The 115,343-nt window shown below is 36.9% G+C and carries 109 protein-coding genes, 8 tRNA genes, 3 rRNA genes and 3 pseudogenes (2 of these 123 only partly in view); 106 read left to right on the top strand and 17 right to left on the bottom strand.

Annotated features, from left to right (window positions below; all coding sequences use genetic code 11):
- The 22 genes from secY to C8270_RS03525 form a co-directional block, all read left to right on the top strand.
- On the top strand, positions 1 to 795 hold the 3' portion of the coding sequence (gene secY, locus C8270_RS03625; protein WP_106495495.1) for a preprotein translocase subunit SecY. 501 nt of this gene lie to the left of the window's left edge; only the last 795 of its 1,296 coding nucleotides appear in the window; the start codon falls outside the window, past its left edge; it ends in the stop codon at positions 793 to 795.
- A gap of 35 nt (positions 796 to 830) precedes the next feature.
- Complete coding sequence (locus C8270_RS03620; protein ID WP_106495493.1) at positions 831 to 1,475, top strand: adenylate kinase; 645 nt, start codon at positions 831 to 833, stop codon at positions 1,473 to 1,475.
- Between the two features lie 181 nt (positions 1,476 to 1,656).
- Positions 1,657 to 1,992, top strand: a complete 336-nt coding sequence (locus tag C8270_RS03615) for a KOW domain-containing RNA-binding protein (RefSeq protein WP_106495491.1) — start codon at positions 1,657 to 1,659, stop codon at positions 1,990 to 1,992.
- On the top strand, positions 1,970 to 2,188 hold the full coding sequence (infA, locus tag C8270_RS03610; RefSeq protein ID WP_010095735.1) for a translation initiation factor IF-1: 219 nt from the start codon (positions 1,970 to 1,972) through the stop codon (positions 2,186 to 2,188). Before C8270_RS03615 ends, infA begins: the two co-directional genes overlap by 23 nt.
- 33 nt (positions 2,189 to 2,221) lie before the next feature.
- Positions 2,222 to 2,335, top strand: a complete 114-nt coding sequence (gene rpmJ / locus C8270_RS03605; protein ID WP_010095733.1) for a 50S ribosomal protein L36 — start codon at positions 2,222 to 2,224, stop codon at positions 2,333 to 2,335.
- Positions 2,336 to 2,358: 23 nt separating this feature from the next.
- The gene (gene rpsM, locus C8270_RS03600) at positions 2,359 to 2,724 is read left to right on the top strand and encodes a 30S ribosomal protein S13 (RefSeq protein ID WP_106495488.1); all 366 of its coding nucleotides are present in this window, start codon (positions 2,359 to 2,361) and stop codon (positions 2,722 to 2,724) included.
- 23 nt (positions 2,725 to 2,747) lie between these two features.
- Complete coding sequence (gene rpsK, locus C8270_RS03595) at positions 2,748 to 3,137, top strand: 30S ribosomal protein S11 (protein WP_106495486.1); 390 nt, start codon at positions 2,748 to 2,750, stop codon at positions 3,135 to 3,137.
- Positions 3,138 to 3,368: 231 nt separating this feature from the next.
- On the top strand, positions 3,369 to 4,313 hold the full coding sequence (locus C8270_RS03590) for a DNA-directed RNA polymerase subunit alpha (RefSeq protein WP_106495483.1): 945 nt from the start codon (positions 3,369 to 3,371) through the stop codon (positions 4,311 to 4,313).
- 45 nt (positions 4,314 to 4,358) lie between these two features.
- A complete protein-coding gene (rplQ, locus tag C8270_RS03585; RefSeq protein ID WP_106495481.1) occupies positions 4,359 to 4,712 on the top strand; it encodes a 50S ribosomal protein L17 in 354 nt (117 codons plus the stop codon).
- 159 nt (positions 4,713 to 4,871) lie between these two features.
- A complete protein-coding gene (locus C8270_RS19690) occupies positions 4,872 to 5,147 on the top strand; it encodes a hypothetical protein (protein WP_158701586.1) in 276 nt (91 codons plus the stop codon).
- 27 nt (positions 5,148 to 5,174) lie between these two features.
- On the top strand, positions 5,175 to 6,014 hold the full coding sequence (locus tag C8270_RS03580; RefSeq protein WP_106495479.1) for an energy-coupling factor ABC transporter ATP-binding protein: 840 nt from the start codon (positions 5,175 to 5,177) through the stop codon (positions 6,012 to 6,014).
- Entirely contained in the window at positions 5,990 to 6,862 is an 873-nt protein-coding gene (locus C8270_RS03575; RefSeq protein WP_106495476.1) for an energy-coupling factor ABC transporter ATP-binding protein, read from the top strand. The genes C8270_RS03580 and C8270_RS03575 overlap by 25 nt, the downstream gene beginning before the upstream one ends.
- The gene (locus C8270_RS03570) at positions 6,855 to 7,655 is read left to right on the top strand and encodes an energy-coupling factor transporter transmembrane component T family protein (RefSeq protein WP_106495473.1); all 801 of its coding nucleotides are present in this window, start codon (positions 6,855 to 6,857) and stop codon (positions 7,653 to 7,655) included. The genes C8270_RS03575 and C8270_RS03570 overlap by 8 nt, the downstream gene beginning before the upstream one ends.
- An 18-nt stretch (positions 7,656 to 7,673) precedes the next feature.
- Positions 7,674 to 8,414 (top strand): tRNA pseudouridine(38-40) synthase TruA, encoded by a 741-nt coding sequence (gene truA / locus C8270_RS03565; protein WP_106495470.1) that lies wholly within the window; start codon positions 7,674 to 7,676, stop codon positions 8,412 to 8,414.
- A 273-nt stretch (positions 8,415 to 8,687) separates the two neighbouring features.
- Complete coding sequence (locus C8270_RS03560; RefSeq protein ID WP_106495468.1) at positions 8,688 to 9,020, top strand: DUF4064 domain-containing protein; 333 nt, start codon at positions 8,688 to 8,690, stop codon at positions 9,018 to 9,020.
- Positions 9,021 to 9,139: 119 nt separating this feature from the next.
- Positions 9,140 to 10,051 (top strand): ABC transporter permease subunit, encoded by a 912-nt coding sequence (locus C8270_RS03555; RefSeq protein WP_106495466.1) that lies wholly within the window; start codon positions 9,140 to 9,142, stop codon positions 10,049 to 10,051.
- Positions 10,051 to 10,953, top strand: coding sequence for an ABC transporter permease (locus C8270_RS03550; RefSeq protein WP_158701585.1), 903 nt, complete (start codon positions 10,051 to 10,053; stop codon positions 10,951 to 10,953). Before C8270_RS03555 ends, C8270_RS03550 begins: the two co-directional genes overlap by 1 nt.
- A gap of 40 nt (positions 10,954 to 10,993) precedes the next feature.
- Entirely contained in the window at positions 10,994 to 11,602 is a 609-nt protein-coding gene (locus tag C8270_RS03545; RefSeq protein WP_106495461.1) for a hypothetical protein, read from the top strand.
- A gap of 206 nt (positions 11,603 to 11,808) precedes the next feature.
- Positions 11,809 to 12,246: a 50S ribosomal protein L13 gene (gene rplM, locus C8270_RS03540; protein ID WP_106495460.1), complete on the top strand. Its 438-nt coding sequence runs from the start codon at positions 11,809 to 11,811 to the stop codon at positions 12,244 to 12,246.
- Positions 12,247 to 12,265: 19 nt separating this feature from the next.
- Positions 12,266 to 12,658: a 30S ribosomal protein S9 gene (gene rpsI / locus C8270_RS03535; RefSeq protein ID WP_106495458.1), complete on the top strand. Its 393-nt coding sequence runs from the start codon at positions 12,266 to 12,268 to the stop codon at positions 12,656 to 12,658.
- A gap of 731 nt (positions 12,659 to 13,389) precedes the next feature.
- Positions 13,390 to 13,893 (top strand): MarR family winged helix-turn-helix transcriptional regulator, encoded by a 504-nt coding sequence (locus C8270_RS03530; RefSeq protein WP_106495455.1) that lies wholly within the window; start codon positions 13,390 to 13,392, stop codon positions 13,891 to 13,893.
- A gap of 23 nt (positions 13,894 to 13,916) precedes the next feature.
- A complete protein-coding gene (locus tag C8270_RS03525) occupies positions 13,917 to 17,000 on the top strand; it encodes an MMPL family transporter (protein ID WP_106495454.1) in 3,084 nt (1,027 codons plus the stop codon).
- A 240-nt stretch (positions 17,001 to 17,240) separates the two neighbouring features.
- Here C8270_RS03525 and C8270_RS20225 read toward each other — a convergent pair whose 3' ends face one another.
- A complete protein-coding gene (locus C8270_RS20225) occupies positions 17,241 to 17,402 on the bottom strand; it encodes a hypothetical protein (RefSeq protein WP_199794634.1) in 162 nt (53 codons plus the stop codon).
- A 237-nt stretch (positions 17,403 to 17,639) separates the two neighbouring features.
- Here C8270_RS20225 and C8270_RS03520 point away from each other — a divergent pair, with 237 nt between their 5' ends.
- From C8270_RS03520 to C8270_RS03505, 4 genes are all read left to right on the top strand, one after another.
- Positions 17,640 to 18,314: a hypothetical protein gene (locus tag C8270_RS03520; protein ID WP_106495451.1), complete on the top strand. Its 675-nt coding sequence runs from the start codon at positions 17,640 to 17,642 to the stop codon at positions 18,312 to 18,314.
- Positions 18,311 to 19,522 (top strand): efflux RND transporter periplasmic adaptor subunit, encoded by a 1,212-nt coding sequence (locus C8270_RS03515; RefSeq protein WP_106495450.1) that lies wholly within the window; start codon positions 18,311 to 18,313, stop codon positions 19,520 to 19,522. The genes C8270_RS03520 and C8270_RS03515 overlap by 4 nt, the downstream gene beginning before the upstream one ends.
- A gap of 97 nt (positions 19,523 to 19,619) precedes the next feature.
- A complete protein-coding gene (gene cwlD / locus C8270_RS03510; RefSeq protein ID WP_106495448.1) occupies positions 19,620 to 20,342 on the top strand; it encodes an N-acetylmuramoyl-L-alanine amidase CwlD in 723 nt (240 codons plus the stop codon).
- 243 nt (positions 20,343 to 20,585) lie between these two features.
- Positions 20,586 to 21,647, top strand: a complete 1,062-nt coding sequence (locus tag C8270_RS03505; protein ID WP_106495446.1) for an Mrp/NBP35 family ATP-binding protein — start codon at positions 20,586 to 20,588, stop codon at positions 21,645 to 21,647.
- 38 nt (positions 21,648 to 21,685) lie between these two features.
- On the opposite strand, the gene gerD is transcribed toward C8270_RS03505, so the two are convergent.
- Positions 21,686 to 22,294, bottom strand: coding sequence for a spore germination lipoprotein GerD (gene gerD, locus C8270_RS03500; RefSeq protein WP_106495443.1), 609 nt, complete (start codon positions 22,292 to 22,294; stop codon positions 21,686 to 21,688).
- Positions 22,295 to 22,700: 406 nt separating this feature from the next.
- Here gerD and C8270_RS03495 point away from each other — a divergent pair, with 406 nt between their 5' ends.
- On the top strand, positions 22,701 to 23,366 hold the full coding sequence (locus tag C8270_RS03495; protein ID WP_106495441.1) for a KinB-signaling pathway activation protein: 666 nt from the start codon (positions 22,701 to 22,703) through the stop codon (positions 23,364 to 23,366).
- Between the two features lie 55 nt (positions 23,367 to 23,421).
- Here the strand turns inward: C8270_RS03495 and pdaB are convergent, their stop codons facing one another.
- Positions 23,422 to 24,183, bottom strand: a complete 762-nt coding sequence (gene pdaB, locus C8270_RS03490) for a polysaccharide deacetylase family sporulation protein PdaB (protein WP_106495439.1) — start codon at positions 24,181 to 24,183, stop codon at positions 23,422 to 23,424.
- Between the two features lie 327 nt (positions 24,184 to 24,510).
- Between pdaB and C8270_RS03485 the strand changes: the two genes are divergently transcribed.
- The 6 genes from C8270_RS03485 to C8270_RS03460 all read left to right on the top strand — a co-directional run bounded on the left by C8270_RS03485 (position 24,511) and on the right by C8270_RS03460 (position 30,492).
- Positions 24,511 to 24,732 carry a hypothetical protein gene (locus tag C8270_RS03485; RefSeq protein WP_106495438.1) on the top strand — a complete coding sequence of 74 codons (222 nt, stop codon included), beginning with the start codon at positions 24,511 to 24,513 and terminating at the stop codon, positions 24,730 to 24,732.
- Positions 24,733 to 25,138: 406 nt separating this feature from the next.
- Positions 25,139 to 26,841: ribosomal RNA gene (locus C8270_RS03480) — 16S ribosomal RNA — on the top strand.
- Positions 26,842 to 27,019: 178 nt separating this feature from the next.
- Positions 27,020 to 29,940, top strand: a 23S ribosomal RNA gene (locus tag C8270_RS03475).
- A gap of 77 nt (positions 29,941 to 30,017) precedes the next feature.
- Positions 30,018 to 30,133: ribosomal RNA gene (rrf, locus tag C8270_RS03470) — 5S ribosomal RNA — on the top strand.
- The 16S, 23S and 5S rRNA genes sit together here with 2 tRNA genes alongside, the layout of an rRNA operon.
- 203 nt (positions 30,134 to 30,336) lie before the next feature.
- Positions 30,337 to 30,411: transfer RNA gene (locus C8270_RS03465), tRNA-Asn, on the top strand.
- A gap of 8 nt (positions 30,412 to 30,419) precedes the next feature.
- A tRNA-Thr gene (locus C8270_RS03460) sits at positions 30,420 to 30,492 on the top strand.
- Between the two features lie 74 nt (positions 30,493 to 30,566).
- Here the strand turns inward: C8270_RS03460 and C8270_RS03455 are convergent.
- The 3 genes from C8270_RS03455 to fabI form a co-directional block, all read right to left on the bottom strand.
- Complete coding sequence (locus C8270_RS03455; protein WP_267894856.1) at positions 30,567 to 30,776, bottom strand: tyrosine-type recombinase/integrase; 210 nt, start codon at positions 30,774 to 30,776, stop codon at positions 30,567 to 30,569.
- 583 nt (positions 30,777 to 31,359) lie between these two features.
- Positions 31,360 to 32,097: a YwaF family protein gene (locus tag C8270_RS03445; protein WP_106495432.1), complete on the bottom strand. Its 738-nt coding sequence runs from the start codon at positions 32,095 to 32,097 to the stop codon at positions 31,360 to 31,362.
- 98 nt (positions 32,098 to 32,195) lie between these two features.
- Positions 32,196 to 32,972: an enoyl-ACP reductase FabI gene (gene fabI, locus C8270_RS03440; RefSeq protein ID WP_106495431.1), complete on the bottom strand. Its 777-nt coding sequence runs from the start codon at positions 32,970 to 32,972 to the stop codon at positions 32,196 to 32,198.
- A gap of 226 nt (positions 32,973 to 33,198) precedes the next feature.
- Between fabI and C8270_RS03435 the strand changes: the two genes are divergently transcribed.
- The 11 genes from C8270_RS03435 to rocF all read left to right on the top strand — a co-directional run bounded on the left by C8270_RS03435 (position 33,199) and on the right by rocF (position 39,909).
- A tRNA-Glu gene (locus C8270_RS03435) sits at positions 33,199 to 33,273 on the top strand.
- An 82-nt stretch (positions 33,274 to 33,355) separates the two neighbouring features.
- Positions 33,356 to 33,431: transfer RNA gene (locus C8270_RS03430), tRNA-Val, on the top strand.
- 329 nt (positions 33,432 to 33,760) lie between these two features.
- A tRNA-Thr gene (locus tag C8270_RS03425) sits at positions 33,761 to 33,836 on the top strand.
- A gap of 39 nt (positions 33,837 to 33,875) precedes the next feature.
- Positions 33,876 to 33,960, top strand: a tRNA-Tyr gene (locus C8270_RS03420).
- A gap of 12 nt (positions 33,961 to 33,972) precedes the next feature.
- A tRNA-Gln gene (locus tag C8270_RS03415) sits at positions 33,973 to 34,047 on the top strand.
- A gap of 37 nt (positions 34,048 to 34,084) precedes the next feature.
- Positions 34,085 to 34,160: transfer RNA gene (locus C8270_RS03410), tRNA-Lys, on the top strand.
- Between the two features lie 203 nt (positions 34,161 to 34,363).
- Positions 34,364 to 35,653: a hydroxymethylglutaryl-CoA reductase, degradative gene (locus tag C8270_RS03405; RefSeq protein ID WP_106495428.1), complete on the top strand. Its 1,290-nt coding sequence runs from the start codon at positions 34,364 to 34,366 to the stop codon at positions 35,651 to 35,653.
- Positions 35,650 to 36,612 carry a mevalonate kinase gene (gene mvk / locus C8270_RS03400; protein ID WP_106495427.1) on the top strand — a complete coding sequence of 321 codons (963 nt, stop codon included), beginning with the start codon at positions 35,650 to 35,652 and terminating at the stop codon, positions 36,610 to 36,612. Before C8270_RS03405 ends, mvk begins: the two co-directional genes overlap by 4 nt.
- Before the next feature lie 38 nt (positions 36,613 to 36,650).
- Positions 36,651 to 37,628 (top strand): diphosphomevalonate decarboxylase, encoded by a 978-nt coding sequence (gene mvaD, locus C8270_RS03395; RefSeq protein ID WP_106495425.1) that lies wholly within the window; start codon positions 36,651 to 36,653, stop codon positions 37,626 to 37,628.
- On the top strand, positions 37,625 to 38,740 hold the full coding sequence (locus tag C8270_RS03390) for a phosphomevalonate kinase (protein WP_234028470.1): 1,116 nt from the start codon (positions 37,625 to 37,627) through the stop codon (positions 38,738 to 38,740). The genes mvaD and C8270_RS03390 overlap by 4 nt, the downstream gene beginning before the upstream one ends.
- Positions 38,741 to 39,006: 266 nt before the next feature.
- Positions 39,007 to 39,909: an arginase gene (gene rocF, locus C8270_RS03385; RefSeq protein ID WP_106495422.1), complete on the top strand. Its 903-nt coding sequence runs from the start codon at positions 39,007 to 39,009 to the stop codon at positions 39,907 to 39,909.
- 135 nt (positions 39,910 to 40,044) lie between these two features.
- On the opposite strand, the gene C8270_RS03380 is transcribed toward rocF, so the two are convergent.
- Positions 40,045 to 40,206 (bottom strand): aspartyl-phosphate phosphatase Spo0E family protein, encoded by a 162-nt coding sequence (locus tag C8270_RS03380; RefSeq protein WP_106495420.1) that lies wholly within the window; start codon positions 40,204 to 40,206, stop codon positions 40,045 to 40,047.
- A gap of 149 nt (positions 40,207 to 40,355) precedes the next feature.
- Between C8270_RS03380 and sigW the strand changes: the two genes are divergently transcribed.
- The 11 genes from sigW to istB all read left to right on the top strand — a co-directional run bounded on the left by sigW (position 40,356) and on the right by istB (position 55,706).
- Positions 40,356 to 40,919, top strand: a complete 564-nt coding sequence (gene sigW, locus C8270_RS03375; protein ID WP_106495417.1) for an RNA polymerase sigma factor SigW — start codon at positions 40,356 to 40,358, stop codon at positions 40,917 to 40,919.
- Positions 40,920 to 40,933: 14 nt separating this feature from the next.
- Entirely contained in the window at positions 40,934 to 41,575 is a 642-nt protein-coding gene (locus C8270_RS03370) for a zf-HC2 domain-containing protein (protein WP_106495415.1), read from the top strand.
- A gap of 142 nt (positions 41,576 to 41,717) precedes the next feature.
- A complete protein-coding gene (gene cdaA, locus C8270_RS03365) occupies positions 41,718 to 42,539 on the top strand; it encodes a diadenylate cyclase CdaA (protein ID WP_106495414.1) in 822 nt (273 codons plus the stop codon).
- The gene (locus C8270_RS03360; RefSeq protein ID WP_106495411.1) at positions 42,532 to 43,746 is read left to right on the top strand and encodes a CdaR family protein; all 1,215 of its coding nucleotides are present in this window, start codon (positions 42,532 to 42,534) and stop codon (positions 43,744 to 43,746) included. The genes cdaA and C8270_RS03360 overlap by 8 nt, the downstream gene beginning before the upstream one ends.
- Positions 43,747 to 43,868: 122 nt before the next feature.
- The gene (gene glmM / locus C8270_RS03355; protein ID WP_106495410.1) at positions 43,869 to 45,212 is read left to right on the top strand and encodes a phosphoglucosamine mutase; all 1,344 of its coding nucleotides are present in this window, start codon (positions 43,869 to 43,871) and stop codon (positions 45,210 to 45,212) included.
- Between the two features lie 103 nt (positions 45,213 to 45,315).
- The gene (locus tag C8270_RS03350; RefSeq protein ID WP_106495408.1) at positions 45,316 to 45,990 is read left to right on the top strand and encodes a response regulator transcription factor; all 675 of its coding nucleotides are present in this window, start codon (positions 45,316 to 45,318) and stop codon (positions 45,988 to 45,990) included.
- Between the two features lie 606 nt (positions 45,991 to 46,596).
- A complete protein-coding gene (locus C8270_RS03345; protein ID WP_106495406.1) occupies positions 46,597 to 47,976 on the top strand; it encodes a HAMP domain-containing sensor histidine kinase in 1,380 nt (459 codons plus the stop codon).
- Positions 47,977 to 48,275: 299 nt separating this feature from the next.
- Entirely contained in the window at positions 48,276 to 50,081 is a 1,806-nt protein-coding gene (locus tag C8270_RS03340) for a S9 family peptidase (RefSeq protein ID WP_106495403.1), read from the top strand.
- A gap of 652 nt (positions 50,082 to 50,733) precedes the next feature.
- Positions 50,734 to 52,536, top strand: a complete 1,803-nt coding sequence (gene glmS, locus C8270_RS03335; protein WP_106495400.1) for a glutamine--fructose-6-phosphate transaminase (isomerizing) — start codon at positions 50,734 to 50,736, stop codon at positions 52,534 to 52,536.
- 892 nt (positions 52,537 to 53,428) lie between these two features.
- The gene (istA, locus tag C8270_RS03330; protein WP_442785818.1) at positions 53,429 to 54,958 is read left to right on the top strand and encodes an IS21 family transposase; all 1,530 of its coding nucleotides are present in this window, start codon (positions 53,429 to 53,431) and stop codon (positions 54,956 to 54,958) included.
- Between the two features lies 1 nt (position 54,959).
- Positions 54,960 to 55,706: an IS21-like element helper ATPase IstB gene (istB, locus tag C8270_RS03325; protein ID WP_106495398.1), complete on the top strand. Its 747-nt coding sequence runs from the start codon at positions 54,960 to 54,962 to the stop codon at positions 55,704 to 55,706.
- Positions 55,707 to 55,765: 59 nt separating this feature from the next.
- Here the strand turns inward: istB and C8270_RS03320 are convergent, their stop codons facing one another.
- Positions 55,766 to 56,092, bottom strand: a complete 327-nt coding sequence (locus tag C8270_RS03320) for a YnfA family protein (RefSeq protein WP_106495387.1) — start codon at positions 56,090 to 56,092, stop codon at positions 55,766 to 55,768.
- A gap of 537 nt (positions 56,093 to 56,629) precedes the next feature.
- Between C8270_RS03320 and C8270_RS03315 the strand changes: the two genes are divergently transcribed.
- From C8270_RS03315 to C8270_RS03275, 9 genes are all read left to right on the top strand, one after another.
- On the top strand, positions 56,630 to 57,481 hold the full coding sequence (locus C8270_RS03315) for a heteromeric transposase endonuclease subunit TnsA (protein ID WP_071396672.1): 852 nt from the start codon (positions 56,630 to 56,632) through the stop codon (positions 57,479 to 57,481).
- Positions 57,472 to 59,622 (top strand): Mu transposase C-terminal domain-containing protein, encoded by a 2,151-nt coding sequence (locus C8270_RS03310; protein WP_071396671.1) that lies wholly within the window; start codon positions 57,472 to 57,474, stop codon positions 59,620 to 59,622. The genes C8270_RS03315 and C8270_RS03310 overlap by 10 nt, the downstream gene beginning before the upstream one ends.
- Entirely contained in the window at positions 59,615 to 61,267 is a 1,653-nt protein-coding gene (locus C8270_RS03305; protein WP_071396670.1) for an ATP-binding protein, read from the top strand. The genes C8270_RS03310 and C8270_RS03305 overlap by 8 nt, the downstream gene beginning before the upstream one ends.
- Positions 61,268 to 61,273: 6 nt before the next feature.
- Positions 61,274 to 63,181, top strand: a complete 1,908-nt coding sequence (locus C8270_RS03300; protein ID WP_106495395.1) for a TnsD family Tn7-like transposition protein — start codon at positions 61,274 to 61,276, stop codon at positions 63,179 to 63,181.
- Between the two features lie 613 nt (positions 63,182 to 63,794).
- Complete coding sequence (locus tag C8270_RS03295) at positions 63,795 to 64,310, top strand: hypothetical protein (RefSeq protein ID WP_071396668.1); 516 nt, start codon at positions 63,795 to 63,797, stop codon at positions 64,308 to 64,310.
- 242 nt (positions 64,311 to 64,552) lie between these two features.
- Entirely contained in the window at positions 64,553 to 64,918 is a 366-nt protein-coding gene (locus C8270_RS03290; protein ID WP_071396667.1) for a hypothetical protein, read from the top strand.
- Between the two features lie 114 nt (positions 64,919 to 65,032).
- On the top strand, positions 65,033 to 65,404 hold the full coding sequence (locus C8270_RS03285; RefSeq protein WP_071396666.1) for a hypothetical protein: 372 nt from the start codon (positions 65,033 to 65,035) through the stop codon (positions 65,402 to 65,404).
- 567 nt (positions 65,405 to 65,971) lie between these two features.
- On the top strand, positions 65,972 to 66,616 hold the full coding sequence (locus C8270_RS03280; protein ID WP_071396665.1) for a hypothetical protein: 645 nt from the start codon (positions 65,972 to 65,974) through the stop codon (positions 66,614 to 66,616).
- Positions 66,617 to 66,708: 92 nt separating this feature from the next.
- The gene (locus C8270_RS03275) at positions 66,709 to 67,686 is read left to right on the top strand and encodes a hypothetical protein (protein ID WP_106495392.1); all 978 of its coding nucleotides are present in this window, start codon (positions 66,709 to 66,711) and stop codon (positions 67,684 to 67,686) included.
- 33 nt (positions 67,687 to 67,719) lie between these two features.
- Here the strand turns inward: C8270_RS03275 and C8270_RS03270 are convergent, their stop codons facing one another.
- Positions 67,720 to 70,335, bottom strand: coding sequence for a TrlF family AAA-like ATPase (locus C8270_RS03270; RefSeq protein ID WP_071396664.1), 2,616 nt, complete (start codon positions 70,333 to 70,335; stop codon positions 67,720 to 67,722).
- A 308-nt stretch (positions 70,336 to 70,643) separates the two neighbouring features.
- On the opposite strand from C8270_RS03270, the gene C8270_RS03265 reads away from it, so the two are divergent.
- Entirely contained in the window at positions 70,644 to 71,237 is a 594-nt protein-coding gene (locus tag C8270_RS03265) for a hypothetical protein (protein ID WP_071396663.1), read from the top strand.
- A gap of 318 nt (positions 71,238 to 71,555) precedes the next feature.
- Here the strand turns inward: C8270_RS03265 and C8270_RS03260 are convergent, their stop codons facing one another.
- Complete coding sequence (locus tag C8270_RS03260; protein ID WP_084786900.1) at positions 71,556 to 72,566, bottom strand: DUF4365 domain-containing protein; 1,011 nt, start codon at positions 72,564 to 72,566, stop codon at positions 71,556 to 71,558.
- A gap of 182 nt (positions 72,567 to 72,748) precedes the next feature.
- Between C8270_RS03260 and C8270_RS20220 the strand changes: the two genes are divergently transcribed.
- From C8270_RS20220 to C8270_RS03235, 6 genes are all read left to right on the top strand, one after another.
- Positions 72,749 to 73,969 carry a DNA adenine methylase gene (locus C8270_RS20220; protein WP_234028469.1) on the top strand — a complete coding sequence of 407 codons (1,221 nt, stop codon included), beginning with the start codon at positions 72,749 to 72,751 and terminating at the stop codon, positions 73,967 to 73,969.
- A 5-nt stretch (positions 73,970 to 73,974) separates the two neighbouring features.
- Positions 73,975 to 74,901, top strand: a complete 927-nt coding sequence (locus C8270_RS20215; RefSeq protein ID WP_199794633.1) for a Dam family site-specific DNA-(adenine-N6)-methyltransferase — start codon at positions 73,975 to 73,977, stop codon at positions 74,899 to 74,901.
- Between the two features lie 192 nt (positions 74,902 to 75,093).
- Positions 75,094 to 76,002, top strand: a complete 909-nt coding sequence (locus C8270_RS03250; protein WP_158701584.1) for a hypothetical protein — start codon at positions 75,094 to 75,096, stop codon at positions 76,000 to 76,002.
- An 11-nt stretch (positions 76,003 to 76,013) separates the two neighbouring features.
- Positions 76,014 to 77,888: an AlwI family type II restriction endonuclease gene (locus C8270_RS03245; protein ID WP_071396660.1), complete on the top strand. Its 1,875-nt coding sequence runs from the start codon at positions 76,014 to 76,016 to the stop codon at positions 77,886 to 77,888.
- Positions 77,889 to 78,023: 135 nt separating this feature from the next.
- Positions 78,024 to 78,383, top strand: coding sequence for a hypothetical protein (locus C8270_RS03240; protein ID WP_071396659.1), 360 nt, complete (start codon positions 78,024 to 78,026; stop codon positions 78,381 to 78,383).
- A 279-nt stretch (positions 78,384 to 78,662) separates the two neighbouring features.
- On the top strand, positions 78,663 to 78,974 hold the full coding sequence (locus tag C8270_RS03235; protein ID WP_158701583.1) for a hypothetical protein: 312 nt from the start codon (positions 78,663 to 78,665) through the stop codon (positions 78,972 to 78,974).
- 390 nt (positions 78,975 to 79,364) lie between these two features.
- On the opposite strand, the gene C8270_RS03230 is transcribed toward C8270_RS03235, so the two are convergent.
- Both C8270_RS03230 and C8270_RS03225 read right to left on the bottom strand, forming a co-directional pair.
- Positions 79,365 to 80,819, bottom strand: a complete 1,455-nt coding sequence (locus C8270_RS03230; RefSeq protein WP_071396657.1) for a hypothetical protein — start codon at positions 80,817 to 80,819, stop codon at positions 79,365 to 79,367.
- A gap of 76 nt (positions 80,820 to 80,895) precedes the next feature.
- Positions 80,896 to 81,144 carry a hypothetical protein gene (locus C8270_RS03225; RefSeq protein WP_071396656.1) on the bottom strand — a complete coding sequence of 83 codons (249 nt, stop codon included), beginning with the start codon at positions 81,142 to 81,144 and terminating at the stop codon, positions 80,896 to 80,898.
- A 527-nt stretch (positions 81,145 to 81,671) separates the two neighbouring features.
- On the opposite strand from C8270_RS03225, the gene C8270_RS03220 reads away from it, so the two are divergent.
- The 23 genes from C8270_RS03220 (at position 81,672) to fosM (ending at position 93,877) form a co-directional block, all read left to right on the top strand.
- On the top strand, positions 81,672 to 82,568 hold the full coding sequence (locus C8270_RS03220) for a tyrosine-type recombinase/integrase (RefSeq protein ID WP_071396655.1): 897 nt from the start codon (positions 81,672 to 81,674) through the stop codon (positions 82,566 to 82,568).
- Between the two features lie 157 nt (positions 82,569 to 82,725).
- Positions 82,726 to 83,427, top strand: coding sequence for a hypothetical protein (locus C8270_RS03215; RefSeq protein ID WP_106495390.1), 702 nt, complete (start codon positions 82,726 to 82,728; stop codon positions 83,425 to 83,427).
- 92 nt (positions 83,428 to 83,519) lie between these two features.
- Entirely contained in the window at positions 83,520 to 83,765 is a 246-nt protein-coding gene (locus C8270_RS03210; RefSeq protein ID WP_071396653.1) for a hypothetical protein, read from the top strand.
- 550 nt (positions 83,766 to 84,315) lie between these two features.
- Entirely contained in the window at positions 84,316 to 84,540 is a 225-nt protein-coding gene (locus tag C8270_RS03205; protein ID WP_071396652.1) for a hypothetical protein, read from the top strand.
- A 15-nt stretch (positions 84,541 to 84,555) separates the two neighbouring features.
- Entirely contained in the window at positions 84,556 to 84,819 is a 264-nt protein-coding gene (locus C8270_RS03200) for a hypothetical protein (protein ID WP_071396651.1), read from the top strand.
- A gap of 606 nt (positions 84,820 to 85,425) precedes the next feature.
- Entirely contained in the window at positions 85,426 to 85,941 is a 516-nt protein-coding gene (locus C8270_RS03195; RefSeq protein ID WP_071396650.1) for a hypothetical protein, read from the top strand.
- A 91-nt stretch (positions 85,942 to 86,032) separates the two neighbouring features.
- Complete coding sequence (locus C8270_RS03190) at positions 86,033 to 86,467, top strand: hypothetical protein (RefSeq protein ID WP_071396649.1); 435 nt, start codon at positions 86,033 to 86,035, stop codon at positions 86,465 to 86,467.
- A gap of 53 nt (positions 86,468 to 86,520) precedes the next feature.
- Entirely contained in the window at positions 86,521 to 86,871 is a 351-nt protein-coding gene (locus C8270_RS03185; RefSeq protein WP_071396648.1) for a hypothetical protein, read from the top strand.
- Positions 86,872 to 87,023: 152 nt separating this feature from the next.
- Positions 87,024 to 87,239 carry a hypothetical protein gene (locus C8270_RS03180; RefSeq protein ID WP_071396647.1) on the top strand — a complete coding sequence of 72 codons (216 nt, stop codon included), beginning with the start codon at positions 87,024 to 87,026 and terminating at the stop codon, positions 87,237 to 87,239.
- Between the two features lie 46 nt (positions 87,240 to 87,285).
- Positions 87,286 to 87,483: a hypothetical protein gene (locus C8270_RS03175; RefSeq protein ID WP_071396646.1), complete on the top strand. Its 198-nt coding sequence runs from the start codon at positions 87,286 to 87,288 to the stop codon at positions 87,481 to 87,483.
- 45 nt (positions 87,484 to 87,528) lie between these two features.
- A complete protein-coding gene (locus C8270_RS03170; protein ID WP_071396645.1) occupies positions 87,529 to 87,792 on the top strand; it encodes a hypothetical protein in 264 nt (87 codons plus the stop codon).
- A gap of 278 nt (positions 87,793 to 88,070) precedes the next feature.
- Positions 88,071 to 88,289 (top strand): hypothetical protein, encoded by a 219-nt coding sequence (locus tag C8270_RS03165; RefSeq protein WP_071396644.1) that lies wholly within the window; start codon positions 88,071 to 88,073, stop codon positions 88,287 to 88,289.
- Complete coding sequence (locus C8270_RS03160; protein WP_071396643.1) at positions 88,286 to 88,729, top strand: hypothetical protein; 444 nt, start codon at positions 88,286 to 88,288, stop codon at positions 88,727 to 88,729. Before C8270_RS03165 ends, C8270_RS03160 begins: the two co-directional genes overlap by 4 nt.
- A 40-nt stretch (positions 88,730 to 88,769) precedes the next feature.
- Entirely contained in the window at positions 88,770 to 89,015 is a 246-nt protein-coding gene (locus tag C8270_RS03155; protein WP_071396642.1) for a hypothetical protein, read from the top strand.
- A 1-nt stretch (position 89,016) separates the two neighbouring features.
- Positions 89,017 to 89,517: a hypothetical protein gene (locus C8270_RS03150; protein ID WP_071396641.1), complete on the top strand. Its 501-nt coding sequence runs from the start codon at positions 89,017 to 89,019 to the stop codon at positions 89,515 to 89,517.
- Positions 89,518 to 89,780: 263 nt separating this feature from the next.
- Positions 89,781 to 90,140 (top strand): hypothetical protein, encoded by a 360-nt coding sequence (locus C8270_RS03145; RefSeq protein WP_071396640.1) that lies wholly within the window; start codon positions 89,781 to 89,783, stop codon positions 90,138 to 90,140.
- A 126-nt stretch (positions 90,141 to 90,266) separates the two neighbouring features.
- On the top strand, positions 90,267 to 90,764 hold the full coding sequence (gene dfrG, locus C8270_RS03140) for a trimethoprim-resistant dihydrofolate reductase DfrG (RefSeq protein WP_000868795.1): 498 nt from the start codon (positions 90,267 to 90,269) through the stop codon (positions 90,762 to 90,764).
- A gap of 76 nt (positions 90,765 to 90,840) precedes the next feature.
- Complete coding sequence (locus C8270_RS03135) at positions 90,841 to 91,410, top strand: nucleotidyltransferase family protein (protein WP_071396639.1); 570 nt, start codon at positions 90,841 to 90,843, stop codon at positions 91,408 to 91,410.
- A gap of 120 nt (positions 91,411 to 91,530) precedes the next feature.
- Positions 91,531 to 91,938, top strand: coding sequence for an NUDIX hydrolase (locus C8270_RS03130; RefSeq protein WP_071396638.1), 408 nt, complete (start codon positions 91,531 to 91,533; stop codon positions 91,936 to 91,938).
- Between the two features lie 118 nt (positions 91,939 to 92,056).
- A complete protein-coding gene (locus C8270_RS03125; RefSeq protein ID WP_071396637.1) occupies positions 92,057 to 92,566 on the top strand; it encodes a GrpB family protein in 510 nt (169 codons plus the stop codon).
- Between the two features lie 86 nt (positions 92,567 to 92,652).
- Positions 92,653 to 92,835, top strand: coding sequence for a hypothetical protein (locus tag C8270_RS03120; RefSeq protein ID WP_071396636.1), 183 nt, complete (start codon positions 92,653 to 92,655; stop codon positions 92,833 to 92,835).
- Between the two features lie 172 nt (positions 92,836 to 93,007).
- Positions 93,008 to 93,376 (top strand): nuclear transport factor 2 family protein, encoded by a 369-nt coding sequence (locus C8270_RS03115; RefSeq protein WP_071396635.1) that lies wholly within the window; start codon positions 93,008 to 93,010, stop codon positions 93,374 to 93,376.
- Between the two features lie 78 nt (positions 93,377 to 93,454).
- Entirely contained in the window at positions 93,455 to 93,877 is a 423-nt protein-coding gene (gene fosM, locus C8270_RS03110) for a FosM family fosfomycin resistance protein (protein ID WP_071396634.1), read from the top strand.
- A 1,738-nt stretch (positions 93,878 to 95,615) separates the two neighbouring features.
- Here the strand turns inward: fosM and C8270_RS03105 are convergent.
- Positions 95,616 to 95,942, bottom strand: a complete 327-nt coding sequence (locus tag C8270_RS03105; RefSeq protein WP_106495387.1) for a YnfA family protein — start codon at positions 95,940 to 95,942, stop codon at positions 95,616 to 95,618.
- A gap of 477 nt (positions 95,943 to 96,419) precedes the next feature.
- Between C8270_RS03105 and C8270_RS03100 the strand changes: the two are divergent.
- The 8 genes and pseudogenes from C8270_RS03100 (at position 96,420) to C8270_RS03065 (ending at position 106,084) form a co-directional block, all read left to right on the top strand.
- A pseudogene (locus tag C8270_RS03100) lies at positions 96,420 to 97,259 on the top strand (TnsA endonuclease N-terminal domain-containing protein).
- Positions 97,256 to 97,384: a hypothetical protein gene (locus C8270_RS20610; protein WP_267894828.1), complete on the top strand. Its 129-nt coding sequence runs from the start codon at positions 97,256 to 97,258 to the stop codon at positions 97,382 to 97,384. The pseudogene C8270_RS03100 and the gene C8270_RS20610 overlap by 4 nt, the downstream one beginning before the upstream one ends.
- 37 nt (positions 97,385 to 97,421) lie before the next feature.
- Positions 97,422 to 98,918 (top strand): Tn7-like element transposition protein TnsE, encoded by a 1,497-nt coding sequence (locus C8270_RS03095; protein WP_106495385.1) that lies wholly within the window; start codon positions 97,422 to 97,424, stop codon positions 98,916 to 98,918.
- A gap of 968 nt (positions 98,919 to 99,886) precedes the next feature.
- Positions 99,887 to 100,306, top strand: a complete 420-nt coding sequence (locus C8270_RS03090) for a MarR family winged helix-turn-helix transcriptional regulator (protein WP_106495382.1) — start codon at positions 99,887 to 99,889, stop codon at positions 100,304 to 100,306.
- 91 nt (positions 100,307 to 100,397) lie between these two features.
- Positions 100,398 to 101,402 (top strand): LLM class flavin-dependent oxidoreductase, encoded by a 1,005-nt coding sequence (locus C8270_RS03085; protein WP_106495380.1) that lies wholly within the window; start codon positions 100,398 to 100,400, stop codon positions 101,400 to 101,402.
- A gap of 353 nt (positions 101,403 to 101,755) precedes the next feature.
- Positions 101,756 to 102,489 (top strand): annotated as a pseudogene (locus tag C8270_RS20795) (SDR family NAD(P)-dependent oxidoreductase).
- 623 nt (positions 102,490 to 103,112) lie between these two features.
- Entirely contained in the window at positions 103,113 to 103,529 is a 417-nt protein-coding gene (locus tag C8270_RS03070) for a MarR family winged helix-turn-helix transcriptional regulator (RefSeq protein ID WP_106495373.1), read from the top strand.
- Positions 103,530 to 103,948: 419 nt separating this feature from the next.
- A complete protein-coding gene (locus C8270_RS03065) occupies positions 103,949 to 106,084 on the top strand; it encodes an FUSC family protein (protein WP_106495371.1) in 2,136 nt (711 codons plus the stop codon).
- 649 nt (positions 106,085 to 106,733) lie between these two features.
- On the opposite strand, the gene C8270_RS03060 is transcribed toward C8270_RS03065, so the two are convergent.
- Together C8270_RS03060 and C8270_RS03055 are read right to left on the bottom strand one after the other, a co-directional pair.
- Positions 106,734 to 107,336, bottom strand: coding sequence for an MFS transporter (locus C8270_RS03060; RefSeq protein WP_106495368.1), 603 nt, complete (start codon positions 107,334 to 107,336; stop codon positions 106,734 to 106,736).
- Positions 107,337 to 107,519: 183 nt separating this feature from the next.
- Positions 107,520 to 108,837: pseudogene (locus C8270_RS03055) on the bottom strand (IS1380 family transposase).
- 455 nt (positions 108,838 to 109,292) lie between these two features.
- Here C8270_RS03055 and C8270_RS03050 point away from each other — a divergent pair.
- The 4 genes from C8270_RS03050 (at position 109,293) to copZ (ending at position 114,077) form a co-directional block, all read left to right on the top strand.
- Positions 109,293 to 110,717, top strand: a complete 1,425-nt coding sequence (locus C8270_RS03050) for an MDR family MFS transporter (protein ID WP_106495363.1) — start codon at positions 109,293 to 109,295, stop codon at positions 110,715 to 110,717.
- A 371-nt stretch (positions 110,718 to 111,088) separates the two neighbouring features.
- Positions 111,089 to 111,391, top strand: a complete 303-nt coding sequence (locus tag C8270_RS03045; RefSeq protein WP_106495360.1) for a metal-sensing transcriptional repressor — start codon at positions 111,089 to 111,091, stop codon at positions 111,389 to 111,391.
- Positions 111,392 to 111,404: 13 nt separating this feature from the next.
- On the top strand, positions 111,405 to 113,789 hold the full coding sequence (locus C8270_RS03040) for a heavy metal translocating P-type ATPase (RefSeq protein WP_106495358.1): 2,385 nt from the start codon (positions 111,405 to 111,407) through the stop codon (positions 113,787 to 113,789).
- A gap of 84 nt (positions 113,790 to 113,873) precedes the next feature.
- Positions 113,874 to 114,077: a copper chaperone CopZ gene (copZ, locus tag C8270_RS03035; protein ID WP_106495355.1), complete on the top strand. Its 204-nt coding sequence runs from the start codon at positions 113,874 to 113,876 to the stop codon at positions 114,075 to 114,077.
- Between the two features lie 229 nt (positions 114,078 to 114,306).
- On the opposite strand, the gene C8270_RS03030 is transcribed toward copZ, so the two are convergent.
- Positions 114,307 to 114,972 (bottom strand): P-II family nitrogen regulator, encoded by a 666-nt coding sequence (locus C8270_RS03030; RefSeq protein WP_106495353.1) that lies wholly within the window; start codon positions 114,970 to 114,972, stop codon positions 114,307 to 114,309.
- Positions 114,956 to 115,343 carry the final stretch of a DUF1538 domain-containing protein gene (locus C8270_RS03025; RefSeq protein ID WP_106495352.1) on the bottom strand. The gene runs 1,118 nt beyond the window's last position, so the window shows 388 of its 1,506 coding nt (coding positions 1,119-1,506); its start codon lies off the right edge, out of view; it ends in the stop codon at positions 114,956 to 114,958. Before C8270_RS03025 ends, C8270_RS03030 begins: the two co-directional genes overlap by 17 nt.

The raw sequence follows: 115,343 nt of genomic DNA, 5'->3' as shown, positions 1-115,343 counted from the left end.
GGTGAGCAAATCACGGCAAATGGTGTCGGAAATGGTATCTCCATTTTGATTTTTGCAGGTATCGTAGCTGCAGTACCAAATGGCGTAAAACAATTATATGTTCAGTATTTCGATAATCCTGGCGATGAATTGTTTATTAATATCGTCATTGTTGCATTAATTGCTTTGGTAGTCGTTGCAGTAACTGTTGGTGTTATATTCATTCAACAGGCGTTGCGCAAGATTCCGATTCAATATGCAAAAAAACTTGTAAACCGTTCCCCAGTCGGTGGGCACTCTACACATTTACCACTTAAAGTAAATGCTGCGGGGGTTATCCCGGTAATCTTTGCCATTGCATTTATTATGGCCCCAAGAACGGTGGCGGGACTTTTTGAAGGTAATGATTTTGCTGCAACGATCGAAACGATTTTTGATTATACCAAACCTATTGGGATGGTCATCTATGTAGCGTTAATTATTGCATTCACGTACTTTTATTCATTTGTTCAAGTTAATCCAGAACAAATGGCTGAGAATTTGCAAAAACAAGGTGGATATATTCCAGGAATTAGGCCTGGTAAGAAAACAGAAACATATTTAACCCGTGTCATGTATCGTCTTACATTCGTTGGATCGATCTTCTTGGCGGCCGTTTCTGTTTTACCTATTATTTTAGGTGGTCTTGCAGGGCTTCCTACAGCAGTACGAATCGGCGGTACGAGTTTACTAATCGTTGTTGGTGTCGCACTTCAAACGATGAAACAACTGGAAAGTCAGTTAGTTAAACGACACTACAAAGGATTTATTAAGTAAAACAAGTAACCAACCCGAGAGCGAGGGGAAAATTGTTGAATTTAATTTTAATGGGTCTACCTGGTGCTGGTAAAGGTACACAGGCAGAAAAAATTGTTGAAAAATATCACATCCCTCATATCTCAACAGGAGATATGTTCCGGTTAGCTATTAAAGAAGGAACAGAGTTAGGCAAAAAGGCAAAAGAATATATGGATCAAGGCGCTCTTGTTCCAGACGAAGTAACAATCGGCATTGTGGAGGAACGTTTGCAGAAGGACGATTGTCAGGATGGATTTTTATTAGATGGTTTCCCAAGAACAATCGCTCAAGCAGACGCATTGCAATCGCTATTAACCAAAATGGATGAAGACATTGATTACGTACTGCATGTAAACGTACCTGAAGAAAACTTATTGGAACGTTTAACGGGTCGTAGAATTTGTCCGACATGTGGTACCACTTATCATGTTCTATTCAACCCTCCAAAAGAAGAGGGCGTATGTGATAAAGATGGTTCTACTTTAATCCAACGTGATGATGATAAGGCTGAAACGGTGAAAAATCGTTTAGATGTTAGCATTGAACAAACAATGCCACTTTTAGATTATTATCAGGACAAAGGATATCTCGTAACAGTAAACGGTGATCAAGAAATTGATAAAGTTTTTCAGGATATCCAGGCAAAAATAGAAAAATAAGCATTCAACCAGATGATGGGTGCAATTTTATCTATGAAAAGGTATAATAAAGCAGTGTGTACTTTTTAGTATTGCATTGATTACTTGATATAAAAGTGACACAGTAAGTTAAATCATGATAATTTGTAAACCTTTATAATAAGGTGTTCATTATATTATAGCCTAAGTGAAGGTGATCGTTGTGGAGGAAGCTGATTCGGTTCCGCAGATGGGTCAAGTTGTTCGTATTATGCAAGGACGTGAAGCTGGCCAGTATGCGGTTGTCATTAAAATAGTTGACGAACGGTATGTCTTACTAGCAGATGGGGAAAAACGTAAATATGATCGACCAAAGAAAAAGAATCTACATCATATTGAAGTTATGGATTATATATCTCCAGAAGTCCAAAACAGCCTTCTAGAAACTGGTCGTGTCACAAATGGGAAATTACGGTTTGCCATAGCTAAATTTGTCAAAGAGGTTGTGACTGATTTGAAGAAGGGAGATCAACACGATGGCGAAAGACGATGTAATTGAAGTGGAAGGTACCGTAACGGAAACATTGCCAAACGCGATGTTTAATGTAGAGCTTGAAAATGGCCATACGGTCTTGGCACATGTATCTGGCAAAATTCGTATGCATTTCATTCGTATCTTACCAGGTGACAAAGTAACGGTAGAACTTTCACCGTATGATTTAACAAGAGGAAGAATTACGTACCGTTATAAATAATAACAGGCTCCGATATAAAAGGAGGTAAAGATGATGAAAGTAAGAGCATCTGTAAAGCCAATTTGCGAAAAATGTAAAGTTATTAAACGCAAAGGTAAAGTAATGGTGATTTGTGAAAATCCAAAGCATAAGCAAAAACAAGGTTAATATACAAGGAGGTGCAAGCATTTATGGCACGTATTGCAGGTATAGATATTCCGCGTGATAAACGTGTAGTAATCTCATTGACATATATTTATGGTATTGGGAAAACAACTGCACAAAGTATCCTTAAAGAAGCAGGCGTTTCAGAAGACACTCGTGTACGCGACCTAACTGAAGATGAATTAGGTAAAATTCGTAAAGCAGTTGACGCTCATACAGTTGAAGGTGACCTTCGTCGTGAAGTATCCCTAAACATTAAACGTTTAATTGAGATTGGTTCCTACAGAGGAATGCGTCACCGTCGCGGCTTGCCGTTACGCGGGCAAAAGACGAAAAATAATTCACGCACACGTAAAGGTCCACGTCGTACAATCGCTAACAAGAAGAAATAACTTAGAAGGAGGTAAGCTAATCAATGGTTCGTAAAACTAATACACGTAAGCGTCGTGTGAAAAAGAATATTGATACAGGTGTAGCACACATTCGTTCAACGTTTAACAATACAATTGTAACAATTACGGATGTTAAAGGTAACGCTGTTGGCTGGAGCTCAGCAGGTGCGTTGGGTTTTAAAGGTTCTCGTAAATCTACACCTTTTGCTGCACAAATGGCAGCTGAAACTGCAGCAAAATCAGCTGTAGAAAATGGCATGAAGACATTAGAAGTAACTGTAAAAGGCCCTGGTGCCGGCCGTGAAGCAGCAATTCGTTCGCTTCAAGCAGCAGGCTTAGAAGTTACAGCCATTCGTGACGTAACACCAGTTCCTCACAATGGTTGCCGCCCACCAAAACGTCGTCGTGTATAATTTGACCGTATATTATTTGTCACCCTGTCTATAATGGGTTATGATGGCTAAAAGTGTAAGGCATGAAGGGTTAATCCCTTTCCGAGAATACCTTAACCAACAGCATCTAGACAGACACGAAAGTACGAATGTATTCAATAGTGCAGAAACGCCAACTGCCTATTTGAGGAATTTCGGTTAGACAGGGGAGTCTAACCGGGGTTTCGACGTTTTGAAGGAGGGTTTTATAGAATGATCGAAATTGAAAAACCAAAAATAGAAACGGTAGAGATCAGCGATGATGCCAAGTTTGGGAAATTCGTCGTCGAACCGCTTGAACGTGGATATGGTACTACTCTAGGAAACTCCTTGCGTCGTATCCTACTATCCTCACTTCCAGGCGCTGCTGCAACGTCAGTTCAAATTGATGGTGCGTTACATGAATTTTCAACAATTGATGGGGTCGTTGAAGATGTAACTACAATTATTTTGAATCTGAAGAAGCTTGCTCTAAAAATTTACTCTGACGAAGAGAAAACATTAGAGATTGATGTGCAGGGAGAAGGAAAAGTAACGGCTGCAGATCTAACATATGATAGTGATGTAGAAGTATTAAATCCTGACCTACCTATTGCTACGATCAGTAGTAAAGGAAGCTTGCATATGAAAATTACCGCAGAACGCGGTCGTGGCTATCGTCCAGCAGAAGCAAATAATCATGATGATCTAGCGATTGGTGTTATTCCGATTGATTCGATCTTCACACCAGTATCACGTATCACATATCAAGTTGAAAATACCCGTGTAGGTCAAGTTGCCAACTACGATAAATTAACCCTTGATGTATCAACTGATGGAAGTATTCGCCCTGAAGAAGCAGTTTCTTTAGGTGCAAAAATCTTCTCTGAACATCTTAACATTTTCGTAGGTTTAACAGATGAGGCACAAAACGCGGAAATTATGGTTGAAAAAGAAGAAGATCAAAAAGAAAAAGTTATGGAAATGACAATAGAAGAACTTGATCTATCTGTTAGATCCTATAATTGTTTGAAACGTGCTGGCATCAATACAGTTCAGGAGCTTTCAAATAAATCTGAAGAAGATATGATGAAAGTGCGTAATCTAGGCCGTAAATCACTAGAAGAAGTAAAAGTAAAACTAAACGATCTTGGCTTAGGCTTACGTAATGATGACTGATCAATATAGACACCTTTAGAGTATCAGGAAAGGGAGGGATAGTCCATGGCTAGAAAATTAGGTCGTACAACAGATCAACGTATGGCACTACTTCGCAACCTTGCATCTGACTTGATTATTCATGAGCGGATTGAAACAACAGAAGCAAAAGCGAAGGAATTGAAATCTGTAGTTGATAAAATGATTACGCTTGGTAAACGCGGTGATCTTCACGCTCGCCGTCAAGCCGCAGCATTTTTATACAACCAGGAAGCAAACGAAAACGAAAGTGTAGTTCAAAAACTTTTCGGTGACGTCGCTGCACGCTACGAAGATCGACAAGGTGGATACACACGCGTTCTTAAGCTAGGTGAACGTCAAGGTGACGGAGCAAAAATGGCAATTATTGAACTAGTTTAATGAAACATGTGCGCGATAAGGGCAGGACTGAATCTCTTCCAGAGGTGAATCCAAGCCCTTTTTTTGTGTATAATGGGGAAGAGAAAAGTGTAGCGGGGCCGTTTAGCGACAGAAGCCACAGGCAAGGGACCGCAGAACGCACGGTTTTCAGCGTTCGAAGTGTCCATTGCTTATGGCGGTATTCGCTGGCCAACAAGCAACTGGATCAGAGAGGCTGAGGCGACTGTTCAGAAGCGGACGATTAAGTCCGCTGATGAACATCGGCCCGAGAACGAGAACATCGGCCCGAGAACGAGAACATCGGCCCGAGAACGAGAACATCGGCCCGAGAACGAGAACATCGGCCCGAGAACGAGAACATCGGCCCGAGAACGAGAACATCGGCCCGAGAACGAGAACATCGGCCCGATAAAGGAAAATACACCCAGGCCATAGAGCTGAGTTAGAGGAGGTCATTACACAATGAGAGAAAAATTTATAGAGTTTAGAAATGTATCGTTTCGATATGGAGATGAGGAGCCATGGGTGTTAAAGAATTGTTCGTTTGAAATCTATAGAAATGAATGGGTTGCTATTATAGGCCATAATGGGTCAGGAAAGTCTACTATTGCAAAGCTGATGAATGGGCTGCTTTTTCCTGTAGAGGGCGAAATCATTATTAATGGTCAACAAGTGAATCAGGAAACCATTTGGGAGATTCGGAAAGAGGTTGGGATGGTTTTTCAAAATCCGGACAACCAATTTGTGGGGACAACCGTACAGGATGATGTTGCGTTCGGAATGGAAAACCGTGGCTTTTCACGTGATGAAATGATTAACCGGATTGATCGAAATTTAACAGCTGTTGGTATGCAGGAGTATAAGTTAACCGAACCACACAGGCTTTCTGGTGGGCAAAAACAGCGGGTTGCGATTGCCAGTGTTCTAGCGATTTCACCAAATGTATTAATATTAGATGAGGCCACTGCGATGCTCGATCCAAAGGGACGCCAGGAAATTATGCGTACCGTTTCTAATGTTAGGCAAGAACATGAGCTTTCATTAATAACGATTACCCATGATTTGCAAGAGGTTGTACAAGCTGAACGAGTTATTGTAATGAATAACGGAGAAACATGGGATGAAGCAACACCACGAGAAATTTTTTCTAAAAAAGATGCATTACGGGAAATTGGACTTGACGTGCCATTTGTGGCTATTTTAACTGATGAACTTAAACAGGCGGGAATTCCTGTTACAACTGAACCATTAAACCAAGAAGAATTGCTGGAGGACTTATGGACATTACATTCGAGAACGTAAGCTATATATACCAACAGGGCACACCATTTGCCCATAAAGCAATAGAGGACTTATCATTTCATATACCATCAGGTTCATTTGTAGCAGTTATTGGTCATACAGGTTCAGGCAAGTCGACACTTATTCAGCATTTAAATGGATTGGTTTCACCAAGTGAAGGTAGCGTCACAATTGGGGACTATCGCCTTACCAACGATGAGAAGCCTAAAAATATGAAGGAATTACGCAGCAAAGTCGGGGTTGTATTTCAATATCCAGAACATCAATTATTTGAAGAGAATGTGGAAAAGGACATTGCATTTGGTCCAGAAAACTTTGGTGTCGCTAAAGATGAAATAAAACAACGAATACAAGAAATTGTTCCTGCAGTTGGGTTGCCTGAGGAATTACTGCAACGTTCACCATTCGAGTTAAGTGGTGGACAAATGCGTCGAGTAGCAATTGCTGGGGTATTGGCGACAAAACCAGATGTGCTGGTATTGGATGAACCCACTGCTGGATTAGACCCACGTGGACAACGGGAAATAATGGATATGTTCTATGAATTGCATCAACGAGAAGGGCTGACAACGGTGCTTGTAACACATAGCATGGAGGATGCAGTGCAATATGCCGATCACGTCATTATTTTAAATAAAGGTACCAAATATATGGAAGGCAAGCCAGAGGAAGTATTGACACAGCAAGAGGCGTTAAATAAAGTCCAACTGGATGTTCCAGAGGCTGTTCAATTCCTTAAGTCATTTGAAAAGAAATTTAATGTATCGATTCCATTTCATCGCCAATCAATAGAAGAAATTGCTCAGATTATTCAGCGTTATGTAAAGGGGGCTGAATCGTATGAGTAACTCTCTAATTATTGGCCAATATGTTCCGGGAAACTCGATCATCCATCGTTTGGATCCACGGACAAAAATTACGATCATTTTTTTCTTTGTGTTTATTGTTTTTTTTGCCAATTCCGTGCTTAGTTATGCGATTTTAACTGTTTTCGCTTTAGCAAGTGTTATTACGACAAGAATACCAATTAAGTTTATCTTGAAAGGGTTAATGCCTGTTTGGTTCTTAATTGTATTTACGTTTATTTTACATTTGATTGTAACAAAAGAAGGAACAGTCCTATTTGAAGTATTTTCATTTAACGTTTATTCAGGTGCACTTATTCAAGGATTTGCAATTTCGATGCGGTTTTTCTTGCTAATTTTAATCACGTCTTTGTTAACGTTAACGACAACACCAATTGAAATAACGGATGCAATCGAGGATATGCTTCATCCGCTGAAAAAAGTTAAATTTCCAGTGCATGAGCTAGCGCTGATGATGTCGATATCATTACGGTTTATTCCGACACTCATGCAGGAAACAGAAAAAATTTCTCGGGCACAAGCATCACGTGGAGTAGATTTTAAAACAGGACCAATCAAGGAACGTGCTAAAGCAGTTGTCCCATTATTGGTGCCACTGTTCGTGAGTGCGTTTAAACGTGCTGAGGAGCTTGCAATGGCGATGGAGGCCCGTGGCTATCAAGGTGGAGAAGGCCGGACTAAACTAAGAGAATTAAAAATTGAAAAGCGGGATATAGCAATTTATGTATTATTCTTATTTGTTATTGCGGGATTGTTTTTAACAAGAACTTACTAGCAGGGGGACTGGATTTGGATGGAGAAGATTAAATGTGTGATTAGCTATGATGGTTCCAATTTTTCCGGCTTTCAAATCCAGCCTAAGAAACGCACTGTTCACGGCGAGTTAGAAAAAGCATTACAGAAAATGCACAAAGGTGAACATATCCGAATTCAAGCTTCCGGAAGAACCGATACAGGTGTACACGCAAAAGGGCAGACGATCCATTTTGAAACGCCTTTTATTATACCGGAAGTGAATTGGAAGCGGGCACTTAACACACTTTTGCCGGGTGATCTTTATGTGAATGATGTGGAAAAAGTTCCGACAGCGTTTCACGCACGTTATGATGTGATTGAGAAAGAATATCGTTATTATGTTTGGAATGAAAAAGAGACTGATGTGTTTAAGCGAAACTATGCTTATCAATTTCCTTACCCACTGGATATAAAGGTAATGCAGGAGGCCTGCAGCTATTTAGAAGGGGAACATGACTTCACTACTTTTTCCTCAGCAAAAGCAACTACAAAAGGAAGCAAAGTCCGCACACTTTACCAGCTCTCATGCGAGAAACATGGGAGTGAGATTGAATTTATTTTTCGTGGAAGCGGCTTTTTATATAACATGGTCCGGATAACTGTTGGCGTCTTGCTTGATATTGGTCAAGGCAGACGTAGTGCGAGCGATATCCCCTTTCTTATCGAGCAAAGAGATCGCCAACTTGTTGGAGAAACGATACCACCTCAAGGGTTGTATTTGTGGAGGGTTAGGTATTGAATTGATCGTAGACTCGCAATGTTTATTCGTTACCCGTTAAGGAGGAAAGCTCAGCCTGTTTTAATTGGAAAGGATGAGTACCGAGTTGGGTTTTTAGAAGAAATTATGAAAACAGGAAAGATTATATCTAGTCGGGTCCAAGCTTCTGCTAAAGCTTACCAGTAATTTTTAGAGTGTAAAATTGATTCGTTTTTTAACGAGTCGATTTTTTTATCAAAAATTATGTTACAATTGCAAATAATTGCATTCGTTTTTAAAGTAGGTGAGCAATGAATGGATGAAGAGATGCGATCACGCCCAAAGGATTTGGAATTTACCCTTGGATTAATTGGCGGTATTACAGGTCTTCTTGGATCCCTTTTGTACATATATTTTACGTTTTCATTGAAAGATAGCTACTTTGCTCATCACTTTCTGCCGGGTTCTACTAGGGGAGTTGCTTCTATAATTGCTATTTGGATGGCATATAAAGTCCAATATGAAGTGAAAAAGGCAGGGGCAATTTTTATTATTTCTGGTGTGTGGCTGTTTTTATTAGAGAACGTAACAAAGCCGTCGGGAATAATTTTAGTCGTTGTGGGGTTTTTGTGTTTGTATCGAAAATAATAGGAAACTGGAAAGATAGTGAAACCAATTTAGAGATTTGTTAGAGGCTAATTAATTGACTTAGGGGTCGAATTAGACGCTATTACTAAGAATAATAACCATCAATAGAGGGTGTTGCAGTGAAGAACCTTACCTTAAATTTACTGAAGAGTCTGTTGATATTTTTTGGCGTTAGCATTGTTGTATTGGCTATTATTCTTCTTCCTCGTGAGCCTGTGGTAATGAGTGAGGGCACCTTTCATATGGAGACGGTTTTTCCATTTGGCTGGGAGGGTTATATAGCCAACATTCAGCACTTTTTTACAGATTTAATTGCAAATGGAGGCTTTGGGGCAGTGAAAACAGGGATCCCAGTAATGGAAGCTGCAGGTACGTATCTTGGTAGAAGCCTGGAAATTATTCTTCCTGCTTTTTTCATCAGCGTACTTTTTGGCATCATCATTGGTGTCGCGAATTTCGTTAACTATCATCGGAAAAGGGGTATTGCGCTAAGGGTGGTTAACTGGTTATGTACCGCTGTTCCAGATTTCTTTATTGTTGTTGGGTTGCAGTTTTTTATTATCCTGCTTATTCGTTGGGGTTTTCCATCATTTTCGTTGTTCAGTGATGACAAGTGGTACAGCTTTATTTTACCCATGTTGGTCGTTGCGATATATCCAACGATGTACCTTGCAAATCTAACACAACAGGCATTGTTACAGCAGGAAGACCATGACTATGTCCGAACTGCACGTTCTAAAGGTACATCTTCGTTTCGGGTGGTCTCTTTCCATATGCTTTGGAATTCCTGGCCGACGATTTTGACGCATGTGCAAACGGTTATGTTGTATGTATTAAGTAGCCTGCCAATTATAGAATTGCTGACAGGATATCGCGGGGCAGCGTATTACTTGCTGCAGTCGATTCAAAACTATGATACGAATATGACGGTTGTATTATTATTTGCCTTTATGTTACTGATACTGGCAAGTGTTTGGTTTAGCCAGATCGTAAAGTATGCAGTTATGAATGCACAAGCGGAGGAATCATGATGATACGCAAATGGAAGCGAAACCCGGCATTGGTGCTTGGAATACTTATGGTTACGTTCTTATTAACTATCTCCATATTCGGCAGGTATTTCCCCTTTGTTGATGATAGTTTGAGCGATATCTTATACATATTAGATGATAATCAGAAGCCTGTCATACCCCCTTACAGTCCATCGTGGGAATTTCCATTTGGTACGGATGGCGAAGGAAGGGATTTATTGAGCTTGCTCACTATGGGGGCGGGTGCGACGTTAGCATTGATCTTTTTTATTAGTTTGATTCGTTATATCATTGCGATCCCATTGGCGGTATTTGCTGCGAATAGAGTGCGCTTTTTCCGGGGGCTTTTGGCGGGATGGAATCAGTTGCTTTCTGGTGTTCCAACAATTTTTATTGTGATGCTGCTCGTTTTATTACCGCCAATTCTATTTACCTCAGCCCGTCCGTTTTTCCTTGTTCTTGTGATAGCACTAGTAGAGGTAGGGCGTGTTGGCAAAATCTTTGAAGAAGAGTTGCTCGTTATATCAAAAAAAGCTTACGTGGAATCCGGTGTAATGGTCGGTTGTTCACCATTCCAATTGTTCAGACGGTACTATTACCCGCAGATTTCTGGACAAATCATTGTTAACTTTTGCAATGGTCTTGGACGGACACTATTTTTATTGGCGCAGCTTGGATTTGTTTCCATATTTGTATCGCAGGCGTTTGTACAACTGGAAAGCGGAGCAATGACTTTTGTCAACACATCCGATACCTGGCCTATTTTACTTACGGATATCACCCATACAATCCGAACAGCGCCATGGATTCCTTTTTTTGCAACACTTGCAATAACGTTCACCATTCTATCGTTTTATGTTTTATCAGAAGGGCTGCTGCGGTATTTCCAGCGCCGTACATAAAAATCTTACAACTTAATTGTGAGATACTAGGGGGATACATATGTCCAAAAAGAAAAAACGTTCACAGGATTTGGTGCCAATTTTGATAGCGATTGCAATTGTCCTTGGATTTTCTAGCTTTTTTGCACCATTTGTGTTCATTACCATTGCACAAGACTTTTTTTATCAGCAGGTCACTGGTATTTGGCTTTTCCAGTCACCGATATCTAGCTATATTATAGGTGGTGTGGCATTTCTTTATTTAGGCCTTGTTGTCGGGGGCTTAGCTTATTATCAATCCAGGGTAAGAGGAAAGAAACGACTCAAGACGGTTGGTACGTTACTTGGATTTATACCGGGATTAATTTTTATTTACTTAAGTGTGAATCAATATTATTACTTTACAAATGAAGGTATTTATCAAAACGACCTATTTTCAATTGATGAGAAATTCTATGATTGGGATGAGATAGAACAAGCTGCTGCCGTATCAGAAAAGAAGGATAAGCAGGTTTCTTTATCAAGGCTGGAATTAACGATAAAATCAGGCGATATTCTTTCGTACCGGTATTCAAGAGAACTGGTAAAAAGTCAATATAATGTGCGGGATGTTTTAGAAGATAGAGGAGTGGAATTGAAGCAAAAATTGGAAGGAGAGGAAGAAGAGTAAGATCCCTTGTGTGATGCGGATTTTTAAGTGTTCTATCAAAAAGCTTATAAAGGATAAAAAATAGTGTATTGACTTGACATAGAGCACCATTTTGGTATACTATGGTCTATGGCATTTTATTTCTAAACCATGATTAGCCCCGGAAACTAATTATGTTAAATATAGGAATAACCAACGGAAACGAAAGAATATGGAGGGAAACCATCATGCGCACAACTTTCATGGCGAATGAGAATAATATTGAACGCAAATGGCTTGTTGTGGATGCGGAAGGCAAGCGATTAGGTCGCTTAGCTAGTGAGGTTGCTGCAATCCTTCGCGGAAAGCACAAACCAACCTATACACCACATGCTGATACAGGTGATAATGTTATCATTATCAATGCTGAAAAAATCGAACTTACAGGAAATAAAATAAATGACAAAATGTACTATCGTCATACAAATTATGTTGGCGGGTTGAAAGAACGCAATGCATATGAAATGCGTACAAAATACCCTGAACAAATGTTAGAACTAACTGTAAAAGGTATGCTTCCTAAAGGTCCATTAGGCCGTAAAATGGGTAAGAAATTACACGTATACAGAGGTTCTGAACACAATCATCAAGCACAAAAACCAGAAGTTTACGAGCTTCGTGGATAATTAAAAGGAGGTTAATCAATTGGCACAAGTACAATATTACGGTACAGGTCGTCGGAAAAGTTCAACCGCACGTGTTCGCTTAGTTCCAGGAACTGGCCGTGTTACGATCAATAAACGTGAAGCAAAAGACTATTTTCCATATGAAACACAATTACTAATTTTGAATCAGCCACTTGTAGCTACTGAAACTCAAGGAACTTACGATGTTTTAGTAAACGTTCATGGTGGAGGATTCACTGGTCAAGCTGGTGCTATCCGTCATGGTATCGCACGTGCACTTCTAGAAGCAGATCCAGAATATCGTGCTTCTCTTAAAAGTGAAGGATACCTTACTCGTGACCCACGCGCGAAAGAACGTAAGAAATACGGTCTTAAAGGCGCTCGTCGTGCACCACAGTTCTCAAAACGTTAATTTATCTACGTTTCAAGGCTCTTTTCACTTTTGTGGAAAGGGTCTTTTTCGTGTCTTGATTACATTTTGACCACATTAGATAGTAAAAGGTATTTAGTAAATGGGGAGAAAGTAATTGAATTTAGTGAAACAAATTAACATCCAATAACGGATTTTGTACATTAAGTAGCAAAGATTATGGTTGGAGTGAAATGTTTGATTCCAAATTCTGAATTACAAAATTTAGCTCTTATAGATAGTGAGCGTCATAGTCCTTTGTTTCAAGGTAAGAAGGAATAAAATTCGGCTCTAATTTGCTTTCAGCAGGATGAGCCACTTCCAGCTCCAGAAGAGGAAAATGATCATCTTGCTATTTCATTGTCTCAATTACTATATTGGAATAATACGTCAATTAACCAGAATAATAATTACGGATATGTAGATTCTGTATTTAGTATGACAAAGTAGTGAAAGTTGCGGATAAAAGTGAAAGACCATCCTGCCAAAATGGGCTAGGTGGTCTTTTTTAAAATAACTCCCTATCTTAATATTATTGGTTAAAAAGAAGATTATATTTATTTATTCTTTGGAACTCCTCCTAATTTCAAAACAACTCTTTTTGAAGAGCTTAAAAAGGAGACTGACATAATTTGTACACAAACTTTTAATTGACATATATAACTTATCACTTTAATATATATCGTATGCGATGTATCGTGTACGATTGTTTTTCGGAAGGAGGCTGGGCAATATTGGAAAAGGCTGATTTTATTGGGGAATCCATTGAATATATACATCGTTATACAATGAAAAGTCTTCAGAAACAAGCAGAGGAGCATGGTGTTACCATTCCCCAAGTGAGGGTCATTGGAGAAGTGTTTGCTCATAAAACGGTAAGTATTAAACTACTCTCTCAAAATTTAAAAATGACGCAAAGTACTGTTTCGGATATTGTTGAAAGACTGATGTCAAAAGATTTTCTGGTGAAAACTCCTAATGAGAGGGATAAACGTCTGGTAGATATTTCTTTGTCACCCAGACTAGCTGAAGATATAGATGAAAGCATATCGCAGCTTAAAAATCAGTCGTTAATTGGCGTTGTAGATCTTTTAAATCCTAAAGAACAAGAGATGGTGGAAGAGGGAATGCAATTATTGGTGTCGGCTGTTAAGAAAAAAATGATGGTTGAAGGCATGAATGATTATGAGTATCCCGATATTCTGTACTTCTCCGAAAAAGACAAACGAAAAAAATAAACTTAAAAGCGGGAGGCTGCGGGATGAGAACAATTATAAAAGGACGCTGGGCCATTTTAGCTATCTGGCTAATTGCCACGATTGTGTTGACCGTCTTTCAACCAGATATCAATGCAATATTGCGTGATCAAGGACAGGAAGGCACGAGTGAAGACAGCCCATCTGTCATGGCAAATAATATATTGAAAAAAATGGAGACGACAGAAGGTACAGATAACCTTATCGTTTTTTATGATAAAGACAAAATTTCAAAAAGCGACATGAAACAGATCGGGGAAACGGTAAGTTCAATCAGTGATAGCAGTTCAGAACTTGGAATTACGAAAATGATTGATCCCTTCAGTATGCCTGATGCCAAAAGCTCTTTAGTTTCTGAAGATGGTACGACCTTAATGGTGAGCTATAAGCTTGATAAAAAAGGCAGAGAAATAGATGATATCCAAAAGCAATTTGAGGAAAAATTGGATAACGTACCTGTTGAACACTATTTAAGCGGAGAAGATTTTATCAATAATGATTATTTAAAGGCAACCCAGGCAGGTGTTGAGAAAAGTGCAGCGCTTACGGTTATCTTTATTTTAGTCGTACTTATTATTGCTTTTAGGTCTTTTGTAACACCGCTGGTATCCTTATTAGCTGTAGCATTTTCCTATCTTTGTTCGATGGGAATTGCGGCCCAGTTAATAGATAAAGTAGGATTTCCGGTTACTAGTCTTACTCAAATGCTGTTAGTCCTTATTCTCTTTGGGCTTGGTACAGATTACAACATTCTTCTATTCAACCGATTTAAGGAAGAACTAGCAAAAGGACAATCGATCGATGATTCCATTGTTAAGACTTATAAAACTGCAGGAAAAACAATTGCTTATAGTATACTGACAGTGTTTATTGCATTTCTTGCACTAGTTTTTTCCGAATCACCAATCTATCAATCTGGTGTTGTTGTCGTAATCGGTGTAACCATATTATTACTTGAAATTTTAACGTTAACTCCTTTTATCATGAAGGTGTTAGGCAAAAAGCTGTTCTGGCCGTCTAAAAACGTTGGCGGTCATAAGGAAAATAAATTCTGGGGTAAAGCATCATCCCTTGGGGTAAAGCATCCGATTATCATTACGCTTATCATTCTTCTAATAATCGGGCCAATGGTTTTATTCCATGAGGAGAAACTTAACTTTGATACCGTTGGGGAACTTGGAAACGATTATCCTTCGTCAAAAGCAATTAATTTGGTTTCAGAGCATTTTGGCAAAGGACAATCCATGCCGGCTACGGTTGTCATTGAAAATAAGAAAACCATGGATAACAACGAATCTCTTGCTGTGATTGATGATATTACTGAGAGACTTAAGGATATGAAGGGTGTCAAGCAGGTATCCTCCGTCACACAGCCTTTAGGGGAAAAGATTGATGATTTCTATGTCTCCGATCAAATGGGGACAGTGACAGACGGCTTATCACAAACGCGAAATGGTGTGGATACCATATCTGATGGTATGAAGGAAGCCCAGGAAAAGCTTGGATCGGCAGACTTTTCACAGGTAAATGAAATGGTTGATGGTACGGCAGAACTCCAGAGCGGTGTAACAGCATTAGCTAATGGATTAAAGCAAATCCAAGCTGGAATTGACGATGGGACAAGCAATCCACAAACCATATCAAACGGTATCGCTTCCATCGAAACCAATCTTTCAGAGATGAGCAGTGGTGTATCTATGCTAGCCGATAATTATGGAAAAATGCAGGCTGGATATAAGGAAATGGGAACACATTATCAGGGTGCTGCCCAAGCTGTTCTTGGTGTAAAAGAAACAATTGCCCTCATGCAATCGATGGTTGCTGATCTGGGGGACAGTTACGCTGATCTAAATAATGATGAACGTTACCTGGGATTAAAACAAACATTAGACGGGTTATCGTCCTCTTTAAGTGACATTACGCCTGAAGGTATTAACAAATTAAATGAACAATATAACACAGTCACTTCCGGTTTTGACACAGCCAATAAAAATCTTGCGGATATCAGCAATGGTTTGGATCAAATGGCAGGTGGTTTGAAAAAGCTCAAAGAAGGACTCGGAGAAGCTTCGTCTGGAATAGGTACAATCGTAACGAATATGAATAGTGTGAATGACGGACTTGGTAAGATGGAATCAGGACAAAAGCAGCTTGCTGAGGGGCTTAATGGATTTAGTGCCTTTGGAGATCAATTATCTGATGTAAATGGCGGATTAGAGGAAATTTCCGATGGCATTGGCCAAACGAATGGTTACTTAACTCAGCTGAATGAGAATAAGAGCTTCTTTATTCCAGAGGAAGCTTTGACAAATGATGAATTTAAAGATTCATTGGATGCTTTCATGTCTAAAGAGCGAACAATCACAAAGATGACGGTTATTTTGAATGATGACCCTTATTCAAATGAAGCTTTACAAACGATTGATAAAATGAATGCGACTGTTTCTACTGGGTTAAAAGGTACAGTACTTGCGGGTGCTGAGTATGGAACAGCGGGAACAAGCGCCACAACGAATGATATGAACAATATTTTGTCCAGGGATTTGAATAAAACAACGATTATCGTCATTGCTGGCGTACTGCTTGTTCTGTTCTTTGTTATAAGATCTTTTTGGACACCGATTTTCATTACTGCATCCCTTGTAGGTGCGTACTATGCATCGATGTTCGTCGTAAATTATATTTTCCTAGATTTGCTTGGATATGCAGGCTTGTCTTCCTTTGTTCCATTCTTCTCCTTTATCATTATTTTATCGTTGGGAGTAGACTACAGCATATTCTTGATGATGCGGTTTAAGGAATACCCAGATTTGTCGCCTAAAGAGGCAATTGTATCAGCTTCCAAGCATATAGGTAGTGTGATCATATCGGCAGTCATCATACTTGGGGGTACTTTCGCGACACTCATGCCGGCGGGAATTGTACTTTTATCTGAATTGGCCATTTCGGTCATTACAGGCTTAATTGTACTTTGCTTTATTTTGCTCCCTATCTTTTTACCAGCTTTAATGGCTCTTCCGGAACGTCTAGCCAATTTATTATCTGGTAAAAAGAAAAAAACCGTAAGCATAGAAGAAAAAACAGTATGAGAATTTGCTGGAAATGAACCAGTTGAAGAAAGCTAATTAAACCAAATAAAGCAGATTCCTATTCAGGGGTCTGCTTTATTTGGTTTGTCAAGTGTCGACAATGTGGAAAGCATAGGCTAAAGGACTGATCTAATGATTTTTGCTAAATGTTGCATATTTTTCTCCTTCTAAAATGTCCGAATGTGATAACAAAAGGCCATCATCTCCTAACATGGGCAGGATGATGGCCTTTTCGACTCTTCAGCGTTTTCGTTTATTTTTCTTATTATCCAAATTAAGAAACTCTGTGTCTTCTGCAATTTCTACATCGTTACTTCGCTCACGTTTTGGGGTTGTATCATATTTAATTACGTTTCGTTGATTTCCTTTATCTTTGTTACGGTTCTTGTTTTGCTCAGACATGAATGGAACACCTCCCATAATTATTCTAAACAGTATTTAATGTTTCCTAGTTGAGAAAAATTATTTCTGAATGCCCTGAAAGCTGTAAACTTACTTGTTGAGAGGTTTTTAATATATAGTTACTTTTCCTCATATATTATCAAAAGTCGTAAAAATTGTAGAATTTCGTCATGCGATAAGTTAAAATTAAATCTAATAAGTTTTTGGAAAATACATGTAGAAAAGGGAATGTAGCAAATGGTCTATTCTATTAACATCATTAAATTTCTGTTTTCCATGGACGATCATTTATACCGAATCAATAAAGCGGAAAAGATAAAAAATTTGTGGAGATTATGTTTGTTGTTAACCTTGTTTAGCATGGCTATTTACACTTGGATGGCTTTTCTTGGAATAGGGTCCGATATTATTTCAAGCAATGCAATAGAATTAAATACACTTGATTACGAGCAAAGTAAATTTGGTTTTGCTCTTGGGCGATGTGTTTTTGCGATCCTGTTAGCGCTTATTGTATTATTCATACCCTCCCTTATTTTTTATGCAATAACAGGTATCCCGTATCAAAAACTCATTATTATGCAGCAAATTGTTTTATTAGTGATGCTTGTGGAACGAATCTTATGGATACCGCTTATGCTATATTGGGGATTGGATTGGTATGTTTCGCCGCTATCATTTGGGATCATTGCCTCCCATCTCACAAGTACACCATGGATCGTTTCCTTCTTTGGAGCAATCTCTTTAGTCCAGTTATGGATTATCTGGTTTCAGGTGAAATACATCCGTTACTTGTCCACGATCAAACAGCGATGGATATGGCTTAGTGTAATTGTTATACATATTATATATTGGTTAACCGTAACGTTTCTAGGTTTTATTGATGTTCATTTAATAAGTGGGTGGTTTGAATGAAGCGGAAAAAAATTATCTATTTATGTGTTGTCTTGTTTATTGGTATTAACATTTGCCTCATTGCTTTTGATAAAGAAGAAAATGTTGAAAGAAAGTCTTATGTAACAGATTGGGCGAAAACGTTTAAAGCGGATATGTACGAAAAAATCGATAAACCAGGTGTTCTGGCTGCGATAGAGGAAAATGATATCTATTTTAATGACAATATGGGAAGTTTTCAAGGATTTTTAGTTGATGAAGGTACGCAGGTGAACGTGGGAGATGAATTGTATACATATCAAGTTCAAGATTACTTTGCCACGAAAGCACAATTGGAAAGCGAAATCGACAAGATAAATGGAGAAATCTCTGCGATTGAGCAAGCAATTTCAACGATTTCATTTTACCAAGTTCCCCGTATTAATGTATCGCTTGGTAATGAGGATGACAGTGAGGAAACAACAATTCCATCCGTTGAAGCGGATTATATGAAGAAGCAATATTTGACGCAGAAGGAAAATGAATTAGCTCAGAAAAATGCACAACTTGAAAGTGTACAAACGCAATTAACAGAATTGCAGATGAGCGGGGATACCATTACGGTAGAAAGCCCTTATCAAGGAAATATAACGATGGTATCCGAATCATTAGCTGATCCGCTTATTACAATTGAATCCACTCAACTATATGTGAAAGGTGAGTTGACGGAAAAAGAGCGAATGGAAATGGAACAAGGAATGCCTGTCGAGGTGGCTGTTTCTGAAAATGACACCGTATTGCAAGGGACCATAAATAAAATTAGTGATTCGCCAAAAACAGTTGATATAAGCGGGAAAAGTATTTATCCATTTGCTGTATCCTTTGCAGATGAAGCGGAGCAAGAGGAATTGTTGCCTGGGTTTCATGCGAATATGGCAATTACAATGGACGAATCAACCGGTGCGACTGTGGCACATGATGATGTGATTTTTGGTAATAGCATTTGGAAAATGACCAGTGAAGGGAAATTATCTAAACAAAAGATTAAAAAAGGAATTCATTCTAACCAGAGGCAAGAAATAACGGAAGGAGCGAACTTCGGTGATTTGGTAGCGGAAGACCACAAAAGCCAATTCCGTTCTGGAGCAACATTTATAACGCCGTTAAAGTTGGATGAAGTTCGCTGGAAGCAATTATTTGATGCAGATGAATTTTGGAAAAGCTTTGTTACTGGGCTGTTGTCAAGATAATCGATTTAGATAAAACTTAAACCCCGTTCCAGTCATAAACGCCTACCTCGTCCCATAAAATAGTTCAAGCAGATATTAATAAGGGGCGAGGAGAAATATGGGACGTACGGGGAAAGTTATCAGCTGGGGGGCAGGTTTAGTACTTTTAGCGTTTTTAATTCAATTTCCGATTCAAAAGACGGAATCAACATGGGAATCATGGTCCTTACCGCTTGCAGGTAAAACAATTGTTATTGATCCTGGACATGGTGGCCCTGATGGTGGAGCTGTTGGTAAAGATGAAACCCTTGAGAAGGATATTGCACTGATGGTTGCCAAGAAACTGCAGGACTACTTGCAGCAATCGGGCGCACTAGTTTATTTAACAAGGGAAAAGGACGTTGATTTGGCAGAGGATGGAACAAGTGGATTAGCTCGGAGAAAATCAGAGGATATTCGTAAGCGACTTTCATTTATCCATGATAAAAAGGCGGATTTTTTTGTCACGATTCATTTAAATGCCATCCCTTCAACTCGCTGGAGTGGGGCGCAAACATTTTATCACCCTAAGTTTGAGGAAAGTAAACATTTGGCAAAAATGATCCAGGCAGAAGTTATTCGCAACCTTGAAAATACCAAACGTTCGGCATTAGCTATTAATAATATATATTTATTAAAACACGCAGAAGTTCCCGGTTCGTTAGTAGAAATTGGCTTTTTATCGAACGAGCATGAACGGGAATTGCTGAAACAAGGGGATTACCAACGGAAAATGGCTGGCAGTATATATGAGGGTATTTTGCGGTATGTGACAGAGGATGTAGAAGAGGAAGAAGAGTAAGGAAATTCCATAGTTCAATCATTGTAACATACCCTAACCAAATAGATGTGGTTGGGGTATGTTTATTCATTCTTACAAAAAGAAAGATAAACAGCCTTTGCAGTGAAATATTGACATTTATCCCCATGATTCATATCACTTAGATTTTTTGTGAATTATGTTATACTAGCAATTAATGATGGGATTATTGTGTGGATATGATTAGCTAATTCTGTCGATGCTAGGAAAGGGATGGTGTTTACTGTGTTATCAAAAGAAGAAGTTGTACAATTGCTTAGCTCGGTTAAGGATCCATTTTTACATAAAACGCTAGAAGAAACTGGCGGTGTGAAAGATGTAACAATTAAGGAAGAGAAAAAGCATGTTAGTGTAAAGGTTGGAATCGGCAAGACGAATACAGGGGAACAAATGCAGTTGCAACAAGAAATTGTTAACATTTTAAAGAAAAATGGTGCAAACACTGTTGGACTGCGATTTGAAAAGTTACCTGATGAGGTTATTCAAAAGTTTCAGCCAGCTGCCGAAAAGGAACAAGAGGCATCGTTGATGGGTGGAAACACGAAAACAAAATTTATCGCTGTTGCCAGTGGTAAAGGCGGTGTAGGGAAATCTACCGTTACGGTTAATTTAGCTGTTTCCTTAATGCGCCTCGGTAAAAAGGTCGGAATTATCGATGCTGACATTTACGGTTTTAGTGTACCGGACATGATGGGTGTGGAAGAACGCCCGGTAGTGCGCGGGGAGAAGATATTCCCAGTAGAACGTATGGGTGTAAAAGTTATTTCCATGGGATTCTTTGTGGAAGATAACTCTCCAATTATTTGGCGTGGTCCGATGCTTGGTAAAATGCTAACAAGCTTCTTTAAGGAAGTGGAATGGGGCGATGATCTGGATTATCTCCTTCTTGATTTACCACCAGGTACAGGAGACATTGCCATGGATGTCCATGAAATGTTGCCAACATGTAAGGAAGTTATCGTAACAACACCACATCCAACTGCTGCTTTTGTAGCGGCACGTGCAGGACAAATGGCGATGAAGACAGACCACAAAATATTGGGTGTTGTAGAAAACATGGCCTATTTTGAAAGCAAGAAAACAGGTGAAAAAGAGTACGTATTTGGTCAAGGTGGCGGTAAAAAGCTTGCGGAAGTTTTAAAGACACAAGTGCTTGGGCGCTTACCACTCCAGCAGCCATATGAAGAAGAGGATATCTTTGCTCCATCTGTTTATCAGCAAGATCATCCATTAGGAAAAGAATATCATAAAATCGCTGCAAAAGTTGTGGCGGAAATGGAAGAATAAAAAACAAACAAGAGGTGGCAGATGTCACCTCTGTTTTTTTATTTACCGCCACCTTCTCCACCTTTACCCTCTCCTTTTGATTTACCACCTTTTTCTTTGCTTTTTTCTTCAGCAGCCTTTAGTAATATGTCAGTCATTTTAGCTTGGAATAATGGAGTTTGGAGGGTTTCCTTAATTGTATCTTCTAGGTGTGAACGGAATTTCTGGCTTTTTAACACTTCAAGCATTTGGTCTGTCATTTCCGGATTTTTGAGAAGATCTAGCATTTGCTTTTGAAAGTCAGCATCGTTCATCAATTCTTTCATTAACTTTTTATGCTCGTCGGACATTGATTTTGCGTACCCTTTAACAAATTCGGTATCATCGAACAATTTTTTCCACATTTCTTTCCCTCTTTCGGAAACAAGGGCTTCATTTATTGCCTTTTTTACCGCATCATCTTGAATAACCAGTTGCTGTTTAAGTTTGTCGTCTGCTAGTATTTCGGCCAGTGCTTTTTTTCCATCTTCTGTCTGCAATATATCAACAACCATTTTTTTGGTTGTATCGTAATCAGCTTTTTCGCCTGCTGCACCACTTTCCCCACCACAAGCGCTAGCTATCAAAAGTGTTAACCCAGCAAAGGAAATAAAAATTGCACGAAGCATTTTAATCCTCCTTCCCTTACAGTGCATGTTCAAAAAGTTGCCAAATTAGAAGTAAGAAGGTCGAGGCAGCGTAGTCTTGATGACCGGACTTGCATAGGACGTGCTGACTTCTGCGTTCCCCACAGGACGTGGGCGGTTTTAGCAGAAGTTCTTCTACCCCAACGAAGAGATTCGTCGCTTTTTATTTGGTGACTTTTTGAACAACATCTTACATATGTTTAATATGAGAAATAAAAGATAAAAATATGCACGTCAGGAAGGAAAAATGCGTGCGTTCGTGATAGAATACCATTGAAAGGATGTTTTCAATAAGTCACTGTGATTTATTGAACATGCACTTAAACAAATTTTTTACGTTAATAAATGTTGTATCACTACATAGCACTAATGGCAGGAGGATATTGGTTTGAATAGTCGTAAATGGGTAAGATTGTTTTTAACAACATTGGCAATTGGTGGTGCTGCTGGGATAATTACCAGTTTCTTTGTAAAAACAGCTTCCTATACAAAATGGTTAAACCCATTTGATTTTTTTGATTTATTAGGTGTGCTCATCTTTTTTATGGGCCTTGGCTTTGTGTTTAGTCTTGTTAGCCAAACTGGTTTTTTTGCCTATTTATTCATTAATCAATTTGGGTTAGGTATATTTCGTAGTTTTTGGCCAACCGTTCAAGTATTATTAATTGTCTTCGTGGTTTTTGATTTAATTTATTTTCCGTATAATGCCTCTGATGATGGTTCGTTATTGTTATACATTTTAATTGCCGCATCGATACTTATTTATGGGTGGATTATTGCTAAAATAAAAGCGAAAGAAACAAACCAACGGGCATTTATTCCAGCGCTTTTTTTAATGGTTGTGATGACGACAATTGAATGGGTTCCAGGTCTGCGTACTAGTGGGACGGAATATGCATGGCTGATGATCGTTCCTTTATTGGCTTGTAATACGTATCAACTATTGATTCTGCATCGAATTAATAAACCTGATCCAAAGAAGCCTTCTGAGGAAAGCAAAGTGGAAAAAAACGGCTCGACTAAGCGTAAAAATACGAGTGCAAATAAAGCGTAGTATGTAGTATCAAAACCCGGTGAGTCTTTGAAAAAGGCTAACCGGGTTTTGAAGTTTAATCGACTAACTTAGATTTTGCGTGTGCTTGATTGATTAATTCAGATAGTGATACAAATGTAAAGCCTTTGTTTTTTAAGCCGGGTAAAATGGTTTTTAATGCTTTTGCTGTCTGTTTAACAGAATCAGATGCGTGTAGTAGGATAATATCACCATTTGCGGTTTTTTCCATAACAGTGTCAGTGATTTCGTTCGTCCCTGGATTTTCCCAATCATTTGGATTCACATTCCAATGGATTACTTTAAGTCCAAGGTTTTCTGCTACCTTAATAATTTCCTCGTTAAAATGTCCGCTTGGTGGTCTAACAAGATTAACATCTTTATATCCGAGCTTTTGAAATACTTCTTTCGCTTTTAATAAATCCTTCTTTACTTGTTCGATATCTTGCTCTAAATAACTTTTGTAGCGGTATCCAAGCATTCCAATTTCATGTTTCCCCTCTGTGATCTTTTCGATTACTTCTGGATGCCGCTCAGCCCATTCGCCGCTTAAAAAGAAGGTTGCTTGTACGTTTTCTTGCTTTAATTGTTTTAATATATCAAAGACCTTCTCTTCTCCCCAACTAATATTAAATGTTAATGCAATATTAGCCTCATCCTTATTTCCCTTCGTTAAAGCGGTTGGTTCCCCTTCCGCAGAAAAAACGGAAAACGTTCCATCACGTTGAAACCATAAAAACGTTGCAGTGAATAGGGCGAGTAAAATAACAACTGACCATCGTTTCCATTTACCAAAACGCAAGGTATAAAAATGTTCCATCAAATGTCCTCCTAAAATCGCCTTTGTTTTAGTTTATGATGGAGAGATTTTAATATGAACAAGCTCTGGATGGATAAAAACATGATGTATGGGGAAACTAAAAAAACTTGAAAAATAGAGTGAATATAGGATGAAAAAGTAGAAAAGGAGGGTAAAGGGGTATTTAGACGAAAAGTTGCAAACAGATGTACATAGATTAAATGTCAGAAACCGACAACATTCGCTATTTTTCACGAATAAATATGGTGGATAGGTTGTTAAAAATGTAAATGTGGCATTGAAATAAGTTAATTATAACTGATTATGGAAGTTTGAGGTGGGAGCAAAATGTTAGGGTTATTAATTAATGATATGGAACAAAAGGAAGTAGAGTACTTATTGAAAAGAGAGCTAGAAGAATTATTAATGGATTTAGAAGATCATCGAATTGATCATTTAGTGAAACGAGCCATGCGTGAGCGGTATCAAATTCTTTTTCAGCTATTCCGCCGGGTAGCAAGCAAGCAGGAGTGCTTAAAGTACATGCCTAAGCGCACGAAGAATGAGTAAAAAGGATAGGAATGAATGAAAGGTCAATAAGTGAGTCGATAAGGCTAAAACATTTATTGGCTCTTTTTTAAGGTATCTAACGATTTTTTCTCGAAATTTGTTGAAAAGAGAAAAGTTATATGCTATATTAGTCTTTGTTGTTAGGGAAATTAGAAATTTGGTTTTCACTATAATAAAGGTTTTATAAAATTATTTTGAAAAACTTATTGACATTTAAACCTAGCCATGATAAACTATTTCTTGTCGTTAAAAACGACCTGATAAAAATTGATCTTTGAAAACTGAACAAAACAACCAGTATGTCAAGAAAAACACAAACCGTTTTTCTTTTAAAAAACTAGAAGGTAACACTTCTAAAAGCTAAGACATTGAGATGTGATTGATCGGTGTTAATCACATACAAACTTTTTTGGAGAGTTTGATCTTGGCTCAGGACGAACGCTGGCGGCGTGCCTAATACATGCAAGTCGAGCGCGTGAAACTTGCTGAAGCCTTCGGGTGGATGCTTGTGGATCGAGCGGCGGACGGGTGAGTAACACGTGGGCAACCTGCCTGTAAGATCGGGATAACTTCGGGAAACCGAGGCTAATACCGGATGATACTTTTTCTCGCATGAGGAGAAGTTGAAAGATGGCTTNGGATGCTTGTGGATCGAGCGGCGGACGGGTGAGTAACACGTGGGCAACCTGCCTGTAAGATCGGGATAACTTCGGGAAACCGAGGCTAATACCGGATGATACTTTTTCTCACATGAGGAGAAGTTGAAAGATGGCTTCTGCTATCACTTACAGATGGGCCCGCGGCGCATTAGCTAGTTGGTAAGGTAATGGCTTACCAAGGCAACGATGCGTAGCCGACCTGAGAGGGTGATCGGCCACACTGGGACTGAGACACGGCCCAGACTCCTACGGGAGGCAGCAGTAGGGAATCTTCCGCAATGGACGAAAGTCTGACGGAGCAACGCCGCGTGAGTGATGAAGGTTTTCGGATCGTAAAACTCTGTTGTTAGGGAAGAACAAGTATCGTTCGAATAGGGCGGTACCTTGACGGTACCTAACCAGAAAGCCCCGGCTAACTACGTGCCAGCAGCCGCGGTAATACGTAGGGGGCAAGCGTTGTCCGGAATTATTGGGCGTAAAGCGCGCGCAGGCGGTCTTTTAAGTCTGATGTGAAATCTCGTGGCTTAACCACGAGCGGTCATTGGAAACTGGAGGGCTTGAGTGCAGAAGAGGAGAGTGGAATTCCACGTGTAGCGGTGAAATGCGTAGAGATGTGGAGGAACACCAGTGGCGAAGGCGACTCTCTGGTCTGTAACTGACGCTGAGGCGCGAAAGCGTGGGTAGCGAACAGGATTAGATACCCTGGTAGTCCACGCCGTAAACGATGAGTGCTAGGTGTTAGGGGGTTTCCGCCCCTTAGTGCTGAAGTTAACGCATTAAGCACTCCGCCTGGGGAGTACGGCCGCAAGGCTGAAACTCAAAAGAATTGACGGGGGCCCGCACAAGCGGTGGAGCATGTGGTTTAATTCGAAGCAACGCGAAGAACCTTACCAGGTCTTGACATCCTCTGCAAACTCTAGAGATAGAGTGTTCCCTTCGGGGACAGAGTGACAGGTGGTGCATGGTTGTCGTCAGCTCGTGTCGTGAGATGTTGGGTTAAGTCCCGCAACGAGCGCAACCCTTGATCTTAGTTGCCAGCATTAAGTTGGGCACTCTAAGGTGACTGCCGGTGACAAACCGGAGGAAGGTGGGGATGACGTCAAATCATCATGCCCCTTATGACCTGGGCTACACACGTGCTACAATGGATGGAACAAAGGGCAGCGAAGCCGCAAGGTCAAGCAAATCCCATAAAACCATTCTCAGTTCGGATTGCAGGCTGCAACTCGCCTGCATGAAGCCGGAATCGCTAGTAATCGCGGATCAGCATGCCGCGGTGAATACGTTCCCGGGCCTTGTACACACCGCCCGTCACACCACGAGAGTTGGCAACACCCGAAGTCGGTGAGGTAACGCAGACGCGAGCCAGCCGCCGAAGGTGGGGCCAATGATTGGGGTGAAGTCGTAACAAGGTAGCCGTATCGGAAGGTGCGGCTGGATCACCTCCTTTCTAAGGATTATTAGAAGGAACGCGGAGTGAGGTCATTTCAGATGATCTCCTCGGTAAGGGCGTACTTGGTTGTTTGGTTCAGTTTTGAGAGAGTGAATCTCTCGCTTTGTACCTTGAAAACTAAATAAGAGTAAGACATTCAACGACATCAAATTTAAGTTCTTAATCTTAATATAATAGTTAAGTGAATAAGGGCGCACGGTGGATGCCTTGGCACTAGGAGCCGATGAAGGACGGGACTAACACCGATATGCCTCGGGGAGTCGTAAGTAGACTTCGATCCGAGGATTTCCGAATGGGGGAACCCACTGTTCGTAATGGAGCAGTATTTGTATCTGAATACATAGGATACAAGAGGCAGACCCGGGGAACTGAAACATCTCAGTACCCGGAGGAAGAGAAAGCAAACGCGATTTCCCAAGTAGCGGCGAGCGAAACGGAATCAGCCCAAACCAGAAAGCTTGCTTTCTGGGGTTGTAGGACACTCCTTTGGAGTTACCAAGAAATTCTTTAGATGAATCGATCTGGAACGATCAGCCATAGCGGGTAAGAGCCCTGTAATCGAAAAGGAATTTCCTCCGGAGTGGATCCTGAGTACGGCGGAACACGAGGAATTCCGTCGGAATCTGGGAGGACCATCTCCCAAGGCTAAATACTCCCTAGTGACCGATAGTGAACCAGTACCGTGAGGGAAAGGTGAAAAGCACCCCGGAAGGGGAGTGAAAGAGAACCTGAAACCGTGCGCTTACAAGTAGTCGAAGCCCGTTAATGGGTGACGGCGTACCTTTTGTAGAATGGACCGGCGAGTTACGATCGTATGCAAGGTTAAGTGGAAGACACGGAGCCGAAGCGAAAGCGAGTCTGAACAGGGCGAATATAGTATGCGGTCGTAGACCCGAAACCGTGTGATCTACCCATGTCCAGGGTGAAGGTCAGGTAACACTGACAGGAGGCCCGAACCCACGTATGTTGAAAAATGCGGGGATGAGGTGTGGGTAGGGGTGAAATGCCAATCGAACACGGAGATAGCTGGTTCTCTCCGAAATAGCTTTAGGGCTAGCCTCAAGCAAAGAGTACTGGAGGTAGAGCACTGATTGAACTAGGGGCCCTCATCGGGTTACCGAATTCAGTCAAACTCCGAATGCCAGCTACTTAGACTTGGGAGTCAGACTATGGGTGATAAGGTTCATAGTCGAAAGGGAAACAGCCCAGACCGCCAGCTAAGGTCCCAAAGTATACGTTAAGTGGAAAAGGATGTGGAGTTGCCCAGACAACCAGGATGTTGGCTTAGAAGCAGCCATCATTTAAAGAGTGCGTAATAGCTCACTGGTCGAGTGACTCTGCGCCGAAAATATACCGGGGCTAAACGTATCACCGAAGCTGCGGATTGTTCTTTGAACAATGGTAGGAGAGCGTTCTAAGCGCTGTGAAGTCAGACCGTGAGGACTGGTGGAGCGCTTAGAAGTGAGAATGCCGGTATGAGTAGCGAAAAAAGAGTGAGAATCTCTTTCACCGAATGCCTAAGGTTTCCTGAGGAAGGCTCGTCCTCTCAGGGTTAGTCGGGACCTAAGCCGAGGCCGAAAGGCGTAGGCGATGGACAACAGGTAGATATTCCTGTACCACCTCATGACCGCTATTAGCGATGGGGGGACGCAGAAGGATATGGAAAGCGCACCGATGGATGTGTGCGCCCAAGCAGTTAGAAAGTTGGATAGGCAAATCCGTCCAACAATTTCAAGCTGTGATGGGGAGGGAACTAGAGTACCGAAGTTCCAGATTCCACACTGCCAAGAAAATCCTCTAGCAAGGTCACAGGTGCCCGTACCGCAAACCGACACAGGTAGGCGAGGAGAGAATCCTAAGGTGATCGGGAGAACTCTCGTTAAGGAACTCGGCAAAATGACCCCGTAACTTCGGGAGAAGGGGTGCTTCATTTACATGGAGCCGCAGTGAATAGGCCCAAGCGACTGTTTAGCAAAAACACAGGTCTCTGCGAAGCCGAAAGGCGAAGTATAGGGGCTGACACCTGCCCGGTGCTGGAAGGTTAAGGGGAAGCGTTAGCGCCATTGGCGCGAAGCGTAGAACCGAAGCCCCAGTAAACGGCGGCCGTAACTATAACGGTCCTAAGGTAGCGAAATTCCTTGTCGGGTAAGTTCCGACCCGCACGAAAGGTGCAACGACTTGGGCACTGTCTCAACGAGAGACCCGGTGAAATTATACTATGCGTGAAGATGCGCATTACCCGCGACAGGACGGAAAGACCCCGTGGAGCTTTACTGTAGCCTGATATTGAATGTTGGTACAGCTTGTACAGGATAGGTGGGAGCCTTGGAAACCGGAGCGCTAGCTTCGGTGGAGGCACCCGTGGGATACCACCCTGGCTGTACGGACATTCTAACCCAGGACCGTGATCCGGTTCGGAGACAGTGTCAGGCGGGCAGTTTGACTGGGGCGGTCGCCTCCTAAAAGGTAACGGAGGCGCCCAAAGGTTCCCTCAGAATGGTTGGAAATCATTCGCAGAGTGTAAAGGCAGAAGGGAGCTTGACTGCGAGACCTACAAGTCGAGCAGGGACGAAAGTCGGGCTTAGTGATCCGGTGGTTCCGCATGGAAGGGCCATCGCTCAACGGATAAAAGCTACCCCGGGGATAACAGGCTTATCTCCCCCAAGAGTTCACATCGACGGGGAGGTTTGGCACCTCGATGTCGGCTCATCGCATCCTGGGGCTGTAGTCGGTCCCAAGGGTTGGGCTGTTCGCCCATTAAAGCGGTACGCGAGCTGGGTTCAGAACGTCGTGAGACAGTTCGGTCCCTATCCGTCGTGGGCGTTGGAAGTCTGAGAGGAGCTGTCCTTAGTACGAGAGGACCGGGATGGACACACCGCTGGTGTACCAGTTGTTCCGCCAGGAGCATAGCTGGGTAGCTACGTGTGGCAAGGATAAGTGCTGAAAGCATCTAAGCATGAAGCCTCCCTCAAGATGAGACTTCCCATCACTTCGAGTGAGTAAGATCCCTCAGAGACGATGAGGTTGATAGGTCCGAGGTGGAAGCGTGGTAACACGTGGAGCTGACGGATACTAATCGATCGAGGACTTAACTATATTTCTTTTTATTCGTTGTTTGTAAAACTCTTATTTAGTTTTTAGGGTATAAAAAGTGTTATACCGCAAATAGTATGTCTGGTAGCAATAGCGAAGAGGTCACACCTGTTCCCATGCCGAACACAGTAGTTAAGCTCTCCAGCGCCGATGGTAGTTGGGGCCTTGCCCCTGCAAGAGTAGGACGCCGCCAGGCTTGTTTTTTGTATTTGTATTAGATTTAATTTAATGTTACATTTATGTTAATACTTTTTATTGTTCCACAGTAGCTTGACCGTAAACACCCTGTGAGTAACTTCATAGTAGGTCATGCGAGGAGTGTAGCTCCATCGAAAACTCTTGCAACACGACGAGCACAACTTGTTTGATTGTAGTACAATGATAAATACTTTTTATTGTTCCACAGTAGCTCAGTGGTAGAGCTATCGGCTGTTAACCGATCGGTCGTAGGTTCGAATCCTACCTGTGGAGCCATTTTTTATGCTTCCATAGCTCAGCAGGTAGAGCACTTCCATGGTAAGGAAGGGGTCAGCAGTTCGAATCTGCTTGGAAGCTCTTGGTATGAAAGGCTTTTGCCCACTTTAGGGCAAGAGCCTTTTCCTTTTCTTCTAACAAACTTCTAACGAGCGTCATTTTACCGAATGTTCGTTCTTATGCTTTTGCATGTTTTCATTAAATGTTTTTACAGCTTCAATCTGCATCGATGGTAATAAATGAGCATAAGTATTTAATGTTAATTCCACTTTTTCGTGACCTAATCGTTCAGACACTATTTTAACTGGTACACCCATTCCAAACATTAGTGTTACGTGCGTGTGTCTTAAATTATGTAAGCGAATCTTTTTTTAATTTGTTTTTATCTTCGTCAATCTTATCATTATACCTCTTTATCAATTTATCAAATCGCCTATTAACATTCCGAACACTAACAGGGATCCGTCAGCGCTGCAATTGACCAGGTTTTGATCATCATAATTCTTTCCTCACTTTAATATATTAGCTGCAATAACTTTTTTGCGCTTTAATAATTCATCCTTCATATCCCCATCAATATCAATAACACGCCTCGCTTTATTACATTTTCCCTTGCTGAATCCTGTTTTACTATATGACCCGCATAGTACGTAACTTATTATTATCAAAATCAATATCCTGTCATTAGACGAATTTTTAAATCCAGAAGAACGAGGGAATTTAATGTTTGCTGTGACAAAAGAAAATGAATTGGTTGCTTTCTTTAGTATTGATTATGCTCGCTTTTAGTTGTATAAGATGCTTATATTTTTACAGATTTCCTTGGTAGGAAGGGGTTAGTAGTTCGAATCTGTTTGGAAGCTCTTTTACTCTGGAAAAGCATCTAAGTCTTTGTATCAAAGATTTAGATGCTTTTTAGTTTGGAGTAAACATTTTAAAATGTGTGGGTTATAGGGAATCCTTGAAAGATTTAATTGTATCAAGCACTCTGGAAAAACCAAGAAGAAGTATAAATACCACAAAACCTAATAGGCAAAGATTCACGTAATACCAGCTACCACTACCAAGTAAATCAAGTGGTGTGCTTGCGGATGGTGTATTAGCAAGATAAAGATAGTTAGCATCAAATACCGGATTTATCACAAAGCCGATAAAGATAGCATACAGGATTAACAAGAAGTATGCTCCTAGCATTGATTTAAACGTGATTTTTATACTACCTGTGAACACAAGGAAAATACTCGCCCAGGAGATCACAATATGATGAATGAAAAACTTCCAATAACGAAAATGTGGAAAGTCATAAGGGAGTTCAGGTGTGATTAGTGCCAAGAGTGCTGGAATGAAACCAATAAAATAAGCTGTGATAATTAACCTTCTGTTATAGTTGATCAATGCAATGGCTGCAATAATACTTGCGATACCACAAAGATGAAGTGGTAAATGCTCATTCACACTCCAAACCCCATTAGCGATGGTCCAGGTTTGATACGCTAATTCCGATAAAACTAACAAACTGAACAAAATCCAACGTATCATATTGAATAGAACACTATTTTTCTGAAGTACATTATAACCTGTAAGTAAAAATAATAGTCCTATTAAATAGATTAGCAACATGAAAAGGTGAGATGAACCAAAAGCTATAAACGGATCCCCCTCGATACTTACAAACCATCCTCTCATAAGTTATCCCCCGCTAAATGAGCTAGTGATATATACCTAATTATATGAAACTAATGCAGAAAAAAGACGCTTAACATTTTAGATAAGCGTCCGTTAATTTATTCCCCAATTATGTGATAACCGGAATCGACATGAAGCACTTCACCTGTAATACCTCTTGATAATTCACTCATGAAGAATAATGTTGCATCTCCTACTTGATCCTGATCAATATTGCGTCGTAAAGGTGCCTTTTCCTCAATTACAGATGATTTCTCATTGAATCCTGAAACACCCTTTGCTGATAGCGTCCGAATTGGCCCTGCAGAAACAGCGTTCACTCGTATTCCATATTTACCCACGTCTTCTGCTAGATACCTTACACTGGCTTCTAATGATGCTTTCGCTACTCCCATGACATTGTAGTTTTTAATGACTCGTTCTGCACCTAAATATGTCTGTGTAACAATACTTCCGCCCTCTGTCATTAGTTCCTTCGCTGCTTTTGTAACAGCTGCTAATGAATATGCACTAATTTCCTGCGCTAATAGAAAGCCCTCTCGTGAAGTATCAGCATACTCCCCTTTTAATTCTTCCTTATTAGCAAAAGCAACCGAGTGAATTAATCCATGAATAACGCCAACATTTTCTTTGATTTCACTAAATGCCGAATGAATGCTTTCATCGCTTGCAACGTCACATGAAACAATCAATTTTGGCTGAATACCGTTTTCTTCAAGTAGTTTAACAAGCTTTTTTTGGGAACGTTCTTGCCGATTGGTGAAAATTAGATTCGCCCCCGCATTATGTAATGATTTGGTAATTCCCCAGGCAATACTCCGTTGATTCGCCACACCCATTACAACTATATTTTTTCCATTTAATAAATCAGACATTTGTGTACCTCCCATAAAGATTTCTGTAAATATTATAACCTAAATAATCTAGTTAAAGAACCATGGATTATTCTCTTTAGTTATTGCATGAAGAAAGGCTTTAACACGTCTAAAATAAAAAGATTAAGAAAACTACTTTTCCCCTTTACAAAAATAGCTAATCTGTTTATAATAAGATTCGTTGGTTTACGACAGGATTATGCAAAAATATGACACCTTTTAAAATGGCCCGTTGGTCAAGTGGTTAAGACACCGCCCTTTCACGGCGGTAACACGGGTTCGAATCCCGTACGGGTCACCATTTAACTTAAAGGATAGTAATGAAGGCAAGTTAAATTCACGAAAACAATCGTCAATTTATGTCGTTAATCATCCTGTGTGTTGGAGGATTAGCTCAGCTGGGAGAGCACCTGCCTTACAAGCAGGGGGTCGCAGGTTCGAGCCCTGCATCCTCCACCATTTGATAAATAACTGAAATCAACAAACGAAGGATCTTTGTCGAATAACATAGCTAGAATATGTATATACTTAGATTAGATCTCATAAGCCGGCCTAACTCAATTGGTAGAGCAACGAGCGACACTTCTACCGAATAAACTGCGAGTAACCCCGATGCATTCACATCTGCGAATAGTCTTGTAGAAGTAGGGGTAATATAGCCGTTAACCTTAATGAATTTTCTGCTATGTGCACGCTTGCGAGGAGTGCAACATCACTGAACGGACTTGCAACACGACGAGCACACTTGATGAACATACTTGTAAGATAGAAAAGCCTTTAATTAATAAGCCGGCCTAGCTCAATTGGTAGAGCAACTGACTTGTAATCAGTAGGTTGGGGGTTCAAGTCCTCTGGCCGGCACCACTTTTTCACGTATAAAACTTAAGATATTGTTAACAATACGGAGGGGTAGCGAAGTGGCTAAACGCGGCGGACTGTAAATCCGCTCCCTCAGGGTTCGGCAGTTCGAATCTGCCCCCCTCCACCATAATTATTTTGTTGGGCTATAGCCAAGCGGTAAGGCAGCGGGTTTTGATCCCGTCATTCCCAGGTTCGAATCCTGGTAGCCCAGCCATTTTTCATTTTTATATACATAACAACTTAAACTTACCGAGCCATTAGCTCAGTCGGTAGAGCATCTGACTTTTAATCAGAGGGTCGGAGGTTCGAATCCTCCATGGCTCACCACTAAACAAACGAAGAACACTAGCATAGATATAAAATACATAGTATAATTAGAAATAAACAAGGTCGTTATGTTTGTCAACAACCTTGTTTATTTGCATTTTATACTGTTTTTTTACATAATAGAAACAGTAATTTTTTTTACCAAAATAACAAATTTTAAATGCAAAAATATATTATATTGAATTGCAAAAGGATGAATTGGTATGATAACTTCTAGAATCCCTGGTTTTTATAATATGACTGTTGAAGAACGAAGAGAATTATTGGCATCCAAGCACGTATTTGATGACGAAAAAAAGGGGCATTCACTTGAACAGGATGCCTTACCAGTTACGACAGCAGATAACATGATTGAGAATGTTATTGGAACTTATCCATTACCACTTGGATTAGGACTGAACTTTTTAATCAATGGAAAAGACTATATTGTACCAATGGCAATTGAGGAACCTTCTGTTGTTGCTTCAGCTAGTCATATAGCCAAAATTGTCCGGAATGCTGGTGGTTTTACGACAGAAGCCACGGGAAGAGTCATGATTGGGCAAATACAAGTTGTTGGTTGTCCAGATATGGAAGCTGCCAAAAAAACTTTATTAGCGGAAAAAGATGCCTTAATCAATGACGCGAATGCTGCATATCCTAGCTTGGTTGCTAGAGGTGGCGGTGCAGAGGATCTAGAAGTACGACTTTTAAATGAAAACTCGGACTCGAAATATGGTAAAATGTTAGTAGTCCACGTCTATATAAATACGTGTGACGCAATGGGTGCAAATATTATCAATACGATGGTCGAATCATTAGCACCAACGATTGAGCAATTAACAAAAGGGAAAGTGTTTTTACGCATCCTGTCTAATTATGCTGATCGGTGTCTTGCAAAGGCAAAATGTGTTATACCTCCTGAGTTATTAGCAACTGGAGATTTTACTGGGGAAGAGGTACGTGATGGTGTAGTTCATGCTTATGAATTTGCCGCCTCTGATCCGTATCGAGCAGTTACCCATAATAAAGGGATAATGAATGGAATTGACCCGATTGTGATTGCGACCGGAAATGATTGGAGAGCAGTTGAGGCAGGGGCACATGCGTATGCAGCGCGTCATGGAAAATATAGCTCAATGACGACGTGGTCTACGGATGATACGGGTAATTTGATAGGAGAACTTGAATTACCAATGTCCGTGGGAACTGTTGGCGGATCAATCCGTGTTCACCCTATGGCCCAAGTTGCTCATAACATGTTAAATGTAGAGTCCGCAGAAGAACTGGCTCAAGTAATTGTTTCGGTTGGGCTCGCACAAAATCTTGGTGCACTAAAAGCCTTGGTAACCGATGGAATCCAAAAAGGTCATATGGCCTTACATTCTCGATCTGTTGCAATGGCTGCAGGTGCTACTGGGGAGATGATTGATATTATTGCTGAACAATTAATAAAGCAAAAAGAAATCCGTGTTGGAAAAGCTAAAGAATTGGTGGAAGAATATATAAAATGAGTGCAGAAAAGGCAACAACTTCAGAACAAACAGCTATAGGTATAGCTCATAGTAAATTAATTTTAATTGGGGAACATGCAGTTGTACACGGACAACCAGCAATCGCTATCCCTTTTCCATTAGTTGAAGTAGAATCGGTAATTGAAAATGTTCCTGGGGCGGTTAAAATGGATAGTGCCTTTTATCATGGCCCACTTGATTCAGCACCAGAGGCATTGGATGGAGTTGTGAATTGTATCAAGGCGGCATTGGAACAACTCGGTTTACCATGTAAAGACTTATTAATTCGTATTAAATCATCCATACCACCTGGCAAAGGCTTAGGTTCTAGTGCCTCGGTGGCTATTGCTGTGATACGATCCCTATTTGCCTATGCGGATGAGGACTATACGGAAGAAGAATTATTAAGATTGGCCAATATTTCGGAGACGTATGCTCACGGGGCTCCTAGTGGAATTGATACATTAACAATTACCTCTGGCTCCCCTGTTTGGTATGAAAAAGGTCGGCCATTTTGTTTTATTCAGCCAAACACAGATTTTCACTTCGTTGTTGCTGACTCGGGCAGAATGGGTGACACAAGGTCTGCGGTGGAGTCTGTTGCGGAATTGTTTAAATCCGCACCAAGAAAAATCCAGGCTAGCCTTGATCGAATTGGAGAAATCACACATCAGGCTAGAAGGGCACTAGAGAAAGCGAGTAAGCATCTGTTAGGAAAGACACTCAATGAGGCGCAAAAGGAATTAGAAGCACTTGGTGTTAGCGATGCAGGCTTAAATAGGCTAATTTATTTAGCACGGAGTGAAGGAGCATTAGGCGCAAAGCTAACTGGTGGCGGAAATGGTGGCTGTATTATTGCTTTGGCTCGTAATGAGGCCCATTCACATCAACTCTCTGAAAAATTGAGGAAATTTGGCGCGCATGCAGTATGGCCTTTTGTATTACGTAAACAAAAATAATTGACCATATAGGATTAACGATTGAAATGAGGATAATGATGAAGGCTACAGCAAAAGCACATACAAATATTGCCTTAATAAAATACTGGGGAAAACGAGATGAAACATTGATCCTACCGACAAACAATAGTCTGTCATTAACTTTAGATGGATTTTACACAACAACTACGGTTACATTTCGTGATGATCTCTCTAGTGATACATTTTTTTTGAATGATCAGGCTATAACTGGCGAACAATTTAATCGCGTGTCAACGTTTCTTGATCTTATAAGAAGTGAGACACAGGCAACCAACTTGTATGCTGAGGTCCGTTCAACCAATCATGTCCCAACAGCTGCGGGCTTTGCTTCATCAGCATCGGGTTTTGCGGCACTTGCAGCAGCAACAACTCGAGCCCTGGACTTATCAATTAGTGATCAAGATCTTTCACGCCTAACTAGACAAGGTTCAGGGTCCGCATGTCGATCGATATATGGCGGATTTGTTGAATGGCGTCAGGGAACAAAACCAGATGGATCTGATTCCTTTGCAGTACAAGTACAACCTGCTGAACATTGGGATGTACGAGTTGCTGCTGTCGTCTTATCGGATACGATGAAAAAAGTATCTAGTCGTGAAGGTATGAAGCGAACTGTTAATACATCTCCATTTTTTTCAGGATGGGTGAACAGTATCCCATACGACCTTGAACTGATCAAACAGGGTATCAAAGATCGTGACTTTGAAAAGGTTGGGAATATTGCAGAAGCAAATTGTTTAAAAATGCATGCTACGACGCTTGGTGCTAATCCTCCATTTACGTATTGGCATGCTACAACACTTGCGGTTATGCAGGAAGTACAAACAATGAGAGAGCGTGGAATTCCTGCGTTTTTTACAATTGATGCAGGACCAAATGTTAAAGTTCTTTATTTGCCCAAAGATGAAGCAACAGTGAAAAAGGCACTCCTTGATATACCTGGTGTTCATGACGTAATTGTAAGTCGATCAGGACAGGGAGTAACTTATTTATGAAAAATTTGTCGAATACATCAATGACGATCCGGGTACCAGGTAAATTAATGGTGACAGGTGAATTTGCAGTTCTTGAGCCATTTCACCAATTAGTTGTTATGGCGGTTGACCGTTATGTCTATGGAACAATAGTTGAAAGCAATGAAAATTATTTATCTTTACTGGACTTCGAATTGACAAATTTGGAGTGGCAATATAAAGCGAATAAAGTTCAAGTTAATACGAGTGATAATCGTGTCCAATTTGTTGAGGATGCTATGACAATAGCAATCACCTATTTACAAGAACGTGCAATTATGCCAACTGGTTTTCACTTGTCGATTAAAAGTGAATTAGATGATGAATCCGGCGTAAAGTACGGACTAGGATCAAGTGCAGCGGTTGTGACCTCTGTCATTGCTGCTGTCCTCCATAAATATTTACCTACCAAGCCATCAGCGGAATTAGTTTTCAAGCTTGCAGCAATAGCTCATGTTAAAACACAAGGAAGCGGTTCTGGTGCTGATGTTGCTGCGTCATTATATGGTGGTTTTCTTCGTTATAGTTCATTTCAAGCGGAATGGTTACTTGAGCACTACTTGAAAGCGAAGTCGCTAACGGAACTGTTGGAGGAGGATTGGCGCTATTTCTCTATTAAACCAATTGAGCTTCCGAAAGATGTGTACCTATGTATTGGTTGGACAGGTAATCCTGCGTCAACCTCAAAATTAATTCCGAAAATACGCAAGCTTAATGATGAGAGCCCAAGTCTTTATGAGCAGTTTTTGCAGGAGAGTGAGCAGGCGGTCACTACTTTTTTAGCAGGTTTTGAAAAAGGTGACTTGGATCTCCTATTAAAGGGAGTAAAGCAAAATAGACACGCACTTGCTACAGTTGGAGAAAATGCTGGGGTTGATGTTGAGACACCGTTATTGAAAACATTGTGTGACTTAGCTGAGCAACATGGCGGTGCGGGTAAACCTTCAGGGGCTGGTGGTGGAGATTGCGGTATTGCATTTCTACCAGATAAGGAAAGCGCTCAGCAACTAATGCAGGCTTGGCAAGAAGCCGGAATCAAACCATTAACAATCAGCCCTAATTTAGAAGGTGCAAAAGTAATTGAGACACTTTAATATTAGATAATAAGCCAGGTGTTTTCCGATTTAGGAAAGCGCCTGGTTTTTTTTAAAAAGGCGTTTTCGGTTTACCAATCCATGTTCCATGCGAAATTGCTCATAAAAGGTCAAAAAACCGCGAGCGCCAGCAAGCTCTTGAGGAATAGAATTAGATATTTTCCGTCAAGATTGGCACATTTGCTTCTGTATATATATACACTAAAATGTTGAGTTGAGTCATTGCCTTAATTTTGGCTAAAATAAGACTAAAGGGGGCAAAGACGATGAAAAAAGAGATGTCTATTATTGGAGTACCAATGGATTTAGGACAAAATCGACGTGGAGTTGACATGGGTCCTAGTGCAATCCGTTATGCGGGTGTTGTCGAAACGTTAGAGCGCTTGCAATATGACGTGCGTGATCTAGGTGATATCCCGATCAACCGTCCTGATAGTAAACATGATAAACGGGAAGGAAACCTACGTAATTTGGAACAGGTTGCAGGAGCCAATCAAACATTAGCGGAAATGGTTGATCAAGAAATTAATAACAATCGCTTCCCTCTAGTACTAGGGGGTGACCATAGTATTGCAATCGGTAGTTTAGCGGGAATTGCCAAACACTATGATAATCTTGGCGTTATTTGGTATGATGCGCATGGGGACTTGAATTCCGGGGAAACCTCACCATCTGGGAATATTCACGGGATGCCATTAGCAGTCAGCTTAGGTATTGGTCACGAAAAGTTAACGAATATGCTAGATTATCAACCTAAAATCAAGCCTGAAAATATTGTTATTGTTGGGGCACGCTCGCTTGACCCTGGGGAAAGAAAGCTAATTCAAGATAAGGGAATAAAGGTCTATACAATGCATGAAGTGGATCGAATGGGCATGCCTAAAGTAATGGCCGAAGCGATAGATTATTTAAAAGAGCGGACTGATGGTGTTCACCTTAGTCTTGACCTTGACGGGTTGGATCCATCTGAAGCTCCTGGAGTAGGGACACCGGTACTTGGTGGATTAAGCTATCGTGAAAGTCATTTAGCGATGGAAATGCTTGCGGAATCAGAAATTCTAACATCTGCAGAATTTGTCGAAGTCAATCCAATCTTAGATGACCAAAATAAAACAGCTACGGTAGCTGTTGGATTAATGGGTTCCTTATTTGGGGAAAAGCTAAAATAAAAAAGTCAAAAAACAAAAAAGACATTGAATTTCAAAAAGAAATTTGATGTCTTTTTTTACCCTGATTTTTCTCTATTTTCATTTTCGTTATGATATGCGTTATCTCGGAGGTCAGTAGAAATGTGAAAATATAGGTTAAGCGCTCGCTACTGCATTATTTTGGTATTCGTTTAATAGCTTGTCCAATTGTTTACTAGACTGCACGACAATTTCAGAAGTTAATCCATGAGAACAACTTAACGTAATCATTTCATCACGACATTGCTCAATTTTTTTTAATAATATAGAATTATCCACAAAACTTGCCTCCTATCTAGTATACTATATTATGAAATTACCCATATCTTTGCAATAATAAACGGAAAAAAATTTAAAAATAAAAGTGAAACCTTTTTAAACTGCAATTCGTAACATAAATACCGCACAGTTGGCGGAGGTACTTGATAATGGAATTTATGATCAAAGACAAAATAAAACAAGTTAAAAAAGGCGATCAATCAGCATTTGAAGATATCGTGGCCTTTTTTCAAAATAAAATTTACCAGCACTGTTACCGAATGCTTGGTAATGCGCACGAGGCGGAGGATATAGCACAAGAGGCTTTTATTCGGGCATATATTAATATCCATTCGTACGATGATCGACGGAAATTTTCTACGTGGCTTTACCGAATAGCCACAAATTTAACGATCGATCGGATACGAAAGCGAAAACCAGATTATTATCTTGATGCTGAGATAAAAGGTACGGAAGGGTTGAATATGTACTCACAGCTTGAAGCAGATAATCGTTTGCCAGAAGAAGAGGTGGAAAGTTTAGAATTAAAGAGCTATATTCATCAGGAAATTTCCGAGTTGCCACCTAAATATCGTACCATAATTATTTTAAGGTATTTAGAGGAATTTTCATTAAAGGAAATTAGTGAAATCCTAGATATTCCACTGGGGACAGTAAAAACTCGGATTCACCGAGGACGGGAAGCATTACGTAAGAAGCTTCGTCACGTGTAAAGGAGTTGGACAGTTTGGAATGTAATCATAAGGCGATCGAGCTTATGCATAAATATTTAGATGGTGATTTAACAAAGTTAGAAGAAGAAAGCTTACGCGGGCATCTAGAAAGTTGCGAGAGCTGCCAACAGCATTTTCATGAGTTAAAACGAACAATTACATGGGTTCAAAGTGCTGAACGGATAGAGGCACCACCCAACTTTACAAAAAGTGTAATGGAAAAGTTGCCAAAGGAAAAAAGGCGGATCAGTTACTCACGCTGGTTTAAGGCACATCCAGTTATAACTGCTGCAGCAATATTTTTTATTTTTATGTTTACTGGTGTATTCTCAGCGTGGAATCAGGATAGTCAATTAATTGTCTCTAAACAAGAAAATTTGGTAATAGAAGGGGATACAGTTATCGTTCCAGAAGGTGTAACAGTCACTGGGGATCTGGTTGTCAAAAATGGTGATCTGAAAATTGATGGGACTGTTGATGGGAATGTTACGTTGATCAATGGAAAACTTCTAGATAGTACAATTGATGGGGAGAGACTCATGGCCTCCGTGGGAGAAGTTAATGGTGAGTTCCAACAAGTTGATCAAGTATTTGAATGGATTTGGTACCATTTAAAAAATATAATCGAAAGTATTTTTTCATTAGGACAATCATAACTGGTGATTTATTACTTCGGCCTGGGGTATCCCAGGTTTTTTTATTGTTATCATTCCATCTTACATAAGAAAATATGATATAATATATACTGTTATTATGTGTAGAATGGATGGAATTTTATGAACAAAAGGAAGTGTGAGCATGCTTGATGGGGGATTTGACGTTTTAGACCTGCTTCGAATTGGCGTAGACATTGCTCTTGTCTGGTATGTTTTATATAAATTAATCATGTTAATAAGAGGAACGAAAGCAATCCAGCTCTTAAAAGGAATTGCTGTGGTCCTAGTTGTTTGGCTGTTAAGTATTGTGTTTAATTTGCAAACCGTTCAATGGATCACGAACTATGCCATAACATGGGGTTTCTTAGTTTCTGTGATTTTATTTCAACCGGAACTTAGAAGAGCACTCGAACAGCTGGGACGAGGTAATATATTTTCTAGAGGCGCAAAGTCAGAGGAGGATATGATTGAACAAACAATAGAAGCCATTGTTCAATCGGCAAATTATATGGCAAAGCGTCGGATTGGTGCACTTGTTTCCCTTGCTCGTGAAACAGGAATGGGTGACTATGCGGAAACAGGGATTCAGATTAATGGAAAGCTGACACATCAGTTGTTAACAAATATATTTACCCCAAATACACCATTACATGATGGTGCTGTTATTATAAAGGATGATGAGATTGTAGCGGCTGCCTGTTATTTACCCCTCTCCGAAAGTCCTTTTATATCGAAGGAATTAGGAACGAGGCACAGAGCTGCAATGGGAATTAGTGAGGTAACAGACGCTCTCACAATAGTTGTCTCTGAGGAAACTGGCTATATTTCCTGTACGAGAAATGGCGAGCTACATAGGAATTTAGATCAAGATGGATTGCGGGAATTTTTACGGGAAAATTTATCGCTAACATTGAAATCCCCTGAAACGAAGTCGTGGATCAGAAGGGGGAAGCGAAATGGATAACTGGTTTAAAAGCAAATGGTTTGTTAGAGCCGTCTCTTTAGCATTTGCAGTATTACTATTTGTCTTTGTGAATGTCGAAATAAACGATTCCGAAAATGAAAATCGCTTTTTCGGTACTTCTAAAGAAATGCAGACAATTGAGAATGTACCAGTAGATATTCGTATTGATGAAAATTTTGTTGTGAGTGGTGTTCCTGAACATGTAAGAGTTTCCCTTGAAGGTGCAAAGAGTATTTTAACACCAGCAATCAAACAACGAAACTTTGATATATTTGTTGATTTGCGTGGGTTGGATGAGGGAGAGCATAAAGTTGAAATTAAGTATGCCAATATTTCAGATGATTTAAAGGTGTATATCGAGCCAAAAACAGTTGATGTCGTGATTGAAGAACGATCATCCAAGGAATTTAATGTGAATGTTGATTTTATAAACAACCTTCCTGAAGGCTATGAACTTGGAAAAACGGAAGTAAATCCGAAAACAGTAAAAATAACAAGTTCAAAGAGTGTCATTGATCAGATTGCGATTGTCAAGGTGTTTGTTGATATTGGGGGACAGAAGGAATCCATTGATAATCGGGAAGTTCCAATTAATGTATACGATAGTCAAGGCAATGAGTTAAACGTGACACTTAATCCAGAAAATGTGGAAGTGTCGGCAGAAGTAAATAACCCAAGTAAAACGGTGCCTGTGAGTGTTGCAACTACTGGAAAGTTACCAGATGGCTATTCACTTACATCTATCTCCCCTGAGACAAAAGAGGTAAAGGTTTATGGGACAAGTAGTGTACTGGAAGGTATAGAAAAGGCTACAACGGAGGAGATAGATTTATCAGAAATAACGGAGCCAGGTACAATTGACGTTGATTTTGCATTGCCAGATGGTGTACAAGTCCCTGATAAGAAGTCTATCAAGGTGAATCTTGAACTTGAGCAAACAAAGACAATTAAAGATGTGCCGATTGATGTTGAAAATCTAGAAGATGGACAAAAGGTTACATTTCTTAAGCCAGATAACTCAATGATGGATGTAACGGCTAGTGGCAAAGCCGAAGATGTGGATAAACTCACTGCAGAAGATATTACGTTAACGGTCAACGCGGATGGTTTAAACGAGGGGGAGCATGAAGCTTCTGTCACAATAGATGGACCGGATGGAGCCAAGTTAACAAGTGAATTTGAACAGATAACGATTGAAATCACATAACATAAGAAAAGGGTAGGGAATCAAGCTGAAGAGAAAGTGAATTTACGATTTGCTTTCCAAAAGACTAACATATTGCTCTCACTTCAAGAGTTGGTTGAAATGGAGAAAAGGAGAGGTACAGCATGGGAAATTATTTTGGAACAGATGGTGTTAGAGGAGTAGCAAATCAAGGTCTAACACCTGAATTAGCATTTAAAATAGGTCGTTTCGGTGGCTATATTTTAACAAAGGAAACAGAGAAGCCAAGAGTGTTAATCGGACGGGATACGCGTATTTCTGGTCATATGCTCGAAGGTGCGCTTGTGGCAGGAATGTTATCAATTGGTGCTGAAGTAATGCGATTAGGCGTTATTTCTACACCAGGTGTTGCTTATTTAACGAAGGCTACCAGTGCACAAGCGGGTGTCATGATTTCAGCATCACACAACCCTGTTGAAGATAATGGGATTAAATTCTTTGGGCCAGATGGCTTTAAGTTATCAGACGAACAAGAAAACGAAATTGAGGCACTAATGGATGGCGAAGATAACCTTCCTCGACCTATTGGTGCAGATTTAGGAGTTGTTAATGATTACTTTGAAGGTGGGCAAAAATATCTCTCCTTCTTAAAGGAATCCATTGATAACGATTTTGAAGGGCTTAAAATTGCTTTGGACTGCGCGCATGGTGCTACATCCGGATTAGCGACACATTTATTTGCTGACCTTGAGGCAGATATTTTTACGATTGGATCCTCACCTGATGGGCTAAATATTAATGAAGGGGTCGGCTCTACTCATCCAGAAACATTGCAGGCTTTTGTCACGGAAAAAGGTGCAGATGTCGGTCTAGCATTTGATGGTGATGGCGACCGCTTAATTGCTGTTGACGAAAAAGGAAATATCGTTGATGGTGATAAAATTATGTATATTTGTGGGAAGTATATGAACGAGAAAGGCTTTTTACGCCACAGCACGGTTGTTTCTACAGTTATGAGTAACCTAGGCTTTTATAAGGCATTAGAAGAACATGGTATGCGCAGTGATAAAACAGCCGTAGGTGATCGTTACGTGATGGAAGAGATGCGTAAAGGTGGATACAATCTTGGTGGTGAGCAGTCTGGTCATGTTATCTTCCTTGATTACAATACAACTGGTGATGGAATGCTATCCGCGCTTCAGTTAGTAAATGTGATGAAAGAAACAGGAAAAAAACTATCAGAACTTGCTGGCGAAATGGAAATATATCCGCAAGTATTGAAAAATGTTAAGGTAACCGATAAGAAAAATGCATTAACCAATCCGAAGATACAGGAAGCGATCAATAACGTTGAACAGGAAATGGCTGGTGAAGGACGTGTTCTTGTGCGCCCATCAGGGACAGAGCCACTTGTTAGAGTAATGGTGGAAGCTTCAACAAAAGAGGATTGTGAACGTTATGTAGATCAGGTCGTGAAAGTGATTGATGACTTGTTGGGGATGGAATAGAATTTACTGACAAAAAACTGCTCTTATTATAGGGCAGTTTTTTATAATGCTGAAGATTTTATGGTACGATTAATAAAATTAAACATTGATCGGAGGAGTCAACTTGATTACCATTTTAGTAGTTGATGATGACCCACATATACGGGAATTGCTACGATTTTATTTACAACGGGAAGGTTATCAAACAATAGAAGCGGTGGATGGGAAAGAGGCGTTGGACAAACTGGAAACAGAAAATATTCATCTAGCAATTGTTGATGTGATGATGCCAAATATTGATGGTTATCAGCTGTGTGAAGAAGTCCGTAACGTGTATGATATTCCCGTTATCATGCTTACTGCCAAGGGAGAAGTCGCCGATAAGGAAAAGGCTTATCTGGCAGGAACAGATGATTATGTTGTGAAACCATTTGAACCAAAAGAGATTTTGTTTCGGATCAAAGCACTGCTTAGACGATTCCAAATGACAAGTGAAGAAGTAATTACATTGGGTAGTACAGTCATTAACCGGAAAAGCTACGAGGTTCAATCCCAAGGGAAGACAATGATTCTTCCACTGAAGGAATTTGAATTGCTTGCACAATTAGCAAGTTATCCAAATCGCATTTTTTCAAGAGAACAGTTAATTGAGTTGGTGTGGGGCAGTGACTATGAGGGAAATGATCGCACTGTTGATGTTCATATAAAACGATTACGCGAGCGGTTTGCTAAAACGTCGCATGATTTCTCCATTCAAACAGTACGTGGATTAGGGTATAAGTTGGAGACTAAGATGTAATCGTGTGTTCATCTTCTGTTCATCTTGAAGTTGTATCATCAGATCAGAATCGAAATGGGATGAATTGCGAATGGACTTGTAAGATAAAGAAGGCTTTTTATGTAATGTTTGTTGTTTTTATTTCGTAGTTGATATAAAATGCGACACAACTTGAAATGATGGTTGGTGCGTTTACCCGCTCCGGAAATACACTACGCTTTCCGCGGGCGGCTGCTGAGCCTCCTCGAGCTGGGTGCTCGTCGCGTTGCAAGTAATTCGGTGAAGTAGCGCTCCTCGCAACTTGAAGCCTACTCGGTAGAAGTTTTGCTCGTCGCTCTGCGGGGTCTCACCTAGGCCTTTCTTCCCGCCGGAGTCTACGTGTATTTCCTCCGCTGGTACTGCATTTACTACAATAGCGGTAAGTATTCCATAATTATCCTACAACTTCACTAGTCCGGGTGAGTGGAGGGTGGTGACTCCTTGAAAATACAGACCGATTTTCTGCGTGCGATGTAGTGCTGTCGAAGCATTCCTTGTCCTGCGGGAACAATGGTTTTCGATGGGGCGAGTAATCGCAGTACTAGTCTTTTAGAAGACAGCTATAAAGAAAAAGTGAGGGTGTAAGTTATGCGAACGTTGTATGTACGGATTATTGTTGTGACTATGTTGATTATGATTAGCAGCTCGATTATTGCTTTTGTTGCAACAAACGTATACTATCACCAATTTTTGAAACCAAAAAACGATCAAAAGGTGACGCAAATTGCCAATGACATTGTTTCTGTATACAAGGAGAGTCATGATGGTGATATCCGCAATTATTTAGAAAACATGGCGGAATTAGGTTATACCTTTTATGTAGTTGATGAGGATGGAAATAGAACGCATATTGGCATTGCGTTTGATGACACGGAATTGTCCTCGGATAAAATAAACAACGTACTAGAAGGTGCCACCTATCACGGGATTGCCAATTATCCATGGAATTTGTTTATTACTGGCTTTTTTAGTAATGAATTAAGAAATACAGTTGGCGTACCTGTTAAAGTTGATGGGAAGAATGTTGCGTTATTTGTTCGTGCAAATACAGAGCGACAATTTGGTGAAATGCGTGTATTTCTTGCAGTGTTACTTGTGTTAGTTCTTTTAATTAGCTTCTTACTTGTGTTACTAAGTACCCGTTATATCGTTAAGCCTGTCCATGCGTTAACAGAGGCTACCAAAAAAGTTGCCGGTGGGAATTATCATTTAAAACTTCCTGTTAAACGTCGTGATGAGATAGGTGACCTTGCTAAACACTTTTCCCAGATGAGTACAAGTCTAGAGAACGTAGAAGAGAAGCGTCAGGAGTTTGTGTCAAATGTGTCCCATGAAATTCAATCACCATTAACATCAATTCGAGGCTTCTCGAAAACACTTCGATTAGAGGATCTGACAGCTGTTGAACGAAATCATTACTTGGAAATAATCGAAAATGAAGCAAAGCGTCTATCCATGTTAAGCAAGCAGTTATTAACACTGTCCATGTTAGATAAGGAGACAAAACTCGATGAAAAGATTACCTACAATTTAGCTGAACAAATAAAAGAAGTTGTTTCGACAACACGATGGCAGTGGCAGGAAAAGGAATTGGCAATTGACATGGAAATGGATGACATTACTATTTTTGGTGACCAAAAGCTGTTGCATCAGGTATGGATGAACCTGCTTACGAATGCAATACGCTATACCCATTCAGGGGGAACGATAACAATTAAGACAAGTGTCGAAAAGGCAGGAGTTCAAGTACTATTTTCAGACACGGGTATTGGGATCGCTAAGGAAGACATTCCAAATTTATTTGATCGTTTTTATAAAGTAGATAAAGCACGAAATCGAACGGTTGCCAGCACAGGGCTCGGCTTATCTATTGTTAAAAAGATTATTGAATTGCAAGAAGGGACAATTATGGTTGAGAGTGAGCTAGGTGAAGGAACTACCTTTATTGTGCTTTTGTCAAAACAGTAGTTGATATTTCCCGGGAAATAAGAAGAATAACGATGAATTTTATCGAATATAGAACGCGATTTAAACCCCGAATAAATTACTTTTTATCGACAAGAAGTAGCAAGAATAGAGCTAAAGAGCTAGTATTCATTTCGCGCATGATGAGCATAAGTGAATCTAAAAAATATTATGGTTAGTTAAATACCCCCCTATTAAAGCAGTACAAAGTATTATATAATAACACTATTAAATTTTTTATATATAGTAACTATTCAAACATCTTAGAATTCACATATTAAAAATTCTAGGAGGTAATAATGATGATTCAGTTTCCAAAACCAACTGTCGAGCAATTTTTTAGAACGTATGCAATCACGGACTTTGCAGTAAGTAAAGACGAGAAGCGGCTAGTTTTCAGCACAAATTTAAATGGCAAAATGAACCTATGGGCAATAGACTTACCTGATAACTACCCATACCTATTTGCTCATCAAGACGAGTCATGCAGTTTTATTAAATTCGATCCAAAGCAACGGTATGTGTTAGCTGGCTTTGATAGAGACGGCGATGAAAATCATCAAGTATATGCCATTCCATATGATGGCGGTCTACCGCAGCCACTTATTACTGGTGACGCAGAGGAGAAGTATTTCTTTTCACATTTGAGTGATGATGGTGAGCGGATTTATTATATGACTTCGGAGGGGAATCCATCATTTCTAAATGCACGTGTTCGAAATCTAGTGGATGACGCTGATGCGTTAATCAATACAGGGGAACGATCACCGACTGAATTAGCTGCTGTATCAGACGATGAGAAGTCATTCGTTTATTTGCGAGCATTTGCGAATACATACGTAACAGGTATTGTTAAAACAAACGGTCAAGAGTTTAGCCTTACACCTGATTCTGAAAAAGTTCATGTGACATTTGATCCAGTTTTTGTTGATGATTCTACTGTATATTTTGTAACAGATTATGAAAGTGAGTATAGTTATCTTGCAAAATTTGATTTGCAAACAAACGAGTTTTCTTCTGTAGTTCGTGTTGATCAAGAAAGTATGACATCATTAACATTCAATAAAAAGCAGAATATGTTCTATCTTGTGACAGAGGATGGTGTAGTTGACCATTTGTATCGTTATGATCTTGTAAATGAAAAGGTGGAAAAGTTATCACTACCTGTTGATGTGATTGGTCAAATTCATGTGGCACAATCTGGGGCATTATATGTATTGGGTATTAATGCAACGGAACCGATGAATATCTTTCATTCAGTTGATGGCGATAGCTGGACAAAGCTAACGAGCAACTCTGTGCTGGGTGTTGGTAATGACGATATGGTTGAACCGGAAGTAATCTCGTACAAATCATATGATGGGATGGAGATTGAATCATTGTTGTTTAAAGCAGATCCGGAATTAGATAACGGTCATACCATTTTTTGGCCACACGGGGGTCCACAGGCTGCAGAACGCAAAACCTTTCGTTCGATGTTTCAGTGTTTTCTCAATCGGGGTTATAGTATTTTTGCACCAAACTTCCGTGGGAGCACCGGTTATGGGTCTTCATTTGTAAAACTGGTAGAACAAGACTGGGGAGAAGGACCAAGACTTGATTGTGTGGCTGGTATAGAGTGGCTGTTTGCTAATAATATTTCTGATCGTGACAAATTATTTTTGGTTGGTGGCAGCTTTGGTGGTTACATGGCCCTGCTATTGCATGGACGACATCCAGAATATTTCAAAGCTGTCGTTGATATTTTCGGTCCAAGTGATTTATTTACATTCGTTAATTCTGTCCCACCACATTGGAAACCAATTATGGAACGCTGGATAGGTGACCCGGAACGTGACAAAGAACGCTTTGTGAAAGATTCACCTGTTACGTATTTAGACGGTATGGTAAAGCCGATGCTCGTGATCCAGGGGGCTAAAGATCCGCGCGTTGTGAAAGAGGAATCGGATCAAATTGTTGAGAAGTTAAGAGATAAAGGTCGGGATGTTGACTATTTTGTCATGGAAGATGAGGGACATGGTTTTTCGAAAAAGGAAAATGAGATTAAAGTTTATAATTTGATGCTAGATTTTTTGGCGAAGCATCAGGGTAAAGAGCAACACGTATAGATTGTAAGATGGAGGAAGCAGGTAGAACCCGCTCAGGTGCGGTCCTACCTGCTTTTTTAAATGGCAGATAAGGTCGATTTTTGGACAGTATCAATATCCCAAAAGACATCCAGCAAAAAGAAAAAAAAGAACATGTTCTGCATATCTTCATACACTAAATAACACCACCCCCAAAATAAAGGATTGACCATTTTCTCTATTGTCGGTTAAAATGGATTGTACGCTCTTGAATGCGAAGGGTGGATTTTATTCAAACATAGAAAGGTGGGCAGAAATTTAGGATTAAAAAAAGCGCCAGAACTATTTTCAGACCGGTAAAGAAAATAGTTGACGAGGTGGAGGTTAATCGAATTTATTCGGCGGATTCCTCCCGATTGCACATCTCAATCGTTATGCGTTTTCTATAAACCAATGAGGTAACTTGTTGTACAAAAGAAAAGGCAGGATGACTAGATAAACAATCACGAGAAAGGGGCAGCAAAACGCCCCGTGCAGAAGTTAAAGGCAAGATGTCGGAAGTCAGAATCTATAAAATCGGCTAACTCAACCGATTTCTTCCCCTTCTGACCTTTGACTTCTAGAAAGATGTTTTGGCATTTTTCTCAGAGAAAGGTCGTTTGTTGCCCCTTTAATACGAGGAGGAAACAACGATATGTGTGGAATTGTAGGATATATCGGACAAAATGATACAAAGGAAATTTTATTAAATGGACTGGAAAAATTAGAATACCGCGGCTATGATTCAGCCGGAATTGCGATGTTAAATGATAATGGGATGAATCTTTTTAAAGTAAAAGGCCGTATTGCAACACTAAGAGATCGCGTAGATAGCTCCGTTCATGCAACAATGGGAATCGGCCATACGCGCTGGGCGACACATGGTGTACCGAGTGAAGAGAATGCACATCCGCATCAAAGCAAGTCTGGCAGATTCACACTCGTTCATAATGGGGTTATTGAAAACTACCAAGACTTAAAAAAGGAATATCTTAGCGATGTCAGCTTCATTAGTGAAACAGATACAGAAGTAGTTGTTCAACTAATTGAAAAACTTTTTGAAAAATATCAAGATACTGCTGAAGCATTTCGCCAAACAATGGGTCTGTTAAAAGGTTCTTACGCAATTGGCATGATTGATAAAGAGGATCAGGATACGCTATATGTTGCAAAAAACAAAAGCCCATTATTAGTAGGTTTAGGCGAAGGGTTCAATGTTGTGGCAAGTGATGCAATGGCAACATTAAGCGTAACTGATCAATACTTGGAGATTTTTGACCAGGAAATTGTATTGGTGAATCGCAGCTTTGTTGAGGTTCAAAAACTAAATGGCACTGTCGTTGATCGTAAGCCATACACAGCACAAATTGATGCGAGTGATATTGAAAAAGGAACATACCCGCACTTTATGCTGAAGGAAATCGATGAACAGCCATTTGTAATGCGAAAAATTATCAATGAATACCAAAATGAAACCAATGAATTGAAGCTTGATGCTGATGTACGCGGGGCAATGAAGGCATGTGATCGTGTTTATATTATTGCTTGTGGCACAAGTTACCACGCGGGATTAGTTGGAAAACAGTTCATTGAGAAATTAGCAAATATTCCAGTTGAAGTCCATGTAGCAAGTGAATTTTCATATAATATGCCACTTCTATCGGAAAAACCATTGTTTGTGTTTATTTCACAAAGTGGGGAAACAGCCGATAGCCGTGCAGTATTAGTAAAAATTAAAGAAATGGGACATCCAGCACTAACGATTACAAATGTGCCAGGATCCACCCTTTCTCGTGAAGCAGATTATACGTTAAACCTTTATGCAGGGCCAGAAATTGCCGTAGCATCAACAAAGGCATATACTGCACAAATTGCCGTATTAGCAATTTTAGCAGTTGATACAGCCCAGGCAAAAGGTCTTGAGTTAGATTTTGATCCAATGCAGGAGTTAGCGATTGCGGCAAATGCAATGGAAGTTTTAACGGATCAGAAGGAAGCAATTGAAGATCTTGTTAAAAATTATTTAGAAACAACACGTAACGCCTTCTTTATCGGACGTAGCAGTGATTACTTTGTTTGTCTGGAGGGTGCACTAAAACTTAAAGAAATCTCCTATATACAGGCAGAAGGATTTGCTGGTGGGGAATTGAAACATGGAACCATTGCGTTAATTGAAGAAGGAACTCCAGTTATTGCACTAGCAACACAGGAAGATGTCAACTATGCAGTTCGCAGCAATGTGCAAGAAGTAGTCGCTCGCGGTGCAAATGCGATGGTTGTTAGTATGAAAGGTTTGGAACAAGATAGTGATGCATTTGTTTTACCGCATGTGCATGAACTATTAACACCACTTATTACGGTTGTTCCGTTACAGTTATTGGCATATTATGCGGCGCTACATCGTGACTGCGATGTCGATAAGCCACGGAATTTAGCGAAGAGTGTGACGGTGGAATAGGGATTATTTTAGTTAGTTAGATTTTTGTGGCTTTGTGTTAAAACAAAATAAAGTTTGCAGAATAAGAAAAAAGTCTGCATAAGAAGAATAAAGTTTGCATAAAGCCCCGTGAGTGTATCCAGTATATGGATGTATAAACGGGGTTTTTTATGTGGATTTATGGCCATAATGAGGTATCTGTAGGGAATTCCCTTACGGGAAGAGTAACCCTTGAGTAAGTAGGGTGAAAGGAATGTCCCTATGTCTCTCTAAAGGTATACAGACCCGAAACTAATTCAATGAACGAATGCCCACACCCTGTAACGTGTAAAATGCTTCAAGTGGTTTCTCCTATGAAATAAATATATATAAATAATAAGGGATTGGTCATGTAAGAGGAGTCATCAGGTATCGGGGGTTCTTGTTTGTCCAGAGCATGGGATACCACTGTATGACAGCCAAGTCTATACGGGGATATCACAAGGGAACTGGGTGGTATTGGTGAACCGTAAGGTTTCTTATTGTCTCCTATGTAACTTCTGTTAATAAAGTGTCAGTCTCACTTATCCCCCACTTACAATCTGAAAATGATTTTTCAAAAAAGGGAAGTGGGAGCCAGTCTATGTATGAGTCTGATATATAGACTATCGAATCGGGAACGTATCTAGGATATCTTTTCTCGGTTTTTTTATTTGGAGAAGGTTTTAGAATTACTTTCACAGCCAAAGGTGAAAATAATGGATAAGGATGCATGTTGATTGTGGTATTGCTTTTAAAATGTGTTCATTATATGTGGGTGTTGTATATGGTAACTTAAAATTGAACCACAATGACAATTGAAAATTGAGCCACCTTATTAGAAAATACCCTAGTATTACAATTTAATATTGGGGGAGTTTCGGGAGTGGTGACATTGAACATGAAACAAGAAATTATTAAAAGATATCTAAATGGAGAGAGCCAAAGAAGCATTTCAAAAGCAACTAAAGTCGCAAGGAATACGATAAAGAAATACATTGCGAAGTTTGAAGAAAGCAAACAGCAGGATATTCGACAGTTGCCGATTCCTGAAGACATTATGAGCGCACCAACGTATAAACCAAGAATCAGTAAAAAACGCGTCCTTACAGAGGAAATACAAGCGAAGTTACAACAATTCATTGCTGAAAATGAATGGAAAAAACAACATTACATGGCTAAACAACAAATGAAAATGATTGATATGTATGAAGCATTACGAGACGAAGGGTATAACATCGGCTATACAACGGTTAGAAATTATGTGAATGAAGAAACGGAGAAGAAGAGAGAAGTGTTTATTCGCAAGTATTGTGAACCAGGTGCAGAGGTTGAATTTGATTGGGGAGAAGTGAAATTAGAGATAGATGGAAAGATAGGAAGTTATTCGCTAGCTGTTTTTACGTTGCCATATAGTAATTATCGGTTTGCGAGATTATATGAATCGGAAACTCAAATATGTGTATTGGACGTACATGCGAAACTGATCGAACACTTGGATTTTATACCAGCAGTCTTTACTTACGACAACATGCGAACAGTGGTGAAATCATTTATTGGTAACGCAAAAACGATCACGGACCCAATGATCCAGATCTCGAACTATTATCAATTTCGTATCCGATTATGTGAAGCGAGAAAAGGAAATGAAAAAGGGCATGTAGAACGAAGTGTCGAGTTTATACGGCGGAAGGCATTTTCATCCATATACAAGTTCGAAAACATAACAGAAGCTAATCAACATTTAATTACTGTATTACAAACATTGAACCAGCGACTGCATCATGAATATAAGGAAAAGCATATCGACCTGTTGAAAAAAGAGAAAAAGACAGTGAAAAAGAATACAATTCACCCATTTGACGCAGCAGAATTGGTTGAATGCCGAGTAGATAAATACAGTACCATTGTGATTAAACAAAATCACTATTCTGTCCCTGAGGGACATGTGGGGAAATATATCCGTGCCAAGGTAGGGGCAGAGCATATTCGAATATTTATTGATGGTGAATTTGTGGCGGCCCATCCTCGAAATTGGGGGATTCATCAGTGGGAAATGGATATCTATCACTATTTGAAAACATTTGAAAAGAAAAAAGGTGCCCTGAATCAAAGTCAATGTATGAAGCAGGCACCAACCCATATTAAAAATATCTATCAACAGTATTATATCGGAAAAGAGAAAGATTTTCTAGAGCTACTCCATTTTATAAAGGAAAAAGATAATCTTGAGGAAGTATTAAAGGCCATTGAGCAATTGAAACAAGTCCGATTCGATTATATTTCAACAGAGCGAATTCAGTTTATATGTGAGCAATCAGACGGATCTCCAATGATCGAAGAAAATGATGATATAGCAAAACAAGCTGAATCGAATCTACGAGCTTATCAGGATCTTTTTTATACAACAGAAGGAGTAGTGTGAAATGGAACAACAAACAAAGCTAATTGAGTTATGTAAGGATTTAAGACTACCAAGCATTCGAAAAATGGTTCAGGATTCTAGCAATTTTAAACATCCAGAACGGGCATATGATGTATTACTTCAAGTATTAACACAGGAAAAAGCAGATCGATTAATTCGCGCAAAGCAAAACCGAATTAGGGCTGCGAATTTTCCACAAAAGAAATTGTTAGATGAATTAGTAGAAGAAGCATTACCAAAGCCAGCGCAACAAAAACTACCAGACCTAAAAACCCTATACTTTATTAAAGAGGGCCGGAATGTCATTTTGACAGGCCCTCCTGGAACCGGTAAAACGCATCTAGCTATTGGGTTAGGAATGGAAGCATGTTTAGCCGGATATCGTGTTTTCTTTGCGACAGTGCCTTCTTTTATTAATCAATTGAAGGAACATCGCTCGGAACGCACATTACGATCATTTGAATTAAAATTTGAAAAGTATGATCTCGTAATATTGGATGAATTAGGATATATCTCATTTGATAAAGAAGGAGCTGAATTACTGTTTTCCCATCTATCCTTAAGGGCAGATCGAAAGTCAACGATCATCACCAGTAATTTGTCATTTTTAAAGTGGCAAGAGATCTTCCACGATGCCGTATTAACAGCAGCATTAACGGATCGTTTAACTCATAAGTCACACGTTTTAAATATGAATGGTACTTCTTATCGAATGAGAGAAACAGAAGATTGGATTAAAAATAACTAAAAAGTAAGTGGCTCAAAATTAAATTGCGATGTGGCTCAATTTTCACTTGCGAAATACATTTATTGGCGAGGTGCAAATAACATTACTGAAACACCCACTAAACATATACCAGCACCTATCCAATCGTATAAATCAGGTGTTCTTTTATCAATCCCCCATCCCCACAATACAGAAAGAACAATAAATACTCCTCCATAGGCAGCATATACTCTGCCGAATGATGGGAATGTTTGAAATGTGGCAATAATACCATATAACGCTAAGGCTAGTCCTCCGAAAGCACCCCAATAAAATGGCTTACCTTCTCTTAACCATAGCCAGATAAGATAACCTCCACCAATCTCTGCAAATCCAGCAAATATAAACAATACAATTGTGTAAATCATTTAATGCCCACCCTTGATAACTAATTAACATGGCAATTATACCGTATTCCAAGGGTAGTAAAGAACTGCATTACCCTATAACAATCAGAAGTCAAGAATCGGTTTTGGTTCAGGTGTCACCGTAAGGTGCCTTCATGAGGTTTAGGTTACTCTCTTTGTTTGGTGATCTCTCCTCTATGTTTAAGCAAACTTTATTCTTATCTTTATTATTTATTGATTTCATTTCTGACTTAAAACGAGCAAATCTTTGTGCAAACTTTATTCTCATGAAATAAGTTGGGTAATGCCTTTGAGGCTATATATGGCAAGGGATGGACGTATTTACTCGTTTCTGCAAACTTTATTCTAATTTAACATAGTTACAAAAACTTATTTGCAGTAAATATCTTAGGTGTTAGAAGAATGATAATAATGTTCTCTTAAAATCATAAAAAAGATTGCTGGGGGATATTGAATGTGTCTAACCGGCCCGTTAGAATCGAGTTACTAAAAATTCACTAGAGTACTAGATACATAATGCAGTAGAGGAAGTGGAGTATGACAAAACGTAATCAATCTTGGAATGAGAATAAATATAATCGGTTTGTTAAAGAAGGACGAGGACAAGGAGCAGGTAAGGAATATAAACCGTGGTTGACTATTCAGGATTTTCCTTCTATGGGGCGGGTATCAAGAATACTTGGGTGGAAGAGTGGTAGGGTACATCATTTATTTTCGGATTTGCAGGCTCGATACTTTTATATGTTGGAGTGGGAAGATGCAGTTGTGGACATACGAGAACATTTTCCCCTATTGGATCTTGAAGATACTATACAACAGAAATCAGATTTGAATTTTAAACTTTTTACAGATAAGGAAAGTGGATACCCATATACACTAAGTACTAATTTCTTAATAACAATAAATAGAGCCGATGGAGTTAATTTGTATTTAGCAAGAAGCATAAAAATGGCTTCGGAACTTGAGAAGAAAATGACATTAGAAAGATTAGAAATTGAACGCCGATATTGGACGGAAAAAGGAATAGACTGGGGAGTTGTTACGCAAAAAGAAATTTCTAATGTGGTTGCAAAAAATATTGAATGGGTGCATTCTTCCTTATTTTCATATGCTGAAAGAGGCTTTACACAGGATGAACTGATTTATTTAGGTAACGCTTTAATAGAAAGATTAATAGATGCCAAGCATTCAGTTAGAAAGATAACTGCTGATTTTGACAAGGAGTTTAATAACGATTCGGGTACAGGGTTATTTGTGTTCAAGTTCTTAATTGCTTCAAAACAGATTGGAATAGATATGACTAATCAAATTAATGTAAATCTATCCAACCCAATAATTGAAGTAAAGCCACGAATTACGCATGAGGAGGCAAAAAGAAAATGCTTGTAGTGAATAATCTTATTTCCTTTACTACGTCAGAAAACGAGAAAGTAGTTGAAAGGGTATTATGGCTTAATAAAGCACATGATTATGGGTACTTTTTTAATATTCATTCCATCTCTCTGCCCTATGAAATGAATATTTCAGAAGTAGAAGACGGACTTAACAAGGGTAGCATGGTTATTGTTGAAAAAGACCCTTTCAGACGGTTGATAAATGAAAATGATATTCCTGAAAAGCATCTGTCCTTACGTGACAATGCTTGGGAGATCATAAAGGATATCGTGAAGTTAGAACCATTTGTTTACCACTCAGCAGAAAGGAGAAAATTAATTCTAAAAATATGTGAAGTCCACAATGTTCATGAAAGTACAGTTATTCGCTACTTAAAGAAGTATTGGCAACGCGGTAAAACCAAAAATGCCCTTTTACCTGATTATTATCTCTGTGGGGGTAAGGGTAAGGAAAAGAGGGCAAGTGAAATAAAAAGAGGAAGGCCTAGAAAGCATGGACAGGTTACAGGAGAAGGAATAAATATTGATGAAAATATTAAAAAAATATTTAGGTCTGCTATAAACAAGCATTATTACTCCTCTGCTGAAAAATCACTAACTCTTACCTACGAATTAATGTTAAAAGATTATTTTAGCATGGACAGTAAAGTGAAAGGAAAAGTAGAAATACCCGTAATAAAATCCTATGGAGAGTTACCTTCACTAAATCAATTTAGATATTGGTTTGAAAAGGAAAGAGACATAAAAAAGGAAATCAGCCAAAGAAAAGGTCGAAAAAACTATGACCAAAATCATAGAGCAATTATTGGGGAGTCTACAACCGAAGCATTAGGTCCCGGTGCAGTTTATCAGATTGATGCAACGGTAGGCGACTTGTACCTGTTATCAAGATTTAATCGTGATTGGATAATTGGACGACCTGTAATTTATTCTGTAATGGATGTTTATAGCAGAATGATCGTAGGTCTATATATTGGATTGGAAGGTCCATCTTGGGCTGGTGCAATGATGGCTTTGGCTAATGCTGCCTCTGATAAAGTTAGTTTTTGTCGGGACTTCGGAATTGAGATTGAAAAACATGAGTGGCCTGCAGCACATCTTCCAGAATCTATTTTGGCTGACCGAGGAGAATTAGAGGGAAGTAAAGTTGAGCCCCTAATTAATAACTTCGGAATAAAAATTCTAAATACACCCTCTTACAGGGCTGATTTAAAGGGAATAATTGAACAGCATTTCCGAGTGACCAATACAAGAACGAAGGCTTTTCTGCCGGGTTCAGTAAAGCCTGTTAAAGAACGTGGGGATCGTGATTACCGTTTGGAAGCACAATTGGATATTTACCAGTTTACTCAAGTGATTATTAAATGTGTTTTATATCATAATAATCAACATTATCTTACAAACTATCAGCGTGAAGAAATGATGGTGGAGGACGGCATAGAGTCTATTCCAATACAACTTTGGGAATGGGGGATAAACAACAAATCTGGAAAGTTACGTCATGCTTCAGAAGATATTGTAAAACTTAATCTCATGCCAACGGGCAAGGCTACTGTAACTGCAAAAGGGATTGCGTATAAAGGGTTACTATATGGTTCAAAACAGTCCTTAAAGGAAAGGTGGTTTGAAAAAGCACGGAATCGGGGGACTTGGAAAATTGAAATAAGTTATGATCCAAGAAATATGGATTATATATATTTACGGGCTGAAGATGGTTTGAGTTTTGATAAATGTTTTTTATTGGAACATCAACAACGTTATAAGGGCAAGGTAGTTGAAGAAGTCGATTATTTGCTAGAATACGAGAAACTGAAAGAAAGGCAACACAAGGAGAAGACAATACAGTCAAAAGTTGATTTAAATACTGAAATCGAGGAAATTGTAAATCAGGCTAAACAGAAAACATCTCAAAATCAAACGAATCAAACCAGTAATAGAAGCAAGATTGGAAGCATACGAGAAAACCGTACTGTTGAAAAAATGATTCAACGTGAAGAAGAGGCCTTTGAATTAAATAAAAGTAATATAGAAAACTCAGAGGTTGTTCCTTTTAATCAATCTGAAAGTATGAGGGATACAGGGTATGATTTGTTGTTGAGAAAGCAGAAGGAGGCTTTAAATAAAAAAGATGAATAGAGTCATCATTCCAAATGGTTGTGATGCTGTTGTCGCTGAATACGGGGAACAGGTTATTGAGGAATATAGAGGGAATCCCTTCATTGAAGCACTTCCCTCTATCCTTTCTACAGAGGAAGCCATTGAAAAAATGGCTATATATGCCGAATACAATTCAAAAGCAAGAATGCTAGATAAACATTATCGCATTCATTTGGTACAAAGATTATTCCAATGTTTTCAGCCGTTATGGATACACTTGGATTTGGAAAGTAGAATTTCCAGAGTTATTCGGCAGGGATATTTGGCAAGAAATCCTTTTCGAACCGGATATGCACAGGGCTTGCAGGAAGGGCATCGAAATATCAACGGATTGCAAAGTGAATTAAGCAATAATAGTGTTTTTAGAACAACAGCAGCAGGATTTACGATAATCGGTGTAAGTGGCATGGGAAAAACAACGGCTTTAAATAGGATTTTATCTTTATACCCTCAAGTCATTGTTCATAAAGACTATAATGGAGTAAATTTCAGTATGTATCAACTTGTATGGCTTAAACTTGATTGCCCATTTGATTCTTCCTTGAGAGGACTAGCCTTGGAATTTTTCCGTAAGGTAGACGATTTATTAGGAACAGAGTATCATAAAAAATTTGGCCTAGGTAGAAAAACTATAAATGATATGTTGGTGATTATGTCTCAAATAGCGAGAAACACAGGGCTGGGCGTTTTAGTTATAGACGAGATTCAGCATTTAAGTAAAGCCAAAAGTGGTGGGGATCAGAAGATGCTGAACTTTTTTGTAACACTAGTTAATACAATTGGAGTTCCAGTTATTTTAGTAGGAACACCCGCTGGATTGTCTATTTTGCAAAGCGAATTTAGACAGGCAAGACGGGGAAGTGGTCAAGGGGATATGATTTGGGATAGGTTGAAAAACGACCAAAACTGGGATTTATTGATTAATGCTCTTTGGGGCTATCAATGGACAAGAAAACAGATTCCTTTAACGGATGATTTTAAAAATATCCTGTATGAGGAAAGCCAAGGTATTATTGATATCGCTGTAAAACTTTATGCCATGGCTCAAATTGAGGCCATTATGATGGAAAGAGAAGAAATAATGCCAGAAACAATTAGTCAGGTGGCTAGTAAGCATTTGCAACTTGTTAGGCCAATGATTCAGGCTTTGAAGTCGGGCAACATTAGTAAGATTGCAAAGTTTGAAGATATCAGTACAGTGGACGTAGATTTTTTAGGATTTATGGAAAAAGAAAGGGCTTCTGTTGATTTGCAAATGAAGATGGAGGCAATAAAAAGAACACAAAAGAAAAAAGAACAAGAAATGAGTATTTCAATAAAAGAAAAGGCAATTTTGAAACTTATAGAATTGGATTTTGAACCTACCGAGGTTCAAAAGGTTGTAGAAGAAATTACTGAAAAAGAGGCGAATTTGGATATCAACGAACTGGTTGTTAAGACCATACAGGGTATATCCGCTTCAACTAAACGAAATAAAAAACGAAAGAAAGAAGAATCTTCTGTAGAGAATGATATAAGGACCTTAGTTGTTGAATGTCGTAAGGAAAACAAAACAGCCTATGAAGGTCTTGGTAATGGGGGTTTTATCAAGAGTTATGAATACGATTTCGGTCAGACAGGGTGATGTGAAATGATGACCTTCTTTCCAGTACCGTATAAAGATGAACTTTTATATAGCGTTTTGGCGAGATACCACGTTCGTAGTGGAAACGTCAGTATTAAAGCCACACAAAAGGATATATACGGTACGGACAGTATTACAGCAATAATGGACTTGCCTTCTCATATCTATCGTATTATGGAAAACCTTCCTGTTGGCCATCATTATACGCCAGAATACTTAATTGCAAATCATACACTGTATCCATTCTACGCTGCTTTCCTGTCTTCTGAACATGCTGCTAAAGTTAAGGAATCTATGATTGGGGACAAGGGGGGCAGTATTTACAATAGAATTGGTTTGATGGCAAGTTCAGTTAAGTTTAATCAGTACTTTAAATTTTGCCCCAAATGTGCCGATGAGGAGATGTATAATCTTGGAGAAATGTATTGGCATAGAATTCATCAAATACCGGGAGTTCTTGTTTGTCCAGAGCATAACACCCCGCTTTATGATAGCCAAGTCCCTGTTAGGGGTTATAACAAACATGATTATAGATTAGCCACTCCAGAAACTTGCAAAATAAATTACCCTAAGTTAAATTACCCTGACAATATCATGGATAAGGCAATCAATATTGCACAGGATATTGATTATCTGTTAAATAACAAAATGGAAAATAAATCATTAAAGTGGTTTAAAGGACAGTATATCAATAGGCTAAAAGAACTTGGGATTGCAAATATAAACGGTAGGATAAAACAAAAGGAGTTGTTAGAATCATTCGTGAATTTCTATGGTCATAGATTTTTAAAAATGGTTCAATCCGACATTGATTTCAATAGTAATAGTAATTGGCTATATGAAATGATTCGGAGAAACAATAAATCAAGCCATCCTATCAGACATCTTTTATTTACACATTTTTTGGGGATTTCTCCTTCACATATTTTTAATAAAAAAATTGAGTACAAGCCCTTTGGAGAGAGACCATGGCCATGTTTGAATTCTGCTGCTAGCCATTATTTAAAACCTGTGATTAACGATATGGAATTAAAGTATGGTGCAGATAGTAAAAGTCCTATTGGTGTTTTTATATGTGATTGCGGCTTTGTTTACCTCAGAACGGGCCCTGATCGTGAAGAAAAAGACAGATATAAAATAACAAAGATTAAGCATTTTGGCTCTGTATGGGAAAACAAATTAAAGAAACTTACTAATCAAAGACTAAGTTTAAGGGAAACGGCAAGGCAATTGGCTGTAGACCCAGCCACAGTCAAAAAATATGCGAAGAAATTAGATTTGAAAACATACTGGTTAAAAAGAGGTGGGGAAGATCAAAAAATTGTAAATATCAATGAGGAAGATTCTTCTGTTGAGAAGAAAGAAAGTTTCAGAAGAGAATGGCTGAATTTAATAAAACAGTATCCGCACAGCAGTAAAACAGAATTACGCCAACTTAACAATAGAGTGTTTACATGGCTGTACCGAAATGATAGGAACTGGTTGAATCGAAACTCCCCTAAAATAAAATCAACAGTCAACGATAATCATAGGGTTGACTGGGAGCAACGGGACGAGGAAATTTACGAAAATGTAAGAATTGCAGTCAATGATATGTTGACTGTCGGGAAGCCCGTACGTATTACGATAAGTTCAGTAGGTAGTAGAATTGGAATTAGACCATTATTGGAAAAACACCTTGATAAACTACCAATGACAAAAGCGTATTTGAATGACAAAACTGAGAGTATTAAGGATTTTCAAATTAGAAGGTTACAATGGGCAGTACAAGAGTTAGAGAAAGACGGTCAGGATTTATCTTTATGGAGAATATATCGAAAGGCGGGGATTAGGGAAAACTTCCAGAAAGACCTTCAGGAAGAAGCAATAAAATTAATTATTGAGAAGAATAACTTGTGCCTATGGGTTCGTTAAATAGGTATATATCGCTTTAATTTTTCATGGTTAGGTTAGTAAATTTTATAACAGTAAGAAAGAAGAGTAAGACTAGGAAGTAATTTTCTATCTTGCTCTTTTTTATTATTAGTTAATCAAAAATTACTTCATCCGTTCTGATATATAGTAATTCTAAATATCTTATTGCAATAGTCTATTTAGTATTAAATCACTGAAAAATGTAGGGGGAATTGGCTCTATAATTTTAGTTAAGGGTTTCCTTATATGATTGTATAGGATTAAAAATAACCCCCTTTTAAATGGCGTTTCCTGATAAAAATAGATATTGATAATAAGATATTTAATTTCACTATTTTCACGATTTAATATAATAGCCAAATGAAAATATCCCATCAAGAATTTCTATTTATATCGATATTGTCTTTTGGAATTTATGATACAACTAACTTAGTGAACAAATTGATAAAAAAAGTAACCAGTTCCGTTCCTAATACGGAGTTATTTTCCACATTAAAAAAAGGAGGTGGAGGACGTTTAATTGTACATTAGGGGAATACGGGAACGAACGTACAGTTACACGATGGGAAGGTGAACACCCGTGTAAACGGCCAGAAAAGGAGGATGATATATTATGAAAGAAATTAAAATAAAGGATAGTAAAGATTTCATTTTAGAATACATTCATGGAGTCCATGGACAAAAAATTGTAATTACTGAGGAGGGAAGATGCTATCGGGTAGGTTTGAATACTGTTTCAGGAGTAGATGAATATGATTTCCCATTAAATCAATTCAATGAACTGTCCCCGTTCCAACTATATAAACACCTTGAAGATAATGGTTTTTCCATAACTATTTTTGATGAAAACGAGGGTGACATTTTAATTCAAGCAGAAAAAGTAGGATTCAGGGATTTATTTGATAACGAAGAGGAACTTTTAAAGTATATAAAATGGGATTTAGTTGATTATGTAGATGAATATACATACATTGAGGAAGATGATGAGGAAGAATATCAGGATTTCAAAGATGTTTTATTAGATGCTTTGAGTAAAGAAGAAATCCAGAAACTATTAAAAAACTATACAGACCTAAATGATAAATATGATATTGAAGATAAAATTGATAATTTCATGCTCGTTATTTAATTTGCTAAGAATACTAGAAAGTAAAAATGGTTTAGAACGATGGATAGGTATAAATACCTATTTCTTTTCTGCTAGAAATAACTAAAAAATAAACCCGGCATAAAGGTCTTAAAGGGTTGAAATATTGCTGGAAAATCAATTTTAAGCAATTTGTAAATTCATTTCAAAAATCAAGGTTTTTCCTTCATTATCTGGAAGAGTCGTCATGTATAAATTTTCATAAGATAATGGAGGAGATACACTTGCAGCAAACAAATCACTCAAGAAAACCAATGGAAAATGAAATTGTTGAATTCCATCACGAAGATTATCAATTTATTATTACACGCTTTAAAAAAATCAACTGGAAGCAGTACAAGGGGTTCGCTCAATATCAGTACTTTTTATTTGTGTTCGACAAAAGGCTAGCAAAGGTTAATAAAGAGAATTCTTTAACCGAAGTTTTCAATACAGAGATTAGAGACAATGTTTTTGCAACCTTTGAAGGTCTTAAGCAAAATATAGATGCCATTTTGAGCGAGTACATTCTAGTTGATGATGCGATTTTCGAGTGTCTAAAACTGGCTGAAAAATTGAATCCTATTTATTTGAAAGAAGACGAGGAGTGAAATCCTTGTCTTTTTAATTGATTAAATTCCCGAATGTGTTGATAAAATTCTTGTTCTAAAAATGCAGTAATAATCGACTTAATCTTGAAGTAAAGGGTAAAGGAGGTGGTAATATTGCTTAAATTAAGTGTAGAAGAATTAGTAGAAATTAATGATTTTTATAATAGTGCATCAAGGGTAACTATAACATATGCAACAGGCAATACGGTGCTATTAGAACTTCATACTGGTGGTGATTTAGAAGAATTCATTCTTAACAGGAGGGATTTGATAATGGTTCTTAGAAACTTTTACGTTGAGGATATTTGTGACATTGTCCATTCAGGAGTTTATGGTTTTATTGATGTAAAAGTAGATAAGTCAAGTGAACACTATCCTGTGCAAATCTCTGTTGAAGATGGACATAAGTATTACTGTAATTTAGAGGAACTTAATTATATCTACAGCATAATTGATTACCAAAAAGAAATGTTAAGTAAATATTAGGTGAATAGCAAAAATTGTAGATATAAATGATGAACTAAAGACAGATTAGAATGATCTCATGGGAGAAATATCTATAAACATAGTTGACTAAAAGATCCCGCTCCTCTGGTATCAACCTTATACTACAAATTACTAAATACTATTATCGTAAAAAAAGATAGGTAAATAACCTGTCTTTTTTGCGTTATATTAGGAATATAATCCTTTAAAAATTATTCTTTTAAATGGCTCTAGAATCACTTTTGAACATGATTAAGTGATGGATATTTGCTCCTAAATAAAACGCTTAAAATGATTGATATTTTTTCCTTTAGAAATTAAAATTCACTGATTCATTATATTTAAGACAACAAAGAAATTCATAATATTTTTTTGCCAGAATATTTATTATGTGGTCTCTTCGCTGAGTCATAAAAATTCTCCTTTTCGAGGTTATAAAAAGATTTTTATTTAATTATAAAGTAAAATTTTAGTTGTGACTTCTAATTAGGTTATTGTTTATACTTCAAATTAATAATATTTCCTGTTATATTATGGAAACATCCTACTAAAAAAGGTGATTATAAAATGGTATTAAGCGAGAACTTTTTTGAACGGTTAAGGGGTATTGTTAGTTACTCATGGAAAATATTTTCTCAAAAAGTTGGAAGTGGGTTAATAAAAATTAATAAAGAGGCATCAATGCAATTAAAGTATGCATATATTCTGCAACAATTCATACCGCTAATTATTTTTAATGAAAGACAGAAAATAGAAATAGAATTGGAGTCAACATGCTTTGTTAATGGTAAAACAAAAGAAATAGATATATTAATAAAAGGTACTGATTTGGATTTGTCAACGTATACAATTGCAATAGAGTTGAAATGCTACAAAGAATTTGCCTCTTCAGGAAGACCAAGAGGAGCACATGATATTTTTATGAAAGATGTTTATTATGATCTATTTTTACTTGAACAATATTGCAGTCAAAATATTGCTGATATAGGTATAAGTTTAGTTATGTCTAATTACAGAACATCAGTTTATCCTTTAAATAAGAATGCAAAGTGTTGGGCTTATGATATATCTGATGGCACAAGAATAAATTCAGGTGCCAACTTTTCAACGCCTGTTGGAGGGTATGGTATTGATTTTACCCTTAATAAAGATTACTTTTTCAACTGGGATTCATATGGTGACTATTGGTTTACTGAACTAATTGGAACCTAAACTCTAATGTAAAGAACTAAACTGTATTTCAATACCTTTCATATCTAGAAAAGGTATAAAGCAGATTAAAGATTCGAAGAAAGAGTGAAAATATGTCTATTTACCAAAATATATTTCATTACTATAGGGGACAGACTAAAAACAGTTCCGAAGAGACACATATACTTCAGGTTGAAAATAATGTAACAAAAGCATTTTTAAATGTATTACAACATTCATCTCCTGAGTTGACTACATCTTTTATAAAGATGTTAGGGATTGAAGGCGCTTATATGGAGAATTATGAATACCGTTATCAATTAAGTTCAGCACTCTCAAATGTTTCATCAATTGCTGCAGTAGTCGGAATTGCAGAAAGTAACATATTAAAGGCAGGAGCGTCTAAGAAATATGGTATACCTGATGGAGCAATAATCTCTGATAGTGTTTCTCTATTGATTGAAAACAAAATAGGTTTTAACTCATATTTAGAACAAGAGCAATTAAATAGGCATAAAAAGAACTTTGCAAATGAACAAATAGTAAAAAATAAACCAATAATCATAACGTGGAAAGAAATTAGGAACTTCTTTAAGAAGCAAAGTCAATGCTTTGAAAGGAAAAATGATTTAGTTACCTGCTTTTTATTATTTCAGTTTGAGGAGTTTTGTAACATTAATAGTATAGGTGACAAGCAAAAGTCAAAAGAATATTTTTTTTTGAAGTTTGAGAAATCAAAAGCAAGAGAACTTGCAAGAAAAATAGATGCTTATATTTGGGCTAATGAAGAATTTAATGTTGTAGATGCAGGGACAAGTAATGGAATAGGCTACAAAAGGGTGGGGAAAACAAAGTTTGCTACTCTAACAACTGCAAGACAAAGATGTTTAATACTCCATATTGGAGAGAAGGATTTAAGGTTAGGTTTAGAAATTCAAGACAAGATAGATAAAGAAATAGGTATTAAATATCCAAGAAAGGATTATGAATATACAAAGTATCCACATGAAGCATATATACGTCTTGAGTGGGTAAAGAACTTCTGTCAAATTGAGCCATACATTAATCTTGCATATAAATATAGAGAATGAATCCCTCTAATTAGATTTAGAGGGATTATAGTATTATATGTTATATTTTTCTTTCCGCATGATAAAGGCCATACTTCCGCCTTCTAATGTATTTACAACTGCTTCTTTTACGTAGTTATTATCAACTGAACCTAAACACTCTTCATTGACGCAGCCTGTACCTTCGTTTTCTTCCATTACACCAATTAGTTCCGCATCTCCAAAAACAGGAAGATTAGCATTATGAGTTGCAAATAAAAATTGTCTATTAATTTTTAGTTCCCTTAAACCTTTTACTAAATTATTTGCAATATATGCATTATCCAGATTATCTTCTGGTTGGTCTACAATTAAAGGATCTTCATTTTCTAACATAAGTATATTTAACACTGCTGTACATTGTTGTCCTTTTGATAATTTATCTAAAGACTTATATTTTTCCTCTTTACCTGAGGATACATTGAGTTGTATGTCAATAATATTTGGTAAATCAATAATCTCCAATTCTAAAATCCGTTCTTTGCTCATTGCTGATATAATTTCTGCTCTATTTTGCTGTAAACCATATGACTTGTAAGCGTTATATAAAGCATCTTTACCATTTTTGACATTTTCTATAAAACTAGTTATATCAAAAGTTTCTATCTCTTCAAGCCACTTCAGCCCCTGAACTCCGAGACCTTTTTCTTGTGCTAAGAAGTTTATTAAAAAATCTCGATTTTTCTTAGGATATATTTCTATTTTAACTTTACCCTGTAACTTTTTATTGTTGATTTTTTTTACTGCTTTTCTAAGCGTGTCAAGTTCTGTATCTTTTATAACATTTAATTGTTCTCTTAAGTTATCCCTTTCATATTCTAAATCACTAATTTCCTGTTCTAATAGCGAGAGTTCTTGAGTAAGAGGTTCTATGCTCGCTATTTGTTCCAAAGTATTGGAATATTCTTTCGCAATATCTTGACCATTCTGTCCATTTAGATCCCCTAATGATTTTATTGCTTTTTTAATTTCAACTTCAGCACCTTGTTTTTCAACTAGCCATTTCTCACTTAAAGAATCAAGGGCAGTTAAAGTAGATAATTTTATGTCAGTGTATTGGGCTAGAAGGTGCTCAATCCGCTCGTTGAAATCATTAATTTCCCGCTTCAAATCTTTAAAAATACTACCATTTTTGGTCTTTTCAATAAACTCATCATTAAAAGGGATTGCTGCTTTTTGAATCTGAAGAGAATGTTTTTTTATATTTTCTTTACAAGTTAGGATATATCTCTCTTCAGTTGTTATTTGTCCTTGAATATTCAATTTTTGTGATATACCAAGTTCGTCGTAGGTTCTTTGTTTTTCCTTTAAACTCGGTAGTTTATTTATCTTGGAAGATAGTTCATCAAATCGTTCTAATTTTTCTAAAAGGAGAGATGCATTTTTCCTTAAACTACCTTTTTTCTCCTCTTTAGCCTGTTCAAAACTGTTATGCTTACCCAAAAAGCGATTTAAAATTTGTAATTTTGCATTTTCACTGTCAGTTATCTCAACAACTTCGTTTTGGCTATATATCTCAATGTTAGGAAGAATGTCATGTATTTCTAGTTTTGACTTTGTACCATCAAGATTCATAATAGCGATAGGACTGTTGAACCGTTTAATTATTTTAAACTGTTTACCAAATTGCTTATGTGAGGTTACCAAAAGTTCTACTCTACCACCCGCACCAAGATTTGCCTCTATAATATTATCAAATGTCTTTTTGGCGTCTTTTCCTTTAGGTTTTTGGTCTAGTGCGTATCTAATTAATTCAATCAATGTGGATTTACCAGTACCGCGTCCACCAATAATGGTATTTAAATTAGGTGATAATTTTATCTCAAAATCATCGAGATAACCCCCAAAAATATTTATTTGATCAATTGAAGTTTGATGAACCTCATTTAAATCAGAAGTAAGTCTTACTCTTGCTTCAGGATCTTGAAAGGCTAATTTAAAAGATTTGAAATTTGGTTCAGACATTTTAACCAGACAACTTGCAGTCTCTATTAATATATCTTCAGGTTTACTTACGTCTTTTGCATTTATCAAAGCAAAGGATGTGTCTTTTTTGTAGTTGGGGTCTTTATTCTTTAAAATATTAATAAATTTGTCTTCTACTTCATGACGTTTTGCTGGAATTTGTGCCGCTTTTAAAAATCTAGATTGCCAAATAGGGTATTGATGAAGTTTCAATACGCCATTATCTTGTGTTACATGGGCGGCATACCAAAAACCACCCAATTCTTCTATCTTTTGTGCAATTTGGATAAAACTTAATTTACTTGGTGAAATACCGTCGTTTGTATCAGTAAGTTCTAAGGAGCCAAGATACCTTTCTAATTGGAGTTCATTCGTACTTTCATCAAACAGGCATACAATATGTACTCTCTCTGAAGTGGAGATTTCAAAACCGGGAAAAACGACAATATCTCTTTCTTGTAGGTAATTTCTGAGAGACTTTGAATTTTGAACATCACCGTGATTAGCAAGTCCAACAACCTTAATGCCTTCTTTAATACAATTTTCGTAAATACTGTGATTATATTCTTCTTCAGTAAAGGAATGTTCTTTCCCTCTATATTTAATATAATCAAAAGGATTTACTTGTAATGCACACTTGTAAAATTTCGCAAAATAACTATTCACATAAAACCCTCCTAATAGACTTATAGGAAAATTATAACAGGCACCGACTATATTCGACATTATTATATTGATAATTAAAAAGGATATATAGTACAGTTAAAGAATAATAAATTCGAGTATAAATATATGTCTATTATGCTTTTTACATTGATTAGTGATAACTATATTTGAATATCACATATTTATAACTTGGATTGCTTTTGTCATTAGTGGTCTATGCAGAATTTTGACTGCTAAAAATTGTACAAAAATTTGAAATATTAATCAGGATAGTATGGATTTTAGTAAGTACGTGAGGGTGGGGAATAATGACAAATTTAATACTAACTAAAATAAAAAATGATATAGAAGAATCTGTTGATAGGTATAAATCAATATTAGCAATTCCAAGAAAGAATGACACTTTAGTTGAGGATATAGAGGCAATCTTACTAATAGTAAAAGAGCATGAAGAAATTAATCATGAACAATTAACAACTATAATAATGGAAACTTTTGGAGTTTCCTTTAATACAGCATTTAACGTTAGACCTATATTAGAAAGAGCAAATCTACTAAGGCAAAGTAATAAGATAGTTAAATTGACTAATATGAGTGAAAATTACCTGCAAACTAAAGATATAAGTTATTTATCTAAAGGTTTTATTTATAGTTACTTTGGATTTTTAGAACTTTTATACCTAATTCATAAGAATGCGCCAAAATATAATAAAGATTTATTTAATGAATGGGTAGCCCTATATGAAGAAAGATATGGAAAGAGAGCAAAACATACAAATAGAGTTCAAATGAGTAGAATTAATGTATATCTTGTTGGTTTTAACTTAATTAATAAGAGTGAAGGAAAACTTGTAGTAAATTCTGAGGCATTTTCAAAATTAGATAAAATAGGTGATTGGTAAAATGTTTTATTTCACAATTAGATTTCCTTCTATTTTAGAACTTTAATTAAAAGCCTTTTTTGTGAGGGCTTTGTCTTTTTTTATTTAATTTTTGGAAAGAGAATTAACAAAAGACGAAGCCTGTCCCGAATATGCATAAAATGGGCTTTAAAATAGCCCTAGAATCAATTTTAAATTACATAACACACATTTAGGTGCTGGCTTAATAAAACTTTGCAAAATAGAGCCTTTAGGTAGGTTTAAAATAGGTTATGAACTATGGGATCTCAGTATCAAAAAGAAATTAAGACTATTCCCAGAACAGAGAATAGTCATTTATTAAAACCAATTATCGTGTTTATTATTGTTTTTTTCAGAGTCCCTTTTCTCAAACCCATTTCTTAGATAGTTGTCTAAGAGTAAAAACGAACTCCCAAGTTCATTGAGACTTAAGTATAGTCGATAAGATGCTACTTCCCCAGAAAGAATAGCATAAGGTCTAATATCAGTGCGTTCCTGTTTCCACTCTTGTATATCTCCAAATACTATGTACTCTCCTTCTTCCTTATCCCAAACAGCATTATCGGCAAGTAATTCTGCTTCATCATATTCTTCATAAAAATCTTCATCAACTGAGAAATTTGCCCAAGGAAACAATTCTGGAAATACATCTTCATAACTTTCGAAAGGGAAGAATACCATTGGCCAGTTCAGGACAACTTTCTCATATTCCGTATCTGATTCTATAACTTTCAAAACTAAGGATCCTCTCCCAGATGTTTTGTTTATCCATTCGTCTGATTCCAAAATTACTTTATTTCCATTCATTAGTTCCTCCATCCAAGTTCTTGATAGAACTAATGAATTTAAGCGTCTTTCATAATCTGTGGTATTCTCGGCAATATATTTTAGACTAGATAAGGACTCTTGATTTATTATTTGTTCCTTTGGAACAGTGACTTTCCAACTAGTGTCTGAGATTAATTCTACAGTATCTTTATTAATTTGTTCCCAATAGCAAGTATCATTTTCAAGGTCACACAATATCAAAATAACAGGTAATGAATGGTTGTTCCAATAGTTGTAATGTTCTATTTTACCTCTAAATACAAACCCTGTACTTATTTCCTCTTTCAAATAACTTTTTCCTGCTTTTATCTGAATAGCGACAAGTCTTCCAGTTACATATTCATCGTCAACGATTTCCATATGACCGTCAATTCCATAATCTTGTGTAGGCTGCTCTCTAAATATCCAGCCCAACTCCTCTATAACCTTTCTCTCTACTAAATTTACTCCTTTGCTTCCTTTATTACCATCAAACCTTGGAAATCCCATGACTACCTCCATAAGTTCTTTATATCAAAAAAGGATTCATCTTTTTAAAAGTATAACATCATGGCTTTTATGAAGCATGCCATTAACATTCTCTAAAATTCGACAGAAAAAAACGTTTAATTGCCTTCTAGTTGATGATATAATCGAAATAGTAAAAATAGAACGATGCGGTGATGCGTAAATGGGGTGGGGAAATGAACCAACAAATACGTACTAAAGAATTATTAGAACAATTTAATCTAACAAGGCAAACACTCTACAATTGGGTGAAAATTGGAGATATTTCTGCCCCTAAGAAAGATTGGAGAGGCTGGAGAATGTGGACTGAACAACACGTAAGTGAAATAACAAATGTAATTAGAAAAAAAGAGAAGCAACTGTCTCTACCAATTGAAAATGATATAAAATTGAATATCAAAAATCGTAGATATTTAGGCAGTAAATATAAATTATTAGAATTCATATGGAAGGTTGTTAATGAGAATTGTATAAATGTAAACACTGTGGCAGATATTTTTGGTGGAACAGGTGTAGTTGCTGATAGATTTAACATTGCCGGCAAAAACATAATTGTTAATGATATTTTGTACTCAAATCACTTAGCATATTGGACATGGTTTAGTGACGAAAAAATTGATTATAAAAAGATACAGAGTATAATTAAACAATTTAATGACGCTGAGCCTACTGAAGATAACTATGTATCAAAACATTATGGTGGTACTTATTTTTCAGAATATAATGCTAAAAAAATAGGCTATATTAGGGAAGAAATTGAGAGATTATCAGAGGAAATTAATTTTCGTGAAAAAGCAACCTTTATTACTTCATTGCTCTATGCTATGGATAAAGTTGCTAATACAGTGGGGCATTATGACGCTTATAGAAGAAAATTAGATTCTTTGAAAGAAATTAAACTTTTAGTACCAAAATTTAATGATCATTATAATAAAGGAAATAGAATATTTAACGAGGATGCGAACCAATTAGTTAGAAAAATAAGTGCAGACTTGATTTATATAGACACTCCTTATAACTCACGTCAATATGGAGATGCTTATCACCTCCTAGAGAATATCGCAGAATGGAAGAAACCTGAAGTTTCAGGAGTTGCCAAAAAAATGATAAACCGTTCTCATATTAAGAGTGATTATTGTACTATGAAGGCTACTCAGGCTTTTGAAGACTTAATTTCGAATATCTCTGGTAAGTATATTCTTGTTTCTTATAACAATATGGCACAAAAAGGTGTTGGCCGTTCAAATGCAAAAATTTCTGCTGAAGAAATAGTAGAGATTCTAGAAACCAGAGGTAAGGTGAGTATTTTTGATACGGATTTCCAAGCCTATACTACTGGAAAAACAAACATTGAAGATCATAAGGAAATACTGTATCTTTGTGAAATAAGCAGGTGATAAAATTGTTACAAACAGATACGAAGTATCTCAAATCATGTTTAAATTATACAGGTGGAAAGCATAAATTATTAAAGCAAATTGTTCCTTTGTTCCCCGAAGAAATAAATAATTTTGTTGATTTATTTTGCGGCGGGGCAAATGTTGCTATCAATGTTAGTGCAAAAGGGAATATGCTTGGCATAGACAAGCAGAGAGAGGTCTTACGACTTTTTAATACTTTAAAGAACACAAGTAAAGAAGATGTGTTTAATATTATTTCTAATATAATATTAAAGTATGAGTTAACTGATACCCAGAAGAATGGATATTCTCATTATGGTTGTGAGTCTGGAAATGGACTTGCTTTTTATAACAAAGAGCGTTTTTTAAAGTTAAGAGAGGATTACAATTGTCGGACAAGTGACAACACTTACTATGATCTTCTATTTTATCTGTTAACTGTTTATGGTTTTAATAATCAGATAAGATTTAATAAAAAAGGTCATTACAATATTCCTGTTGGTAAAAGAGATTTTAATGACAAAATTCAGTCAAACTTAAATAAGTTTATTGAGGTAATAAAGGATAAGGATATAGATTTTGTATGCGACGACTTCCGTCAAGTGGAGATAGAACTTTTAAGAGGGGATTTTCTCTATGCAGATCCTCCTTATTTAATTTCAACTGCAACATATAATGAACAAAATGGGTGGACTGAAACTGAAGAATATGACCTGTTAAATCTATTAGATAAGTTAGATTCACAAGGTGTTAAATTTGCATTATCAAATGTACTTGAACATAAGGGCAAAGAGAATACAATTCTAATAAATTGGGCTAAAAATTATGAAATTAACTATCTAGACTATAATTACAATAATTCTAACTATCAAATTAAAGAAAAGACAACAAAGACCTCTGAAGTACTAATCACTAATTATAAGAAATAATATGAAACCTTTCCAGCATTGTTGGGAAGGTTTTTTCTTATATATTTCTGGAAACTATTTAACAAATAGGTAATATGAATTATGATGGTAGTAGTATATTAGATTCTAGAAAAAGGAAGATGCTATTTGTTATACACAATTGATAGGGTTCAGTATGCTAATACCAATGGACAGTACTACTTCTTTGAATTTATGGAAGTAAATAATATTAATGGTCTTATAGGAAATAATAATCAGTTACTTAATCAAGGGCATTTTTGGGAAGCATTATTTACTATGATTAGTAATGTAGAAGTTGGTAAAATTAACTTTCTTAGGGGTTATCAACATGCAGTAAGATTATTTATTTTTTATCAACAAGGAATTAATAAGTACGTTTTGATTGAGATAAATCCTTACATTAATCAAACAAATGGTTATATCCTGACTTTTGATCAACTTCAACAGTGGTTTAGAGGAGTAAATAATATTGACGGACAAAGCAATTCAAAGGGATTAGGGGCTGCTAGAAATACAAACATTGATAGTTATGTAAATGGTTTATTACAATCCATTTATAATGACAACCAATTTCAAGATGATAATGGTCTTGTCTTAACCAAAAATTTGCTTAATGGTGATACCACTAAAGGTTTTGATCTAGATTTATTTCAATATATACCATCAACAAATGAATATGTAATATATGAATTTCTTAAAAGGGAAAATCACCATATAAATAATATACAAGCCCATCCAATGAGGTATTGTTGGACGGGTAGTTCAAGTGATAATAAACAAAAGTATATATCATTATGGAATACAAAACAGCAGTTAAATGGCAGATTATTTTTAATTAACTATAGTGATAATCCTAATGAAAAAATCTCAGTAATTGAAGTTTTAAGTTTGGACACTGCTAGAGGCATTACTTCTGAGAATAAGTATTGTATAAGTAGAAGTATTTTCTTAGGGTGGTTACACGATATGAAGAATTATAATTCTAATAATAGAGATTATTTTTCCGATTTTAAAGGGATTCATTATAACCAAGAATTCTTTGGAAATTTTAATGAAAATAAGAGGAATTATGGTTCAGAGTTTTCAAACATATTCATCTAGGGGGAGTTTATATGCCGGGTACATGGAGTATAAGTACAACTTTGAGAAATCCCGAACGGATAGTTGATTTTTTAAAGGTGCTTTCTAGGTTTGAAGGAAGACCTTTTAATGATAAAACACAAGGCTTATTTTTTAAAGAATTAATTAAAACAAAATTGTACACACCTACAGGAATTTCAGATTATTACAAGCAAAAGTTTGAAGATCCTGAAGAGTTTACTAATAAAGAATTAGAAGATATCTTAAGTCAAGTTCACTATGAGAACAAGAGTTTCAATAATGATCAAGAAATGGCATATGCCATGAGAGGAAGAACAGCAGTAAGTAATATTACTAAGATGGGATTGGCAATTGCTAAGGAATCAATGGGTGCGGTTAGAATAACCGATTTAGGAAAAAAATTAATCAATGAAGAAGTAGACTTAGTTAATGTTTTCTTTAGATACTTTTTAAAATGGCAATTACCAAATCCGACTGACAAGGGATACAAGGACTTTGATATCGTACCCTTTATTGCAGTTATGCATGTTATTAGTAAGGTAAATAAAGAATGGAAAAACTTAGGGCATAAACCTGTTGGAGTATCAAAAGAAGAGTTTTCCTTATTTTTAACAACCTTGATTGATTATAAAGATATCAAAGATCGTGTGTCAAAAATTATTGAATTTAGGAAAGAAAAGAGATCATTAGATAAAAATGCAGCACAACGTTATGTTGAAAGAAGATTTGTTGAAACTGCAATAGAGGTCTTTAAATTAAAACCTAGTGAGAAGAAAAAAGTAGAAACTAAAGTTAATAACCTCTATGATTATGGAGACTCTGCAATAAGATACTTTAGACAAACAAAGTTATTTTACTACAGAGGAAATGGTAGATATGTCGATTTAGCCCCTACTAGAAGAGTAGAGATTAAAAGGCTATTAGAAAACTTTGATGGGCGAGCAATAAGTTTTAAAAATGCTGAGGCTTATTTAACTTATATGTCTGATATCGATAAACCTGCTCTACCATGGGAGAACCTAAGTGATTTAAAATCTGTTTATGAAAACTTATTAGAACAAGCGAGGTCTTTACAAACTGATATAAACAACCAATATCGAGATCAGGCTCTCCACCAATTCACTTTGACCAAAGTTGAACTTTCGAGTATAAATGATTATAACAAAGAAATAGCAAAATTAAGAGAAATAATAAAAACATTAAATAATGATTTATCAATACTACGAGAGAGAAGTTTAGAAAATATAGATTTATATATTAAAAAGTTAACAGAGTTAGCCACAAGAAAAAGAAGCATAAGTGGCCAAGATCCATTAAACCTAGAGTATTATACTACGTTATCTTTAATGGCTTTAGATGATGCAAAGGAAATTACACCTAATTACTCAGTCGGGGATGATAACTTACCATTATTTACTGCTGCGGGTAATAATCCAGATATTGAGTGTAAGTATTCTTCTTTTAACATGATTTGTGAGGTAACTCTTCTTAGAGGCCGTGATCAGTGGTTTAATGAAGGACAACCTATAATGAGACATTTAAGGGAATTTGAAGATAAAGACTTAAACAAGTCTCTAGATAATTATTGTTTATTCATTGCTCCTAACATTCATCGTGACACGTTAAATACTTTTTGGATGAGTGTTAAATTAGGCTATGAAGGAAGAGTACAAAAAATTATCCCTCTCACAATAAATCAGTATATAAATGTTTTGAAAAAGGTAAAAGAACTAAATGAGAAAGGTGTTAGAGTAAATCATAAAGATTTACAGAGTCTCCTTGCAAACATATTTAATAAAAACATTGATGCAGGAAATGACTCAACTGCTTGGTTAGCAAGTGTCGATGAAGTAATTGAGCAATGGAGTACTTCTTTATCAGCGTAACATTAAATGGAAATTTTGGAATTAAAAGAGTGGATTTGTTTCTGCTCTTTTTTTTATTGACCAAAAGGGAAACGTGTATTCGTGTTTAACATGTATACATATTAAATAATGCATAGACAATGGAGGAGATTACTCATGAAAAAGGAGCACTTTAAAGTTGAAGGAATGGACACAGAATTTGTTGAATTTCGTCACCGAGAACACAATATTTTGTTCACAAGGTTCGAGCGTATTAGTTTAACAGACACAAACGTTCGGGAAGAAGCCAAATATTTATATTTAATTTATATCTTCCGCAAACAGCATAAGTTAGCAAAAAAACGGAATAGCGATACGGATAGGGGCACTTTTAACATTATCTGTTTTAATAAGGGCTACCATACCTTTGATGAAATGGTTCATAACCTCTATTCCATTTTGTCGGAATATATATTGAATCAAGATGAAGTTTTTAGGTGCCTAAACGAGGTTCAAAAACTTGATCCGAAAAATTGACAGAACAAGGAGTAAAATCCTTGTTTTTTTAATAGTGAAAATAGCCGCTCTTACGCTGCTTTTTAAGCAATTATCAGGTATAATAGTATACAAATTATTCCAAATGATTTTGGGGAAAGGGGCCATACATTGCAATACGTAATTACGAGATTTTCACATAAATTAGTCTTTTATATTATGTGGTTGTTATATGCGTCTTTGTTCACGCTCATTTTTTACCCGCTATCTTTTTGGAACTTAGAATTATCTACAACAGACTATCTCTTGCTTTCTCTGTTTTTGTTAGCATTAGGAGGAGCGTTTTTTGAAAGGGCATTTACATACTTCTATATAGACTTAGATAATGACTACGAAGCATTAAATAAAATACATTATACGGCAATGTTTGCTGGCAAGATGATTGCATATATAGTTACTGGCATTGCGATTTATTATTTCAAAAGGGATGTTTTCCTCGCAATATATATCCCTGTATTTCTCTTAATAGGGGGGTGGATTTGGTTTAGTATATTGAAGGGCTATATTAAGGTGAAGATAGAAAGGGAAAAAGATTCAGAAATAAAAATTACAACCAAAGTTGGTTCCTACTAGATTGAAAATTGAAGTGAGTAGCGTCACCAATAATTGATGGTTTTATTTGTTTCATTTGTTTTTTACTTGCTAAGTTAGTTATCAATGTTTAAAACATATGGAAGAGATACAAATGAAGATTTTAGATAAAAATAAAGGTATTAGAAAATATCTGTGGAATGTTATAAATAATCTCTTTTCTTTAAAGGTACATTATGTTTGCATTTTCACGATGTAACCTTCTCTTTTGCTGTAAATTGTGGGGATTCCTTTCTTTGTAATGAATAAAGACAAACAAAAGCGTGTGAACTACATAAGTTTTACACGCTTTTATTATTTTTTTTGTAGACAATTACACATAACGATATGATTAAATATGACTGAATCAATTTACATACAAGTACTTAATTATTATTCTTTAGATTGTTTTTCTAGTGCTGTATTTAGTAACTCACTAATATTCCACCATTCATTATTGGGGAATATCTCCAGAATGAGTTTAATCTTTTTTTCATGATAGGATTTTACATTATCCGCTCTCACACTAATAGAAACTTCCTTGTCTGCATTGAGCCAATTTAGGTTAAGTTCATAAAAATTTGGATGGCTTTCCGGCTTGTTTCCTCTTAAATATTTGGGTGATCTTGCAATTCTAATAATGTTCTCTTGCTCAAGTATCTTAATATGGTTTATGGCTGTTTTGACAGAGCATTTAGCACCCAATGCAATTTGTTCATAAGTCATAAAAAACTCATTATTTCTATCTGCAAATCGTTTTGAGTGAATAAATAAAGCAAAAAGTGTTTTATGAAATTTTTTTGGGTACTGATACAGTGTTAACATTTCACTTCTGGATACAATAATTTTTGTTAAGCCTTTGGAAAACACAACATTTTTTTTATAAACTAAATTAACGATTCTCGCTATTTCTTTAAAACATTCTTCAAGTGGGGTCTTGAAAAATGCTCTATCTTGGCGCTCCATCCATTGCCTTAGTTTTTGTTCACATTCAGATTTGCTTTCCTTTAAAGTGTTTAAATAAACGGCCATTTTACAAGTAACAGCATTTCTAGTGCCCGGCTTCCTTAATCCATTTTTGTATAAATCTGCTAAGGAATCCAGTGTATCTTCTGAAAGATCCAAGTTCCCCAGAGCAGTATTATCTAATTCTTTACTTTCACTTTCTATATTTGGTACTTCCTCGTCATCTTCCTGTAAATCCGATATTAAATCCATCACAATTTCAGCGTTCATGGGTTCAATACTTAAAAAATAATCAAAGGATTGAAAAGTAGTAAAATTATTTTGCACGTCAACATACCAGCAGACATTACTACTTTTATCTCGATTTTTGTGATTGATACTGAGGGGAAGTTTCAGCCCCTTAGTGGGTGTTGGTCGAAGTTCGATTTTTCCATTTATTTTTCCATCTAGTAAGTTATATGTAATTGAAACTGCTGCGTTAAAAAGTACCTTCATTGAGTTGTAAGGGATTTCCTCTGAAAAATAAACGTCAACGTGATATCCCTTTGTACCGCTCCAACTGGTGAAAATTTTATCCGTAGGGATTCCGAGAGTGTTTAATGACTCATAGAGAGCCAATACTACTTTTTTTGCCTCCGGTATAAATGGAACATCCACATCAAAGGTGATAAATTTTGTATGTATTTTCCTGCAAAAAATGCCGTAAGTACTTTTCTGCAGTATATGGGATTTCAAAAACCCATCATTAAGACTTACATGTTTGTCATTATTATAAATATTGAATGTATGGTAACTACCATCTTCATTAAGTTTGATATATTTGTATCTAACCGTTATAAACAACTGCTTCATTTTTTCAACAACTTGATTTATATCGTTCATAAAAACACACCCTTCTCTTTAATCTGTCATACTTGCTCATTCCTCTCTGAACTCAATTGTTTTAATATATTAACAATTAAATTTTCCGTGTAAGAAGTTCCTTTATGTAATCAAGAATATTTTCAGAGTAATATTCATATTCTTTGTGATTTTTAGAGGTACACACTGATATCAAAGCCCCAATAATTTTATTGCTTTCTTCTTTTGTTAAATCATGTTGATTACTTGTTGATCTAATATATCCCATCATCATTTTTTTCTTATTAATTAAATCTAGTTGCTCGTTCAGTTCAAGGTGTAATTGATTATAGATATTGTCTGTCATTAATCATCCTCTCCTTTCATTTTGCCAAATTAATTGGCTTACATTTGTTATAGCATAAAAAGAAAAAGACGAGGTGAGTATGTTCCGAGAAAATTGTGGTTGATTTTTTTGAAAATATGAAAATCATTATTACACATGATATTCTTATAAAAAACTATTAAAAGAGTATTGATAAATAATAATTAAGTACTTGTGTGCAATTTTTTTTAATTATATTTAACATATTTACATTGTGTTATTTAAAAAGGGATTAAGCGATGCTGATATAAAGATTTCTGACGAGTAAGAGTTAATATTAGTGAAGAGGAATTTTTTTCTTTTATGGTGAGAATCCATATATTAGATATGGAGATGTAATAAGTGCTGGCAAAGGGTTTAAAACGCGCTATAATACGACCAAATAAGTTTTGTCAGATAATATGTCTTATGCGACAGAACCTATGGATTGGGCTATATCTTTTCGTCGCATAACATAAATAATCATTATTCAATTTTTGTCGTATAACATAGTGTAGGAGGGGCTTCCTTTGGAAATCATTTCAGTTACTTTTTCTCAAGCGCTCGAAGGATTTAAAAACTATTTGATCGAGCAGAATAGAAGTGCAAATACCATTAAAAGTTATGAACAAGATTTACGTTTCTTTGAGAATTGGTTGTCTAGCATAACCTCTAATCCAATTACTGTTGAGGCTATCACGAAAACTGACATTAAAGATTTTGAGCGTGAAATTAAAGTCAATTCATCTTTATCTGCTACAACTGTTAATCGGCGATTAGTAGCAATAAAGAAGTGGTCTAATTATTTATTTGAATCTAATTTCTCACCGGTTAACTTAGGTGAAGAGATTTCAATTAAAAAGGTTCAAAAACAGAATACCATTCGTTGGTTAACAAGACAAGAAGTAGGCAGGTTATTACATGCTGTGGAAATAACAAAACACCAAAATTTTCAAAAAGGTCTATTGCATGAAACGCTTATCATTCTTCTAGTAAATTTAGGCTTAAGAATTGAGGAGGCATGTTCTCTAACAAAATCTTCAATTTCTTTTCGTAATAATATAGCAAATGTAACTGGTAAAGGTAAGCACAGAGTTGTACCTTTTACGGATAAAACAAAATCACATATTCAATATTGGCTAGATAAAAGGGAAAAAGATTCTGATTATATACTGATTAGTAGCAAAAGCAGTCAATTAAGTACCAGAGCAGCACAGCATATTCTGAAAAAGTATAGCAATCAACTTGGAATAGAGATTACTCCCCATTCTCTTAGACACACTTTTTGTAAACAACTTGCAAATAGTGGCGTAGGACTCCAAAGTATTGCAGAATTGGCAGGACACTCATCAATGGACACTACCCGTATTTATGTTACACCATCAATAAAAGAACTTCAGAATGCTTTGAAGAAAACAGAGTTTTAATAACTCAATATTCAATTGACCAAATAGGGAGATCGCTTTCCCTATTTTTTAATGTTTAGTATTCCAAAGAATTGAACCTTATAGTAGATTTAAACGTATATCATACTATAAAAGAAAGCCTATGAAATCTAATTTAAGAGGAGGAAGTCAAATTAGCATGAATAGTATTGTGAGTCTATTTGAATTTCTGAACAATAATACTGGTGCACTATCAGTGTTAATAAATTTAACGCTGGTTATAGTCACTGTAATATATGTAGTTTTAACAGGAAGTCTTTCAAGAACTTCAAATAAGACAATTGAACATACAATTAATGAAGTTAACGAGAAAAAGAAACGTGAAGAAACCATAAAGAAGAATTTGATATATTTAATTAACAGCGAAATCTATATGAATTCATTTATTTATGTAATTTCTCAATATTACTTACTTAATGGTAAACAGATTAATCTAAAAGAGAAACTTAGACACTATATCACTAGTGGGGGAGCCACAATCGATAGGACTTCTAAAGGCCATATAGTTGCTCATACTAAATTGGACACTTGGAAAGAAATCAATGCTGAATGTGCGCAATATTTTTCAAATAATCTAATGCATGAATTAACAGGTTACTACACAGGGGTAGAACACTCTAAAATCTATTCAATAAATGGGATGTCTACTGAGAATTTCATAGAAGTTTGTAAAGGTCAACTTGTATCAACTTTAAAGTGTTTAGAACTGTTAAGAGAAGAAGACCCCAATTTAAGAACTAATTTAGAATATAATATTGATGGAAAACTCCTAACAATAAATAAAGAAAAAGGAACTATAATTGAAGTAGATAAAAATAGTGTCCAAGCAGTATCTAAATAAATTTTATATTGGTATTTATTAAGACTATTAATATTTTACAAGGGACGTCCCCCTCTTTTCTATAACTACACATAGAAAGGAGGGGATTTGTTATGGAAGAATATATATTGAAAAAAGATTTACGAGTTCAAGGTCATACATACCGTATTGCAATTTTTCAGGAAAAAGACGGAGTATTATATTATTCAGTTTTTGCAGAAATATTTGAAGATGAGACGTTTGAACTAATTCATGGTGGAAGGTTTGAATCTGAAGAAGCAGCCAAGGAATATTTAATACGTGTTTTATATTGCCTAGTACACTGGGAAGAAACATTTAATCATTATAATGAAAATTAATAGTTTTTATGATTGTTACTATTATAATCATTATAATGATTAGTAATAGTAGTTAACTGAGAATCTAAAAAGCACTGTAGGCGAAAAAAATGATTTTTTTCAGATAAGAAAAATGAAAAAAATGCTACAGAAGGGTTTACTATGACTGAAATAAATGAAAAAAATCTGGTTGGAGAAGAAAATAGATATTTGTAGACATTTAATTATTTTGACTGATTTTAAGGGGAAATAACCTAATTCAACGGAATTTGGGGAATTTACTAATTTCTTTAAACGTAGTATGATTTATATATAATACATCGAATATATAGAATATACTGCAGGGAAAGGGTAGCCTAGGAACCTTTTCCTTACCACAAAAGCCAAACGGTCCGTACAACTGTTTGGCTTTTCAACTGTTATCAAAATAATTAGCCCTTTCTCATTTTGCATAATACTTCTTTGACTTGCAGCAGCCATAGGGAAGTAGTTACCATCTACTGTAATCATTTTGCGGAATTTATGTTTTATACACGTTAAAATATCCCTATAAAGTCAGGGGAGGATAATGATGTTCTATTTAGATTATATTTCTAGTTACTTTTGCGTTGTTGGCCTAGTATGGTTTCTGATGATTCTTTGTGGGAAGTATGTACCATTAGTAGTAACAAAAGGAAAAGAGAAAACAGAAAAATTGCAGGAAAGGATCTTTTTACTGAGTATTCCATTATCATTAGCACTTGGGTACACATTATTTCATTTTTTTAACCTGTATGAGTACATGAGGTTAGTATAAGAGAGAGGTATTTAGGTGTTTGGATATTTTGAAATTCATTTAAATCAGGAGTATGAGAATGTGTGGGGGTTACCAATAGAAGTTGGGTTAAAAAATAATCAAGGAATAATATGTTTAATGGCTGATTTAAGTATCTTAGAATTGCTATTATCAAATATTAATAGGGGCCATGTAGATCGGATAATGCTACATAGTAATGATAGCCATATAGACATTGAATACTACAAAAAGTTTAAAGAGACTTGTGAAAGGTATAATATGGAACACGGAATTATTTAGTAGTTTCTGAATTAATTGATTGAAGATATTATCGTACTAGAGAAAAATTTTAAAAAAATATCAAAATAGTGCTTTACAGGCAAAATATTCCGTGATATTATAATAAACGTAATATACATTATTTAATTTTATTTTGAATTTAATTTTAATAGTTTTTGATTATATATATATCTCTTTCTTTTTATCACTAAAAGGGAAGGGAACAAAAAATATACAGAATATACCCTAAGTAAATAAGATGATGAGTTTAGTTCACTGTATTGATCTGGGCTCATAATCTCTGTGCATTTACACGCCTAATAAGGATGTGTTTGACATGCGCAACCTTGAGTATATTTGTATATTTTTGTTCTTTCTGTTATGTGATAAAAAGGAGGAGATTTTTTTATGCGAATTTTCCATATTTTCCCAACTTAGCATTTTTAGACTAAAACAATTGAATAAAATTGGAGCAATCAATAGAGAGTAAAATGCGATTGAAGTATTAATCTAGCGATAAAAGACGGAATATTCTGAATTGAGGAAGACCTATAAGTCAAAATTTTGAGTGAAGTGCTTAGTCCATTCTATTTAATTCAAATTACTGATATCTAGGAGGAGTTTCATATGAAGAATAATGCAGTTAATAAAGTTGGTTATATGGTTCACTTAAGTGCTGAAAGAGATGACAGCATAGACTTAGAAATGAAAAGTCGCGTACTAGAGGTGTTATTAGAGAATGTTAAAGGGATAAGTGTTGCAAATTACCATTCTTATAAGAGTAATCCACTAGTTGCCCAGTATTTTATCAGTTTATTAAGAAAGCAGGACATCGACACAATTGCTGTACAGGATCGTTCAATTTTTAATAAGGACATAATCAATCTGTTTATCGAAGAGGGGTTTCATTTCATTTTGATTGAAGTTAATCGTAGCAAGACAAAATATAGGATTGAGGAAATTACTAACAACCAATTGAGGTCAGATCTACATAATGTAGCCAGAATCAGTAAAGTTAAATGGGAAAACTTAGGTTCTGACTATAGAAAGGCCTTAATCAATTATGAAAGAGTTGCAAGGATGTCGAATGATTTAGTAGATGAATTCGAATCTACTACTGGTATTAACGTTTCTGCCTATTAAGTTCGTTATTGAAGGAATACAGTGTTTGATTTAGTGATAAGTGAACATAAAAACAAAAAAACAAAAAAACTATTCAAGGAGATGATACTTTATGAAAAACGTAACATTTTTCACATTATTACCGGAGACAATTCTAGGGAGAACAAGGAATTCTACTGAGGAATTTTTTGAATACACCATGATGGTGGATATATTTGCTGAGAACAACAACCTTAAGATTGTTAATGGTTGCGCAATTTCAAATTTTGAGGATAAAAGTATGAATGATAAGTATTTTTCTAGACTGAAAAAGAAGTCAACTGTATTAATAATATCTCCTGTACATGTTGCAAACTCTAATATTCTAGATTTATTTATAAGTAAAGATGTCACCTTTAGAGTCATTCAGGGGGATTATCTTATGAAACCAAAACTTCTAAAAAAAATCTGGTTAGAAGAAGCGACTACAACAAAAATTCCACTGGCGGTAGAAAATTTGTTTAAAGCAGAGTTATTAACAGCAGAGGCAAAAGTTAGTTCGATATAAAAAATATCTAGTTTGTTAGAAAAATAAAAATAAGAAACAAAGGAGAGTAAAAAATGAATCCACTTGAAAAATTGATATCAGAAGGAAATGCTCAAATTGTGACGGAGTTAGAAACAACAAAAGAACCGGACAAATTTATTCTAATTGACTGCGATCCACTGGCTCCAAGACCAAATCTGGTTCTTGAAGAGGTCTTAAAAGGAACAGGTATTACTAGTGGAAAAGAGCCATTATTTAAGGTTTTTGGAGCATGGAAATGGGATTATAGTGAGATTGATGATGAAACTTGGAATAACGTAATAGAAACAATTGAAGATAGGTTAGATTTAGCCTATGAAAATGGATGGGCAAGAAGGGTAAGTTGGAAGCCAACAAGTAGAAAATACAGACAAAGTATCAAATAAGGTTATAGTCCAGTAGGGGCGGATAGGACCATGCATTTGCCAAATTGATATGAAGTATGACTATCATGCCCTAATTCTAAATCTTAAAGATAAATACTGCTTAAGTATTTCGTACCGATCAGCAGAAAGAGCAAAATTAAGGAGGAGATAAAATGGTAAAGGTAATTGATTATGATGAACGAGGTAACGTAAGAGTAACTAGAGTTTTTAACGGTGAGATAAAAAAAGAAAGAATCTATCGTAAAGAAGATATCGAAGTTATAAGTGAAAAGGATTGTAGAATTCCTACTCAAAGGGTTAGTCTTCAAAAGTCAAACAAAGATGAAATTAAAGATCTATTTGATTTCCTTACTCGTGATGAGTTATAACGAAGGTTTCAAAAGATCTTCGTTAAATTTAAAGGGGGTGGAAGGGATGATTAATACAAAGTATATGAGATTACAAGACTTAGAAGAGGAGTTGGATATCATTCGCTCCTTATATGAAAGATTTTGGCCTGAAATGTCTGAACAACAACAAGATTTTCTAGCAAACATTGAGCACCAAATTGTTAAAGAAATACGTATACTTGAGCATCAGGTAACAGGTTACACTCCTAAGCCTAACTTTTAAAGTTGAAAAACTTATTTGCCAATTTATAAGAAGGGAGATGACACTATGAGAACTAAATACAGTAAAGCAGTAATGAAGATCGATTGGTCTGGTCCAGAGGGAAATGTGTACCACATTATGTGGAAGGCGGAAGCAATTCTTGAACATATTGAGGAATTTAATAAGTTAGAGGAACTAAATTATCGGTTAAAACATGATAACTTGAATAGTTATGAAGAAGTTCTTACTTTAATTAATGAGTATGTAACAATTGAGAATATGGATGACTATTATTCGCTTAGAACTGAACTTGATGGCGATGAGAATTAATCATAGGTAAAGTTGGGGTAGCCTTAAGATGGCATTGAATTTTTATGATAAGTCGATATGCCCAACAGAAGAACATTGGGAAGATTAATGATACTGGAGTGGATTCTGGCGCATTTTTTGAATGTGTTACAGACGGATTTATTGGAAGTCGTATGATATCTATTATTTTGAATACTAGTCCTCAATTCCTTGAAGGTGAATAAATTCACGCTATACTTTCACAAATAACAATGTAGTTGTTTTTATTAAATGAATGGGCAAGAGAAGGAGGTAACAAAATGAATTGGCTTCGAAAAACAATAACCGAAATGAACTATAAAGGAATGGCATTATCCTCAATCATTATGGGTCCAGTATTAGGGTTAGCATCAGTCTACATAGTAAATAGTAAACCCAATCTTGTTACAACATTTCTCATTCTGTTAATCGTATCCTCAGTATCCAGTAGTGTAGATCGCTGGACAAGAGCAAATGAAAAACGGGAGGTGAAAGATTGAAAACTCCACGTTTTAAAAAGGAAAAAGCCACTAAGTTTGTCTTATTAATTGGAAAGATCGTTACAATGATGATCATAACAACGATAACTTACCCATTTATACTGTTTGTCAGTGAAATTGAAATGACACAGGAAACATGGCTCTTATACGTTGGAGGAATGGCTGCAGGGGTTTTATCTGGAAAAATAAAACTACATGGGGAAGTAAACAAAAAAATGACAAGGTGGTTTGTGTTTTTATCATGTTTATCCATCATGCTTGTAGTTAACACTCTAATGAATATTGAAGAAGAAGCATTGATAACCATATTAGGTCTACTTGTTGGAATTCCGACCTATGTGAGCCTGAAGTATCATTTTAGTGATTTAGAAAAGGAAATAAAGAACTATTATGATAATGCAGATTCAGATTATAAAGGATATAAACGTTTTAGAATTTAAGAAAACAAGCATTAACATACTTAAAGGAGGCGATCTCTTAATGGAAAAATTTAATATTAATTACGATGGTAAAATCTATTTGGATTATATCCCGAATGAAAATAAAATGGTTGAATTTATTGTAAATAATGAACGGGTTATGAATTTATGTGTAGAATTTCAGTTTCAGAGAATAGCAGAAAAAATAATAAGAGAATTACCATCTCCCCTTAGAACAGATGAGGATTTTGAACAAGGAATTGAAGTGTTAAAGAAATATGTAGTCTTTTCCGAAGGAGGTCGGTAATATGGAATTAAAGAATGCTGGATATTTTATGCATATTCAACCTAGCGATAACAAGGAAATGTTGGATTACGAATATGCGATAAAGTGTAATGCTGCGTTGATGAAAGGGATTTTTGTCAAAAGTAAGTTTGAGTATAGTAATCACAAACATACTTTACGAAAGTATTTAAACGAATTGGAATCGGAAGGTATTAAAAGTGTAATCATTCATGACATATTAACACTTTTGGATGAAGATATTATGAGGTATTTTATTGAAAGAAAATTCAATATAGTGGTTGTAAATCTTTATTTAAATAAAGGATATTGTACAATAACAGAAAGAACTCCTACTGACTTTTATGATTTAAACAAAGATTGTTTTAATGATATTGAAAAAATTAAAGCATACAAACAAGTGATAAAGGAGGGGAAAGTTGATAAGTGTCTTCAGAGGAATATAATGAAACTCCTTAAACACTTTGAACCTAAAATTGAGGTTGATTCAAATGCTTACGTCTAAAATAACTCCCGCTAATAGGAACATTAGAGAAAGACTGTGTCAAAAAGAAAGAAAAGTTAGCAGAATGAAAAAGTCTACATAAGAAGAATAAAGGTAACATAAGTCTTGTGGGTGTAACTAGCATATGGTTATGGCCACGGGGCTTTTTTATCTCAAACTGTGGTCATACTGGATAATGCTTATTTTTTTGCCTTAAACGTTGATTTGTTATTTCGCTAATGGATGCATTTAAACAAGGATAGAACTGGAGGAAGTTAATCTTAATGAATATTAGAGATTTTAGTGAATTTACCATCGAGTTATTTGTTTCGCTTATACTATCTGACATAGAGGAAGTTATTCACAAGGGCAAATCTTCTATTCGAAAACAAGAGAAAGAAATAATAACTGAATGGTTAACGTGGATAGATGAAAATAGGAATTTTTTTTCAGATGATACTCTTGATCTAATTGAAAGACAGTTTGAAGATGATTTAGGGGCAATGCCTATATGGAAATCTGACAAAGAACTCCAAGAAGAAGTATTAAACGGATTCAGAGATTATTTTGGTGAGGATTCCTATTTTTATGAACTATTTAAAAATGCATATTTAACTGGATTAGAAGATGGAGGTCTTATGTAACTAACAGGTAGTGTTTCAGTAATAAGGGAGGAACGATTTTTTACTAACGGGCAGGATAATGAGAAAAGGTTTTTTGATAGAAATAAGAAATTAGATGGTAAATTAGTTAAAAAGGCTGTGTTATAAATGAAAGTTTCTTTGATTGCTGCGATGGATAAGAATAGAGTGATTGGCAAAGAGAATGACATTCCTTGGAGGATTCCCAAGGACTGGGAATATGTTAAAAATACTACAAAGGGACATCCGATAATATTAGGTAGGAAGAACCTTGAATCAATCGGAAGAGCCTTACCTGACAGAAGAAATATTATTCTGACGAGAGATAAGGGGTTTACCTTTAATGGTTGTGAAATTGTTCATTCAATAGAAGATGTTTTTGAGTTATGTAAAAACGAAGAAGAAATTTTTATTTTCGGAGGAGAACAGATTTATAATTTGTTTTTCCCTTATGTTGAGAAAATGTACATCACAAAAATACATCATGAATTCGAAGGAGATACTTTTTTTCCAGAAGTGAATTATGAGGAATGGAATGAGGTATTTGCCCAAAAAGGGATAAAGAATGATAAAAATCCGTATAACTACTATTTTCATGTATATGAAAGAAAAAACTTATTGAGTTAACGGGTGCATTCCTTAAAGAAGAATCCAAACTGAAAAAAGAATAATTTTATTCTTACCTATTCTAAAAAGGAGTTTTATTGTTGTGTTTAATGAGGAGGAAATCATTACTCTTATAGAAGAAGATGAATGGATGATGGAAATATTGAAAACTGCCAAATCATTAAACTTACTAGATTGGTGGATTTGTGCAGGTTTTGTTAGGTCAAAAGTTTGGGATGCTTTACATGGATTTAGTGTAAGGACACCGATTCCAGATATTGATGTGATCTACTTTGATACAACAAAACTTAATGAATTTGAAGAAAAGAAGTTGGAAGAAAAACTCAAATCTCTTTTACCAACCATACCTTGGTCGGTTAAGAATGAAGCCAGAATGCACCTCAGGAATAATGTTGAACCATACTTTTCTTCTGTTGATGCTATTTCAAAATTTCCAGAAACAGCAACAGCATTAGGAGTAAAGTTAGATGAAAGGGATAAAGTTATTTTAACGGCTCCTTATGGGATTAGTGATGTTGTCAATTTGGTAGTTAAACCGACTCCATATTTTTTGGAAAACAAAGACCTTGCATCTATTTACAATCAGCGTATTTTAAAAAAGGATTGGAAGGCGACTTGGAGTAAGTTAATCATTCATCAAATATAAACTTCGATATTCAACTAATGGTGGCGATTGCAGAACAAGAGCAGTCGCTTCTTTCGCTAATGGCAGGAAAGTTTAACAAGAAAAAATAAAATAATTCTTTGGAGAAAAGAGGTATGAAATTTGAAGCGTGTTGATGTAGCATATACACTTTTATTTGATGAGAATACTAATAAGGTTTTAATGGTACTAAATAGGAATAAAACTTGGTCCTTGCCGGGAGGAGCAGTTGAAGTAAAAGAAACTCTAAAAGAAGCAGCCATTAGAGAAGTTAAAGAAGAAACAGGTTATGATGTTACAGTTAGCGATATTATTGCAGTTAATGAAGCATTTATTAATGAAAATCATGTGTATTTTATTACCTTTCAGGGTCAAGTTCTGAAATCACCTGAAGAAATTCCAACAGAGGAAAATATTCTTAAAGTTGAATGGGTAGATTTGGAGGAGGCAGATAGATTAATGCCTTATCATCCTGAAGGAGTATCCAAATTAATTAGAACATCTGGAGCCAGATACATATTACAAAAATAATGAATATTAAATAGTGATGTTGAACTACGGGTGAAGATTGCAGAACACTACAGTCACTCCTATGTTAAAGAAGTAGGCCTGTTCAATAAAAACTTTTTTATTGAAGTTAGGGGGGAGTATGGATAAGGAAATAACAATTGAAGAGTGGCACCCAAATTGGTCGAAACAATATGAAAATGAAAAATTTAAACTAAAGGAAATACTATCTGAAAAGGTTATATCTATTGAACACATAGGAAGTACCTCTATTGAAGGGTTAGTGGCTAAACCGATTTTAGATATTGCTATTGGAGTAAATGATTTGGAGGTAGTTAACGAATTTATCGAGCCTTTAAAACAAATAGGATATGAATTTGTCTACCATAAAGAGTTTCCAGAAAGACGCTTCTTTAGGAAGGGAAAATGGAGAGCAGGTACACATCATTTACATTTTTATCAGTTTGAAGGGGAGCATTGGAACAATCAAATTTTGTTTAGAGATTATTTAAGAAATAATCCTGATGTTATGAGAGAATACCACCAACTAAAAATTGATTTGGCAAGAAATTATCGCTTTGACAGAGTTGCTTATACAGAGAATAAAGCCCCTTTTATAAAAAAAGTATTGCAAAAAGCGAAAGAAGAATAGTCATAAACTTTCTTGTGCTATCGAAGCAGATACTTTAATTAAAATGATAAAAATAAAACATATAAATATATGTACGGGGGGATAAAATGGCATTTTTATTTGCTTGGTTATTACTAATGGTTGTTGGTGGAGTTGGTGGAATAGTTATTTGTAGTGTTTTGTATGGGAATGAAGTATTTACAGGTTATGCTGTAATGTTAGGAATGATAGTTGCTTTATTAAGTGGAATTTTCTTTCAATTGAACTTAATGCACCAAGGGAAAAAATAGTTATTAAGTTAAAGGAAGGCAAACCAGTGCTTTTATTCAACAGGGGTGATTGCAGAACAAGGCAGTCGCTTCTTGTGCTATTGGAGCAGTTTACTTCAAGAAGGTTAATTGACTACTTATAGTGAATTATTAACTTTAATTCTATTTTGCAGGGAAAGGTGGCTACTATAAAATGATAAATGAACCAAACCTTAAAAGTCATTTGAAAGAACTGGAGGAAAGTCATTTAAATCCTGAAATTCGTACATCAAGTGAGGAACTATATAGATTGTTGGCAGATAATTTTTTTGAATTTGGAAGTTCAGGTATTGTTATATACAAAAAAGATTGTGTTGGTGAGGGTGGAGTAGGAGTACGAGAATTGTCACTTCATGATTTTGAAATTCATCCTTTATCCTCGGAGGCTGTGTTAACTACATACCGAGTAAGAGATGAAACACGAAAGCAGGACACTTTGCGAAGTTCAATTTGGAAATATATAGATGGTAGATGGCAAATGTTTTTTCATCAAGGGACTGTTACTAAATCAAACTCACAGTAAATTGTTTTATTTAATTAACGGGGGCTAATCTTCAACAATAGGGATTCCCTTATTTCTTAAAAAAGTTGAGGTGATACAGTGTCGATAAAAGGGCTTAATCATTTTTTATTTTCAGTTTCTAACTTAGATAATTCTATCGAGTTTTACAAAAATGTTTTTGATGCTAAATTGTTAGTTAAAGGTAGAAGCACCGCATATTTTGATTTGAATGGAATGTGGCTGGCTCTGAATGTTGAAAAAGATATACCTCGTAATGAAATAAACCAATCATACACACATATAGCATTTTCAATTGAAGACACTGAGTTTGATAAAATGTACGATAGACTAAAGGAATTGAACATAAACATCTTATCAGGTCGTCCGAGAGATGTCAGAGATAAAAAATCTATTTACTTTACTGACCCAGACGGTCATAAATTTGAGTTCCATACAGGTACTTTACAAGATAGATTGGATTACTATAAGCAAGAAAAAACACATATGGAGTTTTTCGATTAAAAGAATTTCCTGCTTCAAGAAAACGGTGAATTAAACAATTTTAGTAGATTAATTTCTTTTAAATTACCTAACCGTTTTTGTAACTATGTTAAAACAAAATAAAGTTTGCAGAATAAGAAAAAAGTCTGCATAAGAAGAATAAAGTTTGCATAAAGCCCCGTGAGTGTATCCAGTATATGGATGTATAAACGGGGTTTTTTATGTGGATTTATGGNTTGTAACTATGTTAAAACAAAATAAAGTTTGCAGAATAAGAAAAAAGTCTGCATAAGAAGAATAAAGTTTGCATAAAGCCCCGTGAGTGTATCCAGTATATGGATGTATAAACGGGGTTTTTTATGTGGATTTATGGCCATAATGAGGTATCTGTAGGGAATTCCCTTACGGGAAGAGTAACCCTTGAGTAAGTAGGGTGAAAGGAATGTCCCTATGTCTCTCTAAAGGTATACAGACCCGAAACTAATTCAATGAACGAATGCCCACACCCTGTAACGTGTAAAATGCTTCAAGTGGTTTCTCCTATGAAATAAATTTATATAAATAATAAGGGATTGGTCATGTAAGAGGAGTCATCAGGTATCGGGGGTTCTTGTTTGTCCAGAGCATGGGATACCACTGTATGACAGCCAAGTCTATACGGGGATATCACAAGGGAACTGGGTGGTATTGGTGAACCGTAAGGTTTCTTATTGTCTCCTATGTAACTTCTGTTAATAAAGTGTCAGTCTCACTTATCCCCCACTTACAATCTGAAAATGATTTTTCAAAAAAGGGAAGTGGGAGCCAGTCTATGTATGAGTCTGATATATAGACTATCGAATCGGGAACGTATCTAGGATATCTTTTCTCGGTTTTTTTATTTGGAGAAGGTTTTAGAATTACTTTCACAGCCAAAGGTGAAAATAATGGATAAGGATGCATGTTGATTGTGGTATTGCTTTTAAAATGTGTTCATTATATGTGGGTGTCAAACCAAACTGAAGTTTGAAGTATGGGAAAAAATCTGTTTATAAAGAAAAAAGTTTATACAGAGCCCCCTGAGTGTATCCAGAGTATGGATATAATTACAGGGCTTTTTTATATAAAACTGAGTCTTAACGAGGTTCCCTGAGAGGATCAGGCTTACCCTTACGGGGAGGATAATCCCTGCATAAGTACAACACAAGGGACGTCCCCCTTTTTCTCTGAAGAGCATTCAAACCAACTCAATCAAGGGAAACCCACGTCCAGAAGTGTATAACATGCTTCATAAAGAAGCACTCGCCCATAAAAAATAAATAAATATATAAATAAATGATTAGGCATAGGTCATGTGGTAAGTAGGTGAATTGTGGTGGTACAAGGGAAACCGTAAGGTATACTAATGGATTATCTGTATCTGCAAGTTTACAACTCTCTTATACATTAAGTAACTGTCCAAGGCAGGGGAAGAGGGAGCCAACTATGTATTAGGCTGATGTATTAGTCTAACGAATCGGGGAAATGTATCTACGATACCTCTTCTCGGTTCTATTTTATTTGATAAAGGTGAAAATAAACAGAAAAGCCTGTCTCCCAAATACATAACTCTACTTATTAAAAATTAGTTCCATTTTAGAAAAATGAAAAAGAGTAAGAGGGAAAAGGGATTTAGGAGGATAGTGGACATCGTAAGACCTTCTTTCAAACTCACACCTACACGGTTCGGGATACACCTTCGTTAGTTGATTTCCCTTCAATGTATTCTTGTCTTTTTACTTTATTGGCGAGGTGCAAATAACATTACTGAAACACCCACTAAACATATACCAGCACCTATCCAATCGTATAAATCAGGTGTTCTTTTATCAATCCCCCATCCCCACAATACAGAAAGAACAATAAATACTCCTCCATAGGCAGCATATACTCTGCCGAATGATGGGAATGTTTGAAATGTGGCAATAATACCATATAACGCTAAGGCTAGTCCTCCGAAAGCACCCCAATAAAATGGCTTACCTTCTCTTAACCATAGCCAGATAAGATAACCTCCACCAATCTCTGCAAATCCAGCAAATATAAACAATACAATTGTGTAAATCATTTAATGCCCACCCTTGATAACTAATTAACATGGCAATTATACCGTATTCCAAGGGTAGTAAAGAACTGCATTACCCTATAACAATCAGAAGTCAAGAATCGGTTTTGGTTCAGGTGTCACCGTAAGGTGCCTTCATGAGGTTTAGGTTACTCTCTTTGTTTGGTGATCTCTCCTCTATGTTTAAGCAAACTTTATTCTTATCTTTATTATTTATTGATTTCATTTCTGACTTAAAACGAGCAAATCTTTGTGCAAACTTTATTCTCATGAAATAAGTTGGGTAATGCCTTTGAGGCTATATATGGCAAGGGATGGACGTATTTACTCGTTTCTGCAAACTTTATTCTAATTTAACACTTTGAAATAAAGTTTAACCGTTTGTAAAAAAGTTCGACCGTTTATAAAAAAGATTAACTGTTTATAAAAAAGTTGCACCGTTTTACCCCTTTGGATATTTTTGTCTAAAGGGGTGTTTTTATGTCCAAACGAAAAAGAATATCTAAAGTCGATAAGTGGATTAAAGAAGGTAGGGGAACCGGCAGTGGAGTAGACTATAAGCCATGGCTAAATATTCAAGATGTTTCATCATTAGGTCGGTCAACGAGATTAAAAGGTATAAAAACCGGAAGACAACATGAATTTTTATCTGATTTGGAACGAAACTATTTTTATATGACTGAATTTTCCGATGTTGTATTAGATATTCGAGAACAATTTCCTTTATTACCATAAGAAGAGACTATTGTCATTGCGGAAGAGCTTGGAATTAAACACCCATCTGATCCGAAAACAGGTGAACCTATTGTAATGACAACAGATTTTTTATTAACTGTTAACAAGGGACAAGGCGTATTTGAAGTTGCTCATACTATCAAAATGAAAGATAAGCTACTAGAAGAACGTGTGTTAGAGAAATTTGAAATTGAACGGGAATATTGGGAGCGTAAAGGTGTTGGTTGGGGGATTGTAACAGAGGAGGAGATTAATAAGACCATGGCGAGAAATATTAGCTATATCCATGATTATTACAAGATCAATGATTACGATGTGTTTCAACAACTTAGCCCACAACATATTGAGGATTTAGCAATGTCTTTGTTAAATAGATTGCTAGATAGTTCAATAAGTATAAGAACCATTACGAATGAATTTGATTTAGATACACACCTTCAAATTGGTAGTGGTGTTACACTCCTTTATCATCTGCTTGCTAGAAAAATTATTGTCATTGATATGCAAAAGCCACTAAATCTAGAGCACTCAATTGAAATTAAGTATATTGATGAAAGTAGCTTAAAGAAGGTGAAATATGGATGATTTATATTAATCAAGTTTTTCAATATGCAGTGGATTCTAAACGGATTCGTATCATCGAAGTGGAAGAGTCCCATGTGTTTATCGTCGATATTGATGCAATTAGTTCGATGCCAAAAAAGGAATGAGGGTTGGTCGATTATTCAGCAATATTGTTTAGAAAATATGGACGCAGAAAAAGCAAGGCTGATTTGGGTTGGAGATCCTTTTCGTTATGATAATAAAATTATGCTGTATGCGTATTTTCAATCAAAGGGAGTTACAAAGAAGGTACTATTGGACTGGGGTACGTTACCTTGCTTGGCTATCCAACATTATTATAGTGATGGTGTCATTACCACAAGTCAGCCACCCCAAGGAGCACAAGAAGTGGATATTACTATTTATCCGGACAGTCCCAGATATTACGAAAGACCTTGGAAAATCCAAGGAAATAATGATTCTGCAACTTCCCGAAGTTTTATATTCAACAATGACGGCGAAACTGTTATTCTGCCAGTGATTGAAGTGTTGCGCAGTATATTAGCACCAAATGGCTTTCTTTTATATCGTTTATTTGAATCCAATTCATTTCCGCAGTTCTTCACTGAAACATATGCACCAAATAAAATTCATCTTAGTTTTTCATCACTGTATGAATTGAAATACACCAAAAGAGCATTCCTATATCAATTGATTTGGTTATTAACGAATCGCGATTTGCGTCAGGTCTATGAAAGTCTTGCCTTCTCATGGTTACAGGAAAAGACATTGAGATTTGAATGGAATTTCACACAACCAATCACGATAACTGCTCGCGTGAAGGAGAACAATAACACATGGACGGTATTACAAATTGTGAATGTAAAGAACAAGCATATTCCATATGAAAATATCTCGATTTCACATCCGGAAATCCAAGATAAAGAAAATTCGAAGGAAGCGAAAAAATATACATATCGCTCAATAAATAAAAACAAGGATGAAGAAGGTTTTACATTAGATGAACAGGTAGATGGATCCACGGAGGATTTTGACTTTGTGCACATGAATCAATTAAGCCATGAATATACCTCATTCCCAAGAGTCGAACGGATCAAACGCGGGACCTTCAAGCAACGATTAGAAGAGGATGAAAATACAAAAAGGTACTATGGTGACAATGATTCCATTCGTTCCACAGCGGATAGCGGCGGTCAGGAACTAGCAAGAGGGTTGGAGCATCAAATGTTACACGAAATTAAGGCTCAGGGGGAATTACAAGATTTTATTAATGTTTTGAAGGTGCTGGAGCAATATCCTGAGGTGAAAGTAATTCGGGCGTTTACCGATGTGTTACCAGAAGGGCTAGGAGAACGAAAGTTTACAAAGCTTAGCGATGGGGTTACAAAAAGGCGTTATGTTATTGCTGAAGTATATATGACGCGTGGCGGTCGCTTTAATGTTATTGAGGTGGAACGCGAGAACCGTTCCTTATCTACTCTTATTTTATCTTTTCCTTCGAAACAAGATTGGAATACAATTTATCATAATTTACTCATAAACCTTGTAAATGCTAGTGGCACTTGGACTAGTAAGTCATTAGCATACTTAGAATCTCAAGGAATTAAAATAATAAAAGCTAAACATAGTAGTAAAGGGATTCAACATAGGGCTGCGATTTTGTTAAGTAAATTTTCATAATGTAGCTTGTACCTTTTACTTCAAAGAGTTTACTTTACTACTGCGATTTCCATTTGATAATAATAATGGGGTATACTGTGCCCTTGAAAAGAAAAGATGTGATATTTAAAACAAAGTCCCGATGTGTTGAAAATAGTTGCGAAGTTTTAACCCCCCTTGGATATGCCTCATCTATGGAGGTTGCCTAAGGGTATACGCAAATAGGCCATTTAATGAAAAAAACGAGAATGGCGTTTAAATTGGGATTGTGACAATTCAACAATCGGCCATATTGTAGAATATGAAAGGTTGGATTTTGGGTTATTCGGCTACTAAATAATTTAAATTTGCGATGAAAAATCATTTCATATTTTCAATTGTCATTGTGGTTCAATTTTAAGTTACCATATACAACAGTATCCCCACCAACTATGCCCACAGTGGCCGACTGTGGTGTCCACTTTTTTGGGAGATTTGTAAGAAAGATCAATACAGTCATTGGGATTACAACAAAAGCAAGCAAATAGTTCGGTTAAGGTATCATTGGGTATAATGATTGACCCCTCAAATTTCCAGAGTGAAAGTCTGTACATTAAGGTGCTTGCAAAAAGATCCAATAACATGACAAACAAAATTGTTGGGTAATATTTTCTTCCAATGTCTCCAATTGCCCCAGAAGAATTGCTGCAATAATGTAATAAAAATAGGTATTAGCGTATGTTTCAATATTTCATCTCCTGAGATCATTTACTGTTATTATTTTACAAATTTGATATGTATACTCTTAAAAGGAAACACCCCACTTCTAAGATGAATATATAAATCAACATATTTTCAAAAATGGTCTTCTAGCTTGTATCTGAAATAGGGGATGGCAATGATTTTGATACTTTCGGACTCTTCCATTATCTAAAAAAGGGCATTATTTGACGTAAATAAAGAATTGCGATATATTTAGCTTGCTAACCAAATATTATTGAAAGCTGCTTATGGTAGCCGATGATATTCGTGAGCTTCTTGATAAGTTATGTGCCCGAAGACGACGAAGTTATTCCAGTTCATTGCGCCCATTCAATGTTTACGTGGGTCAAGATCATGCATTACGTGAACTTTGGAAGGGAGAGGGCGTTACACAGAGTCAGCTGAGTGAACGCATGGGTTGTGAACCTCTTACTGTAACGAATATGATCAAGAAGCTTGAAGACAACGGCTTGATTTCTCGACAGCGTGGTGGCGAAGATGGCAGGGTGAGCAGGGTTTATTTAACCTCTGAAGGGCGCGCATTGCAGCAACCCGTTCAAGAAGTTTTAAGAAATGAGCAAGAAAAAATGTTGGATGACATATTGCCCGAGGAACGCTTACTGCTGCATCGTCTTTTGCAACAAATGGTTGAAAATATTTCTAAATAAAGCTTGATAGTTTAGCCAATTTATTCACTGCAAAAGTCGAGTTTAAAACCAATTGTTGTATCAATAGAAAAAATATATAGGGGTGATTGAAATGACAAAACATATACCATTGAACGTGCTTGATCTTGTCAGTGTCTCTGAAGGAAGAACAGTCAGCGATGCCATTGACGCATCCATGGAGACAGCTCAGCTGGCAGATAAACTCGGCTATAAGAGAATGTGGTTTGCAGAGCATCACAATGGCACGTATTTGGCATCCATGGCAACTTCGGTACTGATCACTCGTGCTGCAGCGATGACGGATCGAATTCGAGTAGGCTCAGGTGGCATTATGTTGCCTAACCATGCACCTTTGCAAGTTGCTGAGGATTTCGGCACTCTTGCACAGATGTTTCCTAACAGAATTGATCTTGGTTTAGGGAGGGCACCAGGAACAGACGGATTAACAGCTCAGCTTCTTAGTCGATCTGGTGCTGAACCGCAGGATTTTGCAAATTCCATCTATGATCTCATCGGATGGTTCAGTGATGAAGGTCAAGCACACAGCGTACCCGGAGTGACTTCAGGCGTAGGGACTGGCACCAAAGTACCGATGTGGGTTTTGGGTTCAAGTGTGAATGGTGCTTCCATTGCTGGCCAATTGGGATTGCCTTTTTCTCTTGCTACACATTTCAGCCCGGATGATTTTGAGAAAAAGCTGGATCTTTATCGCTCGTCATTCAATTCAACAGCACCAACCTCACTCATCGATAAGCCTTATGCCATGGCCGGTATCAATGTCGTCGTGGCACCCACAGATGAAGAGGCTCAGAGCATTTGGACCACAACACAGCGGATGATCCTAGATGTAAGGACTGGAAATCGCCGTCCATTACAACCGCCTGTGGCCCCCGAAGACATGGGATCGGATCAGGAACGGGCTTTTGCCGAATCCATGCTAAACGTCAAAGCCGTCGGTTCCCCGGAAACTGTACGTAAGGAACTTGAAGACTTCGTTGAGCGCAGTGGTGTTGATGAATTGATTGTCATGACCTATGCGTATGACCCGGAAGACAAGTTTCGGTCGATGAAATTGCTTGCTGATCTCTGGTTCTAAATCTGTGACGTTTGTTTTACAGGTCTTGTTGATATAAACGACCCTCTGTCACTTGATAGTCGTTTTATATCTTAACCAAGGCAAATTTGTTTTAATAAAAAATTAGCAGGCTAACTAAATTTAGAGAAACAGCTTTCCCTGTAGGTTCCTATGGGTTCACAAAACAAGCCATTGAAAAATTAGTCGAGCTTGTTGCAACTGGCAAACTGAATGTAAAAAATCGATTACACATAGATTTCCACTAGAAGGAGTCAATACTGCACTTTGTTATTTAAACGAAAAAATGGAAAACCCTATTCGAGTTGTCATTATTTCTTCTTAAAGGGTAGACAGGCCCGGAATAGGTATTTCTAATGAAGGAATTAGAGGGAAAAAAGATTATAGTAACAGGGGGATCCCAGGGCATGGGTTATGAAACGGTCCAAGCCTTTGTCTCTGAGGGAGCAACCGTTGCCTTGATGGATATTAAAGACGAGTTAGGTCAGCAAGCTGCAGAGCAGGCAAACAGCCAAGGTTCGGGGAATGCTAAATTTTATCATGCGAATGTTTCTGACCGCAGCGAAGTAGAGTCTGCGTTTGCTGAAGCAGTGGAAGACATGGATGGGCTCGATGTCTTGGTAAACGTGGCAGGTGTACAGCGTCGGAAGGCTGCAGAGGATTTTACCAATGAAGACCTTGATTTTATATTGGATATCAATTGCGCGGGACGATTATCACAAACCAGACCGCTTTCAAAACCATGCGCCACATTGGGGGTACCATTCTTAACTTCGGGTCGGATGCCGGTTTGTCACCGATGCCATTGTTAGGAGCATACTCTGCATCTAAGGGTGGGGTGATGGCTTGGAATCGTACAATCGCTGGAGAGTGGGCCCGTTACGGCATCCGAGCGAATTCTGTCGTGCCAGCAATCGCTACGCCTATGACCGGCGCTGGAGGCGAAGCAGGCCAAGAACTCTACTCAGCAATCCCGCTTGGCGGAAAGCTCGGGGATGCAACGCGTGACTTTGCACCTGTTATGGTGCTTTATTACTGGTCAAATCATTTCTGTCAATGGTGGCCTAGTGATGTCTCGGTAAGGAAATAAACAATCTGAGATTTAAGGATTATTTAGTAGTTTTGAATTTTAAATAGGAATGATTGCTGAACTCCTTAATTTTCAATATCCCTAATATGCTGTCTCCGACTTCAAGGAATTTATTTAATTACATTGGGTATTGTCGGTGAGGACCGATAAAGTAGTGTGAGGAATTATTAAATTGAACAATTGTATCAACGGATGCGCACAAAGACATTCTAATAAACAAAGGTTGCTGTGAATATATTTGATTTTTCATTGCACTTATTCCTTTATCTGACCCGATTATAAAGTAACCCTAGTTGGCAAGATCACCCGTCGATGGTCTTGCCAACAGTTTTTTGAGAGGTGAAAGAAAACCCGAAGTTTCAAGGGTGACGAATCCGAATAAGAATCAGGTTTAAGTGTATTGGGAGCAGCGAGCTCGTATATAGGAAAGTGGAATCGAAATGAATAAGTGAAGATCTTTCATACAAACAGAAGAGAGTAGGGGAGAATGGGAACAGTACATGGGCGTGAAACCAACGTACTTGCTACATAAACAATAAAGAAAGTAAAAACAATTGGTTTGACTGGAGCGAGAAAGTGGAATATAGTTAGCTTGTTAAGTAAATTAGAAAGTAGGGTTGTACATGATCGAAGATGATATTCGGGTACTTCTCAATAAAATATGTTCACGAACAAGACGCAATTACGCTGCTTCTTTTCGTCAATTTAATATTCATGTGGGTCAAGATCACGCTTTAAGCGAGCTTTGGAGAGAGGAAGGGGTCACACAGAATCAGCTGAGAGAACGAATGGGATGCGAGGCTCCTACAGTAACGAATATGGTAAAAAGCTTGGAACAGAACGGTTTAATTTTTCGTCAACGTGATGGTGAAGATGCCAGAGTAAGCAAAGTCTATTTAACTTCTGAAGGTAAGGAATTGCAAGCGCCTGTGAATAAAATTTGGGAAACGCAGCAAGAAAATTTGCTGGAAGGGATTTTACCAGAAGAACGCTTATTGTTGCGCCGGCTGATGAAACAAATGGTCAAGAATATTTCTTGAAAAGTAAAGGAAGTATTTGTCTGATACTACGATGTATATAAATAAGCGTTTCTGAATAACATGGTACAATATACCTTATAACCATTTAGTTAGCTTGCTAATTAATATGTTATCACCGAAGAAAATGAAAGGGAAGAGTTATCCGGAGTAATACAGAAAGCAGCTTTTCTGAAACGCAGAAAGAGGCAAAACTTTGAAACTGCCAAAAGCGCTTCAAATTGAACTGCAAATTATTGGTAGTCCCGCTTATGTAAAAAATAATTAGACCAATTAAGTGTACAGTCTGGCGTTACGGAGGGGGGAAGATTGGAATCAAATCTTACCAACTAATTGCCGGGTTATATAATTTAGCCTAACCCTATGGGGCATAAGAGTGGAAAAGCAGAAAAACTGCACAAAAGACCACGGAACATGTCGAAATGGTTAAAAAAGGAGAGACTTCAATTACAGTGTTGGTTAAAAACAAAATTAGAATGAATTTACATTACTGGCAAAAGCGATTGACTGCAGCTGATCCAGGATTAGTAAGATTGCGTTTTGCGGTGAATATTGTATTGACGGTCTTTATTGCTTGTTTTACGATGCTTATCCTTCTTCAAACCGCTTCGGAAACAAACCTAATTCCAGTAATGTTAACTGGACTAGTTGCACTACAGGCTAATGTAATCGTTAATGATCTTACAGAAAAAGCGAGGAAGATAACAACGTATTTATTTCCTCTAGCCAGCGCATTGGCAGTAACAGTCGCAGCGGGTGCTACATTGATAGGCCACCATGTAGCAGATTTTATATTTGTGCTGATTATATTCATTGCTTTTTATTTACAGAAGTTTGGTGGGAGATACTTTACCCTTGGTTTAATTAGTTTCTTGTCCTTTTATTTTTCCTTAATGTATATGCAGGAAGTAACACTTTCTCAATTGCTATGGTGCTATGCGGGAATTTTTACAGCGACAGCTTCAGCGTATCTGGTTAATTTTGTTCTTTCGAAGGAACAATTAGGTAAACAGCTGAAGCGCAGCATGTCATCTTATCATATACAGGCAAATCTAGTGTTACATCAAATGATAGAATCGGTTCAAAGTAAAAAGTCGACTTACAAAGAGAATAAACGGAGTATTTACATTCTCCACGAATATACAAGAACAGTAGTAAGCTTATTTAAACGTTATGACCCTAATAAAGTCTGGGCTTGGGTCAACATGAATGAGCTGCGAACCTATATCTTTAACACCAATATATTAATCGAGCAACTCTCCACTGCCTTTGAAAACATGCAGGATTTAGAAAAATCCACGTCAGAAAGTGTCCGGCCTATATTATTACAAATTGCAAAATCATTAAGAGCAATAGAAATGCTGGAATCAGTGGAAGAGGTTCCGTTTGAAGATCTAAAATCTGCAGTTAATAAATTAAGTGTCGTATTAAAAGCGTCTGGATTATCCAAAGTAGAAAACGAGACTGAAGAAAGAGCATTATATGTACTGCGCCGGGTGGTGCAGGCTAATCGGAATGTATTGGATGGAATGACCAGCATCCATCAGAAATATATCGAAAAAGATCTGCCGAAGCTTGCTGCACGAAAGAGAAATATACCTGGATCAGAACAAGAGTCATTAGGAAGAAGGCAAGGTGCAAAGACGTTGGCACCTTCAACCAAAAAGGGATTACAAGCTGCATTTGCCAGTGCAGTAGCTATTGTTTTAGGCCACCTCTTATCACCTGACTATCCATATTGGATTGTATTGGTTGTTAATATGATCATTTTAGGTACGGAAACGAGAGGTAGAACGATTGCAAAAGCGTCGGAAAGATTGAGTGGTACGATATTTGGAGCGATTGTTGGAATCATCGTTGCACAATTTGTTGACGGAAGTCCATATATTACAGGAATTTTATTGATGTTTAGCATTTTTATGGCTTATTATTTAATGGCCTTATCATATGCCGTTTTTATCTTTTGGATAACGATGTTACTTACCACCGCTTTTCTATTAATCAATGTGCCTGGTATTGAACAAGTATTACTCTTACGAACATTTGATACCATTATTGGCGTATTGTTAGGTACTTCCGCAGCTTCCTTTATCTTGCCACATCGAACAACTGATAAAATAAAACACTCGATGGACGGCTATTTGCAAGATGTTAAAGAATTTGTTGACATGTATAAAAATCGTTTGGCTTCTCCAGACCATTCGCATGTATATGCGGATAAAGCACTACTGTTAGATCAGAAACTTTATCACATAAAAAGTGAGGCTAATTCGGCAAAAAGATGGAAGAAGATCTTAACGCGTACAGATATAAATGAAAATATAACTGTTCTTACGGTATTTAATGATTATGTAAAACATCTTGCTTCCTCAGGGCATCATAAGCAAAAACTTGAGATGGATGTAAATATCATGAATGCTTTAGAGATTATGGATAAGAATCCAGATAGGAATTTAGATGATATAATTCATCTCTTTAATCAAAAGATGAACGTATGGGAAATGGCTTCAACTACTGATAATGATGTGGAAAATGAAAGCAAGAGCCCTATTTTATGATGTTCATCCTCGCCGAGTCTATGCCTTAGAAAGGCTAGGAGGTCCAGCCTTTACAAGAGACTTTCTAGCTGCTTACTCCTGTACCTCAGGATGATAGCGCATGTAATCATTTGAAAGGTAAAGAAATACCATCCGTCGAATTGATTTCTACAACTGGCGAAAATGTAGATCCTTCAAAGATAATGGGGAGACTTGATTTATATTTTTACCCCTTAATGGGAAATCCTAGGAGCTAGGGATGTACACCATAGGCTTGTTCTATTTGAGATCATTTTTAGGAATTACAAAAATTAAATACGAAGGTATCTGGTGTAAGCACTCAAAGTACAGAATATCAAAAGGAATTCTCTGAACGGATTCATTTACCTTATCAACTCTTTATCAAATGCTTTAAGCCTCCCATTATTTGAGGAATATTCCAGGAAAGGGCGCAATCGTCGAATAACTTACGTAGAAAATGATTAAACTTTTTTATAAAAATTATTTATTGTTTCACAAAGAAGGAATCCATTTTGATCAATCTTTTTTTAAAAAGTGGATTCCTCTTGTTAATGGTAAGTTGCGAGTTTGTGAGGTGTTTCTAATCAAACTTTATTTTAAACCAACACTAGTGTTATTTTCGATCTAAACAATTTCTAATGTTATGATTTTATAAATTACTCACTTTGTGTTTTGATTTATGATACTTGTACAACTTCAAAGATCTATTGAAGAGAAGAATAGTGGCGATACCCAAGACTATGTATAAAACCGACATACCCCAAGAACCAATTATTGCTCCTAGAATTATTCCGAGAGACCCACTTATTCTTCCCATTTGTATAGAGAGGCTATTAATGGCCATATACGAACTTCTTGCTTGTTCATTTACTATATCAGCTAATAGCGTTTGCCTCATTGGAACATATAGCAATTCCCCTACAGAAAAAATTAAAGCTGCAACTAAAATCACCCAGAAAGAGTTACTGATGGTGATGACAGAAATTCCTCCCACAAATAATATTATTCCTAAATAAAATATAGAATCAGAATTATATTTTTTTAATAGTTTTATAGACATAACAGATATAACTAATACAACAATTGTGTTCTCAAGATTAATGATTGACACCATTCTTAGACCATCTATATAGATATCGTTGAATTTCCATAAATTGATTTGCGTTATTGGGAATTCTTGATCTAGTCTTACTGCGATATAATTTGTTATTTGATTCATAATAGAAAACAATAATATACCTGAATTATTCATACTTCCAAGTGCTGTGTGAATTGAAACTCAAAACTAAGGATTTTTACTTTAGCTACGCAGGAAAGCCAATGATTCTCGATAAAAATCATGAAACACAACGAAGAACACTAGAAAATTCCTGCTTTTTGACAGACCACTCCCTTGGTCTATATCAAGGTAAAGAAAATAGGTATTTAGGTTGACTTATTCTAACTTTAGACGCTGAATTTCTTTGGAGAACCTTCCAGAAGAATTCTTGGTACACAAAACTAGAGGACAATTTAAAGTAGAATGATCGTCCTGATTTCACCAATTTACTAGCAACTTTAATGATTCTGGTCCGTATGGTCTCAATTTGCATTGTTTTTTGTGGTTCTGGAAAGCAAAGTGTGCGCAGCCAGTTTGTTAGGTTGTACGCTAATAGACTTACCATCATTTTGGCTTCATTTACTTGAAAAGAGTGGCTGTTCATCTTATCCAAATAGAAACCATTTTTGGCTTCCTTGATATAGTTTTCCATTGTACCCCTCTTTTGGTAAGTGCGAATGATATCTTTTGGAGAGAACGCATCTATTAAGTTTGTGACAAAGAATGAATGTGTAAAAAATAATTCACCTGTCGGGCGTACAGATTGGATGATTACCTTTCTTGGCTTGGACCATGACTTAGCTTGATATACTGTTTCCTCAAAATAGATTTCTGTTTTGGAAACATCAGACGGCACAGTTGAAGGATGAAGTTCATCTGCAAGTCGCTGCAAAATGGCATTGGATTTCAGACGAATGACGTAATAAACGGACTCTTTTTTACATAAGTCATACAAAGCTGGGACGGCAAAGCCACTGTCCCCACGTAAGAATGGTATGGTTTCTGGGTATTTATCATTGTAGTGCTTGATTAATGGTTTCACAAAATCTACAACACCATTGGAAGTATAAACATTTCCTGGTCGTAGTTTAGCTTTTAGAAAATCGCGTGTTATGCCGTCAAAAGCAACCAATGGGTGGAAACCTACTGTCCCATAATGGGTATTATAAGATGCGGATTCCTGTTCACCATACGTATCTGCATGAGTTGAGTCTAGGTCAATGATGAGTGCTTTTGATTCTCGAGATTGATGCATTTTATCTAAAATTTCTTGATTCGCTTGATTTAATTGTTCAATGGACTTTTCATCAAATCGAGTGTAAAAGCGAGATAAACTTGGTTGAGATGCCAAAGAATTTGTACCAATGATTTTTGTGAAAACAGGATCATTCGTCAGTTGATCAGCATCGTCATCCTCATCATAACCAGCAATGTTTTGATAAATCTTTTGACGGAGTAAATTTTCATTCGAATGAAAATAGTATTTTCTATCATCATTTAAATGGAGATGTTTAGCAAGGGTCTGAGAGAATTCCACTTTTTCATCGAATTCCCTAAAAAGGAATTCGCCCGTATCAGAAGATAGGGAACCTCCATCATTTGATAATTTAATTTGACGATTGAAATCTAGTGTTAATTGCGGTAAAGTAGCCATTATAAGAATCCTTTCTGTAGGTTATTTGGTCGTACTTTTAACTCTAGCAGAAATGGATTCTTTTTTCATTTATTTGATGCATGAACAATTTGGCTGAATTACTTGTTAGACAAGTATTATTAAGTGATCAAAAAATTTCTATGAATAATTCAGGAGTAATTATGAAATTCATTCTATTATAAAAAATTATTGTTTAATCAAACAGAAAACCATTATTTTGATTAATCTTTCTTTCAAAATAATGGTTTTTTAATTACTGCTGGTATAAGGCTTAAAGTTGGATTTTATTTAAACTTTATTTAGCAACACCAAACACACTCAGGCTTAAGACACCTTACTTATTAAAAAATTGGAAAACGATGCTCCTTGCTTTCAAATGGATAACAAACAGGTTATGATAGACAAATTGCCATAATAAAATATTTTTAATTATAGAAAGAATGAGGTAGGTATGAATGACATCCCAAACATATAACAGAAAGACAATTGTTGCCTTGCTATTGGCAGGAGCATTTATTTCAATTCTAAACCAGACGACGATGATTACGGCGATTCCTCCAATTATGAAAGAAATGCATATCAGCGCGAATACAGGCCAGTGGTTAACAACCGTTTTTATGCTCGTTAATGGTGTGATGATCCCCGTTACAGCCTTCTTAATTGAACGCTTTACAACACGGCAGCTCTTTATTTCTGCAATGAGCATTTTTGCCTTTGGAACGTTGATTGCAGGGGTTGCGCCAAACTTTGGTGTTCTGTTACTTGGACGGATTGTGCAGTCAGCGGGTGCTGGAATTATGATGCCACTAATGCAAACTGTCTTTTTGTTAATTTATCCGATTCATAAGCGTGGTGCAGCAATGGGACTGGTAGGCCTCGTTATCCAGTTTGCTCCAGCTATTGGGCCTGCCCTGTCCGGATGGCTCATCAATGCCTATTCTTGGCGTGTTATGTTCTTTGTCATTTTGCCTATTGCCCTTTTGCTGATTGGTCTTGCTGTGCGTGCCATGAAAAATGTTACAGAACTGACCCGTCCGAAAGTCGATATCTTATCAATTATTCTATCCTCATTTGGGTTCGGCGGACTGCTTTATGGCTTTACCTGTGCAGGAAATTTCGGCTGGGGAAATTTTGTGACCATTCTTACCTTAACAACAGGTGTGATTGCTTTGGTTCTGTTTATTGTAAGGCAGCTGCGGCTTGACCATCCGATGCTGGAATTCAGGGTATTTAAATATTTTATTTTCACATTGACGACTGGTATCGGGATGCTCGCATTTATGGGTCTCATTGGGATTGAAACATTGATCCCGCTTTATATGCAAAATATGCGGGACTTTACAGCGATGGAGTCTGGATTGGCCATTTTACCTGGGGCACTTGTCATGGGGTTGATGTCACCGATCACAGGGCGTATTTTTGATAAAATTGGTGCTAAATGGTTGGCAATTACGGGATTAACCATCATGGCTGTCACGACGCTGCCATTTGCAACCCTGACGACTTCTACTTCGTTTGCTTATCTGACTATTTATTATTCGATCCGAATGTTTGGATTGTCGATGGTGATGATGCCCGTGACAACGGCTGGATTAAATCAATTGCCAAAGCGGTTAATCGCACATGGGACAGCGATGAATAATACGATGCGCCAGGTCTCTGCTTCAATTGGAACAGCGATTATTGTAACCGTCATGACCACGACAGGAGAAGCGGCAAAGCAGGATCCAGCGATTTTAAAGCCGATGATACATGGCGTGAATGTTGCCTTCATGGTGATCACTGTTCTTTCTTTTGTTGCGGTTATTTTATCCTTTTTTATAAAGAAAACCTACCCTCCGGAGGAAGCAGACAAGTCAGTGGGTCTAAAAAACCGTTAAGAAGTGAAATGTTACTCGATTTTTTCATGAAGATATTCTTCGCTGTGAATAGAAATACTCGGTAAAGTTTGAAACCAGAGGATGACGTCAAAAGGAGATTTTTATTGGGCCAATACATCTCTCTGGATTAAAACTTTATTCAAAAGTATAAAGTTTTGTCGATTTAAAATAAAGATTGATATTTTGTAAATAGATTGATGATTTATAATAAAGTTTGATTAAAATAACCTCTGTGGGTAAGATGCCTTAGGAGGTTATTTTTATTTCAGTATTAAAAACTCCAAGATGTTTTATAAAATAGGAAGTTATTTGTTGACAACAATACCATATAGGGGTATGGTATAGGTATAAAAGAAAAGGAAGTGATTCATTTGGATAAATTCTTACATGATCACCCAAGTAAACCAAGAACAAAAGATGAAAAACAAAAGGTCATTAACCGTTTAAAACGTATAGAAGGCCAAGTTCGTGGCATACAAAAAATGGTGGAAGATGATCGCTATTGTGTAGATATTTTAGTACAAATTAGCGCCATTCAATCCGCATTAAAAAATGTAGGCTTCTCTGTCACAGAACGACATATCAACCATTGTGTCAGTGACGCGATTAAACAAGGTGAAGGTAATGAAACGATTGAGGAATTAATGAGTGTATTGAAGCAATTTTCTAAGTAAGGGGGGAGCCATTGTGAGTGAAACAAATCATGCAACACTTGGTGTAACAGGAATGACCTGTGCTGCATGTTCCAGTCGTATTGAAAAAACTTTAAATAAAATGGACGGTGTGGAAGCGCAAGTTAATTTAACGACAGAAAAGGCAACGGTAGACTATGATTCAGAAAAAAATTCCATTGAAGATATTACGAAGAAAATTGAAAATGTCGGCTACGGGGTTTTAATGGAAAAAGCAGAATTAGATGTTTTGGGAATGACCTGTGCTGCATGTTCGACCCGTATTGAAAAGGTATTGAATAAGCAAGAAGGGGTAAAGAACGCAGCAGTAAACTTAACAACAGAAACTGCAGCTATAGAATATAACCCAGGACTCACAGATATCAAAGCAATAATTGATAAAATCAAAAATGTGGGTTATGATGCGAAACCGAAAGCAGAGGCAGCGGAAAAGCAAACACATAAAGAAAAAGAACTACTACACAAGAAGACGAAGTTAATTATTGCAGCTGTGTTGGCTGCGCCGCTATTAATAACCATGTTGGTTCATTTATTTGGCATGAATCTACCGGATATATTCATGAATCCGTGGTTCCAATTTGCTTTGGCAACGCCCGTACAATTTATTATCGGATGGCAATTTTATGTTGGTGCCTATAAGAACCTTCGCAATGGTGGAGCGAACATGGATGTGCTTGTTGCATTAGGTACAAGTGCTGCTTATTTTTATAGTTTATATGAAGCACTTAAGACAATTGGCAATCCTGAATATATGCCACATTTATACTTTGAAACAAGTGCTGTATTAATCACATTAATTTTATTTGGTAAGTATTTGGAAGCCAGAGCAAAAAACCAGACAACAAATGCACTATCTTCTTTACTTAATTTACAAGCAAAAGAGGCTCGTGTTATTAGAGATGGAGCGGAGGTTATGATTCCTGCAAGCGAAGTCGTTGTTGGTGATCGATTGGTTATAAAACCAGGCGAAAAAATACCTGTAGATGGTAGGCTTGTAAAAGGAAAAACATCTGTTGATGAATCGATGATAACCGGTGAATCCATTCCGATTGAGAAAGATGTAGATGCTAGCTTAATCGGTTCAACGATAAATAAAAATGGTTCGATTGAAATCGAAGCAACTAAAGTAGGGAAAGATACTGCGCTTGCATCGATTATCAAAGTGGTGGAAGAAGCTCAAGGATCAAAAGCGCCCATTCAACGTTTAGCGGATGTTATTTCAGGTTATTTCGTACCGATTGTTGTTGGCATTGCGATTCTAACATTTATCATTTGGATTTCATTTGTCCAGCCTGGAGAATTTGAACCTGCCTTAGTTGCAGCAATTGCTGTACTTGTTATTGCCTGTCCATGTGCGTTAGGGCTGGCAACACCAACATCCATTATGGTTGGTACAGGAAAGGCTGCAGAGAACGGAATTCTTTTTAAGGGTGGAGAACATCTAGAAAGAACGCATCAGTTAGATGCCATTGTTCTAGATAAAACAGGAACCATCACAAAAGGAAAACCGGAAGTAACAGACTTTTCTGGTGATGAAGAAACATTACGATTGTTAGCTAGTGCAGAAAAAGGATCGGAACATCCACTTGCAGGAGCTATTGTGGAATATGCAACAAAGAATGCTATTGATTTTGTGGAAGTCGATGAATTTGATGCGGTACCTGGTCATGGTATTGAAACTAAGATTTCTGGAAAACACGTTCTTGTTGGAAATAGAAAATTAATGAATGATCATCAAATTGATATTGGTGCTAACGAAGCGAAATTAGTTGAATTTGAAAACTATGGCAAAACAGCGATGTTGATTGCTATTGATGGAAAGTATCGTGGAATTGTTGCGGTTGCAGATACCATTAAAGAAACAGCACCACAAGCAATTAAAGAGTTACAGGAACAAGGCTTAGAAGTGATCATGTTAACAGGGGATAACGAAAGAACGGCTCAAGCTATTGCAAAACAAGTAGGAATCGACCATGTGATTGCTCAAGTGTTGCCTGAAGAAAAAGCGGATAAAGTCAAAGAAATTCAGGTCAAGGGTAAAAAGGTAGCGATGGTTGGTGATGGTGTGAACGATGCACCTGCGTTGGTTACTGCAGATATTGGAATTGCCATTGGAACTGGTACAGAAGTGGCAATTGAAGCTGCTGACCTTACGATTCTTGGCGGTGAACTATTGCTCATACCGAAAGCAATCAAAATCAGTCATGCAACGATTAAAAATATCCGTCAAAACCTCTTCTGGGCATTCGGCTACAATACAGCGGGAATCCCGGTTGCAGCAGTCGGATTACTTGCACCGTGGGTTGCTGGTGCAGCAATGGCATTAAGTTCGGTAAGTGTTGTTTCTAACTCTCTTCGCTTAAAAAGAGTGAAGATATAATTTTTTCTCCCACAGGTAACGTGCAGTAATAACCCCACTGTTTGAAGTTTCGTTTTATATAACTTTAAAGGAGGTGAAAAAGTCATGGAGAAAACATTAAATGTACAAGGCATGTCATGTGGTCATTGCAAAATGTCAGTTGAAGGTGCATTAAACAAATTGGATGGTGTATCAGCAGCTGAAGTTAATTTAGAAGCTGGTAAAGTAGATGTTACTTTTGATGAATCAAAAGTAAATGTTGATGCCATGAAAGAAGCTATTGAAGAACAAGGCTATGATATTGCCTAAATATAAGAATGAAGATCTGGTTTTCTGTTATGAAAACCAGATCTTTAAACCTCCGACTAGAGGCTGATTTAAATATTATCTGGAAAAAGCATCAACCCCTGGGCAGAAACAGGAGGCCCATCGTATCCCAAAAAAGGCATTTCCAAATAGAAACGCCCTTTTAAAAGTATTGAAATTAACGAATCTCATAGCTGGAAGCAAAAATGGGATGCTGCTACACAAAAACCAATCACTTATACACCCCGTATGTTTCATTGATATCTTGAATGAAAATGATTCCATTACCTGGTTCATCTATATTGAGTTTTTTATTGATGGAAGAAACAATAGCATCGGTGCTTTTCTTCTCTGATAGAATCAATACAATCTCTTTCTCTGGTTCGATTTCCATCGAAAAGACTTTACTAGTTTCATGGATTCCTGAACCTCTTGCATTGATAATTGTACCGCCTTTTGAGCCAGCTTCAGTGGCTGCATCGATGACATCCTCTGCATTTCCTTTTTCTATAATCACCGTAATAGCATGATACATTTTTTCTTCTGCACCTCCGCTTTCTTTCATACGATCGCTTTTAAAACTGCTTGCACCAAGTATTTGATTGATTGAGGTAGTAAAGGCTATGCCGCGATTTGGCTTTGAGAATTTAAATTTCGCATCTAATTTTTCAAGCGCCTGACTGGCAGTCGTTTTATTGGATCCCATTAAAATAACTTCTTTTTTAACATTCGCCAGTCCCATCTTATCAAGGATTCGACTATTGATAGTCCCTTTTCCAACTAAAACAGTCCCCCCTGAAATACCATGCTTTTTAGCAGTTTGCATGATTTTACTTCCCAGTCCAGCGTTTACGATAATGCAAACTAATTCAAGATCCATTTTATTGCTGCTCGACATTTCGCTTTACTCCTCCTTTTCCTTTTTTGGATTTTAATTTAAAAACAAGACCTAATACCTGCAAGGCAATTAATGGTGTCATTGCTACCAATGCAATCATACCAAACCCATCCACTAATACATCAGCACTTGATATCGCTTCGGCAGCACCCTGGATAAATGCCAATATAAACGTTGCAGTCATTGGACCGGAGGCAACACCACCTGAATCAAAGGCAATCCCGACAAACAATTTTGGTGCGAAATAGGTCAATGCAATAGCAATTATATATCCAGGCAGCAGGTAATGCCATAGTTGAAGTTCAGGTATGAGTACTCGCAGTATTGATAAAAGAACTGCTATACCAACCCCAATGGAAAGGGTTCCTAAA

The sequence above is a fragment of the Lentibacillus sp. Marseille-P4043 genome (assembly GCF_900258515.1).
Lineage (GTDB): Bacteria > Bacillota > Bacilli > Bacillales > Amphibacillaceae > Lentibacillus_C.
The sequence above is the reverse complement of the archived record's forward strand: the minus strand, read 5'-3'. Positions and strand labels throughout refer to the sequence as shown.

Bases quoted from the DNA above. Each gene is read 5' to 3' on its own strand.
- infA (WP_010095735.1), top strand. From the start codon at position 1,970: ATGGCGAAAGACGATGTAATTGAAGTGGAAGGTACCGTAACGGAAACA.
- rpmJ (WP_010095733.1), top strand. From the start codon at position 2,222: ATGAAAGTAAGAGCATCTGTAAAGCCAATTTGCGAAAAATGTAAAGTT.
- rpsM (WP_106495488.1), top strand. From the start codon at position 2,359: ATGGCACGTATTGCAGGTATAGATATTCCGCGTGATAAACGTGTAGTA.
- rpsK (WP_106495486.1), top strand. From the start codon at position 2,748: ATGGTTCGTAAAACTAATACACGTAAGCGTCGTGTGAAAAAGAATATT.
- C8270_RS03590 (WP_106495483.1), top strand. From the start codon at position 3,369: ATGATCGAAATTGAAAAACCAAAAATAGAAACGGTAGAGATCAGCGAT.
- rplQ (WP_106495481.1), top strand. From the start codon at position 4,359: ATGGCTAGAAAATTAGGTCGTACAACAGATCAACGTATGGCACTACTT.
- C8270_RS03580 (WP_106495479.1), top strand. From the start codon at position 5,175: ATGAGAGAAAAATTTATAGAGTTTAGAAATGTATCGTTTCGATATGGA.
- C8270_RS03575 (WP_106495476.1), top strand. From the start codon at position 5,990: ATGGACATTACATTCGAGAACGTAAGCTATATATACCAACAGGGCACA.
- C8270_RS03570 (WP_106495473.1), top strand. From the start codon at position 6,855: ATGAGTAACTCTCTAATTATTGGCCAATATGTTCCGGGAAACTCGATC.
- truA (WP_106495470.1), top strand. From the start codon at position 7,674: ATGGAGAAGATTAAATGTGTGATTAGCTATGATGGTTCCAATTTTTCC.
- C8270_RS03560 (WP_106495468.1), top strand. From the start codon at position 8,688: ATGGATGAAGAGATGCGATCACGCCCAAAGGATTTGGAATTTACCCTT.
- C8270_RS03550 (WP_158701585.1), top strand. From the start codon at position 10,051: ATGATACGCAAATGGAAGCGAAACCCGGCATTGGTGCTTGGAATACTT.
- C8270_RS03545 (WP_106495461.1), top strand. From the start codon at position 10,994: ATGTCCAAAAAGAAAAAACGTTCACAGGATTTGGTGCCAATTTTGATA.
- rplM (WP_106495460.1), top strand. From the start codon at position 11,809: ATGCGCACAACTTTCATGGCGAATGAGAATAATATTGAACGCAAATGG.
- C8270_RS03525 (WP_106495454.1), top strand. From the start codon at position 13,917: ATGAGAACAATTATAAAAGGACGCTGGGCCATTTTAGCTATCTGGCTA.
- C8270_RS20225 (WP_199794634.1), bottom strand. From the start codon at position 17,402: ATGTCTGAGCAAAACAAGAACCGTAACAAAGATAAAGGAAATCAACGA.
- C8270_RS03520 (WP_106495451.1), top strand. From the start codon at position 17,640: ATGGTCTATTCTATTAACATCATTAAATTTCTGTTTTCCATGGACGAT.
- C8270_RS03515 (WP_106495450.1), top strand. From the start codon at position 18,311: ATGAAGCGGAAAAAAATTATCTATTTATGTGTTGTCTTGTTTATTGGT.
- cwlD (WP_106495448.1), top strand. From the start codon at position 19,620: ATGGGACGTACGGGGAAAGTTATCAGCTGGGGGGCAGGTTTAGTACTT.
- gerD (WP_106495443.1), bottom strand. From the start codon at position 22,294: ATGCTTCGTGCAATTTTTATTTCCTTTGCTGGGTTAACACTTTTGATA.
- pdaB (WP_106495439.1), bottom strand. From the start codon at position 24,183: ATGGAACATTTTTATACCTTGCGTTTTGGTAAATGGAAACGATGGTCA.
- C8270_RS03485 (WP_106495438.1), top strand. From the start codon at position 24,511: ATGTTAGGGTTATTAATTAATGATATGGAACAAAAGGAAGTAGAGTAC.
- C8270_RS03445 (WP_106495432.1), bottom strand. From the start codon at position 32,097: ATGAGAGGATGGTTTGTAAGTATCGAGGGGGATCCGTTTATAGCTTTT.
- fabI (WP_106495431.1), bottom strand. From the start codon at position 32,972: ATGTCTGATTTATTAAATGGAAAAAATATAGTTGTAATGGGTGTGGCG.
- C8270_RS03405 (WP_106495428.1), top strand. From the start codon at position 34,364: ATGATAACTTCTAGAATCCCTGGTTTTTATAATATGACTGTTGAAGAA.
- mvk (WP_106495427.1), top strand. From the start codon at position 35,650: ATGAGTGCAGAAAAGGCAACAACTTCAGAACAAACAGCTATAGGTATA.
- mvaD (WP_106495425.1), top strand. From the start codon at position 36,651: ATGAAGGCTACAGCAAAAGCACATACAAATATTGCCTTAATAAAATAC.
- C8270_RS03390 (WP_234028470.1), top strand. From the start codon at position 37,625: ATGAAAAATTTGTCGAATACATCAATGACGATCCGGGTACCAGGTAAA.
- rocF (WP_106495422.1), top strand. From the start codon at position 39,007: ATGAAAAAAGAGATGTCTATTATTGGAGTACCAATGGATTTAGGACAA.
- sigW (WP_106495417.1), top strand. From the start codon at position 40,356: ATGGAATTTATGATCAAAGACAAAATAAAACAAGTTAAAAAAGGCGAT.
- cdaA (WP_106495414.1), top strand. From the start codon at position 41,718: ATGCTTGATGGGGGATTTGACGTTTTAGACCTGCTTCGAATTGGCGTA.
- C8270_RS03360 (WP_106495411.1), top strand. From the start codon at position 42,532: ATGGATAACTGGTTTAAAAGCAAATGGTTTGTTAGAGCCGTCTCTTTA.
- glmM (WP_106495410.1), top strand. From the start codon at position 43,869: ATGGGAAATTATTTTGGAACAGATGGTGTTAGAGGAGTAGCAAATCAA.
- C8270_RS03345 (WP_106495406.1), top strand. From the start codon at position 46,597: ATGCGAACGTTGTATGTACGGATTATTGTTGTGACTATGTTGATTATG.
- C8270_RS03340 (WP_106495403.1), top strand. From the start codon at position 48,276: ATGATTCAGTTTCCAAAACCAACTGTCGAGCAATTTTTTAGAACGTAT.
- glmS (WP_106495400.1), top strand. From the start codon at position 50,734: ATGTGTGGAATTGTAGGATATATCGGACAAAATGATACAAAGGAAATT.
- istB (WP_106495398.1), top strand. From the start codon at position 54,960: ATGGAACAACAAACAAAGCTAATTGAGTTATGTAAGGATTTAAGACTA.
- C8270_RS03320 (WP_106495387.1), bottom strand. From the start codon at position 56,092: ATGATTTACACAATTGTATTGTTTATATTTGCTGGATTTGCAGAGATT.
- C8270_RS03315 (WP_071396672.1), top strand. From the start codon at position 56,630: ATGACAAAACGTAATCAATCTTGGAATGAGAATAAATATAATCGGTTT.
- C8270_RS03310 (WP_071396671.1), top strand. From the start codon at position 57,472: ATGCTTGTAGTGAATAATCTTATTTCCTTTACTACGTCAGAAAACGAG.
- C8270_RS03305 (WP_071396670.1), top strand. From the start codon at position 59,615: ATGAATAGAGTCATCATTCCAAATGGTTGTGATGCTGTTGTCGCTGAA.
- C8270_RS03300 (WP_106495395.1), top strand. From the start codon at position 61,274: ATGATGACCTTCTTTCCAGTACCGTATAAAGATGAACTTTTATATAGC.
- C8270_RS03295 (WP_071396668.1), top strand. From the start codon at position 63,795: ATGAAAGAAATTAAAATAAAGGATAGTAAAGATTTCATTTTAGAATAC.
- C8270_RS03280 (WP_071396665.1), top strand. From the start codon at position 65,972: ATGGTATTAAGCGAGAACTTTTTTGAACGGTTAAGGGGTATTGTTAGT.
- C8270_RS03275 (WP_106495392.1), top strand. From the start codon at position 66,709: ATGTCTATTTACCAAAATATATTTCATTACTATAGGGGACAGACTAAA.
- C8270_RS03265 (WP_071396663.1), top strand. From the start codon at position 70,644: ATGACAAATTTAATACTAACTAAAATAAAAAATGATATAGAAGAATCT.
- C8270_RS03260 (WP_084786900.1), bottom strand. From the start codon at position 72,566: ATGGAGGTAGTCATGGGATTTCCAAGGTTTGATGGTAATAAAGGAAGC.
- C8270_RS20220 (WP_234028469.1), top strand. From the start codon at position 72,749: ATGAACCAACAAATACGTACTAAAGAATTATTAGAACAATTTAATCTA.
- C8270_RS03250 (WP_158701584.1), top strand. From the start codon at position 75,094: ATGGAAGTAAATAATATTAATGGTCTTATAGGAAATAATAATCAGTTA.
- C8270_RS03245 (WP_071396660.1), top strand. From the start codon at position 76,014: ATGCCGGGTACATGGAGTATAAGTACAACTTTGAGAAATCCCGAACGG.
- C8270_RS03240 (WP_071396659.1), top strand. From the start codon at position 78,024: ATGAAAAAGGAGCACTTTAAAGTTGAAGGAATGGACACAGAATTTGTT.
- C8270_RS03230 (WP_071396657.1), bottom strand. From the start codon at position 80,819: ATGAACGATATAAATCAAGTTGTTGAAAAAATGAAGCAGTTGTTTATA.
- C8270_RS03225 (WP_071396656.1), bottom strand. From the start codon at position 81,144: ATGACAGACAATATCTATAATCAATTACACCTTGAACTGAACGAGCAA.
- C8270_RS03215 (WP_106495390.1), top strand. From the start codon at position 82,726: ATGAATAGTATTGTGAGTCTATTTGAATTTCTGAACAATAATACTGGT.
- C8270_RS03210 (WP_071396653.1), top strand. From the start codon at position 83,520: ATGGAAGAATATATATTGAAAAAAGATTTACGAGTTCAAGGTCATACA.
- C8270_RS03205 (WP_071396652.1), top strand. From the start codon at position 84,316: ATGTTCTATTTAGATTATATTTCTAGTTACTTTTGCGTTGTTGGCCTA.
- C8270_RS03195 (WP_071396650.1), top strand. From the start codon at position 85,426: ATGAAGAATAATGCAGTTAATAAAGTTGGTTATATGGTTCACTTAAGT.
- C8270_RS03190 (WP_071396649.1), top strand. From the start codon at position 86,033: ATGAAAAACGTAACATTTTTCACATTATTACCGGAGACAATTCTAGGG.
- C8270_RS03185 (WP_071396648.1), top strand. From the start codon at position 86,521: ATGAATCCACTTGAAAAATTGATATCAGAAGGAAATGCTCAAATTGTG.
- C8270_RS03180 (WP_071396647.1), top strand. From the start codon at position 87,024: ATGGTAAAGGTAATTGATTATGATGAACGAGGTAACGTAAGAGTAACT.
- C8270_RS03175 (WP_071396646.1), top strand. From the start codon at position 87,286: ATGATTAATACAAAGTATATGAGATTACAAGACTTAGAAGAGGAGTTG.
- C8270_RS03170 (WP_071396645.1), top strand. From the start codon at position 87,529: ATGAGAACTAAATACAGTAAAGCAGTAATGAAGATCGATTGGTCTGGT.
- C8270_RS03165 (WP_071396644.1), top strand. From the start codon at position 88,071: ATGAATTGGCTTCGAAAAACAATAACCGAAATGAACTATAAAGGAATG.
- C8270_RS03155 (WP_071396642.1), top strand. From the start codon at position 88,770: ATGGAAAAATTTAATATTAATTACGATGGTAAAATCTATTTGGATTAT.
- C8270_RS03150 (WP_071396641.1), top strand. From the start codon at position 89,017: ATGGAATTAAAGAATGCTGGATATTTTATGCATATTCAACCTAGCGAT.
- C8270_RS03145 (WP_071396640.1), top strand. From the start codon at position 89,781: ATGAATATTAGAGATTTTAGTGAATTTACCATCGAGTTATTTGTTTCG.
- dfrG (WP_000868795.1), top strand. From the start codon at position 90,267: ATGAAAGTTTCTTTGATTGCTGCGATGGATAAGAATAGAGTGATTGGC.
- C8270_RS03125 (WP_071396637.1), top strand. From the start codon at position 92,057: ATGGATAAGGAAATAACAATTGAAGAGTGGCACCCAAATTGGTCGAAA.
- C8270_RS03120 (WP_071396636.1), top strand. From the start codon at position 92,653: ATGGCATTTTTATTTGCTTGGTTATTACTAATGGTTGTTGGTGGAGTT.
- C8270_RS03115 (WP_071396635.1), top strand. From the start codon at position 93,008: ATGATAAATGAACCAAACCTTAAAAGTCATTTGAAAGAACTGGAGGAA.
- C8270_RS03105 (WP_106495387.1), bottom strand. From the start codon at position 95,942: ATGATTTACACAATTGTATTGTTTATATTTGCTGGATTTGCAGAGATT.
- C8270_RS20610 (WP_267894828.1), top strand. From the start codon at position 97,256: ATGATTTATATTAATCAAGTTTTTCAATATGCAGTGGATTCTAAACGG.
- C8270_RS03095 (WP_106495385.1), top strand. From the start codon at position 97,422: ATGGACGCAGAAAAAGCAAGGCTGATTTGGGTTGGAGATCCTTTTCGT.
- C8270_RS03090 (WP_106495382.1), top strand. From the start codon at position 99,887: ATGGTAGCCGATGATATTCGTGAGCTTCTTGATAAGTTATGTGCCCGA.
- C8270_RS03085 (WP_106495380.1), top strand. From the start codon at position 100,398: ATGACAAAACATATACCATTGAACGTGCTTGATCTTGTCAGTGTCTCT.
- C8270_RS03070 (WP_106495373.1), top strand. From the start codon at position 103,113: ATGATCGAAGATGATATTCGGGTACTTCTCAATAAAATATGTTCACGA.
- C8270_RS03065 (WP_106495371.1), top strand. From the start codon at position 103,949: ATGGTTAAAAAAGGAGAGACTTCAATTACAGTGTTGGTTAAAAACAAA.
- C8270_RS03060 (WP_106495368.1), bottom strand. From the start codon at position 107,336: ATGAATAATTCAGGTATATTATTGTTTTCTATTATGAATCAAATAACA.
- C8270_RS03050 (WP_106495363.1), top strand. From the start codon at position 109,293: ATGACATCCCAAACATATAACAGAAAGACAATTGTTGCCTTGCTATTG.
- copZ (WP_106495355.1), top strand. From the start codon at position 113,874: ATGGAGAAAACATTAAATGTACAAGGCATGTCATGTGGTCATTGCAAA.
- C8270_RS03030 (WP_106495353.1), bottom strand. From the start codon at position 114,972: ATGTCGAGCAGCAATAAAATGGATCTTGAATTAGTTTGCATTATCGTA.